This window comes from Tunturiibacter psychrotolerans, from assembly GCF_051013365.1.
Classification (GTDB): domain Bacteria; phylum Acidobacteriota; class Terriglobia; order Terriglobales; family Acidobacteriaceae; genus Edaphobacter; species Edaphobacter psychrotolerans_A.
The window spans coordinates 57,672-173,014 of the sequence record NZ_CP132941.1 but is presented as its reverse complement, the minus strand read 5'-3'; the positions used below and the strand labels follow the sequence as shown (position 1 = coordinate 173,014).

The 115,343-nt window shown below is 55.8% G+C and carries 85 protein-coding genes and 3 pseudogenes (2 of these 88 cut by a window edge); 40 read left to right on the top strand and 48 right to left on the bottom strand.

Annotated elements, in window-relative coordinates:
• Together RBB76_RS00695 and RBB76_RS00690 are read left to right on the top strand one after the other, a co-directional pair.
• Positions 1-287, top strand: the 3' portion of a protein-coding gene (locus RBB76_RS00695; RefSeq protein WP_429633471.1) for a dihydrofolate reductase family protein. It extends 244 nt beyond the left edge of the window; only the last 287 of its 531 coding nucleotides appear in the window; its start codon lies beyond the left edge, outside the window; its stop codon occupies positions 285-287.
• 434 nt (positions 288-721) lie between these two features.
• Positions 722-1,489: a phenylalanine 4-monooxygenase gene (locus RBB76_RS00690; protein ID WP_429633473.1), complete on the top strand. Its 768-nt coding sequence runs from the start codon at positions 722-724 to the stop codon at positions 1,487-1,489.
• 118 nt (positions 1,490-1,607) lie between these two features.
• On the opposite strand, the gene RBB76_RS00685 is transcribed toward RBB76_RS00690, so the two are convergent.
• Entirely contained in the window at positions 1,608-2,123 is a 516-nt protein-coding gene (locus RBB76_RS00685; RefSeq protein ID WP_429633475.1) for a hypothetical protein, read from the bottom strand.
• Positions 2,124-2,516: 393 nt separating this feature from the next.
• Here RBB76_RS00685 and RBB76_RS00680 point away from each other — a divergent pair, with 393 nt between their 5' ends.
• Positions 2,517-3,350 carry a PEP-CTERM sorting domain-containing protein gene (locus RBB76_RS00680; RefSeq protein WP_429633477.1) on the top strand — a complete coding sequence of 278 codons (834 nt, stop codon included), beginning with the start codon at positions 2,517-2,519 and terminating at the stop codon, positions 3,348-3,350.
• A gap of 8 nt (positions 3,351-3,358) precedes the next feature.
• Here the strand turns inward: RBB76_RS00680 and cobA are convergent, their stop codons facing one another.
• From cobA to RBB76_RS00645, 7 genes are all read right to left on the bottom strand, one after another.
• Positions 3,359-4,105, bottom strand: a complete 747-nt coding sequence (gene cobA / locus RBB76_RS00675) for a uroporphyrinogen-III C-methyltransferase (protein WP_429633479.1) — start codon at positions 4,103-4,105, stop codon at positions 3,359-3,361.
• Entirely contained in the window at positions 4,102-4,743 is a 642-nt protein-coding gene (locus RBB76_RS00670) for a precorrin-2 dehydrogenase/sirohydrochlorin ferrochelatase family protein (protein WP_429633481.1), read from the bottom strand. The genes cobA and RBB76_RS00670 overlap by 4 nt, the downstream gene beginning before the upstream one ends.
• 9 nt (positions 4,744-4,752) lie before the next feature.
• Positions 4,753-6,477 carry a nitrite/sulfite reductase gene (locus tag RBB76_RS00665; protein ID WP_429633483.1) on the bottom strand — a complete coding sequence of 575 codons (1,725 nt, stop codon included), beginning with the start codon at positions 6,475-6,477 and terminating at the stop codon, positions 4,753-4,755.
• Positions 6,478-6,774: 297 nt separating this feature from the next.
• A complete protein-coding gene (phoU, locus tag RBB76_RS00660; RefSeq protein WP_183981191.1) occupies positions 6,775-7,449 on the bottom strand; it encodes a phosphate signaling complex protein PhoU in 675 nt (224 codons plus the stop codon).
• A 114-nt stretch (positions 7,450-7,563) separates the two neighbouring features.
• The gene (locus tag RBB76_RS00655) at positions 7,564-11,724 is read right to left on the bottom strand and encodes a sodium:solute symporter family transporter (RefSeq protein ID WP_429633485.1); all 4,161 of its coding nucleotides are present in this window, start codon (positions 11,722-11,724) and stop codon (positions 7,564-7,566) included.
• 71 nt (positions 11,725-11,795) lie between these two features.
• Positions 11,796-13,139 (bottom strand): Hsp70 family protein, encoded by a 1,344-nt coding sequence (locus RBB76_RS00650; RefSeq protein ID WP_429633487.1) that lies wholly within the window; start codon positions 13,137-13,139, stop codon positions 11,796-11,798.
• A gap of 56 nt (positions 13,140-13,195) precedes the next feature.
• The gene (locus RBB76_RS00645) at positions 13,196-15,364 is read right to left on the bottom strand and encodes a beta-N-acetylhexosaminidase (RefSeq protein WP_429633489.1); all 2,169 of its coding nucleotides are present in this window, start codon (positions 15,362-15,364) and stop codon (positions 13,196-13,198) included.
• Between the two features lie 278 nt (positions 15,365-15,642).
• On the opposite strand from RBB76_RS00645, the gene RBB76_RS00640 reads away from it, so the two are divergent.
• On the top strand, positions 15,643-17,457 hold the full coding sequence (locus RBB76_RS00640) for a hypothetical protein (RefSeq protein ID WP_429633490.1): 1,815 nt from the start codon (positions 15,643-15,645) through the stop codon (positions 17,455-17,457).
• A 145-nt stretch (positions 17,458-17,602) separates the two neighbouring features.
• Here the strand turns inward: RBB76_RS00640 and RBB76_RS00635 are convergent, their stop codons facing one another.
• Positions 17,603-19,777, bottom strand: coding sequence for a prolyl oligopeptidase family serine peptidase (locus RBB76_RS00635; RefSeq protein WP_429633492.1), 2,175 nt, complete (start codon positions 19,775-19,777; stop codon positions 17,603-17,605).
• 243 nt (positions 19,778-20,020) lie between these two features.
• On the opposite strand from RBB76_RS00635, the gene uxaC reads away from it, so the two are divergent.
• The 4 genes from uxaC (at position 20,021) to RBB76_RS00615 (ending at position 24,401) form a co-directional block, all read left to right on the top strand.
• The gene (gene uxaC, locus RBB76_RS00630) at positions 20,021-21,424 is read left to right on the top strand and encodes a glucuronate isomerase (protein WP_429633494.1); all 1,404 of its coding nucleotides are present in this window, start codon (positions 20,021-20,023) and stop codon (positions 21,422-21,424) included.
• Positions 21,425-21,761: 337 nt separating this feature from the next.
• On the top strand, positions 21,762-23,036 hold the full coding sequence (locus RBB76_RS00625; protein ID WP_429633496.1) for a lactate racemase domain-containing protein: 1,275 nt from the start codon (positions 21,762-21,764) through the stop codon (positions 23,034-23,036).
• Positions 23,037-23,084: 48 nt separating this feature from the next.
• Positions 23,085-23,585, top strand: coding sequence for a gluconokinase (locus RBB76_RS00620; RefSeq protein ID WP_429633498.1), 501 nt, complete (start codon positions 23,085-23,087; stop codon positions 23,583-23,585).
• Positions 23,586-23,624: 39 nt separating this feature from the next.
• Positions 23,625-24,401 carry an SDR family NAD(P)-dependent oxidoreductase gene (locus RBB76_RS00615; protein WP_429633500.1) on the top strand — a complete coding sequence of 259 codons (777 nt, stop codon included), beginning with the start codon at positions 23,625-23,627 and terminating at the stop codon, positions 24,399-24,401.
• A gap of 563 nt (positions 24,402-24,964) precedes the next feature.
• Here RBB76_RS00615 and RBB76_RS00610 read toward each other — a convergent pair.
• From RBB76_RS00610 to larE, 6 genes are all read right to left on the bottom strand, one after another.
• Entirely contained in the window at positions 24,965-25,216 is a 252-nt protein-coding gene (locus RBB76_RS00610; RefSeq protein ID WP_429633502.1) for a hypothetical protein, read from the bottom strand.
• 58 nt (positions 25,217-25,274) lie between these two features.
• Complete coding sequence (larB, locus tag RBB76_RS00605; protein WP_429633503.1) at positions 25,275-26,036, bottom strand: nickel pincer cofactor biosynthesis protein LarB; 762 nt, start codon at positions 26,034-26,036, stop codon at positions 25,275-25,277.
• A gap of 11 nt (positions 26,037-26,047) precedes the next feature.
• Positions 26,048-26,239: a hypothetical protein gene (locus RBB76_RS00600; protein WP_429633505.1), complete on the bottom strand. Its 192-nt coding sequence runs from the start codon at positions 26,237-26,239 to the stop codon at positions 26,048-26,050.
• 90 nt (positions 26,240-26,329) lie between these two features.
• The gene (locus RBB76_RS00595) at positions 26,330-27,346 is read right to left on the bottom strand and encodes an aldo/keto reductase (protein ID WP_429633507.1); all 1,017 of its coding nucleotides are present in this window, start codon (positions 27,344-27,346) and stop codon (positions 26,330-26,332) included.
• Between the two features lie 58 nt (positions 27,347-27,404).
• Positions 27,405-28,727 (bottom strand): nickel pincer cofactor biosynthesis protein LarC, encoded by a 1,323-nt coding sequence (gene larC / locus RBB76_RS00590; protein ID WP_429633509.1) that lies wholly within the window; start codon positions 28,725-28,727, stop codon positions 27,405-27,407.
• 32 nt (positions 28,728-28,759) lie between these two features.
• Entirely contained in the window at positions 28,760-29,593 is an 834-nt protein-coding gene (gene larE / locus RBB76_RS00585; protein ID WP_429633511.1) for an ATP-dependent sacrificial sulfur transferase LarE, read from the bottom strand.
• Positions 29,594-29,770: 177 nt separating this feature from the next.
• On the opposite strand from larE, the gene glgX reads away from it, so the two are divergent.
• Positions 29,771-31,987 carry a glycogen debranching protein GlgX gene (glgX, locus tag RBB76_RS00580; RefSeq protein WP_429633513.1) on the top strand — a complete coding sequence of 739 codons (2,217 nt, stop codon included), beginning with the start codon at positions 29,771-29,773 and terminating at the stop codon, positions 31,985-31,987.
• Here the strand turns inward: glgX and RBB76_RS00575 are convergent.
• The 4 genes from RBB76_RS00575 to RBB76_RS00560 form a co-directional block, all read right to left on the bottom strand.
• Positions 31,908-35,696 carry an alpha-amylase family glycosyl hydrolase gene (locus tag RBB76_RS00575; RefSeq protein ID WP_429633515.1) on the bottom strand — a complete coding sequence of 1,263 codons (3,789 nt, stop codon included), beginning with the start codon at positions 35,694-35,696 and terminating at the stop codon, positions 31,908-31,910. The two genes, glgX and RBB76_RS00575, sit on opposite strands and share 80 nt — an antisense overlap.
• Before the next feature lie 285 nt (positions 35,697-35,981).
• Entirely contained in the window at positions 35,982-36,863 is an 882-nt protein-coding gene (locus tag RBB76_RS00570; RefSeq protein ID WP_429633517.1) for a DNA-binding domain-containing protein, read from the bottom strand.
• A complete protein-coding gene (gene bufB / locus RBB76_RS00565; RefSeq protein ID WP_353067386.1) occupies positions 36,860-37,747 on the bottom strand; it encodes an MNIO family bufferin maturase in 888 nt (295 codons plus the stop codon). Before bufB ends, RBB76_RS00570 begins: the two co-directional genes overlap by 4 nt.
• Positions 37,748-37,825: 78 nt before the next feature.
• Positions 37,826-38,110 (bottom strand): hypothetical protein, encoded by a 285-nt coding sequence (locus tag RBB76_RS00560; RefSeq protein ID WP_353067388.1) that lies wholly within the window; start codon positions 38,108-38,110, stop codon positions 37,826-37,828.
• Positions 38,111-38,495: 385 nt separating this feature from the next.
• Between RBB76_RS00560 and RBB76_RS00555 the strand changes: the two genes are divergently transcribed.
• From RBB76_RS00555 to RBB76_RS00540, 4 genes are all read left to right on the top strand, one after another.
• Entirely contained in the window at positions 38,496-38,999 is a 504-nt protein-coding gene (locus RBB76_RS00555) for a peroxiredoxin family protein (RefSeq protein WP_429633519.1), read from the top strand.
• Positions 39,000-39,157: 158 nt separating this feature from the next.
• Entirely contained in the window at positions 39,158-39,631 is a 474-nt protein-coding gene (locus RBB76_RS00550; protein ID WP_429633521.1) for a DoxX family protein, read from the top strand.
• Positions 39,628-40,248 (top strand): sigma-70 family RNA polymerase sigma factor, encoded by a 621-nt coding sequence (locus tag RBB76_RS00545; RefSeq protein ID WP_429633523.1) that lies wholly within the window; start codon positions 39,628-39,630, stop codon positions 40,246-40,248. Before RBB76_RS00550 ends, RBB76_RS00545 begins: the two co-directional genes overlap by 4 nt.
• Positions 40,239-40,514 (top strand): anti-sigma factor family protein, encoded by a 276-nt coding sequence (locus RBB76_RS00540; protein ID WP_429633525.1) that lies wholly within the window; start codon positions 40,239-40,241, stop codon positions 40,512-40,514. The genes RBB76_RS00545 and RBB76_RS00540 overlap by 10 nt, the downstream gene beginning before the upstream one ends.
• Here RBB76_RS00540 and RBB76_RS00535 read toward each other — a convergent pair.
• Both RBB76_RS00535 and RBB76_RS00530 read right to left on the bottom strand, forming a co-directional pair.
• On the bottom strand, positions 40,511-40,966 hold the full coding sequence (locus RBB76_RS00535; protein WP_429633527.1) for a hypothetical protein: 456 nt from the start codon (positions 40,964-40,966) through the stop codon (positions 40,511-40,513). The two genes, RBB76_RS00540 and RBB76_RS00535, sit on opposite strands and share 4 nt — an antisense overlap.
• Before the next feature lie 51 nt (positions 40,967-41,017).
• On the bottom strand, positions 41,018-41,779 hold the full coding sequence (locus RBB76_RS00530) for a 4'-phosphopantetheinyl transferase family protein (RefSeq protein ID WP_429633529.1): 762 nt from the start codon (positions 41,777-41,779) through the stop codon (positions 41,018-41,020).
• Positions 41,780-42,104: 325 nt separating this feature from the next.
• Between RBB76_RS00530 and RBB76_RS00525 the strand changes: the two genes are divergently transcribed.
• Genes RBB76_RS00525 through RBB76_RS00515 form a run of 3 tightly spaced genes read left to right on the top strand, consistent with a single transcriptional unit; the run spans position 42,105 to position 54,804 of the window.
• Positions 42,105-44,108, top strand: coding sequence for an amino acid adenylation domain-containing protein (locus RBB76_RS00525; RefSeq protein WP_429633531.1), 2,004 nt, complete (start codon positions 42,105-42,107; stop codon positions 44,106-44,108).
• Complete coding sequence (locus RBB76_RS00520) at positions 44,105-52,192, top strand: amino acid adenylation domain-containing protein (RefSeq protein ID WP_429633532.1); 8,088 nt, start codon at positions 44,105-44,107, stop codon at positions 52,190-52,192. The genes RBB76_RS00525 and RBB76_RS00520 overlap by 4 nt, the downstream gene beginning before the upstream one ends.
• The gene (locus RBB76_RS00515; RefSeq protein ID WP_429633534.1) at positions 52,189-54,804 is read left to right on the top strand and encodes a condensation domain-containing protein; all 2,616 of its coding nucleotides are present in this window, start codon (positions 52,189-52,191) and stop codon (positions 54,802-54,804) included. The genes RBB76_RS00520 and RBB76_RS00515 overlap by 4 nt, the downstream gene beginning before the upstream one ends.
• Before the next feature lie 15 nt (positions 54,805-54,819).
• On the opposite strand, the gene RBB76_RS00510 is transcribed toward RBB76_RS00515, so the two are convergent.
• The 4 genes from RBB76_RS00510 to RBB76_RS00495 form a co-directional block, all read right to left on the bottom strand.
• The gene (locus RBB76_RS00510) at positions 54,820-56,250 is read right to left on the bottom strand and encodes an alpha/beta hydrolase family protein (protein WP_429633536.1); all 1,431 of its coding nucleotides are present in this window, start codon (positions 56,248-56,250) and stop codon (positions 54,820-54,822) included.
• Positions 56,251-56,338: 88 nt separating this feature from the next.
• Positions 56,339-57,256 carry a hypothetical protein gene (locus RBB76_RS00505; protein WP_429633538.1) on the bottom strand — a complete coding sequence of 306 codons (918 nt, stop codon included), beginning with the start codon at positions 57,254-57,256 and terminating at the stop codon, positions 56,339-56,341.
• A gap of 797 nt (positions 57,257-58,053) precedes the next feature.
• Positions 58,054-59,004 carry an aldo/keto reductase gene (locus RBB76_RS00500; RefSeq protein WP_429633540.1) on the bottom strand — a complete coding sequence of 317 codons (951 nt, stop codon included), beginning with the start codon at positions 59,002-59,004 and terminating at the stop codon, positions 58,054-58,056.
• Positions 59,005-59,007: 3 nt separating this feature from the next.
• Positions 59,008-60,111 (bottom strand): aldo/keto reductase, encoded by a 1,104-nt coding sequence (locus RBB76_RS00495; protein ID WP_429633542.1) that lies wholly within the window; start codon positions 60,109-60,111, stop codon positions 59,008-59,010.
• A 282-nt stretch (positions 60,112-60,393) separates the two neighbouring features.
• Here RBB76_RS00495 and pulA point away from each other — a divergent pair, with 282 nt between their 5' ends.
• Positions 60,394-63,846 carry a pullulanase-type alpha-1,6-glucosidase gene (gene pulA / locus RBB76_RS00490; RefSeq protein ID WP_429633544.1) on the top strand — a complete coding sequence of 1,151 codons (3,453 nt, stop codon included), beginning with the start codon at positions 60,394-60,396 and terminating at the stop codon, positions 63,844-63,846.
• Between the two features lie 32 nt (positions 63,847-63,878).
• Here the strand turns inward: pulA and RBB76_RS00485 are convergent, their stop codons facing one another.
• Positions 63,879-64,628 carry a ThuA domain-containing protein gene (locus RBB76_RS00485; RefSeq protein WP_429633546.1) on the bottom strand — a complete coding sequence of 250 codons (750 nt, stop codon included), beginning with the start codon at positions 64,626-64,628 and terminating at the stop codon, positions 63,879-63,881.
• Between the two features lie 8 nt (positions 64,629-64,636).
• Positions 64,637-65,422 (bottom strand): ThuA domain-containing protein, encoded by a 786-nt coding sequence (locus RBB76_RS00480; protein WP_429633547.1) that lies wholly within the window; start codon positions 65,420-65,422, stop codon positions 64,637-64,639.
• A gap of 166 nt (positions 65,423-65,588) precedes the next feature.
• Here RBB76_RS00480 and RBB76_RS00475 point away from each other — a divergent pair, with 166 nt between their 5' ends.
• Positions 65,589-66,587: a beta-propeller fold lactonase family protein gene (locus RBB76_RS00475; RefSeq protein ID WP_429633549.1), complete on the top strand. Its 999-nt coding sequence runs from the start codon at positions 65,589-65,591 to the stop codon at positions 66,585-66,587.
• Between the two features lie 7 nt (positions 66,588-66,594).
• Here RBB76_RS00475 and RBB76_RS00470 read toward each other — a convergent pair whose 3' ends face one another.
• The gene (locus RBB76_RS00470) at positions 66,595-66,999 is read right to left on the bottom strand and encodes a secondary thiamine-phosphate synthase enzyme YjbQ (protein WP_429633599.1); all 405 of its coding nucleotides are present in this window, start codon (positions 66,997-66,999) and stop codon (positions 66,595-66,597) included.
• 139 nt (positions 67,000-67,138) lie between these two features.
• Positions 67,139-68,491, bottom strand: coding sequence for a glycoside hydrolase family 6 protein (locus RBB76_RS00465; protein ID WP_429633551.1), 1,353 nt, complete (start codon positions 68,489-68,491; stop codon positions 67,139-67,141).
• Positions 68,492-68,853: 362 nt separating this feature from the next.
• Here RBB76_RS00465 and RBB76_RS00460 point away from each other — a divergent pair, with 362 nt between their 5' ends.
• From RBB76_RS00460 to RBB76_RS00450, 3 genes are all read left to right on the top strand, one after another.
• The gene (locus RBB76_RS00460) at positions 68,854-70,707 is read left to right on the top strand and encodes a gamma-glutamyltransferase family protein (RefSeq protein WP_429633553.1); all 1,854 of its coding nucleotides are present in this window, start codon (positions 68,854-68,856) and stop codon (positions 70,705-70,707) included.
• Between the two features lie 562 nt (positions 70,708-71,269).
• Positions 71,270-74,479: a carboxypeptidase regulatory-like domain-containing protein gene (locus RBB76_RS00455; RefSeq protein WP_429633555.1), complete on the top strand. Its 3,210-nt coding sequence runs from the start codon at positions 71,270-71,272 to the stop codon at positions 74,477-74,479.
• 342 nt (positions 74,480-74,821) lie between these two features.
• Entirely contained in the window at positions 74,822-75,646 is an 825-nt protein-coding gene (locus tag RBB76_RS00450; protein WP_429633556.1) for an acyltransferase family protein, read from the top strand.
• 136 nt (positions 75,647-75,782) lie between these two features.
• On the opposite strand, the gene RBB76_RS00445 is transcribed toward RBB76_RS00450, so the two are convergent.
• From RBB76_RS00445 to RBB76_RS00430, 4 genes are all read right to left on the bottom strand, one after another.
• Entirely contained in the window at positions 75,783-77,885 is a 2,103-nt protein-coding gene (locus RBB76_RS00445) for a beta-glucosidase (protein ID WP_429633558.1), read from the bottom strand.
• Positions 77,886-78,046: 161 nt separating this feature from the next.
• Positions 78,047-79,183, bottom strand: a complete 1,137-nt coding sequence (locus RBB76_RS00440; protein ID WP_429633560.1) for an MFS transporter — start codon at positions 79,181-79,183, stop codon at positions 78,047-78,049.
• A gap of 1 nt (position 79,184) precedes the next feature.
• Positions 79,185-79,949: a DeoR/GlpR family DNA-binding transcription regulator gene (locus tag RBB76_RS00435; RefSeq protein ID WP_433963496.1), complete on the bottom strand. Its 765-nt coding sequence runs from the start codon at positions 79,947-79,949 to the stop codon at positions 79,185-79,187.
• 847 nt (positions 79,950-80,796) lie between these two features.
• On the bottom strand, positions 80,797-81,291 hold the full coding sequence (locus RBB76_RS00430) for a MarR family winged helix-turn-helix transcriptional regulator (protein WP_429633564.1): 495 nt from the start codon (positions 81,289-81,291) through the stop codon (positions 80,797-80,799).
• Between RBB76_RS00430 and RBB76_RS00425 the strand changes: the two genes are divergently transcribed.
• From RBB76_RS00425 to RBB76_RS00410, 4 genes are all read left to right on the top strand, one after another.
• A complete protein-coding gene (locus RBB76_RS00425) occupies positions 81,229-82,080 on the top strand; it encodes a hypothetical protein (RefSeq protein WP_429633603.1) in 852 nt (283 codons plus the stop codon). The two genes, RBB76_RS00430 and RBB76_RS00425, sit on opposite strands and share 63 nt — an antisense overlap.
• A 796-nt stretch (positions 82,081-82,876) precedes the next feature.
• Positions 82,877-83,077 (top strand): hypothetical protein, encoded by a 201-nt coding sequence (locus RBB76_RS00420; RefSeq protein WP_429633565.1) that lies wholly within the window; start codon positions 82,877-82,879, stop codon positions 83,075-83,077.
• A 5-nt stretch (positions 83,078-83,082) separates the two neighbouring features.
• A complete protein-coding gene (locus RBB76_RS00415; protein ID WP_429633567.1) occupies positions 83,083-84,057 on the top strand; it encodes a class 1 isoprenoid biosynthesis enzyme in 975 nt (324 codons plus the stop codon).
• Complete coding sequence (locus RBB76_RS00410; protein WP_429633569.1) at positions 84,041-86,338, top strand: protein kinase domain-containing protein; 2,298 nt, start codon at positions 84,041-84,043, stop codon at positions 86,336-86,338. Before RBB76_RS00415 ends, RBB76_RS00410 begins: the two co-directional genes overlap by 17 nt.
• Positions 86,339-87,105: 767 nt before the next feature.
• Here RBB76_RS00410 and RBB76_RS00405 read toward each other — a convergent pair.
• Complete coding sequence (locus RBB76_RS00405; protein ID WP_429633571.1) at positions 87,106-87,273, bottom strand: hypothetical protein; 168 nt, start codon at positions 87,271-87,273, stop codon at positions 87,106-87,108.
• 722 nt (positions 87,274-87,995) lie between these two features.
• On the opposite strand from RBB76_RS00405, the gene RBB76_RS00400 reads away from it, so the two are divergent.
• The 7 genes from RBB76_RS00400 to RBB76_RS00370 all read left to right on the top strand — a co-directional run bounded on the left by RBB76_RS00400 (position 87,996) and on the right by RBB76_RS00370 (position 95,611).
• On the top strand, positions 87,996-89,123 hold the full coding sequence (locus RBB76_RS00400; protein ID WP_433963495.1) for a Gfo/Idh/MocA family protein: 1,128 nt from the start codon (positions 87,996-87,998) through the stop codon (positions 89,121-89,123).
• A gap of 27 nt (positions 89,124-89,150) precedes the next feature.
• Positions 89,151-90,245 (top strand): alkene reductase, encoded by a 1,095-nt coding sequence (locus tag RBB76_RS00395; protein WP_429633575.1) that lies wholly within the window; start codon positions 89,151-89,153, stop codon positions 90,243-90,245.
• 174 nt (positions 90,246-90,419) lie between these two features.
• Positions 90,420-90,710: a hypothetical protein gene (locus RBB76_RS00390; RefSeq protein ID WP_429633577.1), complete on the top strand. Its 291-nt coding sequence runs from the start codon at positions 90,420-90,422 to the stop codon at positions 90,708-90,710.
• The gene (locus RBB76_RS00385; RefSeq protein ID WP_429633579.1) at positions 90,711-91,301 is read left to right on the top strand and encodes a transposase; all 591 of its coding nucleotides are present in this window, start codon (positions 90,711-90,713) and stop codon (positions 91,299-91,301) included.
• Between the two features lie 84 nt (positions 91,302-91,385).
• Positions 91,386-92,036 (top strand): hypothetical protein, encoded by a 651-nt coding sequence (locus tag RBB76_RS00380; protein ID WP_429633581.1) that lies wholly within the window; start codon positions 91,386-91,388, stop codon positions 92,034-92,036.
• A 72-nt stretch (positions 92,037-92,108) separates the two neighbouring features.
• Entirely contained in the window at positions 92,109-92,642 is a 534-nt protein-coding gene (locus tag RBB76_RS00375) for a PEP-CTERM sorting domain-containing protein (RefSeq protein ID WP_429633583.1), read from the top strand.
• Positions 92,643-93,406: 764 nt separating this feature from the next.
• Positions 93,407-95,611 carry a kelch repeat-containing protein gene (locus RBB76_RS00370; protein ID WP_429633585.1) on the top strand — a complete coding sequence of 735 codons (2,205 nt, stop codon included), beginning with the start codon at positions 93,407-93,409 and terminating at the stop codon, positions 95,609-95,611.
• Between the two features lie 496 nt (positions 95,612-96,107).
• On the opposite strand, the pseudogene RBB76_RS00365 reads toward RBB76_RS00370, so the two are convergent.
• Positions 96,108-96,350: pseudogene (locus RBB76_RS00365) on the bottom strand (TrbG/VirB9 family P-type conjugative transfer protein); the annotation flags it as partial.
• Between RBB76_RS00365 and RBB76_RS00360 the strand changes: the two are divergent.
• Entirely contained in the window at positions 96,239-96,544 is a 306-nt protein-coding gene (locus RBB76_RS00360) for a helix-turn-helix domain-containing protein (protein ID WP_433963583.1), read from the top strand. The pseudogene RBB76_RS00365 and the gene RBB76_RS00360 overlap by 112 nt on opposite strands.
• Positions 96,545-96,774: 230 nt before the next feature.
• A complete protein-coding gene (locus RBB76_RS00355; RefSeq protein WP_429633587.1) occupies positions 96,775-97,812 on the top strand; it encodes a tyrosine-type recombinase/integrase in 1,038 nt (345 codons plus the stop codon).
• Positions 97,813-98,314: 502 nt separating this feature from the next.
• Here RBB76_RS00355 and RBB76_RS00350 read toward each other — a convergent pair.
• The 4 genes from RBB76_RS00350 to RBB76_RS00335 all read right to left on the bottom strand — a co-directional run bounded on the left by RBB76_RS00350 (position 98,315) and on the right by RBB76_RS00335 (position 100,392).
• Positions 98,315-98,518: a hypothetical protein gene (locus RBB76_RS00350; protein WP_429633588.1), complete on the bottom strand. Its 204-nt coding sequence runs from the start codon at positions 98,516-98,518 to the stop codon at positions 98,315-98,317.
• On the bottom strand, positions 98,502-98,987 hold the full coding sequence (locus RBB76_RS00345; RefSeq protein WP_429633589.1) for an MEDS domain-containing protein: 486 nt from the start codon (positions 98,985-98,987) through the stop codon (positions 98,502-98,504). The genes RBB76_RS00350 and RBB76_RS00345 overlap by 17 nt, the downstream gene beginning before the upstream one ends.
• A gap of 176 nt (positions 98,988-99,163) precedes the next feature.
• Positions 99,164-99,964 (bottom strand): SDR family oxidoreductase, encoded by an 801-nt coding sequence (locus RBB76_RS00340; protein ID WP_429633591.1) that lies wholly within the window; start codon positions 99,962-99,964, stop codon positions 99,164-99,166.
• Positions 99,965-99,987: 23 nt separating this feature from the next.
• Positions 99,988-100,392, bottom strand: coding sequence for a GlcG/HbpS family heme-binding protein (locus RBB76_RS00335; RefSeq protein ID WP_429633593.1), 405 nt, complete (start codon positions 100,390-100,392; stop codon positions 99,988-99,990).
• 528 nt (positions 100,393-100,920) lie between these two features.
• Between RBB76_RS00335 and RBB76_RS00330 the strand changes: the two genes are divergently transcribed.
• Positions 100,921-102,048, top strand: a complete 1,128-nt coding sequence (locus tag RBB76_RS00330) for an IS110 family transposase (RefSeq protein WP_433963493.1) — start codon at positions 100,921-100,923, stop codon at positions 102,046-102,048.
• Between the two features lie 403 nt (positions 102,049-102,451).
• On the opposite strand, the gene RBB76_RS00325 is transcribed toward RBB76_RS00330, so the two are convergent.
• Entirely contained in the window at positions 102,452-103,186 is a 735-nt protein-coding gene (locus RBB76_RS00325) for an AraC family transcriptional regulator (RefSeq protein ID WP_429634813.1), read from the bottom strand.
• Between the two features lie 298 nt (positions 103,187-103,484).
• Between RBB76_RS00325 and RBB76_RS00320 the strand changes: the two genes are divergently transcribed.
• The 3 genes and pseudogenes from RBB76_RS00320 to RBB76_RS00310 all read left to right on the top strand — a co-directional run bounded on the left by RBB76_RS00320 (position 103,485) and on the right by RBB76_RS00310 (position 105,412).
• Positions 103,485-104,219 carry an SDR family NAD(P)-dependent oxidoreductase gene (locus RBB76_RS00320; RefSeq protein ID WP_429634811.1) on the top strand — a complete coding sequence of 245 codons (735 nt, stop codon included), beginning with the start codon at positions 103,485-103,487 and terminating at the stop codon, positions 104,217-104,219.
• A 135-nt stretch (positions 104,220-104,354) separates the two neighbouring features.
• A pseudogene (locus RBB76_RS00315) lies at positions 104,355-105,087 on the top strand (SDR family NAD(P)-dependent oxidoreductase).
• Entirely contained in the window at positions 105,044-105,412 is a 369-nt protein-coding gene (locus RBB76_RS00310; protein WP_429634810.1) for an NAD(P)-binding domain-containing protein, read from the top strand. The pseudogene RBB76_RS00315 and the gene RBB76_RS00310 overlap by 44 nt, the downstream one beginning before the upstream one ends.
• A 565-nt stretch (positions 105,413-105,977) precedes the next feature.
• Here RBB76_RS00310 and RBB76_RS00305 read toward each other — a convergent pair.
• The 6 genes and pseudogenes from RBB76_RS00305 to RBB76_RS00280 form a co-directional block, all read right to left on the bottom strand.
• Positions 105,978-106,673: pseudogene (locus tag RBB76_RS00305) on the bottom strand (IS6 family transposase).
• 245 nt (positions 106,674-106,918) lie between these two features.
• Positions 106,919-107,224, bottom strand: coding sequence for a putative quinol monooxygenase (locus RBB76_RS00300; RefSeq protein ID WP_429634809.1), 306 nt, complete (start codon positions 107,222-107,224; stop codon positions 106,919-106,921).
• A gap of 146 nt (positions 107,225-107,370) precedes the next feature.
• Entirely contained in the window at positions 107,371-108,471 is a 1,101-nt protein-coding gene (locus RBB76_RS00295; RefSeq protein WP_429634808.1) for a lactonase family protein, read from the bottom strand.
• A gap of 630 nt (positions 108,472-109,101) precedes the next feature.
• A complete protein-coding gene (locus RBB76_RS00290) occupies positions 109,102-109,539 on the bottom strand; it encodes a hypothetical protein (protein WP_429634807.1) in 438 nt (145 codons plus the stop codon).
• 332 nt (positions 109,540-109,871) lie between these two features.
• A complete protein-coding gene (locus tag RBB76_RS00285; RefSeq protein ID WP_429634806.1) occupies positions 109,872-110,165 on the bottom strand; it encodes a hypothetical protein in 294 nt (97 codons plus the stop codon).
• A 352-nt stretch (positions 110,166-110,517) separates the two neighbouring features.
• Positions 110,518-110,889 carry a hypothetical protein gene (locus tag RBB76_RS00280; protein ID WP_429634805.1) on the bottom strand — a complete coding sequence of 124 codons (372 nt, stop codon included), beginning with the start codon at positions 110,887-110,889 and terminating at the stop codon, positions 110,518-110,520.
• Positions 110,890-111,510: 621 nt separating this feature from the next.
• Between RBB76_RS00280 and RBB76_RS00275 the strand changes: the two genes are divergently transcribed.
• Both RBB76_RS00275 and RBB76_RS00270 read left to right on the top strand, forming a co-directional pair.
• Positions 111,511-112,323, top strand: coding sequence for a sensor histidine kinase (locus RBB76_RS00275; protein WP_429634804.1), 813 nt, complete (start codon positions 111,511-111,513; stop codon positions 112,321-112,323).
• A complete protein-coding gene (locus tag RBB76_RS00270) occupies positions 112,304-113,089 on the top strand; it encodes a LytR/AlgR family response regulator transcription factor (protein ID WP_429634803.1) in 786 nt (261 codons plus the stop codon). The genes RBB76_RS00275 and RBB76_RS00270 overlap by 20 nt, the downstream gene beginning before the upstream one ends.
• A gap of 85 nt (positions 113,090-113,174) precedes the next feature.
• On the opposite strand, the gene RBB76_RS00265 is transcribed toward RBB76_RS00270, so the two are convergent.
• Together RBB76_RS00265 and RBB76_RS00260 are read right to left on the bottom strand one after the other, a co-directional pair.
• On the bottom strand, positions 113,175-114,683 hold the full coding sequence (locus RBB76_RS00265) for a serine hydrolase domain-containing protein (protein ID WP_429634802.1): 1,509 nt from the start codon (positions 114,681-114,683) through the stop codon (positions 113,175-113,177).
• 323 nt (positions 114,684-115,006) lie between these two features.
• Positions 115,007-115,343, bottom strand: the 3' portion of a protein-coding gene (locus RBB76_RS00260; RefSeq protein WP_429634801.1) for an ester cyclase. The gene runs 197 nt beyond the window's last position; only the last 337 of its 534 coding nucleotides appear in the window; the start codon falls outside the window, past its right edge; its stop codon occupies positions 115,007-115,009.

The following is a 115,343-nucleotide window of genomic DNA, read 5'->3' as shown; positions in this document are numbered from 1 at the left end:
GCTCGTTGAAGTCGGTCGGACCCAACGCCACCCTTGTCGAGGGCGACATCGAGGCGGTGATACGTGGGCTGAAGGAACAGCAAGTTGGGGAGATTGACGTTGCCGGACCAGACCTGGCAGGAAGCCTGACCAACCTTGGCCTTATCGATGAGTATCGACTCTACCTCCACCCGGTCGTACTCGGTCGCGGCAAGCCATTCTTCACCGGCCCCCGGCCGCCCCTCCGCCTTGTCGCCAGCGACCGAATTACCGAGGACGTGATCAGATTGACGTACGTTCCCGCGTAAATCGCGCGACTCGCCGACGTCTGCTCCGCAGCCCCAACAGCAGACGTCCCCCCAAGGTAATTCGGTCTGTCAAGCCCCAAAACCGCCTAACTCTATACCAAACAAGCACATACACGTGGCGCATTAGTTTCCCTCCTCCAGCTATACTCAAGAGAGAAAGAAAAACCCGGCCTCAGGTCGGGCTTTTTCATGAAAGTACGAAACAGAGATTTCGCTAACCCATTGAAAATAAGTATTTTAGTCGCAAGTCATTTGGAATGAATATTTTGCAGGGATATATACGTTGTAAACTGCTGAAAATAAGTAATTTGCGCGCGAAATACCCCACCCCCCCCGGGGGGGGGTACCCCCGGTATCCAAACTGACACAATCATCGTCGTAAAGATGTATCCTTCTGCTGGCACAAGGACAACAAGGAGCCGAGTACACAACCCATGGCAATCGCAACTTCACCGCTGAATCTGGCACAGGGCAAATTGAACGTAGCTGCGCCGTATCTGATCGAGCAAACCTGGGCGGACTATACCCCGGAACAGCACGCCATCTGGAGCGAACTCGTAACCCGCCGCATGCCCCAGCTTCGTGAGCACGCCTGCCGGGAGTATCTCGACGGCTTCCAGCAGATCGGCCTCCGCGAAGACCAGCTCCCCAACCTCTCCGAGGTCAGCGCCCTCCTCCAACCGCGCACCGGCTGGCGGTCCACCCCCGTCAGCGGCTTCCTCCCCGCCGCCGCCTTCTTCGAGATGCTCGCCGCACGCATGTTCCCCACCACCACCTGGCTCCGCTCACGCGACTCCATGGAGTACACCCCGGAACCTGACATCTTCCACGACGTCTTCGGCCACGTCCCCATGCACGCCCACCCCGTCTTCGCGGACTTCCTCGAAAGCTACGGAAAGATCTGCGCTCGTCTCACCGATCCAGTGGCGCTCGAGCGCATGGGCCGCCTCTTCTGGTTCACCGTCGAGTTCGGCCTCATCCGCCAGAACGGCGAGATCAAGGTCTACGGCAGCGGTCTCATCTCCTCCCATGGCGAATGCACCCGGGTCCTGGCAGGCGGCTGCGAAGTGAAAGACTTCAACCTCGACGCTGTCCTGAACCAGGAGTTCCAGACCAGCGAGATGCAACCCGTGCTCTACGCCGTCGAGTCCTTCGACCAGATCTACGAAGCCACCAAGCAGGCTGAAGGCCAGCTAGCCTAGAAAGGCTCGAGCTCTGACTCCCTGGCACACCGTACTAAAGAAAAATAGGTGCTGGTTAAAGAAAAATAGCTGCTGGCACAAAGCCAGCAGCTATTTTCATAGGTCAACCGACCAACAGTTACCGGTGTCCGCCACCACCGTGGCCGCCGCCGCCACCGTGGAATCCACCACCACCACCACCGCCATGGAATCCGCCACCGCCGCCGCCGTGGTATCCGCCGCCGACAGACGCTCCGCGGTATCCGCCGCCATAGCCACCGTGATACCCACCGGCATAGCCGCCACGGTATCCATAGCCACCCCGATACCCATAGCCTACGCCGCCACGGTAGCCATACCCGCCACGGTATCCATAGCCCCAGCCGCCGCGGTAACCGTAGTAGCCGCCACGGTACCAGGGGCCGGCACCAATAAAGAGACCGCCGCTAAACCACGATGGGCCGTAATAACCGTAAGGTGCACACGCATACGGGTAGTAGCCGTAGTAACCGTAAGAGCAGACGGGAGCAGCATAGCCGTAGCCACCGTAGACGGGGCCACCAATGCCGACGCCCACCGACACCTGGGCATGAGAATAAGCTGCCGCCGGAACGATCAGGATGGCGAGTAAAGCGAGATAGCGTAAGAAGCGCATTTTCAAATCTCCTGAGCAAAGCCCAGTACGCCGTCAGGCGTCAGTGGCTTTACAGGATCCGTTCCTTTGGAGGGGCCCGGACTCCTGATTATAAGAACGCAGAATAGAAGAAAATGTTGTGTTGAGTCCCAATTTGGTGCCCGGCGTGCAAAGAATTGCGGTGCAGATCATCGAGATTACGACTGAGATTCCCACATTGGTAAACAGAACAAGAGAAAAAGGGAAAACAATTCGCCAATGCAGGGTAATATATTCCCAATCGGGCAAAAGATTTCCTCGAATACTGCAATGTTTGGCAGGTTCAGTTGCAATCTGGTTTGGTCCACGGATTGCGATCAACGTTTATGTTCGTCCCAGTCATTATTAGAAGGACGAAGTCTCCTAAGGTGAACTATGCGTCGCTTTGTGTATCTTCTGCTGTTGGTGATCTTTGTAGGCGCATCGGCATCGTGCATTAGCGCGTCGACCGATTGCGAGCGATGGTTTGTTGCGTATCGCCGTGAGTTGGCGCACTCCCGCCAGGTCCAGCGGATCGCCGCCGCGAAGCGCCGCGCAAAGCTCTATGTTCAGCACAAGATCGCCCCGCCGAAACCGAAGCTGGTGCCCGCTGTCGCAAGGGGCCCGCGCATGACCCGCCCGCAAACGCTCCACCACATCAACTTGGCCTGTGGCGTCCTGCCCGATGGTGGCGGCGATGAGCCTCTCGTGGCAGAAGAGACCCCCGGTCCCTTTCACTCCGCGCTCCCTCTTGAGGATGGTCTGGATCTCCAGCCGGTCGATCTCGGCGAAATGGTCGCCTCAAACGACGTACCACCCCCTCCTTCCTATGCGGGCGTCTCACCAGAGACTCCAGGCGGCCCATCTGTCTACAACCCAGGCTTCGGTGGCGGCGGCGGTGCGGCCCCTGGTGGCCCAGGAAAAGGAGTGACCGCACCTCCCGGCACCCCCGGTTCTCCCAGTGGGCCAGGCTCTCCTAGCGGTCCGGGATCTCCCTCAGGCCCCGGCTCTCCTGGCGGTCCGGGATCTCCCTCAGGCCCCGGCTCTCCTGGCGGTCCGGGATCTCCCAGCGGACCAGGCTCTCCCAGCGGACCTGGTTCTCCCTCTGGACCCGGCTCTCCTGGTGGACCTCCACCACCATCGGTTGTTCCTGAACCTTCCAGCTATGTTCTGGTGCTGACTGGACTGGTGGGCGCAGCAGGCGCGATTCGACGCAGATTCAAAGTTTAGCCGGACTTCTAGCTACCTGAACCTTGGTCCGGCACTTGAATGGCATATCCGATCAGCAGGATCACGGGAGCAGGACCCACAGCTGCATCGTCGAGTTCGGATAGAGTCGAGATATAGACGTGCTCATCGGCCGCGGTCGCCTTGCTGATTGCGACACAGGGCGTCTCGCCCGAGATTCCGGAAGAAATAAGGTCCTGCGCGAGCCCACGAAATTTACGGCCTGGCATGTAGATCACCAGCGTGGCCTCCTCAGGGAGGGCTCCCGTCCACTTCGGCTTCAGATCCATCTTATCCGCCGCATGATGCGCTGTTGCCAGAATCAGCTTCGAAGCGGCGCTGCGATCTGTTAACGGAGTTCGCAGTCTCGCCGCCGCAGCAAACGCTGTCGTGATCCCTGGGACAATCTCGAACGGGATCTGCGCCTCCCGCAAGGCCCCAATCTCTTCGCCGGCCCGCCCAAAGATCAGCGGATCGCCGGACTTCAGCCGAAGCACGGACCTACCTGCCCGTGCAGCGTCCAGCATAAGAACGTGGATCTCGGCCTGCGTAATACGCGGCTGCCCACAACGCTTGCCGACCGGAATTATCTCTGCACCGACGTGGGCGAGCGAGAGAATTTCAGCGGAGACCAGATCATCCGGCAGGATCAAATCCGCGGTCTCAAGCAACCGCAGTACTCGGAGCGTAAGCAGGTTAGGATCGCCGGGACCTGCACCTGCTAAGTAGACAGTTCCAGGCTGGGCAGCAGCGTTCACGATTTCTTCTCAGGGAGTGGATTCTTCAAAGCATGTTCGCGGGCAAGCAGGCGTGAAGGACAGGATTCGTAGCCACACACTTCCCGTTGTGCCAGTTGATGAAGCAGCCACTTCCGCTCCTCATTGAGTGGTTCGATTTGCGTTACCTCACGCCGCAGGTTTCCCAGGTCCGTCAGCCAATCGCCAACGTCGAGCGGCAGTTGCGCATTGATCTCTTTGCGCAGCCTCTGGGCCAGCGCGGGACTTGCTCCCGCAGTCGAAATGGCGATTTGCAGATCTCCGCGCCGCACTACAGAAGGGAAGTAAAAATCGCAGAATGGGGGGTCGTCTACCGCATTGCAGAGGATGTTTTTCTCGGTCGCCTCTTTGAAAACGGCTCGGTTAACCACAGGACTATCGGTGGCTGCAACCACCAGGAACTGCGCCGTCAAGTCGCCCGCGGCATACTCTCTCTTTAGCCACTCGATCTCGCCTGCAGCTGCCATGTCAGCAACGCGAGGACGCGCTTCCGGAGCAATGACCGTCACCTTAGCGTGAGCTGCCAACAGCGAGTCGATCTTCGCTTCGGCCAAATTCCCGGCTCCAACAACAACACATGGCCGTGCTGCAATCTTAAGAAAAATAGGAAAAAGATCCATGAAGCTAGGTTACTCTCCCGGCGCGTGACGACCAGCGCCAACCGGCGGAGCATCGCGGTCGACTGGTTCAACAACTGTACCTGCAAGATGTGTGCGCAGACTATCGTCATCCATGCGGGCGAAGTAGGCACGCAGGTCTTCTTCGGGTTGACGCGCAGCGAGATAGCCGCGCAACAGCCGTTCAATCGCATCCGGAACATCATCGGCTGCGGCTCGATAGCCCAACGGACGGGCGGTTCGTGCAAACCTACCCACCGCGCCCCCGACGCAAAAATAGAAGGCGTCTACGGTTTTCCCGTCTTTTTTTAACTTCTTGCCCTCTAGTCCGATGTCGGCGATCCAATGCTGTCCGCAGCTATTGGTGCAACCCGTCACGTGTAATTTGATCTGCTGATCGAAGGCCGGAAGCCGCTCTTCCATTTCACTGACCAGCCACTTCGAGAAGCTCTTCGTCTCTGCAATCGCCAGCTTGCAAAACTCCGTGCCGGTGCAGGCGATCGCCCCGCGCCAGAAAGATGAAACATCTACCTGAAGCCCCATTCCATTGAGTGCAACAACCAGATCCGCGGTCTTCGCGTGCGGAACATTCGCGATGAGAATATTCTGCATAATCGTCGTTCGCAGCTCCCCGTTGCCATATTTTTCAGCAAGTTCGGCCAATCGGTGAAGTTGTTCGCCCGAGATACGTCCACGAAGAACGCTGGCGCCCACCGAAGACAATCCAATCTGCTTCTGCGGCGCGACGCCAATGTGATCCCGATAGATATCGTCGGGGACCACATCTTCGCTGACAGGACTTGGATCCAATCTGTAACCCAGCTTGGCTTCTATTGCTTCGAGAAAGGACTCCGCAGTCCAGCCATGCCGCATAAAGAGATACTTGATGCGAGCCCTGGTGCGATTTTCACGAAGCTCCTGCTGCTCGCGAAAGACCTCGGCGGCAGCATGCACAGCCGCATATGCCTGATCCTGCCTGATGAATGCGGGGATTCGCACCGCAAGGTGAGGCTCTGTCGAAAGACCTCCGCCCACACGCAGCGTATAGCCGATCTCTTCCTGGCCATCCACGACCCGCTTGATTGCGGTCAGTGCAAGATCGTTAATCTCTGGATAGGTGCACCACAAAGGACAACCGGTGACAGAGATCTTGAACTTTCTCGGCAGGTTGTAAAAATCAGGATTCGCCGTCAGCTTGTGTGCGATCTCTACTGCCAGCGGAGATGCGTCGATGAGCTCATGTCCATCAATTCCTGCCAGCGGGCAGCCCGTGACGTTGCGAACAACATCCCCGCATGCGCCCTTGGGGCTCAGTCCCACGGCGGTCAATGCATCGACCACCTTGGGCAACGCATCGATCGTCAGCCAATGCAGCTGTATATTTTGCCGTGTCGTGATGTCAGCAAGATTTCGAGCATACTGCTTTGTAAGATCGGCTATGACGCGAAGTTGAGGGCTGTTGAGGATGCCGTTTGGCAGGCCAATACGCATCATGAAGTATTCGGTGGCCTTCCCCTCGCCGCCGACACCTCCGGTGGCTCCGACCCCATCTCCTTGGGTATAAATCCCCCACCATTTGAAGTAGAGTCCAGCCCATTCCGGTAGTACGGAATCGCGACCCTCCCGGGCAAACTGCCGGACCTCTTCCCACGCGTCCCACGGATTCTTGGCTAGCTTCAGACGTTCGGACTTCTGCGCTTTGGTCTCTTTGACGGGTGGTACGACGGGGGCTTCCATGATGAGTATCCTTTTGTCTGCGATAGAAACAAGAAAGCCCACTGTCTCAGTGGGCGCTGTTGACTTTGCTAAGAGAATCGAGACTTATTGGGTAAGTCCACGACATGGGCAAAGGCAACGGCGCACGCAGTTGTGACAACACGCGCGACAAGCCAGTGACATTCGTGGAGACGTACTCACCATACGTCTAAGGTTAGTTGTAGCAGAAGCGCACGTCAAGGCCGAGAGGTCCTGCCAGTCTTTCTAAAAAGCGCTTTCCCGGCGCTCCGTTATAGCTCTAACCCACAAGCCCAAAACTCAGTCTGCCTCTGCGAGCGAGAGCTTGTGCCGCACATCCGAGCCGCGAACCCAGAAGATCACGTCCTCGGCAATATTGGTGGCGTGGTCCGCCGCGCGCTCCAGGTTACGCGAGATGATGATCGCATTCAGCGCCTGCCCGCTAACCACCGGGTGTTGCTGCATTACCTCAATCAGCTCGTTCTGAACGTCGCGATTCATGTCGTCGATCTCATCGTCCATCGCGAGTACAGACTCTGCCAGCTTGGCGTCGGCCTCCAGCAACGATTGAATCGCGCGTCGGATCATGACCCCAACCTTCTCGCCCATATCCGGAATATCAATCGGCAGAGAGATCTTCGGCGATTCATGCAGGTATTGAGTTCGCGAAGCGATATTAGTGGCCTGGTCCCCAATCCGTTCCAGATCGCCGTTGATCTTGATCACCGACAGTATGAAGCGGAGATCGATCGCCATCGGCTGTTCTTTGGCGAGCAGGTCGTAGGCCATCTCATCTACATCACGCTCAGCCGTATTAATTGCCGCTTCAATCTCCTTTACGTGGTCGCAAAGACTCATATCCCCAGTCAGATATGCCTCCAACGACAACGAAAGAGCCTGTTGCGAGAGCGCAGCCATGGCCAGAAGCTTGTCTTTGAGAGCTGCAAGTTGCAATTGAAAGTTAATGCGCGGCATCGGGGAATCCTTCTTTACAGTTCGTCCCACTATTGTGACGGAAATAAAGCGAAGAAACCATAAATATCGCATCCTCGAACTGCGGGGATGTACACAGTTTGGGCCACGCCCAGGCTACTTGTAGAGCAAGTAAGCTTCGCGCCGGTGCTCAAATGCGGTCAAGTCCTTCTCCCATCCAGCCGCGATCTTCCGTGGATCGTCCATGTTCTTCAGTGCCTGCATCGTGTCCACGTTGGTGACTAGATATGCGGCTTTGGCCAATTGAAACTCTGAATAAAGGTGGTGAAGCGCGCTCAACAATTCAATCCCCATCTCCGGGGAATTGAATGCATTTCGATCGGTCACGGTGAACGCAACTCCAGGGATAGTCTTCCCATGAGAAGGGTAGTGGTTCGAATCCTCCGCAACTGCAAAACTCGTCGGCGCAAAGCTTACGCCGGGAATTTGGCGCCCCGTCAGGTAAGCAGCTAGCTCCGGCGCATTAATGTAGGGTGCTCCAATACCCTCGTACGGCTTATCCGTTCCGCGACCGACAGAGATGTTAGTCATTTCAGTCAGGCCCACTGCGGGGTAGAGGGTGGCGGCCCCCGGACTCCGGAGATTTGGGCTAGGATTTGTCCACTTCAATCCCGTCTCATCAAAATATTGTCCCCGAGACCAGTTTTGCATCGGCACAACGGTGAGTTGGGCATGGATAGGCACCAGAATATTAGTCGAGGTCGCGCTGGGAATCCGTCGTTCGCTGTTGAAGTAGAGGGCAAGCTCTCCAAGGGTCATTCCATTTCGAACCGGCATCGGCATGTAGTTGTTATAAGACTCCGCTCCCGCATCAGACACGGGCCCCTGCACAGCTATACCACCGTTAGGATTTGGCCGATCGAGCAGGATAATCTCGATATGCGCCTGCGCCGCCGCCTCGAGAAAATATCCAACGAGTGCTTCATACGTATAGAACCGAACTCCGACATCTTGCAGGTCGATCACCACTGCATCGAGATCCTTCAGAGACTCCATGCTCGGATGGCGTTGTTCAGGTTTTGCGCCATACAGACTCAGGATAGGAAGATTCGTTGCCGGGTCCACATCGTTACCGATCTTCACGATATCTTTTGTCCCCAAAAGACCATGCTCCGGAGAGAACAGTGTCTTCAGTTCAACCTCCGGCAAGCTGTGTTGCAATATGTCGATCGTCCGCTTGCCCTCACGATCAAGTCCGGTCTGGTTCGTCAGCAAACCCATCCTCAGATGATTTCCATGACGCTTTGCAGCCTGCGCGAGCACGTCGAAGTGAGTCGCTTCAAGCACATCGATTCCGGTGAGGACGCGACGATCAGAGGCGGGGGCTTCCGTATTGCAGACGCTGTTCGCAGAACATTTTTGATAAAGATGAAGCGCGACGGCTGCAGCCGAAGCAACTTGTCCGCGAAGTACCGAGATAGGAGGCGCTCCACGCGGATGAATCACATTCGACAAAATAACCACGAAGCTGTCGCTCTTGGGATCCATCCACAGGGAAGTCCCAGTAAATCCCGTATGACCGAAGCTCCCAATCGGGAAGACCTCACCACGCGGCCGCGAAAACGCCGAGTTTATATCCCACCCGAATCCCCGTGCTGCCACTCCGGTCGTGGTCTTGCCATCTGAAGTAAAGATCGTCGCCCCTGAAACCGCGCTAGCAGGTTGCTCCGGCTCCGTCATCAACTTCAGCGTCGCCTGCTTTAACGGAAAACTACTTTGCCTTCCCCCCAGTCGATCGAGCAGCGCCTGAGCAAACAACGCAATATCTCCCGCCGTAGAAAACACACCCGCATGTCCGGCAACCCCACCCATTCGTCGCGTAGTCGGGTCGTGCACTGTTCCACGAAGCATTCTGTCGTAGTCGGGATTCGTGAGTGTCGATCCCTCATTGTCATACGCGGTTGGCGCGATGTTTGGAATCCAAACACCAGGAACCCACCCACCTCGACTCTCCGGAGAGCCATCAGACGTGCAAGAAACATTCGTCCCGACCGGCAACGGAGACGGAAGAGACACGGCTGATCCGTGAACATCCTTGACCCCGCAAGCGCTCAGGAACGGCAGATAACGAGTGTGTGTCATTCCCAACGGATTGAATATCTTCTCCTGCGCATACTCGTTCAACGCTTCTCCGCTGATTCTTTCCACCAGCACGCCAAGCGTAATGTAGTTAATATCCGAATATTTGAAATGCGTGCCCGGTTGCGTCTCCAACGCGGCATTCATCGCCCGTCGCACACCCTCCCCTTTATCAGGAGCAGCAAGTCCCCACGCATCCTTCAGGTCAATATCCTCCGGCAAACCCGAGTAGTGCGTCAGCAGCTCTCGAATCGTAACCGCCTGCTTGCCGTTGGCCGCGAACTCCGGCAGATACTTCGCCACCGGATCATCGAACTGAAGCTTATGCGCCTCATAAAGCTGCATCACTGCCGTAGCCGTAACCAGACACTTTGTCAGCGACGCCATATCGAAGACGGTATCTTCCGTCATCGGTTCAACGGTGGGCTCAAGCGCACGATTCCCGTACGCCTTTTCAAACACAGTCTTGCCGTCGTGATTGACAAGCACCACTGCACCCGGAAGCTTCTTAGCGCCTATTGCCTCATTCAACAGCGTAGAAACCGCACTGAAATCGTAGCTCTCATGAGAGTCCGTTTGAGTCTCCGCAGCAATGTCGCGGGATGAGAGAAAAAACGGAGCAGCGAACAACAACAAAATAGCGACCTTCGCAGCAGTCTTTTGCGGAAGCTTATCAGCTCTATTCCCAGGAAACACGAGACTGCCAATTGACCCAACCACAAACGTAACGATCGAGCCGATCAGCACATACCAAGTGAACGCGATATGCGGAATGGTGATCGGTCCAACTTTGATAACGCCAGGAGAGAGCCAAAGAAGAAGGTTCAGCCCAAACCCGCAGATCATTCCAAGAATCGCGCCCGTCTGCGTTGCATAACGGGTAAGCGTCCCCAGCAGAAATACTCCGAGCAAAGCACCATAGGCCACCGAAGCAATCGACAACCCCACCTCTACCACGTGGCCTTTCCCGCCAGCAAACACGCTATACATAGCCACTCCAAACAGCACCAGCGCCCACACTACCGTGCTCGAGCGCGAGATCATCATCCGCTCCCGATCGTCTGCCTCCGGCCTCCAGTGCATATAAAAATCCACCACAGTCGTGGAAGAAAGGGAATTCAACGCCGCACTTAGATTTGACATTGCCGCGGCGAGAATGGCGGCCACCAGCAGCCCGGCAATCCCGATCGGCATCTCGCCCACGATAAACGTTGGGAAGATTCGGTCCGCCGAAGCGAACACCGTCGGATGTAGTCCGTAGAAAACATAAAGCCCCACGCCGATCAGCAGAAAAAGCGTGAACTGCAAAAAGATCACAGCCCCGCTCGAAAGCAACGCCAGCCTCGACTCGCGAAGGTTCCGCGCAGCCAGCATTCGCTGCACCATCAGCTGGTCCGTGCCATGCGAGGCCATCGTCAGGAACGTTCCCCCCAGGACACCCGCCCAAAACGTGTAGCTCTGCGTCAGATTCAGCGCGAAATGGAACAGCCGAAACTTGCCCGCGGCTGCCGCAACTTCGTGAATATGCGACCATCCCCCGGGCACATGTGTCCCTAGAGTAAAAATCGCAACCATCGTACCGCCAATATAAATTGCCATCTGAACGACATCGGTCCAGATCACCGCCGCCATTCCGCCTTCAAACGTATAGAGCAACGTAAGAGCCGAGATGATCCCGATCGACAGCACATCGCGCGTCCCGATCGCGATCCCCACCACGATACTCACCGCGAACACGCGCACCCCTTCAGCCGCCGCCCGGGTCAACAGGAACAATCCTGCCGTCACCTTGTGCAACGTATGTCCGAAGCGCTGATCGATCAACTGATACGCCGTCAGCATTCGGCCTTCAAAATACTTCGGTAGAAATATCAGTGCCACCACCACGCGGCCCAGCATGTATCCGATCACGATCTGCAGGAACCCGAAGTCTCCAGCAAACGCCACACCGGGAATGCTGATGATCGTCAGAGTGCTGGTCTCCGCCGAGACGATAGACAGAGCAATCGCCCACCACGGAATTGTTTGATCCGCGAGAAAGTAGCTTCGGAGCGATCTCGAATTAGAATCTTTACCACCTCGAAAGCGCAGACCAAACAGCGTAATGCCAATGAGGTAGACGACGATCAGAGCGAGATCGAACGGATGAAGGCGCGTTGGAAGTGCGGCAGCATGCATTCGTGCAAGTGTATAGCGACAGCCCCCCTACCGGCAGCAGACGCGAGCTGTCATCCCATTCCGTAACATCCTTAGTATCCCCCTGCGCAAGCTTCCTCAGCTCGCAGAGCAAGCCCCCGCGCAACCGACGTAAATTCATTGCCGGTGCGGACTCGCGACGGGGTAAATCTGGACTCGAAGATGCGTCGAACTGCCGGCACGAAGCTAGTCCCTCCAGTCAAGAACACGCGGTCGACCTCTCGTGTCGAGATGTTGCTGGCGGCGAGCAGCGTGTCCACGCATCTCTCGATCGATTCGAGGTCTTCGACGATCCAGCCCTCAAACTCTGCGCGCTCAACTGTCGCGACGAGGTCCATGCTCCCGTCGCGGAAACGGAACTCGGCGGACTCATGATTTGACAGATCGACCTTCAAACGCTGGACCGCGTGATGAAGCTGGTATCCAAGATCCTCTTCGATCAAGTTGATCAACGCTTCGATCTTCTCCGGCTCTTGGGCCCGTGCTCGAGCGCTCTTCAGTATCTCGGCTACATTCCGTGTCTTCAGAAAAGAAAGATAGTGCCAGCGTTCGAGGTTGGCGTAGATCCAGGCAGGAGCCGCCGGGATAATGCTTGCCGGACGATCTGAAGCATGAGCGTAGGAACGTTCGAAGCTGTCCGAGCCCAGCGCGGGAGAGACCAGCTTGCGGACAATCCTCGCATCGAAGCTATCGCCCGCAAGCCCCAATCCGCTGTTGCCCAGGAGATCCTTTGCCGTCCGTCCACGCGCACGAACTCCAGGGCCAACATGCAGCAGCGAGAAGTCGCTTGTACCCCCGCCAAAGTCCCCAATCAGGATCAGTTCGTCATGATCGAGAGTTGATTCGTACGCATAAGCTGCCGCAATCGGCTCCATCTCGAACTCGACCGACTCGAACCCTGCGTGAAGGAACGCCTGTCGCAACCGCTGCACCGCGAAGTCATCGTCCTCAACGCTGTCGGCTCCGACAAATCGGACTGGACGCCCCACCGTAGCCTGTCGAACAGGATGCCCAAACTGCCGTTCCGCAGACAATCGCAGATCGGTGAGGATTCGCGAGATTAGATCCTCAATGGTGTACCGCCGTCCGAACACCTCTGTGCCAGTCAGTGTTCTGCTGGTCAGGTAAGACTTCAGCGACTGAATCAGCCGGCCCTTGTGTTCGGCATGAAGATAATGCTCAATCGCCTGTGGCCCCGTGAATCCTTTAATCTGAGTGCGGCCGGAATGCTTATGCTGTTCCAGGTAAAGCACGGAACGAAACGACTCCGTTGCCGCTGCCGCAGTAGGGAAGGAAACCAGCTCCACTGTCCCGTCTCCGCGAGCAGATGCGATTGAGCTGTTCGTAGTGCCGAAATCAATTCCAAGTCTGGGGCCGATAGAGTGCGTCGAAAGCATGGTCTTCTAGATTGCCAGATCTCCCGACAAGTGCGCTACTTACTCTTACAAATTACCTACTTCGGCGCGGGAGCCGGAGCCGGCGGCGGGATGCCCAGATCGGCAGCCGGCGGGAGCGTATGAGTATCGGACCACTGACGTTGCGCGCTGCGAAGTCTGTCGCTGCGGGCCTCCCATATTCCCACCGTGTAATCGTAGTGTTCGAGCACCGGACGCAGCCCATACGCACGGTTGGAGCGGTACCACGCCTGCTCGTACAGATCACGCAGCAGGGAATAGGCGTCAATGTAATCCTGAATCCGCCCATTGGCCCCATTGATGTCTGAAAGTTCACGACTTACACTCATGCGCTGTTTCTTGTCCGTCGTGTTCTGCATCGCGTAGGCGCGTTGATAACCCTCCGCAATCTCCTCGGCCAACTGAAACTTCAGCCCGATCAGATCCATCCTCCGCGCTCCCAACTCCAGTGCGTCGATGGCTGCAGTCTCGCGCAGGGTCGTAGGCGCGCTCGGATAAGAGTCCGCCGGATCGTAAGCCTTAGGCTCCGTCGAAACTGGCGCTGGAGCCGGTGCAGCAGCCCTCGCCTGCGCAATCAAAGTCAGCGCTCGCTCCGCATGCAGCCGCAACTCATGCGCATATGGGAGCACCTGCGCCCCAATCCTCAACCCATCCTTCGACATCGGGTCCAGCCAGAAGATGCTGTTCGTTCCATCACCTTCCTTCGCTTGATCCTTCAGCACCGAATGAGCCAGCATCATCTCCTTCTGCGCCTCATTCAGATCGCCCGTCGCGTCGCCATGAAATACCTGCGCATAAGAATCCTGGAAGTCCGGAATCGACGACTCCCCCTTCTGCCAAGCCGCCGCGGCACCAAACAGAATCCCATACCAATCCTGGTTGAAGAGTCCTTCGCCGTCGTCGTTCCAGATCGTGTTCAGCTGTCCCGTCGACCCCAGCCGCTGCCCATCCGCAGTAAAGCGTTGAATATTGGCAAGCGCATAGTTATTGTTCGGATACACCCTGCGGAAGTTATTGACGCTCGGTGCCACCCACGTCTCCATCCCCGCGTTTGTAAACGGTGTCAAGAAGCGGTCATACCCACGAGGCTCCGGGTTATAAACCCACGCAATCGCGATCGTTGAATCCTTAAACGATTGCGGCAGACCCTTCAGCAGATCCGGTGAATCCTGCGCGATATCTCCCCAGAAAAGGAACCGGCGATTGAGCGGCTTCAACTCCGTGACTATCTTTTGCAGAAAATCCAGATAAACCACCCCGAGCCCGCGAGCATCCACATCTGCCTTGGTCTGCCCCAGACCAAGGTCGACCGTCTCATCCGCGCCGATATGCAAAAAGGGTCCCGGGTAGAGTGCTGCAAGTTCAGTAAACATCTGCTTGATCAGCGCAAGCGATCCCGGCTGCCCCGGCGCCAGCACCGCCCCATGCGGAGTCTCCGCCAGCGGCTGGTACTGCTCCCAATTCAAATTATGGTGGAGATGTCCAAACGCCTCCTGCTCCGGCACCACATCAATATGATAGAGCCGAGCATACGCCACCAGCTCTCTGGCCTCATCAGCCGAAACGCTCCCCCCGGGCGGGGCCATCAAAGGGTTCGACGCATACTGCTGGGTATGTTCGAAGTAGGGAGAATAAAGATTGACCTTATAGGCAGCCAGCGTCCGAATCAGATGCTTCTGAAACTCCAGCGTAGTCACCGGTCCCCGCGACAGGTCATCATCGAGCCCGCGGTACTTCATCGCCGGCCAGTCCCTGATATTCGCCCCATGAAGCACCGCGCGTCCACCGTCCCCCTCAATGAGTTGCTTGACGGTCTGCGCTCCATAGAACACCCCGGCAGCCGAATCCCCGATGACCGTCAGTCCGCCCGCGCCCGTGACGATCATGTAGCCTTCCGCCTTCATCTCCTCGGTAAACTTAGCGTCGGGATGAGCCGCAAGCCGCACCAGCTCAATCTGAACCCCGGTTGCCGAGGCAGCTTGAATACCCTGCGTCTGTAGCGTCATCGCCAGATCGTCAGCGGCAAACTTATCTTCCGCAGCGCAAGGCGCAGTACAGACGATGCGAACGCCGTGCGTCAATGCTTGATCGGCCGTCGCACGAATCTCACGCGGCATGGGGATCAACTTAATAGAGGGTTGTGCCGAAGCAAAGGAGCCAAGCACGCCAAAGCCGACCAGCAGGGTACCGAGACGAAAAAAATACATGAGGACAAAGGTAACTTAGTTCTGCGACCTGTGCAGGTACCTATTCAGTTCCCCCCAAAATCTGAAAAAATGTCAGCGATTCGTAAAATTTCCACAGAACAACGTATTTTCTCCGTGAATACCACACAAATTATTCCTCTGTTCATATGACTTTGTGAGCATGGTTCAAAGAGCAAAGGAAGAAAGTTGGAGAGGCTAGAAGGCCTACCCGCTCTCTTGTTGTCCTTGTGCCTTTCATATTTCTGCGAGGTTCCATGACGAAGCAACTACGAGCGACCATGGCAGCGATATTGGTTATCAGTTCAATATCTCTCCAGGCGCAAACGAGCACGGCAACACAGAAGACCGGTACGGCGACCGCTCACAAGAAGGCGCCGAAAGAGAGCCCGGTGGAGCGCCAGATCCGCGAGCTGCGCGAGCAGATGCAGAACCAGCAGGCTCAGATCGACGCTCTCAAACAGCAGAACGCCGACAAGGACGCGAAGCTCGCTGCCGCTCAGGCGGCTGCTCAGAGTGCTGAAGCTGCTGCCGCCAGTGCCACAGCAAAAGCGGATAGCCTCAGTTCGTCCGTCTCGACCAACGCTGATGCCGTCTCCAGCCTGAACAGCACCGTGACCGACCTCAAGACGACCAACGTCGGCCTCGCCCAGACCATCAGCGATACAAAGAAGCAGATTACCGACGAACTCGAATCGCCTCTCGCCATCCACTACAAAGGCGTGACCATTACTCCGGTTGCCTTCTTCGCGGCTGAAGGTGTTTACCGTCAACGTGCGCTCAACGCTGATGTCAACACCCCCTTCAACGCTACCCCTTACCCCGGTGCGGGGCAGGCCCATACCAGCGAGCTGAACTTCTCTGGCCGTCAGAGCAGACTTGGTGCGCTCTTCCAGTCCAACCCTGGACCGTTCCACTTCGCGGGTTACGTCGAAGCTGACTTCCTCGGCGCAGGCGCCAGCAGCAACGAGAACCAGAGCAACAGCTATGTTCTTCGTCAGCGTCAGATCTTCGCGCAGGCCGGAACCAACAGCGGATTCACTGTAACCGGCGGTCAGATGTGGTCACTCGTCACCGAGACCAAGAAGAGCACAGATAACCGCACCGAGAACCTGCCAGCAACCGTTGACGCCCAGTACAACGTCGGTTTCAGCTGGGAGCGTCAGCCCGGCGTAAGGTTCCAGCAGAAGATTGGCGGCTTCACGGGTGCGGTCTCCGTTGAAGAAGCTGAGATCATCTACTCGGCAACCAACGCGAACGCAAACTTCTTCATCGGCAACGCAGGCGCGGGTGGCGGTCTCTATAACCTCACTGCCAACTACTCCAACAACGTAGCCCCCGACCTGATCGTCAAGGGTACCTACGATATGGGAGCTGCCCACTTTGAGGCCGGCGGCCTGGTTCGTTGGTTCCGCGACCGTTACTACCCCAACCAGACTCTCACCGTCCCATCCGCCGTGGGTGGAACCAACAACACCAAGGTCGGTGGCGGCTTCTTCGCCAACGCCCGCACGCCCATTACGCACTATGCGGACTTTGGCCTCCACTTCCTCGGCGGCACCGGCGTAGGCCGCTACGGCACGTCGACCTTGCCTGACGTCACTGCGCATCCCGATGGAACGCTCGAGCCCATCAAGAACTACCAGTTCCTTGGTTCGCTCGAACTTCACCCGCAGAAGAAACTCGATCTCGACGTCTACTACGGTACGGAATACGCGCAGCGTACTACCTACCTGAGCACAGTAGGTGCGGATGCCGGCAAAGTGGTTGGTTATGCGCCCATCACCAGCGCCAACACAGGTTGCGGCATCGAGACCCTTCCCACAACCCCAACCTCCGGTCTTGGCAGCATCGGCGTTGCCGGAAACCCGCCTTACAGCCCGGGTACACCGGCAAACTGCTTGGGTGCAACCCGCGCAATCTCCGAACTCACCGGCGAGTTTGTCTATCGCTTCTACAACAACCCCAAATACGGCCGCCTGCAGTACGCTATGCAGTACAGCTATCTCCAGCGTAATGCCTGGGCCGGTGTCGGTGGCGCCCCGAAGGCCAACAACAACATGGTCTTCACCAGCCTCCGTTACTACCTCCCGTAGTAGCTTTCGCAACACATAAAAAAGGCACCCTTCGGGGTGCCTTTTTTATTCGGCATACTGAGACGCCGAGCCAAATCTAAACATCGACGACAGCACTAGTTCCCTGAATCCGCACGCCTGAGCGTGTTCCAAAAATGATCCACACTCATTTGTGCACTGGTGTTGGCTGAAATCCGGACACACCTGATTGCCAAAATAGAAAAGCCATTTCATCCGCCCGCTCTTCGTCGCGTTGCGTCTTGGTCGAACCCATTCCGTGTCCCGCGTCATAGTCGACGCGCAGTAAAACCGGCTTACCGCTACTGGTGGAAGCCTGCAAACGTGCGGTCATCTTTGCTGCCTGCCACGGCGCAACGCGTGGGTCGTTAGCTCCAGTAGTCAGCAGTATCGCTGGATACGCCGTGTCTGGTTTTACATGTTGATATGCATCCATCGCATACAGCGCCTTAAAGCCATCGGGTTCCTTGACCGTTCCAAACTCCGGAATATTTGCCGGCCCACTGGCCATCAGTTCGGAGCGAAGCGAGTCGGAATCCCCGACTCGAATCAAAGCCGCGCCAAATAAATCTGGACGCTGCGTAATGGCGCCACCAATTGTGATTCCGCCGGCGCTGGTGCCTTCGCCGGCCATGTGCGCCGGAGAGCTATACTTGTGCTCGATCAGGTATTCAGCCGCCGCCACCATGTCATCAATCGTGTGCTGCTTGGTCGACTTCTGCCCCGCCAGATGCCAATCCTCGCCATATTCGCCGCCGCCGCGGACGTGAGCCACCGCGGATATGCCTCCGCGTTCAAAAAATGCCAGCAGTATAGGACTGAACTGCGGATCGAGTGTGATCCCATAGGCCCCATAGCCGTCCAGCCAGGTCGGATGCGATCCATCAAGCACTAGTCCACGCTTGTGAATAATCGACAGCGGCACCATCGTTCCGTCCGCGCTCTTTACCTTCACCTCTTCCGACTCCACCTGCGAGTAGTCCACCGGCGACTGAGCCACGAGCCCCGTGTCTGTCAGCTTCTGTGACCGCGAATCCAGCGCATACCACAGTGGCGACTTCGTCCACGACGTCAGTTCCAGCCAGGCCCCGGCTTCGGTTGGATTCGTGACCAGCGTCTGAATCGCTCCATCAAACGGCAGCTTCACCGGCTCAATAGCCCCGTCGTGATAAGACAACCGCCGCAGTCGTCCGATCCCTCCGTCCAGGTCCTGCACATAAAGCGCATCGCTCGCAGCTGCAATACCGACAACAACCACATCGCTCGGCGCAACAATCACCGTCGCATGATCGAGGTCTGGCTTGTCGAGAGCGGTTCGTAAAACCTTAAAGCGAGACGCCTGATTATGAGACACCAGAAAGAGACTGTCCTCACGCACGTCAAACCCTGTAATCGCATCCGATTGATCAGCAACCTTCTTCCAGATCATCTTTGCATTCGCGTCCGCCTGGAATGGAGCAACATACAAATCCTTCTCGTGCTTCACCCCGTGAAATATCACTCCGACAAGATACTTGGGGGCGCCTGGAGAAAATGCGACGAGAGGGAAGTCGTCCTCAGTCACCTTTACGTCAGCAGACACCTGGTATCCGAAGACGGCATCTTCTTTGTCCGGGTTGGCGCCCAGAACATGATGATAGGTACGTAGTTTCTGGTACTTCGCTGTCGGTGCTGAATCCGCCGTCAATTTCTGGGTTCGAGTATAGAAAAATGAATGATCAGGCAGCCAATTGGGCTGCCCAAATTGAGCGCGGTCGATCGTGTCAGGAAGCACTTTCCCGCTGGCACTTTCGATCACATGCAGTATGCTCTCTTCCGATCCGCCAACCGAGACGCCATAGGCCACATACTTCCCGTCAAGCGACGGCTGAAAGTAGTCAATCGAAAAATGCTTTCCATCTGCCTGGGTCAACTTTTCAGGATCTACGAGCAGACGCTCCGGTGCATTCAATTTGTCCCGCACATAAAGCTTCCGGTTATCAGAGCCGGGCTGGGTCTTGAAGTAAAAATAGCGTCCACCCCACACCTGCAGTGCCGAGACAACATCGCCCGCGTTGTCCAGCGCCTTAATACGATCCAGCAACGGCCCTCGTCCCGGTATGCTTGCCAGAACACTGCGCGTGTAATCGTTCTGGGCTTTCATCCAGGCCACGACCTCGGGAGCAGTCGTATCCTCAAGCCATCGGTAAGGGTCGGCTACCTTGGTGCCGAAGTAGTCATCTGTCACGGCTCGCACCGGCGTGTCAGGCAGTTTGGGTTGGGCAATGGCCAAATTAGTGCTGACCAGGGAGAAAACCAGCAGAACCCTTATGAGATCGCGCATGGCAATTCCTGTCCTTTTTAGGATTTGGGTTGAAATCTAACGCTGGGCCGATGCTGGTAGGAAGTGTACTTCCATTTCGCACAATTAACCCCGTGAAATCGCGCCGTCCTTGACCTTGAACCTTCACCCGCTATCAATGAAATCCGTCAAGTCACCTTTTGTTCGAGGTACGGTCAAATCTTTGATACGCTTCATAGGCGACGTTTTTCCGAACGCCGGCAGCTTCTGAAGAGGTGATGAAGGATGATTCTCGACGAAAACAGGCTATTTCCCGCGGACAGCGAAACGCGGTCGGTTGCCGTAAAACTCTACGAGACGGTCCGGGATCTGCCGATCATATCGCCCCACGGCCACACTGACCCTCGCTGGTTTGCCGAGAACGAAGCCTTTGCCAATCCTGCGGCCCTTCTCATTCAGCCTGATCACTACATCTTTCGCATGCTTTATTCCCAGGGAATCTCGCTGGAGTCGCTCGGCATCCCATCGCTCGACGGCGTCGCTGCGTCGGTCGACCCGAAAGAGGTCTGGCGCATCTTCGCGAAGAACTACTATCTCTTCCGAGGAACCCCCACCCGTCTCTGGCTCGACTACTCCCTAGAAAATCAATTCGGCCTGACCAAACGGCTCAGCTCTGAGAATGCAGACGAATACTACGAAGTCATCGCAAAGAAACTACAGACACCCGAGTTCCGACCCCGTGCGCTCTACGAGCAGTTCAACATCGAGGTCCTCTCCACCACAGACTCTCCCATCGACACTCTCGAGTACCACAAAGCCATCAGGGAATCGGGCTGGCGAGGTCGCGTGCTGCCGACCTTCCGGCCAGACTCTCTCATTGACGCTGATCACACCGGCTTCCTCGACAATATCCAAAAACTAGGCCAGATTACCGGCGAAGACGTCGGCACCTGGCAGGGCTACCTCAACGCTCTGCGCAACCGCCGCGCCTTCTTCAAGTCCATGGGGGCTACCGCCACCGATCAGGGTCACCCAACGGCCATGACCGCAGATCTCGACCCACACGCTGCATCCGCTCTCTACGGGCGAATTCTGTCCGGCCGCTCCGTTCCCGAGGAACAGGAACTCTTCCGTGCTCAAATGCTCACCGAGATGGCCGGTATGAGCGTCGAGGACGGTCTCACCATGCAGCTTCACCCCGGTTCGGTCCGCAACCACAACCGGCAGTTATACGAGAAATTCGGACGCGATAAAGGAGCCGACATACCTTCGCCAACCGAATACGTCCGGGCCCTTCAACCTCTGCTGAATCGCTATGGAAATGATCAGCGCCTGACCTTCATCCTCTTCACCCTCGACGAAACCACCTTCTCCCGGGAACTGGCTCCTCTCGCCGGACATTACCCCGCACTCAAACTTGGACCCCCCTGGTGGTTCCATGACTCCCCAGAGGGCATGATGCGTTTTCGCGAGCAGGCCACCGAGACCGCCGGCTTCTACAACACGGTAGGCTTCAACGACGACACTCGCGCTCTCCTCTCCATTCCCTCCCGCCACGACGTGGCCCGCCGCATCGACTGCGCCTTCCTCGCCCGCCTGGTCGCCGAACATCGGCTCGATGAAGACGAAGCCTTCGAAGTAATCCAGGACCTCACCGTCAACCTGGTCCGAAAGGCCTACAAGCTCTGAAGCGGCCATGGACGGTCTAACAAAGAGGAGGACTACGACCTATCGGTGTACTGAATAAACCGCGGCGACCGTTAAAATAATTGAAAATCGTGGCGTATTTTTCTCGATCCAATTCAACGCGGTTCCTGGTCCACGTTAGCCACGCATTCCACCACGTTCTCACCACCAAAACACCATCACAAACTCACACATTTTCTTCCAACCCCCTTCAAAAACACAGCGAAATGGATGAAAAGCAGCACGACACACCACAAGGATTTTTTTTCTCGCAAAGCACAATTTTTCCAACTCAACTCAACGCACCCCACCACCAGTACCGGGAGTAAGATCAAAACCCATGAGCCTCTTTTTTGCCGCTGGAAGCGCAACAACAGAGATGTCGCCTGCAGAAGTGCGATCAAACCTGTTCCAGGCTCTGGACAAATTAGGCCAGCGCAATAAAGTCCTTGCCGTTCCTCCTGATTTCACGCGAATGCACTCTCAAAGCGGCGTCCTTACCGAACTAGCGTGGCAGTACTACGGAGACAAACTCGTCGACATTCTCCCCGCACTAGGGACTCACAAGCCCATGACCGACCAGGAAATCTCGACGATGTACGGCGCAACTCCGCGAACTCTCTTCCGCAACCATGACTGGCGCAATGACGTCGTCACGCTAGGAGAAGTTCCAGGCGAATTCATGTACGAAGTGAGCGAAGGAAAGCTCGATTACACCTGGCCAGCCCAAGTGAACAAATTGCTACGAGACGGGGGCCACGATCTCATCCTCTCTATAGGCCAGGTAGTTCCCCATGAAGTCGTCGGCATGGCGAACTACAACAAAAACATCTTCATAGGCACGGGCGGCGCCATCGGAATTCATCGCAGCCACTTCCTCGGCGCGGTATACGGCATGGAGCGCATGATGGGGCGCGCTGATACGCCCGTTCGCCGCGTCCTTAACTATGCGAGTGAGCACTTCGCTGGCGGGATGCCTATCGTCTATGTGCAGACGGTGGTAGCCAAAAACATCGACGGGAAGCTGGTCATTCGCGGCCTCTATGTTGGTGACGATTCGGAGTGCTTTGAACTCGCCGCAGATCTCAGTCTCCAAGTCAACTTCAAGATGATGGATCACGAGATCAAGAAGGCGGTTGTTTTCCTCGATCCCCACGAGTTCAAAAGTACGTGGCTGGGAAACAAGAGCATCTATCGGACTCGCATGGCGCTTGCGGATGAGGCTGAATTGATCGTGCTGGCCCCCGGGGTCCACGAGTTCGGGGAGGATGCTGCCATTGATGTGCTGATCAGGAAGTATGGGTACTGCGGAACGCCTCGCACCTTCGAAGCGGCCAGGGAAGATCCTCAGTTGGCGGGCAACCTCAGTGCGGCCGCTCACCTCATCCATGGTTCCAGCGAAGGGCGGTTCACGATCCGATATTGCCCAGGCCATCTGACCCGCGAGGAGATCGAGGGCGTTCACTTAGAGTATGGCGACTTGGCGGAGATGACATCGAAGTACAACCCGGCCACGCTTGCAGACGGTTGGAACACAGTCGATGGGGAAGAGATCTTCTATATCTCCAATCCAGGTCTTGGGCTCTGGGCTTATCAGGGTCGCTTCCAGAGCTAGATTCTGCATGGTTGCCGTTGTTGATGATGATCGAGAGGATGCTGTTGGATGATCGTTGTGTTGATGGGTGTAAGCGGATCTGGCAAGACTACGATTGGGACGCTGCTGGCTAAGCGTGCGGGCGCTGTGTTTGCCGATGGAGATGATTATCATCCGTTGGCGAACAAGGAGAAGATGGCAGCAGGTCATCCGCTCAACGATGAGGATCGTCAGCCGTGGCTTGAGGCGCTGAATCGGCTCTTGCGAGAATGGTTTGCAGAAGAGAAGAGCGGTGTTCTGGCATGCTCTGCGTTGAAGGCGAGTTATCGGGTTACGCTGCAAGCGGGAATGCCGAATGGTGCGGTAAGCTTTATCGTGCTCGAGGCGTCGAAGGAGCTGCTTGCGGCTCGGTTGGCTGAGCGGAAGCATGAGTTCATGAGTGCGAAGCTCTTGGAGAGTCAGCTTGCGACGCTCGAGATGCCCAGTGATGCGGTGCGGGTTATAAATGATCGGTCGCCAGATGAGGTTGTCAGTCAGATTCTTGCGCAGGTCTTGCCGGGAAAGAACTGAGTTTTTCGAGAATATTTGAGGTAAGAAGAGGCATTGTCTATGGGGCATCCGTTGTTTGATTTGAGTGGCAAGTCGGCGGTGGTGGTGGGGGGGACGTCAGGTATCGGCTTGGCGATGGCGGTAGGGCTCGCGGAGGCTGGTGCGGATGTAGTGGCGAGCTCGCGGCGGATGGAGCAGGTGGATGAGGCAGCGAAGGCGATTGAGGCGACGGGGCGGCGGTCATTGCGGTTGACCTCGGACGTTGCGGATCGGGGGAGTCTGCAGGTACTGCTGGATGGGACGGTGAAGGCGTTCGGCAAGGTGGATATCCTGGTGAACTGCGCGGGCAGGATCAAGCGGGAGCCGACGCTGACGGTCTCGGAGGAGACCTGGGACGGCATCATGGATACGAATGTGACCGGCACGCTTCGGGCTTGCCAGGTCTTCGGCAGGCATATGCTGGAGCGGGGCTATGGGCGCATCATCAACATCGCTTCGCTGAATACGTTCGTTAGCCTGAAAGAGGTGACGGCGTACGCGGCGAGCAAGGCTGCGGTTGGGGCGTTGACCAAGTCTCTGGCGGTGGAGTGGAGTGCGCAGGGCGTGACTGTGAACGCGATTGCTCCAGGCGTCTTTCGGACTGCGTTGAATCAAAAGCTGCTGGACGAGAGCGAACGGGGTAAAGAGTTGTTAATGCGTACCCCCATGGGACGCTTCGGGAAGACTGCTGAACTGGTGGGTTCGGCGATCTTTCTTGCTAGTGATGCCTCGTCGTTTGTCACGGGCGAAATTCTCGTGGTCGATGGCGGTTTTCTTGCAAGCGGAGTGAATCAGTAGAAGTTGCCTACCGCAGACGATGGTATGAATCTGTACGTCTTCCTGCCCGGTGGTACCCCCCTCCCCCCTTTGGGGCATTTTGGACGTAAAATACTTACTTTCAATTGGTTACAGGGTGGTCCTGTCTGTAAAATATTGATTCTAAATATGTTACGCCTAAAATACTTTAAATGTGCTACTTGCGGGAAATATCTTCGTGTTAAACGTTAGAGAGCCGTGGGGATCTCCGCGGCTCTTTGAGGTGGTATTTGTTAGCTTCATTCAGTATAGCTATTTGGCTATAACTCATGCGCAACGGTTATCTTGTTGTTTCAAATGGAGTTGGTGGAGATGAGGGCTTGACAGCTTCTAGTCAGATGCGGCGGATGACATTGAAGGCAAGTGTAGAGGCAAGGACAACCGCAGATCCCCTTCGGGGATGACAACAAGAAAAGCAGAGGACAACAACGAGAAGCAGAGGACAACAACGAGAGAAGATGAGGCTGTGAACTGCGCAGGATCAGTCTTCCGCAGCGCTGTTCACGATGGGTGCGGAAGGACACGGAAAAAGCGACAGCGGAGGCTTATCGAACGGTGGATTTCGTGACCTGGTTGCTGCCGTTTTTGTGTTGGGTGGGCAGGATCCAGGGATAGAGCACGGCCAGGTTTGGGGGAACAATGGTGAGGAAGAGCAGGAAGACGCCGACCATCTCTGGGATGTGAAACATGTTTCGACTCTCAAGAAAGAGGGACAGGCCGATCAGCGCAACGATCGTCACGCAGATCACGATGCGTGCAAGGGTCTTTGCCCAGGGTTTGTCGTCATGGGGAAGCATTTTGAAACCGCCTTTCGTCATGCTTTGATAGCGGATTCTGCTAACAATGCCCGTCCTTTCAGCTACGACGAGCAGACGCACGAGCGATTAATACGGCAGTGTAGGCCGCTCCGAAGCCGTTGTCTATATTTACTACGGTAACGTTGGGTGAACAGGAGTTAAGCATTCCCAAAAGAGCGGCGGCGCCGTCGAAGCTGGCTCCGTAGCCGACTGAGGTGGGGACGGCGATGACGGGGACGCCGACTAGTCCGCCTACGACCGAGGGGAGGGCGCCTTCCATTCCGGCACAGACGATGACGACATCGGCGCTGGTGAGTTGGTCACGGACGGAGAGAAGCCGGTGGAGTCCGGCTACGCCTACGTCGTAGAGCCGGGTGACTTTGGAGTTGAAGAGTTCGGCGGTGACGGCAGCCTCTTCGGCGATGGGTTGGTCGCTGGTTCCGGCGCTGAGGATGGCGATGTGGCCCTTTGGGTCCTCGGGGGGAGATTGTTTTAGGGTGATGGCACGGGCTGAAGCATGGTGGACGGCGGCGGGGAAGGACGCGAGGACCAGGGCGGCGGTGGCGGTGTCGGCGCGGGTAGCGAGGACGTCAGTGCCTGCGGCGGCCATGCGGGTGAAGATCTCTGTCGTTTGCTGGGGGGATTTTCCCTGAGCGTAGATGACTTCGGGGAGGCCGAGGCGGAGGGTGCGGTGGTGGTCGATGCGGGCGTGGCCGATGTCCTCGTAGGGCATGTCGGCGAGGCGCTGGGTAGCGTCGGTGGGGGTGATGGTTCCGGACTGGACGGCGGCGAGGAGTTCGAGGAGGGTGGTTTTGTTCATCTGTCTTTTACTTAGTCTAGTGGTTCTAAGACGCAGCTGATTAGTTGCTCTCCCGGCGAATAGTAGCCACCCGCTGCGTCTAGGTTGGGACGAGCAACAGTTGATTGCTCCACCTTTTCATAAATTAGGTGCTGGCTTTCGTCCAAGTCTGTGGTGATGCTGAAAAGCGTCGCAACGATTTCTTCGCCATCAGCAAAGGTCATGCGAACCCGTTGATCTTCGAATCTCTTCAAACCTCTAAATTCGTCTAGTGTCATCTTTGATGATTGCGTGCGCACCGTTTTGTTGAGCTTCTAACCTAGCCACTTTGGGTTGGCGGCGGTGCCGTCGAAGTGGTTGGTGGTTTTGAAGAGTTCGAATTTGCCTTCGCTGGCGGCGGTGGCGGTGCGGGCCAGCAGGGAACTGATCTGGGCCTGGTCGAGGGGTTTGAAGGTTCGTGCGGCTTCGAACGCCTGGTCGAGTGTCTGGGTGTTGTCGATGCCGGTAATGACGACTGAGACAGGTTGCATGAGGCCGTAGTGAAGTGCTTCGATGGGTTGGACGGTGTTGCTGTTGAGGATGAAGTGGTCGCCGAAGGTCTTCATGGCGAGTACGCCGATGCCCTGTTTGAGTGCGACGGGCATGACCTCTTTGGTGAAGGAGCGGAAGTGCGCGTCCATGACGTTGATCGGCATCTGCACGGTGTCGAAGTGGAAGCTGTGTTTTTGCGCGGTCTCGAGCATGCGCAGGTGGACGGCGGGATCTTTGTGGCCGGTGAAGCCGATGTAGCGGATCTTTCCCGCGCTGCGGGCGGCGACGGCGGCTTCGATGGCTCCGCCGGGGGCGAAGATGCGGTCGGGGTCTTCCATGCGAATGACCTCGTGGAACTGGACGAGGTCGATCATGTCGGTTTGGAGACGGCCGAGGGATTGTTCGAGTTGCTTGTTGTATTCGTCGGCGGTGCGGCCGTCTATTTTGGTCATGAGGAAGACCTTTTGGCGGTAGCCGTTGCGGAGGGCCTGGCCCATGCGGACTTCGGAGATGCCGTCGTTGTAGTCCCAGCAGTTGTCGAGGAAGGTGATGCCGCGGTCGACGCCGGCGTGGATGAGCTGGATACTTTCGGCGGAGTCCTTCTGTTTCCCGAGATGATAGCCGCCCATACCGATGGCGGAGACGCGCTCGCCGGTGGTGCCGAGTTCGCGGTAGATCATGTTGGGTGATTCTGCGCGCTTTGTGGGTTGGCTGGTGGCCTGAGAGGTCTGCGCGTTGAGGGGGATCGCTGCGCTTACGCTGGCGGCGGTTGCGGTCTTGAGAAAGTCTCTGCGCTCCATGCTTGGTGCTCCTGTCAGTTGCTCTCTTGTTTGATGCAGGTTGCGTGGGCAAGGCGGATTACTTGAGGTAGGCGGCGATGGCTGCTTGTTGAACGAGCTTCAAAGGAACGTTGTGTTTTGTGGCGGCGGTGCGGCAGTCTTCAAACTCGGGGGCGATGTTGCACTCTTGTCCGTTGAGCGTGCCGATCTTTACGCGGATGTCGCCGTAGGGTGTGGTGACGTGGGCGTGGTGTCGATCGACGCAGACGCGGCTGTCCTGACGGATGCGAAGGCCGAGGGTGCTGGTTTCGTGAAGGATTAATTGCTGTAGGGCGGGGCTGTCGGATGGATTGCAGAGGACGGTGAGGAGGGTTCCGGGGCGGCCCTTTTTCATGATGACCGGGGTGAGCATCACGTCGAGTGCGCCCTGGGCGAGAGCGGTCTCGGAGACGTAGGCGAGGATCTGGGGGGAGAGATCGTCGAGTGCGGTTTCGAGGACGGTGACGGTTTGGGCGTCGTGGGCGTGGTGTTTGGAGGGCTCGTGTTTCGGGTGTGCGGAGTCGTCGGCTTCGCCGATGCTGAGGCGCAGGACGTTGGGGAAATCCTTCGGGTTGCGGGTGCCGGCGCCGTAGCCGATGTGTTCGACGCGCATGGCAGGTTGCTGGCCGAAGGTGGGAGCGAGGGCGCGGATGAGTGCCGCGCCGGTGGGGGTGACGAGCTCTTTTTCGATGTGCGCGGAGTAGGTGGGGAGGCCGCGGAGGAGATCGGCGGTGGCGGGTGCGGGGACGGGGAAGCGGCCGTGGGCGCAGTCGACCATGCCGCCGCCGACGTTGAGGGAGGAGGAGAACCACTTGTCGATGGCGAGGGCGTGGATGCCGGCGGAGGCGGCGACGATGTCGACGATGGCGTCGACTGCGCCTACTTCGTGGAAGTGAATTTTCTCGATCGGGACGTTGTGGATCTTGGCTTCGGAGACGCCGAGAAGTTCGAAGGTCTGGATGGCTGTTTGTTTGACGGTGGGGGGTAGCGAGGCTGCGTTGATGAGGTCGCGGATGACTGTGAGGGAGCGGCCGTGGGTGTGGTCATGTTCGTGGGTGTGGCCGGCCTTGTGTTGGTGCTGGGTTTTGGGATGGTGTTGGTGTGTGTGGGTGTGCTGATGGTTGTGGTCTGCTGCTGGTGTTTTTTGGGTGGGGGCTTCGGCTAGTTTTGAGCCTTCGTAGACGTGGACCTTGGTGGAGGAGATTCCGCTGCGGTCGACTTTTTCGATTTTGAGGGTCGCGTTGAGATTGAGGGCGGCTACGGCTTCGTGGAGAATGTTTGGGTCGACTGAGGCGTCGAGGAGGGCTCCGAGGAACATGTCGCCACTGATGCCGGCGAAGCAGTCGAGATAGGCGATGCGCATGGAGATTATTGTTTCATGTTCGGAGTGTGGCGTTATCGAGCGGGCTGGATGGAGGAGGCGGCGAGGAGGGTGTCGTTCATGGAGCCGGAGCGGTAGCCTTCGGTGTCGAGTGTGACGTAGAGGAAGCCGAGGGGCTTGATGGCGGCGGTGATGGCCTGGAGTGTGGGGAGGGAGAGGGCGCGAGGGAGGTCGTCGCGGGCGATTTCGATGCGGGCGAGGTCGCCGTGGTGGCGGACGCGGACCTGGGGGAAGCCAAGGGCGTGGAGTGCGGCTTCGGCCTGCTCGACCTGGGAGAGATTCTCGCGGGTGACGGGGCGGCCGTATTCGATGCGTGAGGCGAGGCAGGCGCTGGCGGGCTTGTCCCAGAGTTTGAGACCGGCCTGGTGGGAGAGGGTGCGGATCTCTTGTTTGGTGAGGCCGGCGGTGACCAGTGGGGCGACGGCGTGGTGTTGCGCGGCGGCTTGCTGGCCGGGGCGGAACTCGGCGCGGTCGTCGAGGTTCATGCCGTAGGCGATGTGGGCGAAGTTGCGGGAGGCGCGGGCTTGCTCCATTTGCTGAAAGAGCTCGTCTTTGCAGTGGAAGCAGCGTTGGGAGTCGTTGCGCTGGTAGTCGGGGTTTTCGAGCTCGTCGGTGCGGAGGATCTGGATGGGGATGTTGTGGTCGGCAGCGAAGGCGAGGGCGGCGGCGAGTTCGGCGCGGGGGAGGGAGGGGGAGTCGGCGATGACAGCCTGCATGTTTTCGCCGAGAGCCTGGTGGGCGGCGTAGGCGAGGTAGGCGGAGTCTGTGCCGCCGGAGTAGGCGACGAGGACGCTGCCGAGTTGCTGCAGGGTCTCGTGGAGCTTTGCGGATTTGGCGGCGAGATCCATCTGGTTTGATTGTAGGCCAGAGCGGGCGGGGTGGGGAGACGGTGGGTTGGAATGACGGGGGAGCTGTCGGGTAGATTTTGAATGGTGACGAATTTTTGGATGGACATGTGTGAGGATGGTTTTTGATACTTCGCGGTAACTGAAGACGGCTCACTGCATCGGAGGTAGTAAGACAATATGAATCGCACACTTTTACCAGGCCGACCGTACCCTCTGGGCGCGACCGTGACGAGTATAGGCACGAACTTCGCCATTTTTTCAGAGGGCGCGACGAGGGTTGAGCTTTGTTTCTTCGACGCGGAAGGCAAACAGGTTGATTCCTTGTATTTGCGTGAGCGGACGGCCTATGTCTGGCATGGCCTTGTTCGCAATATCAAAGCGGGGCAGCTTTACGGCTATCGGATGGATGGACCCTGGGAGCCGGAGCGTGGGCGTCGCTTCAATGCACATAAGCTGCTGGTCGATCCATACGCCAAAGCGCTGTCGGGGCAGGTTGATTGGCAGAAGCCAATCTTCGGGCACGATGCTGCGTCCGGAGACGATCTGAAGATGTGTCCGCACGACAGTGCGGATGGCGTGCCGAAGAGTGTGGTGATCGACAGCAAGTTTGATTGGGGCGATGATTGCCCACCCGAGACTCCGCTGGCTGACTCTGTGATCTACGAGATGCATGTGAAGGGTTTCAGTATTCGGAATCCGGCGGTTCCGGAGGAACTTCGTGGCACCTATGCTGGCCTCGCGTGTCCAACCAGCATTGATTATCTGAAGAAGCTTGGAGTGACTGCGGTTGAACTGATGCCTATTCATCACTTTATCGATGAACGACATCTTGTTGGCGAGGGGTTGGTGAACTACTGGGGCTACAACACGCTGGGGTATTTTGCCCCGATGGCCCGTTACAGCTCCTGCGGAGATACCGGCGGGCAGGTGAATGAGTTCAAGCGAATGGTGAAGGCGCTGCACGCGGCTGGGATTGAGGTCATCCTCGACGTGGTCTACAACCACACGTGCGAAGGCAATGAGCTTGGCCCGACGCTGTGCTGGAGAGGAGTTTGTAACACTACTTATTACAGAGTCAAAGAGGACAATCCTCGCTATTACGTCGACTACACAGGCACAGGCAATACGTTGAACGTGCGGCTTCCACAGGTATTGAAGATGCTGATGGACTCGCTGCGCTACTGGGTTACCGAGATGCATGTGGATGGTTTTCGCTTTGATCTTGCGGCGACGCTTGCGCGGGAGCTTCATGATGTCAGCCGATTGTCGTCGTTTTTCGACACGATTCACCAGGACCCCACGCTTGCAGACGTGAAGCTGATCGCCGAGCCGTGGGATGTTGGCGAAGGAGGCTATCAGGTGGGGCAGTTTCCTGTTCTATGGGCGGAGTGGAATGGACAGTATCGCGACACTGTCCGGCGCTTTTGGAAGGGGGACGGGGGACAGTTGTCCGCTCTTGCAAATCGTCTGACGGGATCGAGCGATCTCTACCAGGACGACGGGCGCAAGCCTTATGCGAGCATCAACTTTGTAACGGCGCATGACGGCTTTACGCTGTGTGACCTGGTTAGCTACAACCAGAAGCATAACGAGGCCAATGGCGAAGACAACAGGGATGGTTCGGACAGCAACGATTCGTGGAACATGGGAGCGGAGGGTCTGACCGACGATGCAACGATCAACCTGTTGCGAGAGAGACAGACGCGAAACTTTCTGACTACGCTAATGCTGTCCCAGGGAGTGCCGATGTTGAATGGCGGGGACGAGATAGCGCGGTCTCAGCGGGGCAACAATAACTGCTACTGCCAGGATAACGAGCTTACGTGGCACGACTGGGATCTCGACGAACCTCGCAAGCGAGTGCTGGATTTTACGAGTCAGCTAATTCACTTCCGCCTCGCTCATCCGAATCTGCATCGGCGAAAGTTTTTTCAGGACCGCGAGATTCGCCGGAAAGGCGAGGATATCGTGATCAAGGATGTTGCCTGGTTCAGTACCGATGGCAAGCAGGTTTCGGACGAAGCCTGGACTACGGAGTGGAACCGTTCAGTGGCTGTTCTGCTGAACGGCCGGACACTGCAGGTGACCGACGAGGACGGCAGGCGTGTCGTCGACGACAGCTTTTTTCTGGTTGTGAATGCGGCCGAGGGCGGAGTTGAGTATGTGCTGCCCGCGTCACCTTCGGGAAAACCGTGGTGTCAGGTGATTGATACGGAGAACATCGAGAGTCCCTTTACTTGCGCGGAGGTCGACGGAAAGATCATTGTTGGCGGCCGGGCATTGAAGCTGTTCAGCGATGAGGCAGTTTCATCGATCAGCGGGTCGTCGGAGTCGGCTTCTTCGGTTTCTTCGGCGCCGGCTTTGCCTCCGAAGCAGGGGGCGTCGTTGGTTTAGGATCGCTGGCGACTTGCGTCACGGCCACTTTGAGTTGTTCGGGATGGAGATAGAGCTCCAGGTTGTACCCGGATGTCTGCGCTGATTTGCAGGATTCCAAGACGGCTGTTCCGAGCGCCTTGATTGAGTCGAGGTTGATCGGAGATTGCTGCGCGAGTTTGATGAGAGCAGGAAGCTGCAGCCAGCCGAGGAGCTCTTCGAACCCCTCTTTGTTGAAGTAAGTGGCGCCGGAAGACTCGTTGACTCCTGTGAGCCAGCGAACGTCTGGGTCGGACCAAAACTGTTCGGTTCTGGTGACTGCTGGAGGTGTGTCGCTGTGTGATAGCAGGATTCGCACGCGAGCAGCGGCACGCCATGTGTTTTCTCCCTCCATTCCGATGGCGGTGAATGTCTCTGAGAGTGCTGAGCGCAACTGGAGCTTGTCGAAGAGAGCTGCCTGGTCGTTCTGACGCGGGAGACTGCGGAGAGTGATCCAGGCCAGAACAGGCGCCCAGATTTGCTCTGTCGGAAAGGCAGTTTTGGCGGTGGGGAGGAAGCGGGTTGCGGCTGGCGGCAAGGCGATGGAAAGACCTTGAGTCATCGAGATGAGATGAAGAGCCGCCTTCGTCATGGACTCGCACAGGTCTTTGTAGGTTGGAGTTGGAATTGACTCGGTGGGTACGTTCGATTGCGTCGTGTCTTCTTCTGCAGGTAGATCCTGGAGCACCTTTTCGAAGAAGCGTTGACTGCATTTCACGAATGGCTGGAGTCGGGGGTTGAGACGGAGTTGTTCAGGTGGAGCGAGGGGGGCGTCTGCGGGCGCTTGAACGCTGGCGATTGGCTGTGGCGCCTTTGTTGCAGTGGCTTCAGGCTTGTCGTTGCTGTTCGCCGCGGCGAGTTTCGTTGTGGTGGACGCGGCTCCTTTGTTTGCAATCTCCGAGGCTACGCTAGTGAATGCGCGAATGTGATTCTCGCTGAGAGCCTGGCGGAAGGCTTCATGCAGGGGGCGCAGGCGAAGTTTGGATAACGCCTCTTCGACGCTGTAGACTCCGGCGCCGTTGAGTGCGTCGAAGAGCTGATCCCAGGGTTGGTCGGCGGTGGCTCGAAGTTCTCGCCAGTTGAGCAGGACCGCATATTGATAGCCGCGCAGATCGATGGTTAAGCCGGTGTGGTGGAGATCGGTGCTGCGGCAGAGATATTCGAGGCCGTGTGCGGTGTCGCGGTAGGCGAAGAAGGTGAAGTAGTTGTAGGGGAGATCGAGTCCTTCGGCTAGGCTTCGCTGACGGAGGTGGCCGGTGGCTTTGTCGACGGAGGCTGCGGAGAAGTGAATGGTGCCGCGGGTGCTGCCGTAGCTGTTGTTGTAGAGGATAATGGCGCGCTGGCCGTGGAAGCGATTCGAATAGGCGAAGACGTTTTCGTCGACATTGCCGAACTCGGTCCAGAAGTCATAGAGGACGAAGTTGGTGCTTTCGGCGAAGAGATGTCGGTTCTTGAGGAGAGGTGCGATCTCGTGCTGGTGGCGGGCTACGAGACTCTCGTTGGGCCACTCTTCCATCTTCGCTTGCTTGAACTCCATGCCGTAGCGCTCGGTGTAGCCTTCGATCTGGCCGTGGCCGAACATGGGCAGGCCGGGGAGCGTGGCGAGCAGAGTGCAGACGCCGAAGTATTTGTCGCCGCTGCCGAACTGGTCGATGGCGGTACGCTCGTCGGGGTTGCTCATGAAGCTGACGTAGCGTTTGAGGATGTCGGGGTCGAACTCGATGGTCTTTTTGAGGTAGGAGCGGTACTTGGCGTTCTCTTCGTCGCGCAGCATGTTCATGAAGGCGCTGTTGTAGACGCGATGCATGCCGAGGGTGCGGACGAAGTAGCCTTCGAGGAGCCAGAAGGCTTCGGCGAGGAGGAGGGTGCCGGGGACTTCGGCGGCGACGCGGTCGACGACTTCTCGCCAGAACTCGTGGGGCATGAGTGCGTCGAACTCATCCTGGGGCATTGCGTTTTCGGCGCGTGAGGGGATGGAGCCGCCTGTGCCGGGAAGAGGGAACCAGAGTCGCTGGACGTGGCGTTTGGCTAGGACCATGGCGGCGTCGAAGCGGATGATGGGGAAGAGGCGGGCGACGTGGAGGATGACCTGAATGACATGCTCGCGGACGGCTGCTTTGGAGTAGTCGAGCTGGGCGGTGTCGTTCCAGGCGAAGGTGGTGCCGTCGTTGCCGTGGTACATGTAGCGGGTGGCTCCGTCACGGTGGTGGCGAAGGCGGAAGACGACGGCGGCGTCGGATTGGTCGTAGTAATGGTCTTCAATTTTTATTTCGACGCGGCTGTCGTTGGAGAGGTCGGGGCCTTCGAAGCGGTAGACGGGGAAGGGGCTCTCCCATCGGTAGAGAAACCAGTCGGGGTTTTCGATGACCCAGTTGGAGTCGATGCCCATGTGGTTGGGGACCATGTCGCTGGCTAGGCGGATGCCTGCGCGGGCGGCGCGGTCGCGGAGGTTTTCGTAGGCGTAGTTGCCGCCGAGGTCTTCGGCGATCTGGTACTCCTTGAGCGAGTAGGCGGAGGCTACGGCATCGTGGTGGCCGCGGAGGCGCTTGATGGTTCGTGAGGCGACGCTTCGCTCCCATAGGCCGATGAGCCAGAGGCCGGTGATGCCACGGTCGGCGAGGAGGTGCAGCTCTTCGTCGGGGATCTGGTCGAGACGGTGGATGTGGCGGAGATGTTTTTTGGACAGCTGCTCGAGCCAGACGTAGGTGCTCTTGGCCATGAGGACGACGGTGGGCATCCAGGCCTGGTCGGCGCTGAAGGCTTCGTATTCGTTGAGGGGTGCCTGGTAGTCGTGGCCGTAGCGGCGTTGGCGGGTGCCGTCGGGGCCGGTGATGTACTCGTCTTCGAAGCCGATGTACTCGTCGCCGACGAAGCCTTCGCCTCCGCGGCCGGGTGCGCCGTGGCGGTACTGGTCTGGTCCGGGTGGATGGAAGCGCATCCAGATTGCGAGATCTTCTTCGCGGAGGACGTCGATGGCGAGGAGGACGCGGCGAAGGTCTTCGCCGAGATATTTGGGCCAGTGCTCGCGGATGTAGTCGAGCTGGCCGGTGAGGGAGTCGGGCGAGGCGAGCAGGGGAGCGCGGAGCGCGTCGAGGAGGGTTCCGGATTCGGAGAGCGGCGGGCGGGTGACGAAGTAGTCGGGGAAGGCGGCGGTGACGGTTTGATAGATCGTTTGCTGCTTGAGGGGGGTGTCTTCGAAGAGCTCGCGGAAGGGGGAGAAGGCGGGGTTGATGTTGGCGAGCCAGAGCAGAAGGAGTTCTTCGAGGGCGGCTTCGCGGTTTGGCTGGCCGTCGGTTGTGCCGTTGAGCCACTCGGCCGCGGTGAGCTCGCCGCGATGGACGGCTACGTTAGGAAACTGCTCGGTGAATTTGAGGAGGAGGCGCTGGATCTCTTCGGGTTTCGCGTGGCCGGTGAACCAGCGTACGGCGTCGGCGAAGACTGCTGGATCGATCTCCTTGCGATACCGGGCGATCATGGCATGATTCAGTTCGTCGATCAGGCCCATGGCGAAGAGTGCGCCGGCGTTGACGACTCCAGGTTGGCCAGTCTGCTGGGTGCGCAGATCTTCGAGCTGTTTGGCCAGATTTCGGCTTGCAGCGACGTTGCCGAAGACGATGTTGCCGGTGTAGCTGAAGAGCAGATCGTCGAGGTCTAGTTTTTTTCGCAGATCGCCGGAGATATGGAATTCCATGCAGGGTTCCTCGTGCAGATGGTGCCTGGTAGCGCTCCAATCCTAATGGATTGGTTTTGTGGTGTTTCGAGAAGACGGTGGCCACAGAGATCGGCCTGCATTGTCGGAGGCCGATTGCGACGAAATGGATGCTTCGTCAACAGCTTGGAATAAGGATGACAGTCTTCGGCGCGAGTCGCAACCGGCGCACCTTATCGGCGCGGAGGTGCCAGATCGGTATGATACGCGCTCGACGTGTCAGCTTGAAGAACGCTTGTCAGAGTTGGAGGGTTTTTACGGTTGGAGTCAGCTTTCCTGCTGCTTGCAGAACCAGCCCAGCTCTGCGGCGTGTGCGAAGTACTCCTGAATCTTCGCGGCCTGATCTTCGGGGGAGAGGGAGCTTCCGGTGAAGGCGACTTCGAGCGCTTCGCCGAGGAGAGTACCGCTCTGAAGGGCGGAGAGAAGGCGGAAGGCCTCCTGGTCGATTCGGCGGTAGTAGACGGAGTTGTCGTAGCGGTGGACTGCGAGGTGGATTTGAGATCGACGCATTGCGGGAAGGCTGGTTCGCTTTTGTTGCTTGCGCTCGGTGACGGCGTTGCTCATGATGTCGCTGGGCGCGGTCTGGCGATGTACGGCGAGCACGAGTTCGTCGACGGGGTAGCGGAGGTCGAGTAGTTGCAAGTGAGGTTGGAGATGGAGTTTCGACGCGCCACCGAGGTCGCCGAAGTCGGCGGCGGTGAGGGGCGGGAGGTCGGCTCCGTCGAAGGCTTCGACGTAAGCCCATTCGAGGCGGGCGACGTCGAGGAGGAGTTTGTGACGACGTGGCGAGAACTCTGGGTGTGCTTCGAGCCACGTTGGCAGCTTGGAGCCGAGATTGCGAAGGGTGAATGAGGTGGAGGGGTTCTCGCGAAGGTAGGCGAGAATCATGGCGTCAAACTTCTTCGCTCCGAGGACGGCGCCGACCGCGGGGAAATCTTCTGAGACCGCTCCGATGACGCGGAACCAGTATTGGCGGTTGTAGATTTCGAGGCGGTCGAAGGAGGAGAGGCGATCGTTGGGCTTGATGTAGCTGTTGGCAAGTTCATCGGTCGAGCGCCCATCGGAGGTTTGCGGCTGCATTTGGAAGTCCGATGTGAGGGGACGCATCACGTCTTCGGCCATACGACGTTGCAGTTCGAGGAGGTTCATTGGTGGACGACCTCTCGAAGATCTTCTGCTGTCTGGTTCAGGGGAAGAGGTTCGGTTGGCGTGAGATATTGGGTCGCCTTGAGGGCTTCGGAGTGAACTTCGTCGAAGGAGGGGATGTTGTCGTCCCATTCGAGGAGGGTTGCGGTGGGACCTATGCGTTCAATGGCTCGAGCGTAGAGGTGCCAGACGGGATCGAGGACGGGATGATCGTGGGTGTCGAGGATGTATTTTTCGAACTTGGAGTGGCCGGCGATGTGAATCTGCGCGACGCGCTCTGCGGGAACGCTGTTGACATAGTCGAAGGGATTGAATCCGTGATTCTGGGAGGAGACGTAGATATTGTTGACGTCGAGCAGAATGCCGCAGTCGGCGGCTTCGACGACTTCGTTGAGAAACTCCCACTCGGTCATCTGAGACTCGTGGAATTCAGCGTAGCTGCTGACGTTCTCGACGGCAATGGGGATCTCGAGGTAGTCCTGTACTTCGCGAATACGGGCCGCTGTAGCCTTCACGGCTTCGAAAGTGTAGGGCATGGGGAGAAGGTCGTGGGTGTAACGGCCGTCGACACTGCCCCAGCAGAGATGGTCGGAGAGCCAGGGGGTCTTGGTGCGGCGTGTGAGGGTCTTGAGGCGCTTGAGGTGTTCGCGGTCTGCGGGTTGGACGGAGCCAAAGTACATGGAGACGCCGTGCTGGACGACGCGATAACGTTCGAGGATCTGGTCGAGGACTTTGAGCGCTCGTCCGCCGTCGACCATGTAGTTTTCGGAGATGATTTCGAACCAGTCGACGACGGGTTTTTCGGCGAAGATGTGGTCGTAGTGCGGGACGCGAAGGCCGATCCCTACGCCGTAGTCGCTGAATCCGTTGAAGCGATTGGCTGGCATGACTCCCCTTTTGTTAAAAGATGAAGACAACCTGGAGGCTTGAACGATGAAGACCAAGCCTCCAGACAGGGGAGGTGTTTAGGCGAGCGAGGGCTTGGAGCCGTCGGTGGCGCATCCGCCCTTGCCTTTGCAGTCGTTCTTGCCGGGGTGCTTGCCGCCGCCCTGGCCTTTACAGTCGTTCTTGCCCTTGCAGGAGTGCTTCGGAAGATCCGGCTTGTCCTGGGCGATGAGAACGCCAGCATGCGCGGTGGTGGTGGGGGTGTTGTTGGCCGGCGCGGTCTGGGCGTTCATGCGGACAGCGGTACCGCCCAACAGACCTGCAAATGCAGCGGCCAGAGCGAGAGATTGTGCTGAATTCTTCATAGAGATAAGCCTTTCCTGGTTGAGCCGCACGCAGAAGAACGTGCCGGACGTTGATGGTGGCTACGCAGATCGTAGCAATTGTTTAACGGCGAGAGCCCTTGGTTCGGATTCAGTTCGCGGCGAAGATGATTCGCCGGACTTTTCCTTGCCGCTCATTCGACTACACCAAGACACAAAGGTTACAGGTGGTGGAACATCGGAAGCCTAACACTGTCTGTAACCTTTTGGCAGCGAGCTACTCAAACCGGGACACGTTGTTCAAATCTGAACACCACGCGCCGGATGATGGCGTGTTGACTGGGGTTGAAGAGTGATTGCCAGGAAATTCTTGGTGTTGGCTTTAGGGATTTTGATGTTTGGTTTTTCTCCGTCAGTGAAGGCGGAAGTGCCCGAAATTGGACAGAAGGCTCCGGAGTTTAGACTGTCCACGCCGGATGGTCACCCGCTGAGGCTGTCGGAATTTACTGCGAAGGGAACAGTGGTGTTGGTGGTGCTTCGTGGGTTTCCTGGCTACCAGTGCCCGTACTGCCAGAAGCAGGTCCATGACTTTTTAGGGAATGGCGATAAGTTTGCGGCGGCTGGTGCGGAGGTGCTTCTGGTCTATCCTGGTCCGCCTGCCGATCTCGATCAGCGTGCGAAGGAGTTTCTGGTGAAGGAGAATCCGCTGCCGGCCAATGTTCATCTTGTCATCGATCCTGACTATGCATTTACGAATCAGTATGGGCTGCGCTGGGACGCGCCGCATGAGACTGCCTATCCTTCAACCTTCCTGATCGACGGTCGGGGCACGGTTTTCTTTAGGAAGGTCAGCCACGAGCACGGCGATCGAACGACGGCGGCAGATGTTCTTGGTGAGCTTGAGCGCGACAAGGCGGCTCACTCGCATTAGTTGAATGTGGCGAGTGGTGTAACCAATTCGGTCGCTGCGATTCTAAGTATGTGCAGGTCCCACAGGCTCCTGGCCGAGTCTGCGTCAGTCCGGGGCCTGCGTAAGGACTGTATCGATTGATTGCGCCACTCACAGGATTGGGGTGAAAAGGATTTGTGATGAAAAAACTGCTTGAGGTATATGAAAGATTTGCGGTGCTGGTCTCTTATCTTCAGTCTCCGTTTCTTCTGGTGGTGCGTCTTTACTGGGGATGGCAGCTTATGCAGAGCGGTTGGGGGAAGCTGCATCATCTGGACAAGGTGACCGATTTCTTTACGAGCCTGAATCTTCCGGCTCCCGGTGTGACGGCTCACTTGGTCTCGGGGTTGGAGCTTGTTGGCGGGCTGTTGCTGATTCTTGGGCTTGGCTCACGGCTGATCGGGCTGGTTCTTTCGGTGAATATGCTGGTGGCATACTGGACTGCGGATCGAGACGCGCTCTTTGCCGTGTTCTCTGATCCAGGCAAGTTTTATAACGCAGATCCGTACACGTTCCTGTTTGCGTCGGCGATGGTTCTGGTGTTCGGTGCGGGGCTGTTCTCCGTAGATGCATTGTTGAAGAAGCGTTATCGAGGACGAATCGAGAAGCAATGACCGCAAGCATCGAGAACAGGAATGAAGCTCAGATGATCGCCTCCATACTTGCGGGCAATACGCATGAGTTTCATACCCTGATCCAGCCATACGAGCGGAGTGTTTATAGCATGGCGCTGTCGATGCTCCAAAACGAGGCGGATGCAGAGGATGCGGCGCAGGAGGCGTTTCTCAAGGCGTTCCGCAATCTCGATAAGTTCCGCGGCGAGGCGAAGTTTAGCACGTGGCTGATCAGCATTACGTTGAACGAGGCACGGAGCCGGCTGCGGCATAAGAAGACGGCGAAGACAGATTCGCTGGATGAGCTGACCGAAGATGGGCATGTGTCGCCGGCACTGCTGCGGGATTGGCGGGAGATTCCATCCGAGGCGCTGGAGCGACAGGAGGTGCGACTGTTATTGCAAGACGCAATTACCGATCTGCCGCTGATCTATCGCGAGGTTTTTGTGCTGCGCGATATGGAGTATCTGAGCGTCAACCAATCGGCAGAGGCGCTGGGCATTAGTGTTGCGGCGGCAAAGGTGCGGCTGCATCGTGCGCGGCTGATGTTGCAGAAGCGGCTGGCACCGCAGTTGAAGCAGGTGATGCCAAAGCGGAGGTGGTTGCCATGGTTTTAGAGTGCAAGCATGTGTGGGAGCACATCTCCGGCTATCTTGATGGGAATCTGGATGCGGCGGTATTGGAAGAAGTGCAGAAACATCTTGAACACTGCGAGATTTGCTCTGCGATTCTGGATTCGACGCGCAATATTTTGATTCTGACGGCTGATGCGCGTGTCTTCGAACTTCCGTTAGGTTTTAGTGAACGGCTACACGCGAGGCTGGAGGCGGAGATGCAGGATTTTACCCACCGGCCCTCAGGATCGGGTGGGGACGATAGCTAGGGCATGCGGTGAATCATGGAGTGAGTGATCCACTCGGCGGCCACAAGGATGAGGGTGAGGGTGGCGAGCGCGATCTGGAGGAACTCTGAGCGTCGTTGGGTGGGGGTGGCGGGCTGGCTGCGCCATTGCGAAGATGGCCGAGCGCGCAGTGAGCGAATCCGCCAGATGACGTAGAGATTGATGAGGGAGCCGAGGGTCGCGGCGATCATCATGGGGATTCTGATTGCGTCTTGATGAAACCCGACGGCGGGAGAGTGGACGCCGAAGGTCGCTACGGCCAGAGCGCTGAGGCCAATGGCCACGCGGACTCCGCTGAGGGCGATGACAGCCGTGCAGGCGCTCTGCAGAACGATGAAGACGAAGCTGGTGGCGGAGAGGAGCCAGGTTCGCCGGTTGTCTGTAACTGTGGTCGCGGGGCGCGTCGAAATCGGGGAGCTTGTTTGAAGGGGCATCTGTTCCTCAACTTATAGACGTAGCAGGATGAGTGTTGAAGGCAAGATGAGTCACCAGAAAAAATTTAAGGGGAAGATCAGCTGCTTGATGGGATAGTCGGGGGAGTCGAGTGCGATGGCTGCGGCTGCCTCGATGCCCAGGGTCAAGTCGCTGACGAAGAAGAGCTTTCCTTGACCGTCTTTCGATTCGCGCATGCGGATGGGTTGTTGGTGGAGCGACTCGAACGATACGTCGAAGGACGCGAGCGAAGCGATGAGGCCACGGCCGTCTGCTTTGAGAACCGCTTCCTTGCGAGTCCAGTAGCGGTAAAAAGTCCTGTGGCGGGTTTCTGGGTCGGCGATCGCTTTCAGAGAGCTGGTTTCGGTTTCTGTGAAGTTGTGTTTGGCGACGTCCATGATGTCAGTCGGCCGGTCGTAGTACTCGACGTCGACGCCGACGGGGCCGTTACGGGTCAGCGCGATGAGGATTGTGCTCTTCGAATGAGCTACGTTGAATGCGACGCGGTGTCCGTTGAGGTTTGGGGATTCAGGTTTTCCGTGAACGCCGGTTGTGATCGTGATGGAAAGGGGATCGAGCGCCGACACGTTTCCGAGAAGGGTTCTCAGGCAGGCCCGTCCGACGGAGAAATGAAGCTGCGCCTGCTCTAGTCTGTAACGGCTTGCGTGGAGTTGTTCGGAGGGGGAGAGGCGCGTGTTGACACGATTGTGTAGACCCGTGGCAGCGGGGAGATCGATCCGCCAGAGTTGAACCTCGCCGGCCTCGAGTGGCGGAAGGGTGTCGGTTTGTTTCCAATCACTCAAGATAAGAGACACGGTGGCTTCGTGAGCTGTATTGCAATCATAATCAGTTGCTCAGGTACTTTAGTTCTGCAGGAGGCTTAGAGCACGATGAAATACTGGGAAATCTACAACTTTCAGGTATCTACATGAACAATAGGCCTCATCGATCTTTCGAATTATGCGTACAATTAGGCAACAAAGGCGGGTTGACTTCGAGCGCATCCGACAGTACCTTTCGCTGCAGTTGCATCCTTTAATGTGTTGAGCTGCTTAAGCGAAATCTGCGATCTTGTGGCCAACACAGAGAGCACTCTGAGTCAATTTGTTCTGCGGCGTTTTTTGATCTGCGTGGGGCACGATGGAGAACGATGATTATGTTAAGAATTCGGCCATTGAGGGCGGGCGACTGACCGGTCGTTCCCAGTCCCCGGAGACTCCCCGGAAGAACGGCTTCAACGGGAGCACTCTGGACACGATCGTGAGTGTCTTTGAGCGAGTGGCTGCGGCAAAATCGGATCGGGTCGCGATCGTCTGTGGAGAGGTTCGCTGGACTTACGGGGAGTTGAACGCAAAGTCGAACCAACTTGCGGAACGGTTACGGGGGCTTGGCGTCCGAACGGACTCTTTTGTCGCAATTTATCTGGACCGCTCGCCCGAGATGCTGTTGGCGATACTTGGGATCCTGAAGGCCGGGGGCGCGTATCTTCCTATCGACTTTGGGTATCCGGCGACCAGAGTGTTGGAGATGCTGGAGGATGCGAAGCCGGTGGCTATATTGACCGGCGCAACTCTGGCACCTGAGTTATCAGAGAAGTTTTCCGCGTTGTCTGTCTCGGTCCTGGAGATGGACAGCCTCGACGTGCTCGCGGCCACTCCGAGACTGAAGGATCCACCGCGTGCATGCGCCAGTGAGGATTTGGCGTACCTGATGTACACCTCAGGTTCGACTGGGAAGCCGAAGGGTGTGATGGTTACGCACAGGAACGTGCTTCGTCTTTTGGAGCAGACGGAGGCGTGGTTTCACTTTGGGGTGGACGACGTCTGGACGATGTTTCACTCCATCGCATTTGATTTTTCGGTGTGGGAGATTTGGGGACCGCTGCTGACCGGGGGAAGGCTCGTGATCGTGCCTTTCGCGGTGAGTCGTTCGCCGCGAGAGTTTTATGAGCTTCTCTCGAGGGAGCGGGTGACGGTGCTCAATCAGACTCCGTCCGCGTTCTTCATGTTGATCCAGGTGGAGCAGGAGAGTACACCGCTACCGCTATCACTGCGTCTGGTGATCTTTGGGGGAGAGGCTTTGCAGTATCGCAAGCTCGCTCCATGGTTCGAGCGTCACGGGGACACGGCTCCGCAGTTGGTGAACATGTATGGGATCACTGAGACGACTGTGCATGTGACGTACCGCCCTATTGTTGCGGCGGAGGCGGAGTCGGTGCAGGAGAGCCTGATCGGAGTGCCTATTCCCGATATGCAGCTTTACCTGCTGGATGACGCGAAGAAACCGGTGCAAGATGGTGAGGTGGGTGAGCTTTACGTGGGCGGCGGCGGAGTGACGCGCGGTTATCTGAATCGGCCGCAGTTGAACGCAGAGCGTTTTATTGCCGATCACTTTGCGGGGACGGCGGGCGCCAGGCTCTATCGCACCGGTGATCTTGCGCGGGTTCGGCCCGATGGTGAGATTGTGTATCTGGGCCGCAACGATAGCCAGGTGAAGATAAATGGTTTTCGCATCGAACTAGGCGAGGTTGAGGCGGCATTGGCCGAGGTTCCGGGAGTGCAGCAGTCTTGCGTGGTGGCCCATACGGATAAAGCTGGAACGCAGCGGCTGGCCGCTTATTTTGTTGCGAGTCCGGGTGTTGCATTGTCTGCGCGGACTCTTGGGGAGTTTTTTATTACAAGGATGCCAGCGCACATGAGGCCTTCGTCCTACACGCCTCTGGAGAGACTTCCGCTCACGGTAAACGGCAAACTGGACGCTGCGGCTCTGCCTGCTCCTTCGATTGGTTCCGGCAACGTTGCCCCGACGGGTTCTGCACCACAATCGTTGTCTGAAACAGAGGAGCAAGTGTCGCGAGTATTTGTGGATGTTCTCGATCTGCGGGCGATTGGCCTGGATGACAACTTCTTCGATTGCGGTGGAACGTCTCTGTTGCTGATTAGCGCTCATCTGCGATTGCAGGCGCACTTCGAGAGGCTGTTTCCCGTGACGTTGATGTTTGAGTGTCCAACGGTCCGGTCGCTGGCGAGACGCCTTTCGGACAATGGATCTTCTGCATCAGAGAAAAGTGTAGTCCAGCAGCAGGCACAGAGGGCGAGAGGTGCGTTCGCGCGAGCTCGGGCAACGAAGGGTGTGGCGTCATGAATGAGCTGAACGATCAAACTCGGGCAACGGGCCAAAACGAAGGCGGAGAGCAGCTGTTGGATAGCGTTGCCATTATTGGCATGTCGGGTAGGTTTCCCGGAGCTGCGGATGTGGAGGCGTTCTGGCAGAACGTTGCCGCGGGAAAGGTCACGATCTCTCACTTCTCTGCGTCTGAACTGGAAGCAAGAAACAGTGCGGGTCTTGAGAGCGGCCCTGACTATGTCCCCGCGCGGGGAGTGCTTGAGAATCCGGGCATGTTCGATGCGGAGTTTTTTGGGATCTCGCCGCGTGATGCGGAGAACATGGATCCGCAGCATCGGATCTTTCTTGAGACGTGTTGGAATGCGCTGGAAGACGCGGGGTACGATCAGTCGACCTATGCGGGGCAGATCGGTCTCTTTGGTGGATGCAGTCTCAATACGTATCTGCTTGCGAATTTGTGCCACGATCGAGCGTTTATCGATGAAGTAACCGGAAACTATCAGGTTGGCGAGTTCCGGTCATTTATGGGCAATGACAAGGACTTCCTGACGACGCGCGTTGCCTACAAATTGAACCTGCGCGGGCCATGTATCAGTGTGGCTTCGGCGTGTGCGACGTCGCTGGTGGCGATCGCTCAGGCGAGTCAGAGCTTGTTGAACTACCAGTGCGACATGGCGTTGGCTGGCGGCGTTTCGGTGACGTTTCCGCAGAAGCGCGGACATATGTACTCGGAAGGAAGTATTGGATCGAAGGATGGTTTTTGTCGGCCCTTCGACGCAGCCGCGACTGGAACGGTATTCAGCCACGGCGCGGGAGTGGTATTGCTGAAGCGGTTGGAGGATGCCATCGCGGATCGTGACCATATTACGGCCGTGATTCGTGGGTTTGGAGTGAATAACGACGGGTCGATGAAGGCCGGGTACATGGCTCCAGGGGTGGATGGCCAGTCGGGCGTAATCGCTGCTGCACAGGCGATGGCCGGAGTCGATGCGGGTTCGATCACTTACATCGAAGCTCACGGGACCGCGACGCCGTTGGGCGATCCGATTGAAGTTGCCGCACTGACGAAGGCGTTTCGGCTGAGCACAGATGCATCGGGATTCTGCGCGATTGGGACGGCGAAGGCGAATGTTGGGCATCTGGATGCCGCTGCGGGTGTGGCGGGGGTGATCAAGACGGCACTCTCGCTGAGTAAAGCGACGTTGCCTCCTCTGGCGAAGTTTGAGAGTCCGAATCCAAATATCGATTTCGAAAACTCACCTTTCTATGTCAATCGTGAGTTGAGCCCTTGGCGGTCTGATGGGCCACGGCGCGCCGGCGTGAGCGCGTTCGGTGTTGGTGGTGTGAATGCTCATGTTGTGTTGGAGGAGGCGCCCGCCGCATCATCCTCGGCACCCTCCTTGCGTTCGGCACAGCTGCTTTGCGTTTCGGCAAGATCGCAGTCTGCACTGCAGGTTGCTGGTGAAAATCTTGCTCGGTCTATCAAGGAGCATCCAGAAGTTCCGCTCGAAGATGTGGCTTATACGCTCGCAGTCGGAAGAAAGGCGTTTGATCACCGGGCTGCATTTGTCTGCGTAGGTGGTGAAGATGCCGTTGCGAAACTTTCGTCGGCAAATCTGCAATCGAATCGAGTTGTGCCTGCAAAGCGGTTGGAGGTCGCGTTTCTTTTTCCGGGGCAGGGTTCGCAGTTTGCGGGCATGGGCAGTGCGTTGTACGAGAGCGAACCGTTGTACCGCCGCGAGGTAGACGAGTGCTCTGAGATTCTACGGCCTCTGCTTGGCCTTGACCAGCGGGAGATTCTTTTTCCGACGGATGTTTCTTCGCAGGAGGCTGCAGAACGGATTCAGCAGACCCAGTTTGCGCAGACAGGAATCTTCGTGACAGAGTTCGCGATGGCGAAACTCTGGCAGTCGTGGGGGATTGAACCGCGAACATCCGCGGGCCACAGTATTGGCGAATATGTGGCGGCTGTACTTGCGGGCGTCATGAGTCGCGAGGATGCTCTGAAACTGGTGAGTATTCGCGGACGGATGATGCAGGAGATACCGCGCGGAGGCATGGTAGGAGTGCGACTGAGCGAGCCGGAGCTTCAACCGTATCTCTCTGCAGACATTTCGATTGCTGCTCTGAACGCTCCGAAGTTGAGTGTTCTTGCTGGTCCGCTCGAGGCTGTCGAAGGGGTTGAGAAGAGGCTTACGTCGGATGGAGCGCTCTTTCGCAGGTTGCGTACCTCGCATGCATTTCATTCATCCATGATGGATCCGATGCTGGCGGGGTTTGAGGCGGAAGTTGCCAAGATCACGCTGCATCGGCCTGCCCGTCCATATGTTTCGAGCTTTACCGGTACGTGGATTGAGCCGAAGCAGGCGACGAGTCCTCGGTTTTGGGCGGATCAGGTTCGTCATCCGGTTCGATTTGCCGATGCATTGAAGACCCTGATGTCGACTCCGCAGATATTGCTGGAGGTTGGGCCAGGGAACACGCTTGGTACACTCGCGCGACAACAGCCCAATAGCAATGCGGCCGTTATCGTCTCTTCTTTATCGCAGAGGGACGAAAAATCGCCTGTTGAGACAGGCTCGATCCAGGAGGCGCTTGGGCAACTCTGGGTCGCGGGAGCGACGCCAGATTGGACGAAAGTCTACGGGCAGGAGCAGCGAAGACGAGTCTCTCTACCGACCTATCCGTTTGAGCGTAAGTTGTACTGGGTTGATCCGCCAGCTTATACGGCAAGCTCACGGATGAACGAACGGCCAGAACTTGTTGAAGCAGAGAAGCTTGACGCACAACGCGCAGGTGAAGGTGTCCCCGACGCGAGGGAACCGTTGAAAGAGGAACCGATGCAAGAACGGAAGCTGCGACTGCAGCCTATTGTTTCAGAGGTATTTACTCAACTGAGCGGGATTGAGGTCACGCCCGATCAGGTCGATCATCAGTTTCTGGAGCTTGGGCTCGATTCGCTATTTCTCACGCAGGCTACCCAGGGGATTCAAAAGAAGTTTGGCGTGAAGCTGACCTTCCGCCAGATTATGGAGCAGTACTCAACGATTGCAAGTCTTGCCGGCTATCTTGACAGCGTGCTTCCACCCGATGCGTTTCCGGCTGCGGCGCAGGTGCAAGCTGCTCCGGCGCCGGCATCTTCGGTGGGCGTTTCCGTTCCGACTGCGAACTTCGCGAACTCCAGCTCGTCGATGCCGGCCGGGTCTGCAGCTGAGCGGCTCTTCAGTGAGCAGATGGCAATGATGTCGAAGGTCTTCGAACAGCAGATGGCGGCGTTGCGTGCTGCGACTGGATTGCCAGTGACGTCTGCGACTCCGACGCCCTCTGCGACACCGGCGACGGCGCCAGTGTCCTCTGCCGCGCCGACGTCAGTTGCGCCGTCATCGACAGGCGAAGCCGCGGAGGTCAAGCATGTCTCTTACAGACCATTGCAGCCGCGGGTTCAACAGGATCTGGATAGCGATCAACAAGAATATCTCGACGCACTCCTAGCGAAGTACCAGAAGAAGACGCCGGGTTCCAAGCGTTTGACGGACAAGGCGCGGGTTCATCTTGCGGATCCACGCGCGGTTGCTGGATTCCGTCCGCAGTGGAAGGAGATGGTCTACCCGCTTGTTACCGAGCGTGCTAAAGGATCGCGAATCTGGGACGTCGATGGCAACGAATATATCGACATCGTGAATGGATACGGTGCGATCATGTTCGGCCACTCTCCACAGTTTGTGTTGGACGCCGTGCATAAGCAGATTGAAGAGGGCGTTGCCATTGGGCCTCAGTCACCGTTGGCGGGCGAGGTTGCGGCGCAGATCTGTGAGCTCACGGGAAACGATCGTGTGACTTTTTGCAACACGGGATCCGAGGCTGTGATGGCTGCGATTCGCGTGGCTCGCACGGTTACGGGACGTGATCGTATCATTTACTTTGCCGGTGATTATCACGGAACCTTTGATGAGGTTCTCGTTCGCAACACACCACGTGGAACAGTGCCGCTGGCGCCGGGAATTCCGCTGGCAAACACAGGAAACGTGGTCGTGCTTGAGTACGGCGCAGACGCGTCTCTGGATTACATCCGCAAAAATGCTTCTGAGATCGCTGCGGTTTTGATTGAACCAGTGCAGACCCGCAACCCCGGCTTGCAGCCCATTGCGTTCGTCAAAACTGTGAGGGAGATTACTGAGCAGGCCGAGATTGCTCTCATCATTGACGAAGTTGTCACTGGCTTCCGACTGGCTCCTGGTGGCGTACAGGAGGTGTTTGGGGTTCGCGCTGACCTTGCTACGTATGGCAAGGTGATTGGCGGGGGCTATCCGATAGGCGTGCTCTCGGGCAAGGCGCAGTACATGGATGCGCTTGATGGCGGAGCCTGGCAGTATGGTGATGCGTCGATTCCAGAGGTTGGCGTAACCTTCTTTGCCGGGACCTTCGTAAGGCATCCGCAGGCGCTCGCGGCGGCTCGTGCAGTGCTCAATCATTTGAAGGCTGCTGGGCCGCAGCTTCAGCTTGATCTAAATCGAAAGACCGCCGAGTTAGCGACGAGGCTCGATAATTTCTTCGTTGAACGGGGTGTACCGAGCCGCATTCATCACTTCGCCTCGTGGTTTTATTTCACCTTCCATGGCGATGCCCGGTTGGGCAGTCTGCTGTACTACGCGATGCGTGAAAAGGGAGTTCATATTCAGGAGGGGTATCCCTGCTTCCTCACGACAGCGCACTCGGATGAAGATCTGGAGAGGGTCGAAGCCGTGTTTCGCGAGACGGTAGAGGAGATGCAGCGGAGCAATGCGCTGCCTAGTCATGGGGAGCAACATGTTCCAACAGCGAAGGCGCATGTGGTTGCTATGCACCCCGCTGCTCTGAAAGAGACTCCGGCGCAGGTTCCAATTACTGAGGCCCAGCGAGAGATTTATTTCGCAGCAGCGCTCGGCGATGAGATGAACTGCGCTTTCAACGAATCGGTGACACTTCGTTTGCGCGGCGACGTTGATGAAAAGCAGCTGCAGCGTGCGGTCGAATCGGGGTTTGCGCGGCACGATGCATTGCGGAGCAGAATCAGCGAGGACGGTGAGTCAATCCTGATTGCGCCGGCTTTTGCGGGCGATGTCAAACACGTCGATCTCCTTGCGTCATTCGCAACGGTTGAATCTCGGGAGCAGGCGTTGCAGGAGGCGATCGACCAGGAAGGGAAGACGTCGTTTTCACTTACAGAAGGACCGCTTGCGCGTGCCACGATCTTCAGGATCGCTGCGGATGAGGTGGTGTTGCTGTTTACCGGTCATCATATTGTTCTCGATGGATGGTCGGTAAACCAACTCTTCGAAGAGATCAGCAAGTTCTACAACGCCAAGAAAAGTGTGCCTGAATTGCTTCCTCTTCTTCCGTTCAGCAGCTATGCCATTGAGGAGCAGAGCCGTCACAAGGCGGGAGAGTTCGCGGATAACGAAGCGTACTGGGTCAATAAGTTTTCCGGCCTCGCGCCGGTGCTTGATCTGCCGACAGATAGACCTCGTCCGATGAATAAGACCTATGATGGGGCGACTCTGAAAGGAAGTCTCGGGACTGCACTCTATACGGATCTGAAGGGCGCAAGCGCGCGGCTGGGCTGTACGCTCTACGTCACGTTGCTCTCAGGTTTTCAGCTTCTGCTGCATCGATTAACTCGTCAGCAGGAGGTTGTGGTTGGGATTTCGACTGCGGGGCAGGCTCTGTTTCAGAACGCGAGTCTTGTTGGGCACTGCGTTCACTTTTTGCCGATGCTCAGCCAGTTGACCGAGGAAGAGACGGTCAAGGGTCATCTCGCTGCGACTCGCAATGTGCTCTTCGACGCGTTCGATCATCAGGAATTTACTTATGGCAGCCTTCTTCAGAAACTTTCGATTCCGAGAGATGCAGGACGGCTTCCGCTGATCGAGGTTCAATTCAATCTTGAGAAGATTGGGTCTCGCATTGGCTTTGACGGTCTGGTGGCGGAGATCAAGGCGAATCCGAAGCAGTTTGTAAACACGGATATGTTTCTGAACGTGATCGAGACAGAAGACGATCTCAAGTTCGATTGCGACTACAACACCGACCTTTTTGACGAAGAGACTGTTCGTCGCTGGATGCATCAATATGCCAATCTTCTGAGCAGCGTCGTACGAGATGCAACGGTACGGGTGGACGAGCTGGAGCTGTTGGATAAGGAACACCGGCTGGAGATAGTAGAGGACTGGAACCGGACTGAGGTGAAGTTCGATCGCGAGTTTACTCCGATCCACCGGCAGGCGGAGATGCGAGCCAGGGAGCAAGCTGATGAAGTTGTTGTCGAATGCGGCTCGAAGAGATGGACGGGGAGGGAACTGAATCAGTATGCGAATCGTGTTGCTCACAGATTGCAACGGGAGGGTCTGAAGGCAGGAGATCTGGTGGGGCTCTGCGTTGATCGATCGGTGGAGATGCTGGGGGCGTTGCTTGGGGTGCTGAAGGCCGGAGGCGCTTATGTGCCACTGGATCCGAGACATCCGAAAGAGCGGTTGGAGATGGTGCTGGACGATGCTGGCGCAGCGCTACTCGTCGTGGGTAGTTCGTTCGCATCGGCGCAGCCCGCATTTCGAACGACTGCAAAGATCGTTGCGTTAGACGCAAAAATAGCGGAGGAGAGCGACTCGTCGCCGCAGGTAGCGACTGCCGCGGATTCGCTGGCGTATGTGATTTACACCTCAGGTACGACTGGAAGGCCGAAGGGCGTAGCCATTGAGCACAGCGCATTGATGAACCTGTTGCGCTCGATGGAGCGTGAGCCTGGGTTGAGCCGAACCGACGTTTTGGTGGCGGTGACGACTCTTGCCTTCGACATTGCGGGATTGGAGCTGCTGCTGCCGTTGCTGACGGGGGCGCGGCTGGTGATTGCGAACGAAGAGCAGGTTGCGGATGGCTACCTCTTATTGCAACTGCTGCAGAGTAGTAAAGCGACCGTGTTGCAGGCTACTCCCGGCACATGGAGAATGCTGATCGATGCAGGCTGGAGCCGCGAGTTGCCGTTGAAGGTGTTGTGCGGCGGTGAAGCGCTGCCGCGAGATTTGGCGGATCAGCTGGTCGAGCGAAGCGATCAGGTGTGGAACGTCTATGGGCCGACTGAAACGACGATCTGGTCATCTGCCACGCGCGTTACAGCAGGTACGGGTCCGTTGCTGATTGGGCCGCCAATTGCGAATACGCAGTTTTATGTGCTTGATCATCGTCTGCAGCCTGTGCCTGTTGGAGTCGTGGGGGAGCTTTACATCGGAGGTGCGGGGCTGGCGCGTGGATATTGGAAGCGTCCTGACCTAACGGCCGAACGTTTCCTGCCTAACCCATTTGCGCAGGGTCGTGTGTATAAGACGGGGGATCTTGGCCGCTGGCATGTTGATGCCGAAGGACAAGGAAGGGTTGAGTTGCTTGGCCGCACAGACTTCCAAGTGAAGATCCGCGGCTATCGAATTGAGTTGGGGGAGATTGAGGCGGCTCTGAACAGGCACCCTGCGGTCCGCGAGGCTGTGGTCGTTGCTCACACGAGCAAGAGCGCGGGGACGTCAATTACTCGGCTGGTGGCATATGTCGATGCGGGCAATTCCGCAGAGCACGCCTCCGCTCTTACAGCAGATCTGCTCACGATGCTGGCTGGCTCGCTGCCGGAGTACATGATTCCTGCTACGATTCTGCCGCTGCCCCAACTTCCACGGTCTCCGAATGGAAAGATAGACCGCAAAAGCCTGCCCGATGCAGAGAGCTTTCTCAAGGCTGGCCTTCATTTCGCACAGCGGCCGTTTGCTGCTCCCACAACGCCGGAGCAGAAAAAGCTTGCTGAGATTTGGGCCGATGTGTTGATGCTGGACCGCGTTAGCATCACAGATAGTATCTTTGAGCTAGGTGCGGACTCTTTGCTGATCTTCCGAATTGCCGCACGCTCTCAGAAGGAAGGTTTGAACGTAACGGCAGCGCAGATATTCAAGCATCGGACGATTTTGGCGTTGTCCGATGGATTGGGACAACAACCAGTGACAAATTCCAGCACGATTAAGGTAGCGCCGCGTATTGCTGTCGCTCCACGAAAGAGCTATCGCGGTGAAGGCGGGACGCGCGGATGAAGCAACAATCTCAATCTGCGACGGGGGTCACTACGAACACTCCAGAGGAGATGCCCGTCGTAAGCTCGATGGTGCCGCCGGCGGACGAAGTGTACGTGATGCCCGCGACGCAGGGACAGATTCGCTTCTGGTCATTGGACCAGATGCATCCTGGGAACCCCGCGCTCAATATGCCGCTGATGTGGCAGTGCCGGGGCGAATTGAATGTAGATTTGCTGGCGATGGCCTTCACTCTGGCGGTGCGCCGGCATGAGATGCTGCGAACGACCTTCGCGATGGTGGACGGAAAACTTTCGCAGATCATCGGGGGGCCTTACAGCGTTGCGTTGCCTGTCAAAGACCTGCAGCATATACCTGATGCGGCTAACTCACCAGAGGCGGGGAAACTAATTCGCGAACATGCGGCGTATCGCATGGATCTGCATAGTGGACCGCTTCTCGTACTTAAGCTGCTGAAGTTCGCTCCACAGCACCATCTGTTGTTGGTCACGATGCACCACATCATCTGTGATGGCATCTCTCTTGGCATACTTCTGCGCGATATTGCAGTCTTCTATGAAGCTTTGACGGAAGAGAAGGAAGCTGTACTGCCGGAGTTGCCCATCCAGTTTGCTGACTTTGCCGTGTGGCAGGAGGAGTGGCGTAAGAGCGAGGCAGCAGAAACATCGCTCAACTTCTGGCGCAAGACTCTCGGGACAAACTTTGGGCGCATCGAGCTCCCGCATGATGCAACGCCTGAGGGAGCGCGAGAGTCTTTGACGGACTCCGAGTCAGGAGACATTGAGACGTCTCTTATCTCCCCTGAGCTCACCGCACGAGCTCATGAGTTTTGCAAAGACCAGAATGTGACGCTGAATATTCTGTTGTTCAGCATATTCTGCGCTCTTCTTCACCGGGTAACTGGCCAGCGAGACATTGTCGTTGGATCTCCGTGTGCGAACAGGAACGAGGACACGGAAGAGCTGATCGGTCTCTTCATGAATATCCAAGTGCTTCGTGTCGGGATCGAGCCTCAGGAGACCCTTCGATCTCTGCTGACGAAAGTGCAGGACTGGACGCTTGGCGCCTACGAAAATCAGGAGCTTCCATTCGAAGAGCTGATTTACGATTCGCATTTTTCTTACAACAATACTTCGTTCGAAATTCCGATCTTCTTTCTCTACCAGAAGTCTTTCATGGTGATTCAGCGCGTTGCCGGGCTTGAGATTACGCCTTTGCGATCGATGAGCCCGGGAGCTGTCTTCGAGTGGATGTTTGCCATCGTCGACCGGCCGGAGGAAGGGCCGCGGCTACAACTTGAATACAACCCGAACTACTTTCGTCCGACGACGATTCAACGTTATCTGACGAGTTTCATTGCGTTGCTGGAGTCCGCCGTGCGGGACTCGTCAATACAGCTCGAGAAGATGGCTCCGGCAGACGATTTTCTTCCCGCAAACCTTCCTGATATTGGGAGCCGAATTGTAACTCGCAGAAACGCGCAGCCATTCCAAGAAAAGCAATTCGATGGTGGCGCGGAAATCATGGAGAAGCTTGAAGACCAGGTTGCGACCATCAGCGACCCGATCGAGGTTCAGCTGCTCGAGCTTTGGCGCTCAATGCTGGGAGTCGAAGACATCTCTGCGGATACGAACGTATTTTCGCTTGGAGTGAGTTCGCTCTCCATCCTGCGGCTTGTTACCAGGATGAACAGCCTGTATTCCATGGGCTTTGGCCTTGCCAGCCTTATCTCTGCTCCTACGATCAAGATGGTCGCGGAGTTGGTTCGCAAACGCTATGCGCCGAACACGGTAACTTCGCTCGTACCGATCCAACCCGTCGGCACGAAACGCCCTCTTTACATTGTTCATGGTGCGGGAGGAAATGTAGTTAATTTCTACGGTCTCACGACGAAAATTGGCGCGGATCAACCAGTCTATGGAGTGCAGGCACAGGCGCTTGAGGTAGACCAGCCAGCGCTGCTGCGCATGGAGGATATGGCCGCACACTACCTGGCGGAGATCCGACGAGTTCAGCCAAAGGGGCCTTATCACTTGCTCGGCTATTCCTTTGGTGGAGTTGTGGTCCTTGAGATGGCCCACCAATTACTCGCCGCGGGCGAAACGGTTGGCCTGTTGGGCATGTTGGACACGAGAGCCAGGGACTACATTGAAAGCACGGCTCCCCAGGTATCCTCTGTCGATGGGCGTACTCAGGCTGGCGGTCTAGCCGGATTTTTTCGCAGCTTCGCTGGTCATGGGAGCGCGAAAGGATGGTGGAAGTTTTTTCTCAATGATCTGCAAGAACGCAGAGTGCGCTACACAATTACCATTGCTGCCCGAATGTTCTCTACGTTGCCAGCCTTCCTGAAGAATACGCACGAGATCAACTCTGTTGCTGCGCGAAACTATAAGGTAAAACCGCTTTCTGGCAAGCTGACTCTTTTCCGAGCCGCGAATCAGGCGGATAACAGCATCCCTTCCGATAATGGCTGGTCGCCGATCTTCAACGAGGGAGTCGAAGTTCACGAAATCCCCGGGGATCACTGGCAGGTTTTGTCGGGGCCGGGGATTGATGTGCTCGCGAAGTCGATCCACGGATGCCTCAGTCGATTTGATGAATCGACTGCTTAGCGCTTTTTATCGGCTCTATTGAAGCAGATGCTGGTTTGATTCAGGGTTCCAGTGTTCTATCTGGACCTCTTGAAATGGACTCGGTGTTCCTGACCGCAGCAGGGAAGGGTTTGCGCCTCGAATTGTCTGATCGAAGAATGCCAGGACGTATGCGCGAACGATCGTTTGTATCCGCGTCGGGGAGATGTGGTCAGGGTGTATCCAGCTGTGCCAGGGGCTGACCAGGGGATGATCTGTGAAGTCCATGTGGGAGGTTCTGCTGATGGACACCTTGTACCCACCAAATTGCCGGAGACTCGCATCGACCTCGTTGCGATCGGTTGTATCCAGTTCGGCCTCGGCTCCCACAGGGTTTGAATCCTGCTGCTCAGTGCTAGTTGTTATTCCATAGACAAACATCGCGGGCTGGCTTGCTGCTCGCTGCCGGATATCTCCGAATGTCCAGCCATCCATATTGAGCGCGGATCGAATTCGAGGGTCTACGGAGCACAACTGCACGGCGGCTGCACCACCGAAGGAATGGCCGAGAGCGCCGGCTCGTTGGGTATTGAGTCGACCATACCATGGACTCTTTTGATCGAGATCGTCGCTTTGCAGTGTGTTCAGCACAAAGATTTCGTCTGCTACCCATTTGCCAAGCTCTTTATTCCAAGTTGCTGTGATCTCGCTTGCCGAATGCAGGTCCGGGTCGATTACGTCGCCGCCGTTGATATCGTCGATGACGCGATCTCCGGGCAGCACGACACGACTTGCGTTGTAGGTGTGGTCAATCGAAGCGACGACGTAACCGTGGCTCGCGAGATCCTCGGTAAGAAACGTATCCTGGGTCCGCCTCCCTCCCCATGCGTGGTTGAAGAGGAGGACCGGAAATGGACCGCCTTGAGTCGCCACGGGAGCGTCCTCTCGGGAGTTTGTCCAGAGGACGCTGCGATAGGACGTAGCTGGAATTGTCTCTGACAATCTCTCGTAGGCGGCGAGATGGTTGTTCGAGGGATCGGCCGGATACCATATCTGAACTATGAGTTCTCTGGGTGTTCCGGGCTTCTCTGCTTTGTCTTCGATGCGACTGGAGTCCTTTAGATAAATGATGCGTGTTCCGACCGGATAGGTTCCCGTTGGTTTTGGGAGGGAGAACATGGGCACGATCAGGAGCATTCCAAACGTAGCGATTGAAAACACAGCCGCGGCGACGGCGACAGGTTTTTTCATCGCGGCATAGCGCGAAGTGCGACGGGACGCAGGTATCAGTTGCCAGGCAACCAGCAGGATGAGTCCAGCGAGGGCAGGGAACATCTGCCAGTGGGTTCCTTCATGAATTACGTGCCATAGGGCGACCAGAACTGCGAGAGCTGTAAGGGGTCTCGACCAACTGGGGAGCGATTTTGTTATCTGTGCCATTGCGGCTGCAAGCAGGATCGCAATCAAAATAACTTCGAATAATCTCATAGCATTTCGAGGCCGCTCATCTGGCGACACGATGGAGCGGCTCGGATGACCTCTGAATGAACGTGAGTGCCGACGGTCGCACAGTCTCCTAAGAAGGTTTCTTCAAGGAAGCAAGCTTATGCAAAGCAGCCTTTGCAGCAACTACGGCAACCATGGAGTGAGATTTGAGGTAGTCGATCGACGGAGACTGGCCGGGCGGACGTGGAGTCAGACCAAGTCTACGAAGTGCGTGGTTGGCGCGATAGGTATTCGCCCGAAGAGTGTCTCGGAACTGAACGTTGACGTTGAGCGAAACAGAGACGTTGTCGTCGTTCTCGACCCAGTGGGGACAATTTACTGGAATATGGACGCCGTTTCCGGGGCGCAACTTATAGGACGTAGCGCGGGCTTGAAATTGGGGCTTGTAGACAGGCGCATTGTTATCCACTGTCCAAAAACGTTCAATCTCATCTTCAGGAAGAACCTCGCGATCGGCGCGATCAAAGATGTGAATTGTCTTTGTTCCTTTGATCTGGAGCAGGAAGCTGCATTCCCGATCGATGTGATAGGTTGCTACGCGTTTCGGAGAGGTGACGAAGATGAGAGCATCTTCGCGCAGAATTCTAGACTGTAGATCACGGTCAATCTTCGATTTGATCTTTTCCCATCCACTGCCGAGCAATATCTTGTATTTAGGATCCTTCTGGACGTCCTTGAACAGGAGCCAAGCCCCACAGGTTTCGATACGTTCCATGGTTTCGAGGACCGAAAACTGCTTTGCAGGCATCTGATCCCAGCGCTGGTCGACCCGGATGTCCTTGCCGGCGTCGTAGTAGATGCCGCCTGGTCTGTTCTTTTTTGTTCGATCCGCCAACTCCATGAGTTCGGGGATCTGCAGGAGTGGATGTTCCACCAGGCTATGCGTGATCTCGAAGTGCTCGCGATCAAAGCCTCGGCTCATCCGATCACTATCGGTTGTAATCCAGCACTCTTCGAGAAGGTCGTTCGAGATGGTTTGAGTGGACATAACTAGCACATGCTCCCTAGCCAGAATTTCGCAGAGTCTATTTCTCCGGACTTGCGCACACAAATAAAAATGCAAGTAGGGCTTAGTAGCTTACGAAGGTACTTTGCGAGAGTTCAACCTTTCGATCGAGTCCGTTGAGAGCCCCGGTACAGGGTATAGCTTTTTCCCTAGAGAATCACTCAAAATCTTCAATTCTTGATCAGGTTTTGCTGCTGCGACAAGGGATGACGGGTAATACAGCCGATGAAGGACGATGAGCAATCAGTTCCGTATGAGCCGTCCGCATGCCGAGTGATGATCGATCCGGAGTGAAACGCTTTTGAGTTTGCAGTCACTATAAGAAGAGGGTCGATTTGTCTCTCTGACAGACGTGCGGTATGCAAAATTGAAAAGGTAGGGGTTGGAATAATGCGAATTGAACAAAATCAGCTATTGTCCCTTTGGACCCTTGAGATTCCTCCCGGATGCGACGAAGGCATGGTGCATGTGCGCACATTCCTGGAGGCAGCCGGCGAGTGTGTCAATAATCTTGGTCTCGGGCGGACTAGCGGAAATCTTGCTTCTCTTCTGATCGCTCACCGGACGATGGTGGCTCACAGTGACAGGTGTAGACAATGCACTGAAGCCCAGCTCTGAAAGGCTGCGCTCGCTGTCTATCGACGATATGTTTCAATGATTTAGATGAGTGCAACGGGCAATCCCCGGGCACTTCAGAGGCAGCGATGCGGATGCAGACTTCATCGGCTCCCGTCCCCGGGTATTGCATGTCCCAGGTGTGAAGTAGTTCACTGGCCGGCTCAAAGCGGGAGTTGTTCCGGCGGCGGATAGCCGTGCTGCTCTCGGCCAACTCTGCCGTCGTATTTTTTTGTTGTTTTGTACAGCTCGAGATGGCCATCCCCCGAAGAAGGTCTGCATCTCGCACGAAGCTCATGCATCTCTTGAGACGTCAGCGGTTTGAAGCCGCGCGCAATCTTCACGTTCTGACGGAGCACATCCAGCGAGTCAATACCGCAAATCGTGGTCGCGACCGGCAGGCTCATTGCGTAACGCAGCGCCTCTTCCGCCCTCACGACGCCATATACGATCGGCTGGCCGTCGCCCCCGAGACTCTTCATGCCAAGCGCTGCAATCCCTCGCCGCTGAAGTTCAGGAAGCACCTGCTGCTCGAAGCTACGGTAGTTCGCGTCAAAACAGTTGAGCGGCATTTGCACGGTATCGAATGGGTAATCGTGTGCCAGCATTTTGAGATGTATCGCCGGACTCTTATGTCCGGTGAAGCCAACAAAGCGAACCTTGCCCTGCTGTTTCGCTTCGTCCAGCGCCTCGACTACGCCACCCTTTGCGAAGTGCAAGTCAGGGTCGTTCTCGTAGACGACCTCGTGGATCTGCCATAAGTCCAGATGGTCGGTTCCCAACCGCTTCAGGGACTCCTCCAACTGTTGCATGGCGACCTTCTTATCTCGGCCGTGGGTGCAAACCTTGCTCATCAGGAAAGCTTTGTCGCGCCTTCCCTGTAAGCCAAGTCCCATCCATTCTTCGCTGCGGTGATCGTTGTACTCCCATGCGTTGTCGAGAAAATTGACTCCCGCGTCGATCGCCTCCTGAACCAAGCGGACGGCCAACTCGCGCGATTGCACAGCCCCGAGATGATATCCGCCGAGACCGATGATTGAGACTTGTTCGCCAGTTTTTCCGAGCGGCCTGCGGGGAATCGGTTGTGAGCTGCTGTTTGTCATCTGCCCTGTCATCGTTCATCTCCTCGAAGTCTCCGGAGTTGTCTCCGGCACTAACCAGGGGCCGTCGGCATTGGCGAGCATCTCCGTGACCTCTCTTTGCGTGTGGTCGAAGGGGAATCCATGAGGCATGCGGGTCATTGGGTTGTCATACCGTAGCGATACTTTGTATGGCTCGAAGCGGCCATCGGCGGCCGTCGGCGCGCAGCGAGCGCGCAACTCCGCCATCTCGCTCTCAGTCATCGGCTGAAAGCTGCGCACGACGCCGAGGTTCTGATGGAGCACGTCGAGCGAGTCCATGCCGCAAATTGTGGTGGCGACGGGCAGGCTCATCGCGTAGCGCAACATCTCCTCAGCCTTGACGACGCCCGCTTTGATCCCCCAGGCGGTGCCGCCCATGCTCTTCATGCCCAGCGCGGCCATACCTCGCCGATTCACCTCGGGCAAGACCTGCTTCTCGAAGCTATGGTAGTTGGCGTCGAAGGGATTGAGCGGCATCTGCACTGAGTCAAATGGATAACCGAGTTCGAGCATCTTGAGATGAAATGCGGGATCCTTGTGACCGGTGAAGCCGACGAATCTGACTTTTCCATCTTTTTTTGCCTGGTCGAATGCTTCCAGGACGCCGCCTTTTGCGTAGGCCAACTCGGGGTCGTTGTCGTAGACGATGCCGTGGATCTGCCACAGGTCGAGGTGATCGGTTTGATAGCGACGCAGCGAATCTTCGAGCATCTGCATAGCTAATTTCGCGCTTCGTCCGTGGGTGCAGACTTTTGTCATCAGGAAGACTTTTTCGCGGCGGCCGTCTCTGAGTGCTCTGCCCAGGATGGTCTCAGTCTTGCCGTTGTAGTATTCCCAGGCGTTGTCGAAGAAAGTAACGCCTGCGTCGATCGCCTCGTGGATGAGTTGCACTGCCTCGTCCAGGGTTGGCAAATCGCCGAGATGATGACCACCCACCCCGATAGCGGAGATGTGCGCGTCCGTGCTTCCAAATTTCCGATAAATCATGTCTGGCGCCTTTCCTGCTGGCGCTGCTGTTCGTTCCGCCATACCCGAAACGCCGGATATCGCAGCCACAGCACCAGCACCGACTTTGAGAAAGTCCCTTCGACTTGTGTTCATCTCTGCGCCTCTCATTGCGCTTATCGACTGGAAAACGCGGCCAGGCGACAGGGTCTTCTTTAGTAGAGTAATCCTTCAGCTGATAAAGAAAACGGGATCGAGATCGCAGCTGCAAGGCTGCACAATTTCCTTTGGCCTCAGGCAAATGATGCCGCAATTCACTTGACACGGCAAGCTCCATTGAACTACTGTCGCGGCGCTGCCATTGGACGCTTCAGGCAACCGCCGAACGACCGGGCCCTTAACTCAAAACGGAACAGCCAGTTTCTTCGGGGAGCCCCCATGAACATTCTCATTGGAATACACCGTCTTCTTGGCGTGGCCAAGTTCTACATCCTTCTGCTTCTTCTGTGCGTTTTGGCGGCGCCAGCGCTTGCGGCCGATCCGCCCATCCCTTCGGGGAAGATACGCATTCACTACCACCGACCGGATGGCAACTACAGCGGGTGGACGGTCTATGCCTTTGATAACACTACGGAAGACACTGGCAACTATGGTGGTGGACCAGTTGTGGTTACTAGCACGGACAGCTTTGGCGCGTACTTCGATGTTGGAGTGACAGCCGGTGCGCAAGAGGTTGGGATCATTATTCACAACCCGACGGCATCGGGTGGAGATCAGAAAGACACTCCAAATAACCTGTTTGTCGACCCGGCTACAGAGGGTTTCGAGTACTGGGGTTATAGCGGCATCGGCAAACTGTACAAGAGCCAGCCAAGTCTGACCAATCCTACCGCGCTGTTGCCCGGATATGCTCGCATCCACTACTTCCGGCCCGATGGGCAGTATGCAAATTGGACCGCCTATGCCTTCAACGACACGGCGGAATATACCGGCGACTACAACAGCGGACTGACTGGAGTAACCAGCCTTGACTCCTATGGTGCGTACTTCGACATCAGCCTGATTCCGAATCCGAAGGATCTCGGATTCATCGTCCACAACATCTCCACGGGGGTGAAGGATCCCGGGCCTGACATGCATCTGGATGTCGCCACCAATACCCAGGCGTGGGTAATTTCAGGCAACGCGACCGTCTTCCCCACGACGCCGACTCCGACCCAGATACTGAATAGTTTGCTGAACGTGGAGCAGGCCTACTGGCTTGATCGCCAGCGAGTGGCCATCCAGCCGCAGTTTGCTCAAAGCGGAGATACCTTTGCGATAAGCTCCAGCCTTACCGGCGGGTTATCTGTAACTCCCACGGGCGTCACTGGAGGCAACAGTATTCCACTGACGATTGGCGGAACTCTGACTGCAGATGAGTTGCTCCGCTACCCGCAGTTGAGTGGCTACACCATCCTCCAGCTACCGGAGAATACGCAGGTCTCGGCCATACAGACAGCTCTGGAGGGACAGCTCGCTTTTTCAGCAGTAGGTTCGAACGGAATGCTGCAGTATGCCACTGGGATTCAGTTCGCGGGCGTTCTAGATGATCTGTACTACTACCCTGGCAAGCTAGGCGTCGTCTTTCATCATTGGGACGACAAAGACTGGAACGACTGGCCTGATGACCAGGACTGCGCCGTGAAGCTGAAGGTGTGGGCGCCCACCGCGCAGAGTGTCTCGTTGCAGATCTTCGACCACGAATCCGATACGGCTCCTTCGTCCGTCGTCCCGATGCATAACCACAATGGTGTATGGGTAGCTCGCGGGGATTCCAGTTGGAAAGATAAGTACTATCTCTACAGCGTGAATGTCTGGGTGTCAGCCGACGGCGCGGTGGACACGAATGTAACGAGCGATCCTTATTCCATCGACATCGCATTGAATGGAACCAAGAGCAGAATTACCGATCTTGCCTCCAGCGAGACGAAGCCCGCAGGCTGGGATGAGGAGACTTCGCCTGCGCTGAGTAGCTTCAGCGACATGAGCGTGTATGAGCTGCACATTCGCGACTTCAGCGTGAATGATCTCACTGTTCCACCGGCTCATCGCGGCTTCTATGAGGCTTTCGAAGACCAGGACTCTGACGGCATGAAGCATCTTCGCTCTTTAGCTGCTAGTGGGCTCAAGGCAGTTCATATCCTGCCTTCCTTCCACTTCGCGAGTGTGAATGAAGACAAATCCACATGGATCATTCCCTCTGGTCTTGCGGCGTATCCGCCGGACGGGGAGCAGCAGCAGGCGGCCGTCACCGCCAGTCAGAGTAATCCTGCGTATAACTGGGGTTACGATCCGGTGCACTACATGACGCCGGAGGGCAGCTACGCGATAAATCCCGATGACCGGGTGCGTGAATATCGAGGAATGGTACATGGGCTTCACAAGGCAGGACTGCGTGTGGTCCAAGATGTGGTATTCAATCACACGAACGCCAGCGGTGAAGGTCCAAACTCCAATCTTGACGAGGTAGTGCCGAATTACTATCACCGCCTTGATGCGAATGGAAACCTTGAAACAGGTTCGTGCTGTCCGGACACGGCGAGCGAACACCGCATGATGGAAAAGCTAATCATCGACACTCTCGTGCTCAACGCGAGGGACTATAAGATCGATGGCTTTCGTTTCGACATCTTGAGCTTCATGTTTACCTACAACGTTAAAAACATTCAGAAAGCTCTGTATTCGCTTACTCCCGAAAAGGACGGTGTGGATGGATCCAAGATCTATTTGTATGGAGAAGGTTTCAACTTTGGAGACACTGCGAACAATCAAATAGGGCCAAACGCCTCGCAGATTAACCTCTACGGTTTTGGCGTTGGCACCTTCAACGACCGCATCCGCGATGGCATCCACGGTGGTAGTCCGTTCACCGATGAGCGGGTACAGGGATTTGCGACAGGACTCTTCACCGATCCAAGCGATTACACCAACGCGAACCCTCCATCGAACGGTCAACAAAACCAATTGCTCCAATATTCCGATTGGATCGACGTTGGACTAACGGGAAACCTGCGCGACTACAGCTTTATCGATAGTGCAGGAGCGACAGTAACCGGAGCGCATGTGAACTACAACGGACAACCCACGGGATACACCAAGAGCCCGTTTGAGGCGGTGAACTATGCCTCTGTCCACGATAATCAGGATCTCTTCGATCAGGTGCAGCTAAAGTCGAGCTTCAAAGACAGCATCGCGACTCGCGCCCGGAGGCAAGTGCTGGGCATGAGCCTGATCTCTCTGGGGGAGGGGGTTCCATTCTTCCAAGCGGGTGACGATCTGCTGCGCTCGAAGGACATGGACCAGAACAGCTATAACTCCGGAGACTGGTTCAATAAGATCGACTGGAGTGGCAAGACAGCAAACTGGGGCATCGGCTTGCCCATTGCGAGCCAGAACCAGCCCCAGTGGCCGATCATGACGCCGCTGCTCAGTGATTCTGCTTACACGCCGCTTCCAGCAAATATTGCATATACTGAGGCGGCCTTTGGTGAACTGTTGAATATCCGCTACAGCTCAGAGTTGTTCCGGATGGCAACGTTTGAGGAAGTGCAGCGGAATCTTACCTTTCTGAACACGGGGCCAAACCAAACGCCGGGACTGATTGTAATGAAGCTGGATGCGAATGGCGGCAACTACGGAATCTACAAACACATCGTGGTAGTCTTCAACGCAACCAATGAGTCGGCAACTTTCACCAATAGTCGGCTCGAAGGATTGCCTCTGCATCTGCACCCGGTGCAGCGAAAATCAAGCGATCCAGTCACGAGGCAATCCACCTTCAACTCGAAAGAAGGCACTGCTACAGTCCCCGGTCTCACAACAGCGGTGTTTGTGGCTGAAACCGATTAGGAACCGACTTGCTGAAAGTGGCGCATCTTTCGTTAGTAACCGCGAGAATGCCCGGACGGCGGGGCCAACCATGGGATTGCCTCTTCGAGTAGGCGATTCTGAATATTGCTGGCGAAGATCTTATCGCCGTGCCCCATATTTAGGTACAACATGCGGTATCGCGTGTTCGTCCAGACAACTGGTAGATCTCCCCCTACGATCGTGTCTTTCAATCCTATTGGGTAGTTGGAAGGGGAGAGAGTCAGGAGTACCTTAACGTCCTGGTTCAGGCGTGGAGACGGCTTCCAGATGTACCACTCGTTAGATGGCGAGAGGAACGATTTTGGAAGGTTCTTCGTGAGAGGATGAGTCGGATCGTCGACTATGACTTCTGCCGGCAGCGGCGGCCAATTGTTGCCGTAGAAAACTCCACCGCCAAGAAAGCGAACAAACCAGGGCCAATGCGTGTCACTGTCGTTATACGCAGCAATATGAAAACCCAGCCAGCCTCCACCGTGCTCCATATATTGCTCGAAGGCGGCACGCTGTTGGGGCGTGTGTGGCTGATCATCAAGCCAGATCACCAGTTGATAGTGCGCCAGAGTTGCAGCGTTAAGATCGTCCCAGCGGGTTGTGGGGGTGAAGTCGAAGTGGCGGCGTCTTGCCACACTGCTATAGAAGGCAATCGCCTGATGAGCGAAGTCGACATGATCATGTTCGACTGCTTCTGAATAAAACGCCAGCACATGAAAGGTCGGCTGCTGGGCGTGCGCCGTGGTCGCGAAAAGTAGAACAAGCGCCAAAAGAGATCTCATCGGCCGGCTGCCCAAAGGATGGAGTTGTGAAACAAGGTCGTGAAGTTGGAGTTCTCAAATAATTCAGCGTGGTGCCCCATGAAAATATAGATGTTGCGCGCTTTCACGTGCTCATTCGTCCATACGACAGGATGGTCTCCCATTTTGATCGTCGTCCCCGGCGTGTAGGTGTTCTCATCGACGCTCGCCAGAACGTGCACGTTTGTGCGCGGTGATTGACTCCACGTATACCACTCCTCATTTTCGATCTTGAACGAGCGTGGGAGACCTTTCATCGTTGGATGAGTGCGATCTTCAACCAGTACAGTCCCGGTGACAAAGGTTGGAATGTACTGTGTGAACCTTATATCGCCCATAAAACGCGAGAACCACGGCCACATGGGGAAGCCATCAAACTCGCCTAGGAGCGTAGCGTGATGGAAGCCTATCCAGCCGATCGTTCCATGCTCGATTGCCTTCTCGAACGCGCTGGTCGCGGTGGGTGTCCAATTATAGGGCGGATAGTTGAGCTGGATAAAAAGCCTGTACTTCGCAAGAAAAGAATCGTTGATGAGCTTGGTGTCTTCAATGTAATCCACAGTGAAGTTGTAAGTCTGTGCCTCGTTCTGCAACCATACCGTCGCGGCGTCGACGAAGGGTTCGTGAATGCCGCCCGCTTCAGCGATAGCAATAACTTTGAATGTAGGGGGAACAGTTTGTGCCGCCGCGTTGCGCGAAAAGAGCAGGGCTGTAGCTGCTATGAGAAGAATCCGAAGAGATGCACAATAGGGTTCACGAGTCACGAAGCGTTATCCTTACCATCGACGAAATACAGAAACTTCTGTGCTGGATATTACTCTAGGTAAAGTTTTGTCCTATATATACAAATCTCACAAAAACCGAGATCAGAGGTGAGCGATGAAGATGGCACCGTGCAGATGCTTCGGGCTCGCAGCAATGCTTGTGTTCATGAGTTGGTCGCTTCGGGCGCAGTTCGGTAGTTTATCTTCGGGCTTGATCAATCCTTCAGGGATTCGCTACAGCCATAAGAATGGCAAGCTGTATGTCGTCGATCCCGAGCATGAGGGGATCGCGATCGTAGCTACGAACGGCACTGTAAAGTCGCTCCGCACTGGGTTGGGGCCAGTATCAATCGCAGTGGATGAGCAAACCGGCCGGGTGTATGTAGCGAACTCGGGGGACAGATCGATCGCAGTGATAGATGGATCAACGGATTCGGTAATTGCTATGGGTAGCACGGCTGCAAAGCCCTATGCCATTGCCGTTGATGAAGTGAACGACAAGGTTTACGTCTCCAATACATTCAGCGACCAACTGACCATGATGGACGGGAAGACAAACGCCATAAGGAATGTAGAGGCTGGATCGGCAGATGCGATTTTCGTGGACGCGCGGCGCAGCAAAGTGTATTTGCTCGGGTACGAGAGCGATTCGGTGAGAGTGTTGGATGAGCAGACAGGCAGCCTCTCAAAGCTTCCCACCGGGGCGATGCATGTGTGGGCGATCGTCCAACTGGGATCAGTACTTTATGTCACGCACGTTCAGGACGCATCCATGGAAGCGATCAATGTGGAGACACACGTGACGCAAACGATCGCAACTGGAGCGATGCCGTGTGCGCTTGCAGTTGACGCCGATCACAATGAGCTCTATGTCGCGAATTATGCCGGATCCTCCATATCCATCGTCGATGCTCGTGCCGGTACGACGGTCGCAACGGTGATCGTGGGCGGCCATCCGCAGGCCATCGCAGTGGATACAGAGCGACGCCTGCTCTATGTTGCTGACGCCCAGGACAACTCCGTGAGCATTATCGATATACGACGCCGTCGTATCTTGAGGAAATTAGGAATCAATGGCCGGCCGTACGCTCTTTCAGTCGATAGCCGGACGCATCGGGTCTTCGCGGCAATATCGGGATCGACTCCGTACAAAGAATTGGAATAGGGAGGCTCTATTCCCCGATCAGGTGAAGCACAATCTCTCGTCGATGAGGACGTACTCGGTGCTCAAAAAGATAAATGCCTTGCCAAGTTCCCAATGCAGGCCTTCCATCTACAACCGGTATCGATAGCTGTACCTGAGTCAGTGACGTCTTCAGATGTGCTGGCATATCGTCGGCCCCTTCGGAGTCGTGATCATAGGGCCCATCCTCAGGCGCGAGACGATCGAAATACGCTTCGATGTCGCTGCGCACTGTCGGATCCGCATTCTCCTGGATCAAAAGTGAGGCTGATGTGTGTCGGCAAAATATAGTTAGAAGACCAGTGTGCATTTTCTGCTGGCCGACCCATTCGTTGATAGTCGACGTGACCTCATAGAGTCTTCGGCCACGTGTCGAGATTTCGAGGTTATGCACTGACTGCTTCAATTGTTTCTGCCTCTATGTTCTCCATTTATGTCATCACATCGTAGCGACGAAGCCAAGGGTGCTCGCGCAGAAACACCAAGGCCGCTACTCGATTACGTAGCGGCCTTGCGCTGAACGGACTAAGAGGCTAGTGGAGTGGAGGATTCGCGCGTTGGGCAAGGTCTAACGCCTGCTGCGGGAACCATGCACCTGCTGCGGGATCGTAGAGTCCCCATAGAGGATCGAAGATAGCCTGCTGAGCGGCGGTGGTCGGCCATCCAGCGGGCTCGTAGACACTGTAGTCCCAGGCGCGAACGCCCCCTGCTGAATCGCAGGTCCCATCTGACTGGCCGGGAGTCTTGACCCATAGGTAAGCATCAAGCAGTGCGACGCCGGTGCTCACCGTGGGGGGAACTCCGAGGCCGCGTGCTGGTGGGTTACACCAGCCTCCGTTGTTGAGGGTCGTGATGACGGAAGCGGATTGGTTATAGGGTGGGGTGGCGTAGCTGGCTGCGTTGAAGGGGCCCTGTCCGTTGCGACTGGTGTCGATGACGAAGTGGGTGCTCGGGACTGCGGTGCCCATGTTCTGCTGAAACCATTCGTCGGTGTAGATCCAGGTGGTGATGTCATCTGGGTTCACGGTACCGAGTGGAGAGTAGTACTGGCTGGCGCAGTAGGAGTAGTTGCCGAGGCGCCAGCCACCGTCGGCAGCGTTCATGCCGAACGCCATGCAGGCGGAGACCCAGGTGTCGAACTTCGACTCGTAGGTAGAAAGGTTGTAGTTCGAGACGTTGGAGAAGAAACCCTGGGCCTGTTGAACGCCAGCGGTGATCAAGCGCTGAGTAATGACAGGAACGGCCTGCCAATGGCTGTTGCCGGCGTCGATGTAGACGATGGTTTTTGGTTGTTGTTCGAGCCGAGTGATAGCGTAGTTGATCTGAGCGTAGCGGTTACCGACGGCCTCAGGAATATTGACCTGGGTTGGATCGTATCCGCAGTCGCTGGGAAGGTCGGCGATGGCGTCAGGCTCGAGCAGGATGACGACCTTCTGATTGCCGATTGCGCCGGCAATGGCGTCGATCCAGGCGTCGTAGTCGGCAGTGTTTTCTGCGCCGCCGGCGGAGTAGCTGCCGCAGTCACGACCGGGAATGTTGTAAAGAACGAAGATTGGAATGGCGCGCTGAAAGGTGGCCTCGCGTAGCGTAGTCGTGACGGTTGAGGCAGTTTGTGCAGGGGTATTGCCGGTGAGCCAGACAGCCTGCGGGGTGGCTTCCATCGCTGCGATCAAGAGAGCGTTCTTGAGTTGAAACTTCTCCAGTAGACCGACCGCCTGTTGGATGGAGCCGCTGGCGGGTTGCGGGACGAAGAAGCGCGTATTGGTGGGAAGGGTTTTGTCCTCTGGGATTTGGGCGGTTGCCTTGGTTGCTAGGGAGGTAGTTGCTAGTAGAGCGGCTGCTGCGAACACCCTAATGACGATGCTATGGATGAAGCGATGATGCATGGGGAGCCTCCTGAGTCATCTTCACGAACGCATGTGCAAGCCGACACCGACCGTCGATCATGCATAATCCAATGCGCCGTTCGGTGTACCAACTTAGTTAGCCGAACAGTCATTGTCAATTAGCGAATATTGAAATGGTGAACGACCAGCCGGGTATCTACCATGACCGGCAAGTAGTTGCGCAGGTTTTCCTGAACTTGCGAGACTACTACGAACGCATTGCTCGCGGGAGACAGTCCGCCTGGGTAGAGAAGCAAGGCAAGAGCGTCTTGATATATTGGATATCTCAAAGCGAAACGCTAAACGGATGGCTTTGATCGCACCTCCTTTTTGTCTGCGAACATTTCGACCAGGAGAACACATTGCGCCGTCGCTCATTCATCGCCGCACTCCCCCTTGCCGTTACGGGTTCCATTGCATCGGCTCACCGGTCCATCGCCATCGCCCAGAGCGACGAACGGAAGACGGGCCCATCGAACACATCCCTGCCGAAGTTTCAGGCCGCAGGCGACGAGCGCTTCGTGCGGCCAGACGTTCACGCAGGCGATCGCGTTTCAGGTGCCAGCTTTGCTAGCCGTTCTGCGGCCATGGGATGCTCTGGAGCCGCCGGCACGGCCCATCCCATCGCAACATTGACTGCAATCGAAATCCTGAAGCGGGGCGGCTCCGCAATCGACGCCGCTATCGCAGCCAACGCGTGCCTCGGCTTCCTCGAGCCTACGAGCTCCGGCATCGGCGGCGACTGTTACGCGATGATCTGGGATCCAAAGCTCGCTAAGGTCGTCAGCTTAGCCGGCTCCGGTCGTTCTCCGAAATCTCTCACACTCGAGACCGCTCGCTCCCGCGCCAAAGACGGAGTTCTTCCACCCCTTGGGGCAGTTAGCGTCTCCACACCTGGAGCACTCGACGCCTGGTGGACTCTTCATCGGCGCTACGGAAAACTCAAATGGGCTGAGCTCTTTGAGCCCGCAATTCACCTCGCCGAATCCGGCGTTCCTGTCCCACAGATCATCGGCTTCTACATCAAGCGAAACCTTACTGCCTTCACGCGCCCTGGCTCAGGAGTCGAAGAGACCGCGAACGCGATGCACACCTGGGCCCCCAACGGCAAAGCTCCGAATGAGGGCGATGTCTTCCGCAACCCCGATCTGGCCCGCACGTACAAAATGATCGCCCAGGGAGGTCGCGACGCCTACTATGACGGCCCCATCGCGAAGACCATCGACGCCTACTTCAAGCGCATCGGCGGCTGGCTCTCCGCCGAAGATCTTCGCGACCAGCACGCCGAATGGGGCGACCCACTCGTGACCAAATATCGAGGCGTCGACGTCTACGGCATGGCCGCCAACACGCAAGGTCTCGCCACCCTCCAACTTCTCAACATTGCCGAAAACTTCGACCTCCGCAACATGGGCTTCCAGTCTCCGCAGTCCATTCACGTTCAGATCGAAGCCAAGCGTCTCGCCTACGAAGACCGAGCCCGATACTACGCTGATCCCCACTTCGCCAAGATCCCCTACGAGTTCCTCAACTCAAAGTCCTACGCGGCCGAGCGCGCAAAACTCATCAAACTCGACAGTATCCTCACTCCGGTACATCCTGGCCAGGCTCCAAGCCACGGCGACACCACCTACTTCACCGTCTCAGACAAAGACGGCATCATGATCTCCATGATTCAGTCCAACTTCCGCGGTATGGGCTCCGGCCTCGTCGCCGATGGCCTGGGCTTCATGTTCCAGGATCGCGGCGAGCTGTTTTCCCTGCAGGACGGTCACCCGAATATCTACGCCCCCGGCAAACGTCCCTTCCAAACCATCATCCCCGGCTTCGCCACCAAAGACGGCAAACCGTGGATGTCCTTCGGTGTCATGGGCGGAGACATGCAGCCGCAGGGTCAGGGTCAGATCATCATCAATCGAGTCGACTACGGCTTGGATATTCAGGCCGCCGGAGACAGCCCCCGCTGGCACCACGAAGGCAGCTCGCAATCCATGGGCGAAGACCCCAAAGGCCTCGGCCCAACAGGGATTCTGCGACTTGAAGCCGGAGTTCCGGCAGCCACCCGTGAGGCCCTCATCGCTCTGGGTTGGCCGATGGGACCCTCCGACGGCGGATATGGACGCTATGAATGCATCGAGCATCGCATGGACGGCACCGACCGCGTCTACTCGGCAGCCTCAGAGATGCGCGCCGACGGCTGCGCCCTCGCCTACTAACATTGCGTGAGTTTCATCCTTGCCTAACGGCACGCGCAAATCACCTTCGATGATCGTTACTGTTTTGGGGAATCGTCGTCTAACTGGAGTGATGTCTTCGGCAGCTTCCCTAGTGCCCTTGCATTTTGTCTATGGGCGATCTTCTTGGCACGCTCCGCTACGGCTTCTTCTTTGCTTGCCGCTAGCGTTGAGTCGATGCTCGTCTCCTGAATGGCGAAATGAGCTCGAAAAAACTGACAGAACTGATTGATTCCACTGGCTGCATTTGGGCAAATTAATTTGTCGCAGATTGGTGAAAAATAAATCCGCCAGTAATGACTCGGTATATTGACACCGCTGGAAATAGGTGAAACTTTAGATATCACCACGAAAAAGTTTTTTTGTTGTGGAACTCGTCACAGTCGGACTCAGACAGTAAATCGAGGACGACAAGACCGGTCCACCGGCGTTACTTGGGCCCACCGGATGTGCTTGCCACACGTACGTTCGGAGTCCTTTTTCGGCCGCAGTTCTTCCATAGAGAAGTCGTAGTTCGTGCAACTTCATTTGCAGGAGGCCTGAAGTGAAGATTTCATGTAAGTTCTCAAACGGTTTGTTAGGTTTTGCTATGTTGTTGCAGATGACCGTTGGCGTGTGCCTTGCACAGTCGACGGCGAATCTGTCGGGCACCGTGATAGACCCAAGCGGTGCGGTGGTTCCCGGCGCGCACGTTAGAGTGCATTCGCTTGCCACGGGCCTTGATCGCGAGGTCGTTACCGACGGGGCGGGAGTCTATGGCGTTCCGTCGTTGCAACCCGGCGAGTACGATCTGCAGATTTCGGGTGCGGGCTTTAGCTTGTATACCGTAAAAAACCTGGTGCTGGAAGTGAACCAGACGGTTGCTGTGAATGCGCAGCTTGCTCTGATATCCGCTGGCGAAACGGTGCAGGTGGACAGCGGCGCACCACAGATCGAGACGCAGACCATGACGGTCGGGCAGGTCATCGACAGGGCGACCGTGCAGCAGATTCCATTGAACGGGCGGCACTTTCTGGATCTGACGGTGCTGACCCCCGGTGGCGTGGTTGCTCCAACGGCCGGAAATCTGACGTCGGCCAGCCGCGGCCTGGGTGCCAACTCGTTTGACTCTGCAGGTAATCGCGAAGACTCGGTAAACTTCCAGATCAACGGCGTGAACCTGAACGACATAAGCCAGAACCAGATCACCTTCCAACCCTCGATCAGCACCACCTCCGAGTTCAAGATCAACAACGCTACCTTCAGCGCAGAGTATGGCCGCAGCTCGGGCTCGATTGTGAACGTCGCCACGCGTTCCGGGACCAACCAGTTTCATGGCGAGGCGTTTGATTACTTCCGCAACGAGGCACTCGACGCGCGCAACTACTTCAACCGCAACTTCAACCCTGCCACTGGAGTGCCCATTCCCGGCCTGCCAGGCGAGAAGGCGCCGCTCAAGCGAAACAACTTCGGCGGATCAGTGGGCGGTCCCATCTGGAGAGAGCACACTTTCTTCTTCGGCAGCTATGAAGGCTTGCGGCAGCGTCAGGGCATTCTCCAGAACAGCACGGTGCTTACCCCGGTTCAGCAGGCGCAGATCGCTGCGAATGCGGCACAGTTTCCCGCTGCTGCAAAGCTGGCGGCACTGATTCCACTACCGAACAGCGGAAGTAACTATGTCGCGTTCACGCCTGGCCCGGTCAATATTGATCAGTTCACCGTCGACATCATGCACCAGTTCAACAGCTCGGACTCTGCACATGGTTTTTATGCTTTCCAGAAGGACGTTCGTACGGAGCCTGCGTTGCAGGGCGATACGATTCCCGGTTGGGGCGATCACCGCAGCGCGCATCGGCAGATACTCACCTTCAACGAAACTCATATCTTCAATCCGAACTTCGTGAATGAAGTACGTCTCGGCTTCAACCGCATCTCCATCGCCTTCAATCCGGCCAATCTTACCGACCCGAATAGCGTGGGTCTCGGCGATGGCCTTCAGGGCAATGTTGGCCTACCGCAGATCACTCTGTCTGATATTGGCCTCGTTTTTGGTGGACCTGCGGGGTTTCCTCAGGGCCGCAACGACACGCTTGGCATTGTTTCGGATACGGCGACATTGCTGCGCGGCAGGCACAGCATTAAATTCGGCGGGGAGTACCGCCGCTATCTGAGCGCCAGCTTTGCCGCAAACATCGGCACGCTTACCTATGTGAGCACACCCAACAACTTCGAGATGGACAACGCCACGGTCTTCAGCATTCAGCCGAATACTGTCACCAGCCGTGTCTACGACACCGCAGTCGGAGGGTTTGTGCAGGACAACTTCAAGCTCACACCGAAGGTGACCCTGGAGTATGGTCTTCGCTTCGAGTGGAATGGTACGCCTGTGGAAGGCGCGAATCGATTTGTGCTCTTCAATCCGAATGGAAATGGCGGCCCGACACTGACGCAGGTGGGCACGAACGGAATTCCAGCTAACGGCGCGTACTCGCAGAACTACAACATAGAGCCCCGGCTGGGATTTGCGGTCGATCTCTTCGGTACCGGCAAGACCGTGGTGCGTGGTGGCTATGCGTATCTCGTGGATCAACCGGTTTCGAACGTGGTGGGCGGACTGTACACCAATCCTCCCTTCAGTACCGCGGTCTCTTACAATGGAGCTCCTATTCCGGTATCCACTCTGTATGCATCGGCGAAAGCGTCGGCCATCGGAATCAGCTCCGTCAACCCCAACCTCAGGAACGCGTACATCGAAGGCTTCAATCTAAACGTGCAGCAGGCGCTTTCCGGCAGCATGGTTGCTTCGATTGGGTACTACGGATCGGTCGGACGCCATCTGCGCATTACAACCAACGAGAACCAGGCAACCGGGCCAGCTGGATCCCCACACTTGTATCAGAAGCTTTCACCCAATAGCCCCATCGATGCCAATACCTCCATCGCTTCCAACATTCCGGAGGTGAACAGCATCGGCATCTCGAATTACAACGGGATGTGGGCCACGCTCAGCAAAAACATGAAGCATGGACTCCAATTCAATGTGAATTACGAGTGGACGAAGTCGATGGATCTCAACTCACTCGGATCGCAAGGAGGTCTTACTGCTGCAGGCGGCGCCCCGCAGGATAGCAACAATCCCGCTGGCAACTACGGGTTGTCGGATTTCGACACGCGCAATCACTTCGCCGGAACCGCGATCTACAATCTGCCTTTCAAGCGCAACCGATTGGTCTCGGGCTACCAGCTTTCGACGATCGTCCAGTACCAGACCGGGAACCCCGTCAACATACTCGCGAGCAGCTCAAACTATAACGGCCTTACCGGTGCCATCCGCCCCAATAAGGTTGGCCCAATCACCACGCATAAATCGCAGACTGCGATTGCCAATGTAACCTTCATTCCACACTCGAATGTTTGCGCCATCGGACCGACTCTGGCAGTTCCAAGCGGATGCAGCCTGCAGATTCAGGGAACGCAGGCGACTCCGACTGCAGCCATCGTCTATACCGGCATCGGCAATATTCAGCGGAACGCAGTGACTGGACCTGGATTTGCGGACTTCGATCTCTCCGGAGAGAAGGACACGAATCTGTTTGAAGGGCTTAACTTCAAACTTCGTGTCGATGCCTTTGACATTCTCAATCATCCCAACTTCGGGCAGCCGTCTGGCAATACACAGTCGTCGACCTTCGGCCAAATCTCCGCAACCCGCTTCGCCACCAGCGATGGCGGCTCTTCTCGCCAGCTTCAAATTAGCGGTAAGTTTGTCTTCTAAATCTGCTACTGAGACGCGCTTCGCTGAGTTGCTTTCAGCGGGGCGCGCCGCTTTGTTTAACGTGCCTCGATGCGTTCGACAGAATCCCCTTCGAAAATCTTACCTAGGTGGCGCTGTCGGATGTAGCTTCCAAATCATCTCTTCATCTTCGTTTATTCGTAGGCTGCGCGAATCAGCGTGTCTCTTCGTTTGGGAAGGCCGTGAATGGCGATTAGACGTGATGTCGTGAGTCCGTATGATTTTGTGGCGTCGACGATGATGGCTTGCAGAGGAGCCTACAATGTACCTGCGCTAGAGCTTCATAAGTCAAGTGGAAGGCCGAAAGATAAGGAGAACTCCTGAATGAACGATGTATCAACTCTGGGTCAGAGGGGCAGCGCAGTGCAAGCTGACCGGACGAGCACCGGGAAAGAACACTTTGAAGTGCTGGATGGATTGAGAGGGAGTGCGGCCATCCTGATTGTTATCTTTCATGTCTTCAATTACTCATTCGGGTGGGACACTCCTCTGAGCCTGATGCACCACGCCTACCTGGCAGTCGATTTCTTCTTCGGGCTCTCCGGTTTTGTCGTCGCCTATGCCTACGATGACCGATGGAATCGAATGTCTAACTTCCAATTCTTTCGGATCCGGCTCATTCGGCTTCATCCGCTGGTGCTGGTGGGTGCGACCTTTGGCTTTCTCGGCTATCTTCTCGATCCCTTTGGCAAGGGCATAAACCAGACCTCAACGCCGATGCTACTGCTGGCCTATGTGACTTCACTTCTCCTGTTGCCTTCTCCGCCAGTAGGGGGCCGACAGAACGAAAGCCAGGCACTCAATGGGCCAGCGTGGTCCCTCATGCAGGAGTATCTCGGAAATATCGCTTACGCTCTGATTCTTCGCCGCCTGCGTGCGCTCACGCTTGGAATTATCTTCGGAGTCTCCGGGCTGCTGCTCATATGGGTCGGGAATGTGAAAGGTTCACTGGATGGGGGCTGGGGATACCCGGATATCTGGATGGCACCCCTGCGGTTGACCGTCTCTTTTGTGATGGGGCTCTGGCTGTATCGTATTCAGGGTCGCATTCGCCGTCCCAAGATTGGACTCCTGATTCTTTCGATTCTTCTTGTGGCTTCTGCCATTCGTGATCGCTTTGGCATGGCTAATTCTCAAATATTTCGATGAGCCTGTTCGTGCGTGGCTGTCCCGCCGCTACGGCATAAAGCGGGCAGCAGCATAGCGCCCGACATCATCGCAGCAGGGAAGCCGACCTATTTCCAAAACGAAGGGTCGAAAATCATGATGCTGAAGAGGTCTTCTGCTATCGCTCCTTCAAGCGTATGTCCCGCGATGAGGAACCCACGTAGGCGACTGCGTCCGCAATATACCGCCAAGCGGCGGCGGACGTGTCCCAAACGCTTTGGGCCTTGGGCGAAACCGCGATCTCGACCTGTTGGCTTTCTCCAGCTTTCAAATGAATCTTGCTCCAGCCGCCCAACCGCAGAGGTGGCTCCCCGGCGTAATCAATTCCGAGGTAGACCTGCGGAACTTCTGCACCTTCAACAGTGCCGTCATTCTTGACCGTGAATGACACGTGGAGAGTGTGATCCGGGTCGCGCTTTAGGGAGAGATCCGAGTAGGTAAAGTGGGTATACGACAGCCCGTAGCCGAACTCAAAAAGCGGTGCAAGTTTCTTCGCGTCGTACCAGCGATAGCCTATATTGAGTTTTTCAGAATAGACAGGATCTTTAGAAATCGCGCCGGTAGCACCCCAGGTGGGAGTATCCTCGTCCCGCGCAGGAAACGTAAACGGCAGCTTGCCGGAAGGATCCACCTTGCCAAACAAGACATTGGCGATCGCTCTGCCTCCCGCTTCGCCTGGATACCAGGTTTCGATGATCGCCGCCACCTTATCTTTCCACGGCATCAGAATCGGATTACCACTCTCGATCACAACGATCGTTTGAGGGTTGGCGTTTGCAACAGCATCTACCAGTTCATTCTGGTTCGAAGGGTTCTGCAAACTGAGAGTCCTCAAATCTCCGAAATCTTCCCCAGCGGGCTGCGCGACTACGACAATTGCGATGTCCGACCGACGTGCCAGCGCGACTGCGTCGGCGATTTCGCCCGGACTATATGCGCGGAAAGGAGCTCGCTCGTCTAGGACCCCAGAAAACTCTACTTCGCTGGCTGGCGATAGTTCGTGAAGGGCTTTTGTCAGGGGAACAGGAACCTTCAGCCACGGATTGCGCCACCATCCGCAACCATTATGGTCGACAAATTCCAGACCTTCACACCCAATGAACGAGCCTGTCACTGGATGCATCGTATCTGCAGAACCGCCTCCAGACATCACAGCTACATCCGCATGGGAGCCGATGACCGCAATATGCTTCAGCTTTGAGGCTGATAGCGGAAGCTGCCGACGATCGTTCTTGAGCAATACGATGGATTGTTCCTCTACGGATTGGGCAAAGGTCCGCGCCGCATCGAAGTCAATCTTCTCGCCACCGTGGGGAGGATTATCCATAACGCCGGAAGCAATCATTGAATAGAGTTTGCGGCGCACCATATCGTCGATCCGCTCTTGGGTGATGTCACGGTTGGTTAACGCGAATAGGACTGGGACACGCCCAAAGTAAGAAGGGCCCGCATCGCTTCCTTCTTCTTCATCAAGGCCGGCGTTGATCGCCTTTCTCGTCGTGTGAGTCGCTCCCCAGTCCGACTGTACCTGGCCCGGAAAGTGCCATTGCGTTTTCAGAATGTCAGTAAGAAGCACTGAATTCTCGCAGGCGTAGTCACCATTCAGCCGGTTATAGCTGCACATAACGCTTGCCGGATGTCCCTGTTCAATGGCGATTTCAAAAGGTAATAAATAAAGCTCTCGCAGGGTGCGGTCATCGATGCGGCTGTCTCCACCCATGCGGTTCGTCTCCTGTTCATTTCCCGCAAAGTGTTTGATCGACGCCATCACCTTCTGGCTCTGAGTCCCTTTCGTGCGCTCGGCCAACAGTTCCCCCGCGAGGAGTGGATCTTCGCCTAAATACTCGAATGCTCTGCCTCCACGGGGTTCTCTTGTGAGATTTGCACCTCCGCCAAGACCCATAGCGAATCCTTGTGCACGCAACTGGATCGCTATTTCACTCCCGTAGTCATGAGACAACTGCCTGTCCCAACTGGCAGCAAGAGCAATCGTCGCAGGGAAAGTAGAGCTCGGCTGGGTTGTGCTCCCTGAACCTGTGCTCGAATCAGACATATTGATGTCGGGAATATGGAGCCTCGTTACACCGTCGATATATCCGCCTCCGCCACCTGGTGAGGCATTCGAGGGATACTTGGAGAGAATCAACTGAAGCTTCTCGTCGAGAGTCAGCTTCTTCACTAGTTCATTTGCGCGCCGCCAGACAGCGTCATTTGTGGTCACGCCCTCTTGGGCCTCCGCCGTTATCGGGCGGGAAACGGCCAAAAACATAGTAAGAAGCACTACGATCCATAAGCGATGAGGCTGCATAACATTCCGTCGCATTCTCAATGAACTTTTCCTCAAATCCAAAGTTGTCTCCATTCTGACGCGCGAAGTTGCCATTATGATCTGTTCATACTCTTGTTCAGGGCTGGGACGAGGCACATAAGAAGTGCGAGAGCGACAAACGCTCCTCGCAATCCAACGGAATGAGCGATAAAGCCCACCAACGCCGGCCCTGCTAGCAGACCTGCATATCCCGCACATGTAGCGGCAGCAAGAGCAAGCGGAGCAGGCATCTCCCGCTGGTTTCCCGCTCGCCGAAACAAAATTGGCACGATGTTTGCTGCTCCAAGGCCGATAAGAACAAACCCGGCCAAAGCGAGGGCAGTGTATTGCGAAGCAAGCAAGACCGCAAAGCCAGAAACCGCTGTCAGGCCACTTACCAGAAATACCTTGCGATCGCCTAGCTGCGTGATCGCGCGATCCCCAGTGAGACGTCCTATTGTCATGGCTATCGAAAATAGCATGTAGCCGACTCCGCCTCTGGCAGCCGCAACCATCTTCGTGGTTACCAGCAGTAGAGCACTCCAATCAAGCAGCGCTCCCTCGACCAGAAATGAGACAAACGCAAGTAGGGCAATCACCAGAACAACACCGCGGGGCATGACAAACAAGGGGCCTGGAGTTTCGTTGCCCGTTCGCAGCAGATGCGGAGCCGCCGCACTGACAGCGGATGCGACTGCGATGGAACCGATGACGCAGCTGTGGAACGGGGAGATATGGCTGGACAGCATGAGCGTCATAAATCCCGACCCGGCGAATCCTCCGATACTGAACAGAGCATGGAATCCCGACATGAGCGGGCGCGATAAAGCCCGTTCCACCTCCACTGCATGGAGATTCATGGCAACATCCAGGGAACCGAGCGACGCGCCGAACAGCATAAGTGCTGCCCCGAGAGACACTGGACGATCCGTAAGCATTAGAAGCGGCAGAAAAAGCGATACCCCATAACCACCAGCAAGGATGATTGGCTTGCTGCCAAATTTCGTCGCGAGGATTCCAGTAATTGGCATTGCGGCAACCGAGCCGGCACCAAGGCATAGAAGCAGAAATCCCAGGGCGCCATCTCCAATCCCGAGCCGGGTCTTGGCGAAAGGAACAAGAGGAGCCCAACAGGCCACCGCGAAACCAGCCGCGGCAAAACAGAGCCGCGTGGCTAGACGTGATTTTGAGTGATCGGTGACGGATGACATCTCATACTCCCGTCGCGACAGATTGAGGCGACTCGTCCGCAATCAGAACGCTGGTCCCGGCCTTTTCAAGTGTCTCTAAAAGATGGGAGGGGGTATCGTGTGGAACAACCAACTCATGGACGAACGCCAGCGGGCCGATGACGTGCGGTGCTCGGGTCTCAAGTTTGTCGAGCGTCACGAGCGCGGTCACTCTCTGGCTGCGAGAGAGCAGGACGCGTTTGAAGAGCGTATCCGCAGGGTTGAATCCTCCAAGGCCTAATTGCGAAGAAACTGCGCAGGCGCCAAGAAAGCAGTGATCGATATTCATTGTCTGCACGGCGAGGACAGCCTTGGCATCCACGCACGCGGCTAATTCAGTATCTACTTCGCCGCCGACCATAAGGAGTCTGAGCCCCTTCCGATTAAGGACAGCATTCGCTATCGGAACTGAGTTAGTCGCAACGGTCAGGGACTTGTTCTCAGGCAATTCTGCTACCAGTGCCAGATTCGTGCTACCCCCATCCAAAAAGATCAACCCTCGAGGTTGAATCAGGCGCGCACCGGTCCGCGCGAGCAGAGTCTTTTCACTTGATTGAACCAGAACGCGTTCTGTCAGCGATCCAGAGGCAGACGACACGGGAAGGGCGCCACCATACACCCGCTTGCAGCGACCTTCTGCGGCGAGTGCTCGCAGATCACGCCGTATCGCATCTTCAGAGATCCGAAACTCTTCCGCCAAATCGGAAGCGATAACCGGGAGTCCTGAATCGAGTCTTTCCGCGATCACCTTTCGTCTGGATGTGGGCAGCGGTGAATCATGCATAAACAAGAAATACCATGAATCAACATGCATTCTCAAGAGGTGCCAATCTGACGACGAATCTGAGAGCGGCTGGTGCGAACATGAAGACAGCCGGGGAACACCTCCGTCACGCGAACTCGCGAATCGTCCTGGGTTTCAGACGGAAATCACTCGATGATTTTGGCTATACTCGGTCGGTTACTTGAGTGCATAATCGCCGAGTCACTCATTGAGTGCATTGGCCTGAATGCGCTAACTGAGATCTTCGCTGGCGCTGGTGGACCCAGCAACGGTCCTGGTCAGCCCAATGAATGAAGTGGCCGGGTCGTGTGCGACCCGACCATATCTTACTCTAGAACAGATCGCCGGCCCTAGTCGTGGCGCTCTCAAAACTGTTTGTGCGCGACGCAATTGATCACGGTACCCGGGTCTGTAGTGCGATAGGAAGTTCGTTCCCGTCATCACTAATCACGAAGAAGCCGTCGACGGTTGTGCCTCCGCCCGTAACGGTATATAAGTACCGGTGCAATCAGTGTTAACCTTGTAACTTCCAGTTAGCACTCCATAGGAAACGCTGCCGTTGAGGCTGGACCATCCACTAATCAAGATTCTGCCTTTTCAATGATTACTTCCGCATTGCCATCCATCGGAGACGGCTAGTTGCCAATGCTGTCATTTGCTTGAACTCCATGCTCAAACGGATCCGGAAAACGCGGGAAGGAGAATCGACCCTCGACTAATCTCGTGCTGGCAGCGGGAAATTGATGAACTCAAAGATTGTCGCATTCCGTCCGGACCGCACACAAAATGACGGAGACGGTCCGACAATAGACTAATCATCCCTCTGACTTTTTGATCTCCCAAGTCGCTGATATCCAGGGTGAACACCCCGTGCGAGCCCCTGCTGATCGGCGATTCGGTGCAGCCATCCGGTTAGTTGGTCGCGCTCGTCCGTACTGAGCGCGGCGAGTAGAGCATCCTGGTGCTCGCGTGCGACCCTTCCGATCCTCTCAAGTATTTCGCCTCCATTTTTGGTCAGATGTAGCGAGTAGAGCCGCCTGTCGTTCGGGTTCTGTTTGCGCTCCACGAGCTTGCGATTCTCCAGGTTGTCCAGAATTGCGACCAGTCGGCTGGGATGAATTTGCAATCTTGTAGAAAGATCCTGCTGACTGATGCCTGCAGCAACACGCAATAACCGAAGGATTCCCGCATCCGGCGGAGTCAGCTCCAGTGCCGAAAGCCGTTCTCCAAAAAGCGAAGCGGCATGAGCGCCGATTTGAGCGAGCAGGAATGCAGGTTGTCCCTTTTCAGTGTTCTTGTCATTCATATCGATAAAACATTATTGCAAAACCAATTCGTTAATTATATAAATTATTTCGTTATGAAATCGACACGCTCATTTCGTGGTCCCTCTTTGATTCTGCTCGCGATTGTCCACATCGCTGTCTTCGTGTCCAATCTCGTAGTGGTAGCAGCGCTCCGTCACGGCGCCCCATACGTTAACCCCTTTGCCACGGGCGAAGCTCTGAGTGCATTCTTTCTCCAGAATCCAGCTGCTGTTCGCATCGGAAACCTGCTTTTGTTCGGCTCCGCCATTCCCTTCGGAATCTTTGCAGTGACGTTGGTCAGTCGACTGCGCTTTCTTGGCGTACGTGCCGCCGGCACTAATATCGCTCTTTTCGGAGGAATAACAGCAGCAAATGCGTTAATACTCTCTGGAATTTCCGGATGGATCCTGTCGCTGACAGAAGTTGCCGTTCAAGCGCCACTGGCGAAAGCCATCTTCTTTTTTAGTTTTCTATCTGGCGGAGTTGCCTATGCGGTCGGCTTCGGCTTATTGGCCGCAGGTGTGTCGGTCACCAGCTACTTCACGCGCATTCTCCCGCGCTGGGTGGTTGTGTTGGGCATCGTCGTGGCACTCGCGGGTGAGCTTTCGTCGCTCAGCCTGGTTACTTACCCAGCTAATTACTTGATCCCAATCTCCCGCTACGTAGGTTTCATTTGGATGCTATCCGTCGCCATCTCTCTGACGAGAAACAAGCAGAAAGTGCAAATCACAAAAGATGAAAACACTCGACCGTCTCATTCTTCGGCGCAACTAGCCGGCACAACGTAAATCGCCAAAGACGGTTCGGCTTTGGAAAGAGGGTGCTTGATAGAAAGTGCCAGAGGACAAGTGTCTCTGCGAACCCCGACGACTCTACAACGCATATCGCGTGCGAGATTGCTGCTAAGACTGGCTCCTTCAACCACGGCAAACGCCGCAGCTCCAACACGAGGGCATGATGCTGAATCGACTCCGAAACTTCCTCCCGGGTCTCCTTCTCCTGGGGAGTCCTTACGGACGAGCTGCACGTGTGGATTTTGCGATTCATCTGCAAGGCAGCGGGCAATGCGGTGCCTACACAGAGCTGCAGCCGTTTCTGACAAGCCTCCAATCGGCGGCGAACTCACGCGTGCATTTCGAAGTGGCCGAACGAAATTCGATCTTGGGATCGGTCGCAGTACGAGCAAAACAACTCGATGATTGGCTTGATGCCGCAGAGCACAGGTCACAGTTGATGAGTCGAATACGAAGGTGAACTCCGCGAGCGTGCATGCACACGGCCGTTCAATCCAGAAAACAGCGCGGCGATTGAGGAAGTCTTTATCCAGCTCTAGGGTTGGGCGGCGGGGTCGCTATAACCGTAATCGAGGCCACAGGGTCACATAAGGGTACTTAATAATTGCGGGAGCGCACCGGTTGTCAGATCCCGATTTGGACGAGGTCACGAAGTTCTCGGAGCACGCAGTCGATGCGGCTCAAATCAACACGTTCACCCCTCTATCGAGGCTTGACGCATAGGCTTTAGTCGTGGTCGAATCGAGCTCCAGAATCCCGACATTCAAATTCGGAAAGAGCGGAGGCTCTCATGAATCCGATCCAACAACTACAGTTTAGATTTATTACGGAGCCTGATTTCAGGAAACAGGTGCTCGACGACCCTGCGACGGCTTTAAGAGCTGTTGGCATTGAGCCTACCGAGGACATCTTGCGCATACTTCAGCATCTGAAAAAGGATCTTACTAAACTGGCCGAGCAGCTGGGCGTAGGGACCATCGATTGCATTTAGGGCCGATGTTCAGCCAGGAGGAAAGCGACGGCGACTCGGCAGCCGCGATCGCCGCCAAGATGAGCGTTTCTCGACTTGTTCGGTATAGCATCGACCGGCTTCGCGTGGAGTTAAGCACTATGGAAACTGCTAGCGCGGTTTTCTGGGCGCGGGCGGAACAGCTTGGCCAAGGATATCCAGAACACCTTTTTCTCAATCCGATTTCCACGCCTGTTTTTATGTTCCCCTTGTGGGTCGAACAATCATTATCGGCGACGCAGGATGTGGATTTTCAATATGAACTCGCGTATGCATCGATCGCCCTATACTTTTACGTTCGTATTTTGGACGATGCCATGGACGGGCATTTTGAATCCGGTTCGCTGCTGCCGCTCTTGACGTCGTTATTCGCTCATTGCACCCATGCGTTGCAGAATCTATTTCCTCATGGCGATCAATTTTGGGCTTACTTTCATAAATTGATCGATCTTGCGACCGAAGGAATGGTAGTCGATTTCACGGCGACGGATCTCGGATCAGAGGATTTTTGTCGGCTGGCCGCGCAGACATTTTATTGTGCGCTGATCCCCGTGGCCGCAGTCCTTTGCAGATATAAAAGGTGCGACCAATTTGAGCGCTGGTCAGAACTGTGGCATGCGTTCAGTGCATGGAACCAGATGCAGGACGACATCCGTGATTGGTACATGGACCAAAAAAATGGTTTGTGCACGTATCTTCTATCGCAAGCGCAACGTCTAAAGCGCAAAGACGAATCCGTGGAGCAATGGATGATTCGAGATGGCTACCGATGGAGTATGGGCGTCTTGAATCAGTTTGCGAAACGAGTGCGAGAGATTGCGGCTGAACTCAATATTCCGGAAATGGAAAAAGAGTTAAAGGCGAGAACTGACCAGGGGAGCCGGCAGCTTGAGCACTTGTGTGACACGCTCAGCCGGATCGATCGCGGCATGGGACGGGTTTTGAATGGCCATGTTGGATAAAGTCGGGCATTACGAGATCCTGGAGCTCCTCGGCCGCGGCGGCATGGGCGCGGTATATCGAGCCCGGGACCTGATACTTGGCCGGCAAGTCGCACTTAAATTTCTTTCATCCGACTTCCAAAAAGATAACGAAGCTGTCGATCGTTTTATACAAGAGGCTAAGTCAGTCGCGCAGCTGGATCACCCCAACATATGCACCGTATATGAGATCGGGACAGAAGCGAGCGGCATACCTTTTATTGCCATGGCTTGTTACGAGGGCGAAACTCTTCGTTCGAGGATGAACAGAGGCCTCCTGCCGGCCGGCCAAGCCGTCGAGATCACGGTTCAGATGCTTCGCGGGCTCAGCAAAGCGCATGAGCGTGGAATAGTTCACCGCGACATAAAACCCAGCAACGTCATGATTACGCCCGATGGTTTGGCGAAAGTTCTCGATTTCGGCGTTGCGCAGCTCATGGGCCGAGAAAATCGTGGCCCTGCGCAGGTTGCCGGAACAGTTCCATATATGTCGCCGGAACAGGCTTCCGGCAGAATCGATGAGCGCTCTGATCTATGGTCGGTTGGGGTGGTTCTATATGAGATGTTGACTGGGCAGTTGCCGTTCGAGGGGGCTACTTCCACTGAAATAATCGATAAGATCTTCCACCAGCATCCGCGCAATGTGTGCGAACTTCGGCCCGAAACCCCATTCAACATAGCGCGCGCAATAGTTCGCGCATTGTCGAAGGAAACCCGGCTGCGTTATCAGACTGCGCATGCAATGATTGACGGCTTGCGTGCATCATTTTCGGCGGAAACGGAAACGATGTCCCCAAAGAGAGGTTCCGAGTCCGGTCATGTAGGAAAGCGAACACCATCTGTTGCGGTTCTTCCTTTTACAAGCACGGGCGGCGGCAACGAGACCACCTGTTTCTGCGACGGACTTACCGAAGAAACCATACTTGCTCTCTCTCGGCTAAAGGGATTGCGCGTTGTTTCACGGACGTCGGCCTTCGAGTTCAAAGGAAAAGCACAAGATATCCGTCTCATTGCCGACCGTTTGGGTGTCGATAGCATTTTGGAAGGAAGCGTCCGGGTTCAGCAGAATAAAATCCGCGTTACGTTACTGCTCACCAACGCGCTTGACGGCTATAGCTCGTGGTCGAAACGTTTCGATCGCGAGCTTTCGGATTTCTTTCTAATTCAGGAAGAAATCGCGACGTCGGTCGCTGAGTCATTGTGCACAACCTTGACACAGGAAAACTTCTCACGGCTGCGCACTCGGTCCGACGGCAATATAGAATCTTGGAAATTATGTCTAAAGGCACGCTCTTACTGGCACCAGAAGAAGCCCGAATCGTTCGAAAAAGCGAGCGCACTCTACGAAGAGGCAATCAAGCTGGATCCCGATTGCAGCACTGCATTCACCGGCCTCGCTGACTGCTATCGCGCTCTCGCTTTCTTCGGCGTTGTCGATCCGCGCCAGGTTTGGCCTGTAGCGCTAAGATTCGCGGAGAGAGCCATCGAACTAGATTCTTCTCAGCCGCGGGCGCACATTGTCAAAGCTCGTTACATCCAGCACATGAACCGCGATAGAGCTTCTGCCGAGATTGAATTTAAGCATGCTATCAACTTGAATCCCGGCGATTCGGAAGTTCATCTCGCTTGGGCGATCTTCCTAGTACAAGGTAGCGAGTTTGGTCGCGCTCTTGAGGAGCTGCGGCTGGCGCAGGATCTCGATCCTTTGAATCAGGAGATCGCAGTGGCCGTCGCTTCGGTTCATTGTTATAGAGGTGAGTTTGAGCAAGCGCTTACGGAGTGCCTTCAGACCCGAGAGTTGAATCCGAACTACGCCGAGATGTTCGGGTGCATGGCGTGGATCGCCGAGGAGCAGGGTCGTTTGGAAGAAGCCGAGTCGTGGCTTGGCCGGCTAGTAACGGAAACGAGTCGTGCGCCGGTCTTACTCGCCATGCTGGCCCGCCACCATGCGTTATACGGCGACGCTGGGAAGGCGCGGGAGATACTTTCTTCACTTGAAGAGCTATCCGCCACCCGGTATGTGTCTCCCATTGCCTTTGTCTTTGTTTTTGCCGCCCTGGGCGAGCATGAGAGAGCGCTGGATTACCTGGAGCGCGCCTACGAAGTTCACGATACCTGGCTCTGGTATGTCAATGTGTACCCGGCTTTCCTGCCTCTTCGAGGATATGAGAGGTTTAAAAAAATCATCCAGCGGTTAGGGATGGCGGCTGAACCGAGAATGGCGCACAGCAACGCAACTGACGCTTTGCAACGCACCATATAGAGGAAACCTGCTCTGCTCGTCATTACTCTCCAAAATAGACAGAGATGTTCAGTTCGTTCAGACACGATCAAATCCAATGTGACGGCGGCCCCTCTTTTGCGAAGGGCCGGCAACGGGCCAATACTACGACAATGTCAGAACTCACTAGTAAACTTTTCGAACGGATGGCTCTTGTCTACGATGATCCCGGTCGCACGTCGGAACTCAGGTTTCGCGAAGATCCTGTCGGATTCTTGCAGGGCCACAAAGCGGAAATTGCACCGGAAAAAGAGAGGTCGACGTTGTGTTTCAAATTAGAGCTACTTATTCCGGATGGTCAGGGAGGAGAGTCCTCCCTGTAATGAGCTCTTCTACGGTCGTAGCATTTTGCGTTTCTTAGGACGTGCCCGGTTCGTTTCTATCTCCGACAACCCGAATCGGCCTGCCGTCAGACGCACGCCTGGTTTCGATGGAGACATCCGTCTTGAGACATACGGAAAGGACGGTCTCATCCGTAAACACGATATGAATCTCAGGGCCGTCTTTACCGTCTTTGTCTGTCTGGCATCAACGAATCACTTTGCCGGCAACTTCTCTGCATTCGATCATGGCTTCTCTGGAGTTTCGAGAGTGATAGCGCGAACGTAGCCCTGCGATGGCAACCCAAATCTGAGAACCGACGACTACGCGATGGCCATTCGAACAGCCGGAGAATATCACGCTCATCGTGTCTAGACTCATAGTGGTCAAGGGCAAACCATAAAGAGGTGTCCAAAGCCTCACCCAAGTCAGTCTTCGGAAGAGCCGTTCGCGCGCTGCGTGAGGTTGCGGTGCAGACCCGCTCGCTCTGCCAACTCTTCTTGGGAGTATCCCCGTTCCTTCACAATGTTTTCGAGGGCCACATTGCGCTCGCCCCGCTCCACGCCGCCGACATAGGTGGCTGGGGCGCTTTCCATTCGGACGAAAGAGTTGTTTGACTCCCTGCCTTAGCTGGCGGAGCGACCGAGAGGGGAGTCTGGTCGTTTCAAGTCTCTGGAAGAATGACGGGCACGGATCGGAGCAGACGGCGCGTATACCGATGATAACGTCCGTACTCACGGCTTCTGGCACACAGACTTCGGTGAACACACCGGGAGTGTAGATCTCATCAAGAACTTCGGTCTCCCAAAGACGAAGCTGGTTTCCGGTTATACGTGGATTCAGGGCGGCATCACTAGCTACACAGGCTTTGCCAATGTGCGAAACCGATTCACTAGCAGTGCCTCGCTTGAAGCTGTAGGTTGACGCATAACCTGGGATTATTGACCCATAAAGTGGGATTCTGTGACCTACAAAGTGAGATGAACCTACTTGAACTGTGCGGGCTCGAAGTTTCCTAGAACCCCGTTTCGCGGGAACTTGGTCAGGCGGGTACCTGCAAGCACTGACCGGGGTTCTACCTCTGAACCGGTGTTCCACGTCTCGAGTTCAACCACCAGTACGGCGGAAGACTGAATGCCATTCCTCCCAACAGCCACACACGTATGTTCTCCCAAAAAACAGTTCCCGCAAAGTCAGTTTAGGCAAGTTCGGTAATCCTGCATCCGAGAGGCATAGTGAACCATCTAGTTCATATAAGTTTTATTTGACTGCGAACTCGACCGATGAAGCGAAAGGCTCAGATTCGAACTCTGGAGTGATGAAAACAATGAAAAATACGGGTTCCGGGCAGAAAGTACGGGTTGGCATCGTGGGAGTTGGAAACTGGGCGAAATATGGTCACATTCCAGCTCTCCGCCTTCTTCCGGGATATGAGATCACAGCAGTTTCCAGCAGGCGCATCGAAACGGCTCAAGAAATTGCGAAAAGTTTCGGAATCTCCGCGGCCTTCTCGGACTATCACGACCTGGTTACCGATCCGGAAGTCGACATGGTGATCGTGCTTCCACCCGCTCCTCAGCACGCCGCGGTGGTCAAGGCAGCGATCGCAGCTGGCAAGGATGTGTATTCAGAATGGCCTCTCACCACAAGCACCGCTGATTCAGAGGAACTGCTGCACATTGCTCAGGCTGCAGGCGTCCGCCATGTGGTTGGTCTGCAGCGTCGAGTTGGCCCCAGTGCTCAATATCTGCGCGATCTGGTGGCATCAAAGTACGTCGGTGAGATGCGGTCGGTTCGGATACATGTCAGTATGCCCTATTTTCATCAGGAGCGTCCGCCAGCTCTCGCCTGGACTCTCGGAGCGAAGAATTTCTCGCATGTGCTCGCGATCTACGTAGGTCACTTCCTCGACATGCTCTTTCATGCCGTAGGACAGCCAAAGACTCTCAGCTCGATCATTGCTACTCAGTTTCCGACCCTTACGTTATCCGCAACAGGCGAGTCGTTTCCGAACGATACTCCCGACGGAATTGTCGGCATCGGCACTTTGGAGAATGGAGCTCTACTCTCGTTTCAAGTAGAGGGAGGCAAGCTCCACAATTCAGGATTGCAGATCGATATCACGGGCACCACCGGGGATTTGAAGATCTCCAACCCTTCATCCTTCGGCCATGCCAAGGAGAACCTCATCGAAGGCGGGCAGAGTGCGAAGACACCTTTCTCGGAATTGCCGATCCCGTCGGCCTACAGCCATATTCCCCCATCGTCACTCGATGTCAGTGTCGAAGATCTTGCGCACCTTTATGCCGCACATCTGGAAGACCGCAAGAACGGAACGCACATAGCGCCCAACTTCCGTGATGGCGTTCGCATGCACAAGTTGATTGACCTGATGTTCGCTAGTTCCAGCACGGGAGCTTTGCAGACGGTGGATTCGGACAAGTAACTCTACACCGCTCGTAAGAAGGAAACCATGAAGCTATTTACTCCGTTCCAACTCGGCCAGAACCTCTTGAAGCACCGGATTGTGCATGCTCCAACCACACGCTTGAGAGCGGAGCCTGATGGTTCTCCAAGCGACATGGTGATTGAGTACTATCGGCAGCGTGCGTCCGATGGCGGTCTTATCATCACAGAATCGGTCCATCCATCCCCCGATAGCTTTGGCTATTACGGCGCCCCCGCAATTTATACAGATCGCCATATCAAGCGCTGGCGTGAAGTTGTCGACGCTGTACATGCAAAGGGTGGCAAACTCATCATGCAGATTGCACACGATGGCAGGCAATCCCACGTCGACCTTTCGGGAGGAAAGGCACCAATTGCTCCGTCGGAAATTCCATTCGAAGGGCTTGCACTGACGCGGAACGGCTGGGTGCCGGTTTCGCCTCACAGAGCACTCACTGTCGACGAACTGCCTAGGCTAGTTGAGATATTTCGACAGGGTGCTATCCGGGCTCTAGCCGCTGGTTTCGACGGGATCGAAGCCCACAATGCAAACGGATATCTACTGGACACATTTCTACAAGATGGAACCAATCAACGAAACGACATCTACGGCGGAACGATTGAAAATAGAGCACGGTTTCCCCTGCAAGTGATCGAAGCGATCGCGTCCGTCTGGGGCGCGGGGCGAGTTGGTGTTCGGGTCTCACCAAGTGGTCAATGGGGATCGATCTCAGACAGCAATCCCAAAGCAACCTTCAGCCATTTTGCAGAACGTTTGAACCAACTTCCTCTGGCATATCTACACATCATTGAGCCGCGGGTCAAAGGCGTAGAGACCATCGAAGAAGGTCAGGCTCCCATTGCAACCGCTTTTCTTCGCAAGGTCTACCGGGGTGCCATTATTGCTGCAGGCGGCTTCGATCGTTCAGGTGCGGAGGCGATTCTCGAGGCGAACAACGCTGATCTCGTTGCATTCGGCCGCTTCTTCACCTCGAACCCGGATCTCCCGTTCCGTCTCCAGAACAATTTTCCACTTAATGACTATGTGCGCGAAGCATTCTGGGGAGGAAATGAACAAAACTACACTGACTTCCCATCATTCGAACAACAGCCACACTAGAGTCACCTCGTGCCGTTGCAATCAAATCAAGTGATCGAGAGTTATCGTGTAGCCGGTATTCTGCCAGCGAAATAATCTGAACGGGCCCATCTTCGATGCACTAACAAGAAGTTCATGTAGGAGTAACGACAAATGGGATGAGCAGGTCTTTTGAAGCGGAGAGAGACTATTCCCATGAAGAAGCCAGGGCAGCACCTCATCGCTGAAGTTCCACGCGGGCAAGCCAAGGTTGAGATGACGATCGGCATCGACCTTGGCGATGTCTGGAGCCATTACTGCACCCTCAACCAGGACGGAGAAGTAGTTGATCGGGGGCGCTTCCGGACGACCCCGAAGGCTATCGAGAAGTGGTTCACCGATGTGCCTCCAGCGCGGGTTGCGATGGAGGCTGGAACGCACTCGATCTGGATCAGTGAACAGCTGCAAGAACTAGGCCACGGAGTCATCGTGGCGAACGTCCGCTAGTTGCGGGCTATCTCGCACAGTGATCGGAAGAGCGACCAGGTCGATGCTGAGAAGCTGGCGCGATATGCCCGACTTGATCCGAACATACTCCGGCCAATCGCCCACCGCACCATCGCGCAGCAGGAGGCCCTCACCCTGATCCGTGCGCGAGCTCTGCTGGTGCGACTGCGCACGGCTGCGGTGAACGCCGTTCGTGGTCTGACCAAGTCCTGCGGCTACCGTATGCCCACCTCCGCTACAACGTGCTTCGCTCAGCGCAGCCTGGCCGTTATGCCGCCTGGACTGGCACAAGCGCTCGGTCCGGTGCTCCAGCAGATCGCGGAAATAACAGTCAAGATCAAGCAGTATGACCGGCAGATCCAGCAACTCGGCCAGACCGAGTATCCGGAGACGCAGGCGCTGCTGCAGGTACACGGCGTCGGCCACCTCACTGCCTTGACCTTCGTGCTGACGCTCGGCAGCAAGACACGGTTCGGACCAAGTCGTGATGTCGGTTGCTATCTTGGCTTGCGGCCTCGTCGAAGCCAGTCCGGAGATCATGATTCTCAGCTTGGCATCACCCATGCTAGCAACGCAAACCTCAGAAGTTGATGTTTGCACCCTTGTTTTCACTTTGTACTAGGCGTATGTTTGGACGCACCGAGATCACATTTAAGCCATACCGGAGAGTTCCAAATGCGCTTACTTCTTTCGATTCTCACCCTCGCTTCCTGCCTAGCAACTTCCTCAATAGCCCGAGCAGATACCATCACTTGGATCGTATCAATAGTCGCTTCAGGTTCTCTGGGAACGCAACCGTTCACTGACAAGCGTATTACGTTGATCGATAAGGCAACGACAGAAAGTTACTACGAGTTCACTGATTTTCTGGGATCGGGATTTACGTTTTGCTGCGCTGATTCATCTACCGTGACCATCCAAGGAATTGGCACTTTCGGAAGCGCTGCGACTACGGTTACCACAGAGTTCAGCGTCAGTGGAGTGGCAATAGACGACTCTGAAAATAGGCTTTCGATTGACTCCGGCTTGGATGCTCCTAAGACCGCTGAGTCTCTTGGCCCCATTTTCGGAAATGGAGGGATTATTGACGCATGTGATCCTGATTTTGGATTTCCTCCATGCCCCGGCTATATTGAGACGACCGGAGGTGATCTGACTATAGATTCCTTCAATTCCGATTCGGCTGTCGGTCAAGAAATAGTCAGCGCACCTGTTCCTGAGTCTGGAACGTTGGCCCTACTAGTGATTGGACTTTTATCTATGTGGGCAGCAAGTACAAAGAGCTATCGCTGTTCGATGCCATCGCACGAACCTACACACCTTTGATGTTAACCCAAGGCGGTGAAGTCTGTGATCCTATAGACTACGCGCGCCTCCAAATGCGACTAGGAGAACTCCATGCTCTTGAAGTCTTTGCTCTTATCTTCCGCCTTAATCATCCTGCCGCTTCCAGCTATTGGGGATACGGTATACACCTACACTGGGAATAACTTCACCTTATTAGATGGACCAAGCTACTCTACTTCAGACAAAATCTCTGGGTCAGTAGACCTCGCAACGCCACTGCAGACTAACTTATACGTCGATCCAGTCACCCCCGTCTCCTTCAGCTTTAGCGATGGTTCTCATTTGTTTTCCGACGTAAACTCAACTGCCTTCCTGGGATTCTCGACCGATGCTTCGGGCAAGATCATAGGATGGGATCTCGCCATCTATGATTCGTCACTCGTTATCTTTACGGAGAACGTGGGACAGTACGTCTTCGATAGCGCCTATAACTTAGCGACGGGTTCAGATGCGTTCAATTTCAACGAGCCTGGTTTGTGGACCGCCTCCAACACCTCACCCGTACCAGAACCCTCTGACTTTGCGCTACTCGCGACGGGAGCTCTCGGGGCGGCTGGCGTACTACGGCGAAGACTGACTGCGTAGTTCGGTGCAGGTTTTCACAGTAATAATTTTGCGCTCTACCCCTGAGCCTCAGCCCATCCGCGTATCCGAATTCCCATCTAACGCTGCCTTCCCACTGAGACCGGCTTCGCTGTAAGCTTCTTTGTTATTTTGAGTGTGGATTTCATCTGGGACCGGCTCGACGCGCTTCTGTTGATCGGTCCCCTCGAACGGAGGCAGCTGTGTAGGCGACATTCCTCGAAAGTCGGCTTTTCGGAAAGAGCGAACCGGTCGGTTCACCAGAGATCGAGTAGCAATATGGCGAAGCACTCGAATAGCCAAGCCGTAAACCTATGACGCTTCTCTAGCGATGCGGCGAGAAGAATAGCCGCGATCATTCCGAAAACCCAACCATGAGGTAAGAAACTCATACCCACCATCCTCGCCGATGTGCCATTCGCTTGGAAGACGCAATCAGACTGACTTCCCCGAAAGTCAGGTTTGCGGCAAGTTCAAGGTCGAAGTTTCTCATAACCCCGTTTTTCGTGCACTATAAATGACAAGCCGTCAGCGTTACGATTGTTTTCGGTTTGCCGACTACACGTCCAGAATGCCGTCATGGAATGTGTTGGCAAGTTTCGCCGGGCAGTCGAGCGCAACAGTCTCGCTAGGGAACAAGTTGTTTAGCAATCACTCGTCGACGACTTCAGGTGCGCCTGACGAACAGGAGTTGGCCAGCTTCGGCTCCTGTGGTTAAGGTGACGATACAATCGGGGAAATCACGACTCAGAGGATTGCAAGTTCGAATGAGAAAAGGCCTTTTGCTCTTGGGTTCCATCATCTGGTTTTTGCTTATGTTCCCCGGGCTTGCCGTATTTGCCTACGCGCAAACTACTGCCTTGAACGAATGGACTTGGGTAGGTGGGAGCCACTCAATTCCACAGTTGGGCAACTACGGAACCCTCGGTGTCGCAGCCGCGGGGAACCTGCCCGGTAGTAGAGAGTCCTCGTCCACATGGGTCGATACGAATGGAAATCTCTGGTTGTTCGGTGGATTGGGCTACTACTCCATTGCGGGGCCTCAGTTTCTGAACGATCTTTGGGAGTACACACCTTCGACGGGTTTTTGGACCTGGCAGGGTGGGCCACTATTTGGTAATCAAAGTGGGGCTTATGGAACGCAGGGAGTACCCTCGGCGAGCAGCATCCCGGGCGGCAGATCAGGTGCAGCGCATTGGACAGATGCTAATGGCAACTTCTGGCTCTTCGGCGGTTTGGGTTACGATGCAGCGGGAAACGCTGGCTATCTCAATGACCTCTGGGAGTACAACGTCACGGCGTCGCGATGGACTTGGCAGGGTGGCTCAAGCCTATTGACTCAATTCGGCAACTCCTACCTCGACTACGGTTCAACCGGAAGTTATGGAACGCAGAACGTCTCTGCAAGCACCAATCTGCCTCCGGGACGATCGGATGCCATGTACGCCGTGGACGTGGCGGGCAATCTATGGCTGTTTGGCGGAACTGGATACGCGGCAAGCTCTTCCCTGGGAAGCTTTGACGATCTATGGATCTATAACACCTCCTCGAAAATATGGACCTGGGTCTCTGGTTCTCAAGCGCTCGGCCAACCAGCTTCGTATGGTACGCAAGGCGTTCCATATGACCCCTCCGTTCACTTTCCGGGCTCCCGCTGGGGCGGTGCTCTTTGGGCAGACAATAACGGATTTCTCTGGCTGTTCGGTGGAATCATCGGCGATCTGTGGAAGATCGACACCGCGTCCAGGCAAGTTACCTGGGTGGGCGGCAGCCCCGCGGGTAACGCCCCTGGCTCGTATGGGACCATCTCGGTACCGGCAGCGACCAATATGCCCGGGGCGCGAGAGAGTTTTGCCCATTGGGCGGATAGCAAAGGCAACTTCTGGGTGTTTGGCGGGACCGGTTATGATTCGTCGGACAACTTTGGATTTCTGAACGACTTGTGGATGTTCAATCCCCAGTCCGGAGTGTGGACTTGGGAGAATGGTTCAAACTCAGCAGACTTATCTGGAATGTTGGCAAACTATGGAACAAGAGGCACTCCGGCAATCACGAGCGAACCAGGCGGTCTATGGCTTTCCATGAATTGGGTCGACCCCCAGGGCAACTTCTGGTTGTACAGCGGAGGGGCGACGACGAATGGCACAAACGGAGTCATTATCGACGATCTGTGGATCTACCAGCCGCTGGCTCTGACTCTGCAATTGCAAACAATCACCTTCAGTACTCTCAGTGATGTCCTCAATACGACGACGTCCGTCCCGCTCTCGGCCAGCGCCAGCTCGGGATTACCGCTAAGCTTCGTGTCTAATACGCCGTCCGTTTGTAGTCTGAGCGGCAGCACCGCGGAGATAGCAACATCGGGAACCTGCTCGATCACCGCCATCCAAGCGGGAAACTCGACTTACGCAGCCGCAACTCCGGTGACGGAGACATTTCAGGTAGTCACGGACTTCACGGTGAGCGTCTCTGGCGCGAACTCAATGATCGTAAATCAGGGTGGCCCCGCGACCTTTAACTTCGCCGTCGCACCTGAGGCGGTGACAAATTTCCAAAACACCGTAACGCTCTCGTACTCGTCCAGCCCCGCTCTGCCGAGCGGGTATCGGATGACAATGACACCGACGAGTATCGCATCTGGCTCTCCACCAACAAATGTCAGGCTCGTGCTTTCGACTCCAGCAATAGCGGTGCAAGAACAAGCACCCTACCATCCAACTTTCGGGACAACGGCTCCTCTTGCAATTTGTCTTCTGTTGCCAATCATGGGATACCTGCGCCAGAGGGCGAAGCAGTTCAGTGTTTTGACCGTGCTGATTTTTCTACTTAGCGGTGCAGCGCTGCTTAGCTTGGATGGCTGCGGCGGATCGTCGTCGGCATCTTCGGGGTCACCCACTTCCTATGAAATCTTAGTAACGGCAACCTCGGGTTCGCTGTCTCATTCATCTTCAGTGAGTTTGACGGTAAAATAACCGGTTCACTCATGTGGCAGAGTAACGGCGTCTGGCACATCGCTCGATCGTTCCGAGTGCGCTGGTGGTGTCAGATTCAAAGTTCCGGGCGGATGACCGGCAAATCGGAAGTGATCCCGTAGTTCCCGCAAAGTCGGGTTATCGGCAATGTGACTATTCAGTCGGCTGAGGCTGGATCAAGTGGAGAGGGTGTCTGTCGCTCAGGTTGATCAGTGGCGGCCGACGATGACCAGCTCACAAAAAGACTAGCCATAGCCCCGCTTGTTTCCGCAGTTCCCATCTGTGGCTTCCCGCTGCCTGCCTGGGGGCGGGGTCTCCCGCCAGAGAAAACGTGGTTCTATAGTTCGCAGTCAGGGACACACTTTCGTTTGATCCGCAAAGGCGGCGGTCAGATATCTCGATCGAGTGAATCTGAGCAGTTCCCTCCTCTAAGTACGCGAGAACCGCATCGCGGCCATACACCGACGGCCCGTCCGGAGGACGTAACTCGATATCCTTTTCGCTCGGCGGCCTCGATGGCCTTCGCGGTTGCCGCCTCCTGCTTGACTTTGTCCAGTTCGGCAGCGGGAACGAAGACGGGCAGTTCCACGAGCTTGTCCCTCGCCGCTTTGTCCCCAGGGACAATGAATACTTTGGAATCGAAGTGGGGATCTCCCTCGCTCGAAATCTCCCGCAACTGAAGCGTGTATTCATTCCCGTGGTCCGAGACGATGTGGACGTCCGTCGAGCTATTCGCGACGCTTCTTTACTCCTGAAGAGGCCGCAAACTACCTCGGTGGTATCAACAGTCGCACTTTGACCCGTTGGGCGAGGGAGAACTACATCCCTGCGATACCGATTGGGGAAGGGAAGAGGCGGTTGTGGCGGTTCTTGGAATCAGACCTTGAAGAGTGGATGATCAACCGCCGGCAGGGCGGTCACAATGCCGGTTGAGTTTCTGAGGATCGGGGTTAAACTTGTCCCAGCCACCGGTGCTCCAATCAGGAGAACAACATGATTGGAACTCGATTTCAGCAGGGTTGTTTAATGCTCGTAAAGAACAAAACCACGGACAATACTTGGTTCCTTAGATTTTATGAGGACAAGGGTGGGAAGCGTGTCTATCGAAAGCAACGAATCGGCACCATCAGGGAGTTCCACACCGAAGCGATGCTGAGAAGGCCGTGCACTTTTTACGCGCCAAAATTAACAGCGAGGTGCGTTCTCCGGAAACGGTCAACGCCCTCATAGCCCACTACTCAAAACACGAACTCACTGAAGACAGAAAGTCGTTTGCCACAGTGGATGCTCACGGTTCTTATATAAGGCTGCACATCCTTCCAAAGTGGGGACCGCTCAAACTGACTGAGGTGAAGACCGTCGCGGTCGAGTTGTGGCTTGATTCAATGTCATTCGCTCCAGGTACCAAGACGAAAATTCGCAACATCATGTCTGCGATCTTTAGTCATGGAATCAGGCACGAGTGGATCACCTTCAATCCAATCTCAAAAGTCAGATGTTCGGCCAAACGATTGAGGGAACCAGATGTGCTCACGCCGGATGAATTCCAAGCTCTTCTCAAGGAACTCGGATTGCGTGAGCGTGTGATGGTGATGCTTGCCGGTTCAACTGGGCTTCGGCGTTCTGAAATGTTCGCGCTCAGATGGAGCGATGTCGATTTCCGGAATATGGAGGTTGCCGTCAACCGTTCATGTGTGCGTAATAGGTTCGGCAAGGTGAAGACAGATGCGAGTGAGAGGCCTGTCCCTCTTCACTTTTCTGTTTACTCTTTGCTGATGGAGTGGAGAAAGGAGTCGCTTTACCGAAAGGATCAGGACTTTCTCTTTCCCTCTGTACGCTTGAATGGAACCAAGCCAGTAACCCCTGACATGGTGCTAAAGAAGATCATCCGGCCCGCGCTCCTGAAAGCTGAGGTGTCTGGAAAAGTGATCGGTTGGCATACATTTAGACACAGTCTCGCAACCAACCTCCGCAGTATGGGAGCTGATGTAAAAGTTAGCTCAGGAGCTTTTGAGGCACGCAAATTCACGCATCACTATGGACCTTTACACACGCGCTGTATCCGCCGACAGCGAAGCGCGAGTGGGAGGCATGTGGAAATGTTGTTGGGGAAAACTGGGGACTGGGGCAGGCAATCATCCCTTCTCACCCCTCGTCCGATTCCTAGTCTTGCCACTGAGCCACAAACCATTGATTCTTAGTGGTTTATGGCGGGGACGACGGGGCTCGAACCCGCGACCTCTGCCGTGACAGTTATGCTAAGTGATTGTAACTAAATGATTTCATGGGCGTTGATGGCTAACTACAGCACCCTTAAGCATTCAAAAACACTGGGGGAAACGCGAATTTCGATTTTCAGCACCCTCGCCAGCACCCTCGACTATCTGAGTCGAAAATACCTCGACCTCTGCCGCGCTTCGGCAGCGGTCTGGATCGAGGCAGAGGTCCAGTTCAAATCAAATCCTCTTCCGATCTTAAGGGTGCGGAAGGGTGCTCCAGCACCCTCGCAACACTCTAAGTTCCGCTGAATTTGATGCCTACGACGCTTATCCTTGCCTATCGGTCCTATCCGAAACCCAAAGCCAGATAGATCGCTGGCAAATTGTCTCAGCGTTGCCGAGACAATTTGCGGGCGTCTTAGACCAGACGCATCTCACGCGCAGATTCAAACAATCGAATCCGCATATCGTGATGCTGCACGGTTCAGGAGAGCGCGGGATAGCTCGTGTAGCCGGCAGCGTCTCCTCCGTAGAAAGTCGTTGGGTCTGGTTCATTCAGAGCGGCGCCGAGTTGCAGCCGCCTTGGCAGATCCGGGTTGGCTAGAAACGCACGGCCGTATGCGACTGCGTCCGCATGCCCACTCCGTATCGCTTCCTCGCCCTTGGGCCCGTCATATCCACCATTCACAACGTAGAGACCCTTCCAAAGCGTTCTCAGGTACCCGCGACTCGAACTCAATCACATCATCCAGATGCGATCCGCTTTCAACCACCCAATCCATACGACAGCAAATGCGACTTAGAGGGAAGCTGCCGGTGCCATTGCCGCTGGCCAATTGCTCGAACGCCGAAATCATGCGATCTGCATCGAAACGGCCTTCCGGAAGGTAGACTTCGGCATCCGTCCGAATCTCCAGCTGTCCGCTTTGCTCCGCAACCGCTGTATCAATACCCGCAGCCGTCAGGCGTTGCAGGTGGTCCTGACGCTGATCCCGATTAACAATGTGAATTGCCTTATGGCCACACTGGAATCCGTCCTTTATGAATGGGAGCAAGACCCGATACTCTTCGTCAGGGCTGTTGAAGAAAGCGCAGATATGACGCGTTTGATCGATCTGGGAACCAGCAAAAGGAATGGGCCTCGCGATTTTCTTCATATCATCTCCCTTGACAGCAAGGCGGCAATGCCTCGAACTGCGAGAAGTATTCGAGGCTGCTCTGATTGATCAATGTGCCCAATGGTAGGCCCAACTTGGCCGCATTAACCAGATTGAGGTGCGGGGCCCTTCGATAATGAAAGCTCGATCGTTATCGTTCACCGATAATTGCCTGGCTAGATAGTGCGTTCGTAGAGTTGCTGCTGGTAACTCTTGACCCATTCTTCTGACGAAGGAGGAAAAATGTTGAGAAACTTTCCCTCGCGAGAAGGGATTACTTCAATCATCTTTGCGATCATGTCCTTTGGATCGAGTCTGCCCTCTGGTTTACCGAGCAGCCCGTCGACCACTTTCTTGAAGGCATCGCGCTTGATAAAGTTCACGTCATCGCTGAGCCAGCGTAGCCCGGCTTCAACCACAGTCTCGTTGAAACCTGTAAGGTAGGGTCCGGGATTGATTGTTTGGACCTGAATCCCGAAGGGTTTCAACTCCTCGTACATCGCTTCAGCGATCGATTGCACGGCATGCTTGCTCGCGGCATATGCGGGAATCGGCGGCACCGTGAGAAGTCCAACAACTGAGGACGTGAATACTATCTTTCCCCTAATGCCCGTTGCCACCCAGTTCCTCACTACGCGCTGGGTAAAATCCAAAGCCGAGAAGACATTCGTTTCGAAATTCTCCCTCACCAGATCAACGGGAATCTCGGACATGGGTCCTCCCTCGCCGATGCCTGCGTTGTTTACCAAAATGTCGAACTTCAATTTGAGTGCATGTGCCACATCGTACTTGTCGCGCAGGTCCAACTTCTCGACGCTCAGGGTTTTGAGGCCGAGCGAGCTGGCTTTTTCCCGCATAGCTGTCACTTGTGGCCAGGTCTGAACAGCTGCTATTACGTTGTGTCCTTTTTGCGCCAATCCCAGAGCGGTTCCTTCACCAAATCCTGAGCCTGCCCCCGTGATCAATATCTCCGACATTTGAGTGATCTCCTTTCTTCTGGTTAGGCATTCAATGCCGATTCACCGCTTTGAGCGACCGCATAATCTTGAGCCACCTTTCCCCCGGAGACGCCGATGCTCCCGATAACTTGACTATCAACTGACCTAAGGGGAATTCCACCCGCAAACGTTATGAGGTTTTCATTGGAGAGCTCAATTCCGTGCGCATCTGCCCCTGCTTTGCTGAAGTTATCCATGATCTGTGTTTCCATTTCGAACAAGGCCGATGTCTTCGCTTTCTTAATAGAAACATCGATCACTCCAAGCCATGCTCCATCCATACGATGAAAGGCTTTCAGGTGGCCTCCCGAATCAAGGATTGCAATGCAAACTGAAATTCCAAGTTCTCGTGCTTTCAGGATGGAAGCCTTCATGACTCGATCCGCTTGCTCGGTTGTAATTTGCATTGCTCCTTGCTCCTTTGAGTCAACTCGATGACTCGGCGATTCATAGTATCAAGGGACCTTCTAATGTCCGTGAAACAGAATGCGGCGGTGGTCCTACGGCACTTCACGGATATCTGACTGAGATTAGCCGAAAAGGCGAATATTTAGCACAACTCTGTGCCGACACCTCTCCGTCCTTAAACCTCAGTTTCTGTAGGATCCCTCTAGGTTATCGCACCTAGGAAGTGACTCAAGAGTAAAGACTTGAGACGGACACGGCACGTCTTCTTCGAAAAGCATCGATACCGGAAGCCTTTTTGGCGATCGAATGCCTTCTCACAATCTCACTTGTTTTCAAATCGCAAATGTGCTCACCGAGATGGAACGCAAGCGCTGAGCCGAATAGTCGCTTTCCGGACAGGTGCCCTCGGCTCAACTATTGCTAACAGTCAGTATGGAGTGACCGGCGCCGATGCGCCGACCGTGGGTTAGGCTGTGAGCGTCCTTACGGACGCACAGTTCAGAGCCACAAGCGGAAGGGAGCCGGTCATGAAGGAGAAGGTACGATTTCTAGGTTTGGATGTCCATGCTGAGACGATCGCCGTGGCGGGCGCGGAACCGGAAGGTGAAGTGCGGAGCCTGGGAACCATTCCGAACCGCGCTGAGTCTATCCGTAAGTTGATCAAGAAGCTTGATCCAGCAGCCAAGCTGAGAGCATGTTACGAAGCCGGACCGACGGGCTACGTCGTGTACTGGCAACTGGCGGAGCTGGGCGTCGAGTGCGAAGTTGTGGCACCCACGCTGGTGCCGGTCAAGGCTGGCGACCGAGTCAAGACGGATCGGCGGGATGCAGAGAAGCTGGCGCGCTGCTATCGATCCGGGGATCTTACGGCGGTATGGGTTCCCGATGAGGGTTCCGAGGCCTTGCGCGATCTGGTGCGTGCCCGCGAAGCAGCCAAGCAGGATCAGACGCGGGCGCGTCATCGCTTGAGCAAGTTCCTTCTGCGCTCCGGTCAGCGTCCACCATCCGGGGTGAGACCCTGGACACGCCCCTATCTCATCTGGGTCGCGCAGGTACGCTTCCCACAGATCGCCCAGGAGGCTACACGGCAGGATTATCTGCACGAGGTCGAACACATGCGCGAACGGGTGGCGCGTCTGGAGCAAGCCATCACAGAAGCGGTCAAGCTGGCTTCCCCCGCGTTACAACAAGTCATCAACGATCTGCAGGCACTGCGCGGCATCGCAGATATTTCGGCGGTGACCATCGCGGCCGAGCTGGGCCAGCTATCTCGCTTCGAAAGCGCCCGGCAACTGATGGGTTATTGCGGTGCTGTGCCCAGCGAGGACTCCAGTGGCAAGCGGATCAGGCGGGGAGGCATCACGAAAACCGGCAACGCGCACTTGCGGCGAATCGTTGTCGAGGCGGCCTGGAGCTATCGTCGTCCACCAGGAGTCTGGTATGGATTACGCAGAAGACAGGAGAGCATTTCGGAAGAGGTCAAAGAGATTGCGTGGAAAGCGCAACACCGCCTGCACAAGCGCTATATGAAACTGGGTGCAGCCGGCAAGGACCAGAGAAAGATCGTTACAGCAGTCGCTCGTGAGCTGCTGGGCTTCATCTGGGCCATCGGCACTAGGGCAGAAACGCTCGCCAATCAGCAAGCCGCAGCCTAGAAAGAACAAAGCAAAAGCAACAACTTCCCCAATAAGGAAAAAGCAAGAAACTCACGGATGAAATACGCCACCAATCTCGAGCACAGAGCCAGCAGCAGCCGGAGCAAGCACGAAGGAGAATCCTCGCTTGGCCTATGCGACAGGCTCGACCGGACTCGCGATAACAGTCAGAGGCAGCTCCCGACGGATCATGATTATGCGGTCCCGACCCGCGAATATCAGACTGATCAATCGTCGCTCAAATCTGCCCAGGCTGCTGCTCGCTCTGTCTTCGGGAAACAACAAAAGCAACGACAAAAACAACCCCACTGTTGCGCAGAGTTGACAGGGTCACTCCATATCAGGCCAATGCACTCATCGAGCCTGTATCGGTCAGCTGTTAGATTACTTCCGAGAAACGCGTTTACCGGGACTGATCGTGGTCTGCGATTCCTGCTTTACCGTGGCCTTCAAAACCGCGTTTTATGTATTCACCGGTATTGGCCCCGACAACTCGCTTGAACGCTTTACTGAACGCAGCGTCGGACTCGTAACCGACCAACCGCGCTACATCTATGAGCTTTTTGTCGCGCTGTTCGAGTAACTGCATCGCCTTCTGCATCCGCCATCCAGTCACATACTCCAGCGGCGTCTGTCCGAGCAGCTCTTTGAAACGGGCTGCGAATCCGGAACGAGACATGCCCGCCGCCTCGGCCAAGGATTCGACCGTCCAAGGTGTATCTACTCTGTCGTGAATGGCACTCAGGGCAGTGCCAATTTGAGGATCGAAAACGGCACGAAGCCATCCTTTGTTGTGTTCCGGTTCCGACGCGATATGCGCCCGGAGTATCTGGATAAACAGAACCTCAGCCAACCGAGTCGCGACGACTCCAGATCCCGGCGCCTGTTCTGCCATTTCTGACGCCAGCGCCTGCACTGTGGTGTGAAGAGCAAGTGTGCGTGCCTGATCGGCCTTCATCAGAATGAAGCTCGGCAACAACTGGGTGATCGGCTTCAAACTGGCGTGATCGAAACTCAAGGACCCACAGACGATTGTTGTCGGTGCGCCACCGCCTCCACAAAGAGCGACATTGCCGTTGGCCCTGGCCCCAATCTCGCGGAAACTCCATCTAGGACGTGTTCGCGGGCTGTCGCACAGAACAATCGAAGGTCCCCTTAGCTACCAGAAAGCAATCACCACCTGTGAGCGGAATCGGCTCCGGAATTCTTTCCACACTTAGCCAGCAGTTGCCGCGCGAAAGCATGGCGAAGTGCGCCAAGTCTGCGGGTGGCAGCCTTTTGCCGACAGGCGGGACTGTTCGGAAGATGTCGCTTATCGGGTCCACGCTGGGCCACTCCTCTTGGACGAATAGACAAAATGTTTGGAGTTCGCGTCCACTAACAAAGAACTCTACTCCTCAGTAGGGGATGCTGGACATCCACCAAAGGGAGCAATCATGGGAAAGCTTGAAGGAAAAGTTGCAGTCATCACGGGTGGAACGAGCGGTATGGCGCTGGCAAGCGCCAAGCTCTTTGTGGAAGAGGGTGCTTACGTATTCATCACGGGACGGAAGCAGGAACAGATCGACGAGGCAATCAAGGTCATCGGCCGGAATGTAACTGGCGTTCAGGGTGATGCGGCCAATCTCGAAGACCTCGACCGGTTGTTCGATGTCGTGAAGCGGGAAAAGGGCAAGATCGATGTCCTGTTCGCGAGTGCCGGTATAGGCGAGCCCGTCCCGCTGGGGGAGATTACCGAGCAGCACTTCGATAAGACCTTCGATCTCAACGTGCGCGGCACACTCTTCACGGTGCAGAAAGCGTTGCCACTGTTCAACGATGGTGGATCAATTTTCATGACCGGGTCCAACGCTGCGGCGAAAGGTTTCCCTGGTTTCGGCGTGTATGCGGCGAGCAAGTTGGCGCTGCGCTCCTTCGCCCGTACTTGGCTCAATGAGCTGAAGGACAGAAAGATCCGCGTGAACCTGCTGGTTCCCGGTGCTATTGCCACACCGATGCAGGAAGCAGTTCTCACCAAGGAAGCGAAGCAGTATTTCGAATCCCTCATCCCGCGGGGAACGATGGGGCAATCTGAGGAAGTCGCGACGGTCGCGCTGTTTCTTGCTTCAGACGATTCAAGCTTCGTGAATGGGGTGGAGTTGTTCGTCGACGGCGGCATGACGGCGATCTGAAATCTCAATCGTTACTTCGAGGCGAGTCACTCATCGCCGCGCCACGCGCAAACAATCGAAGCCCCCCGGGCCAACAAAAGGCAATCAAAGGGATCTTCGGTACTGAATGTTCCAGATCTACCAAAGGGAGTCATCATGGGGAAGCTTGAAGGTAAGGTTGCAGTCATCACGGGTGGATCGAGCGGCTTGGCGCTTGAGAGCGCCAAGCGGTTCGTGGAAGAAGGCGCCTACGTTTTCATCGTGGGCCGAAGGCAGGAGCAGCTCGACGAGGCCGTCAAGCTGATCGGGCCGCAACGTGACGGGCGTGTGCGGCGACGTGTCCAATCTCGACGACCTCGACCGCCTGTTCGACACAGTCAAGCGGGAAAAGGGCAAGATCGACATCCTGTTCGCGAGCGCCGGCAAGGGCGAGGCCGCCAAGCTGGGCGAGATCACGGAGGAGCACTTCGATGCGGGCTTCGGCCTGATTGTGCGCGGCACCTTGTTTACGGTTCAGAAGGCGTTGCCGCTGATCAACGATGGCGGATCGATCATCATGACCGGCTCCGTTGCTTCCGTGAAAGGGTTTCCTGGTTTCGGCGTGTATGCGGCGAGCAAGGCGGCCTTGCGCTCCTTCGCACGTACCTGGCTCAACGAACTGAAGAGCAGGAATATTCGCGTGAACGTGCTGAGCCCCGGGCAGGTCGACACGCCGGATTCCCAGCGCCTCGACCAGGAGACGAGGCAGATGTTTGAGTCCCTGATCCCGCGCGGCAAGATGGGTCATCCTGAGGAAATTGCGGCGGTCGCGCTCTTTCTTGCTTCAGACGAATCGAGCTACGTGAATGGCGTGGAGTTGGCTGTCGACGGCGGCTTTTCCGCAATCTAAAAGCCGGGAAATCAAGAGCAACATTGACATGTATTGGGGATACACCATGAGCTATGCCATCGTAGGATTCGGCAAGATAGGGCAGGCCCTCGCCCACGCTTTCGCCCGTAAGAACATCGAAGTCACCGTCGCGAGTCGCCGACAGCCCGAAGAGTTAGCTCCGCTGGCTCGGGCGATTGGACCCACTGTGCGCACGCAGTTAGGCTGCAAGTTCCGCCGTAACGAATTCAACGATTTGCGTCGAAACGTGGTCGGATTTTTGCAATTCATCTTCGCGTTCAAACGCAAGGTTCGTCGCCTTGTGCTCACTTTAATTGCATGTTGACAACAATCGGTCTTGAAATCTCTGCATCTACCTAAAGAGCATGGAGTTGCTCGCCAGTGATTTGTTCCAAAATGTCGTCAATTGACATAGCGAAGGAATCAAATCACAGATACCGGATAGGGAGCACGCTAGCGTAAAGCCCTTGTTCAAGCGGCGGACATCTTAGTAAACTGACATTTCAGGCACTTCATAACTTCAGAATCCCAGTGCAGCGTTATACGGCACGGCCTCCAAGTGCAAAGTTATGCTGCCATCCAGTACAACGGAATGCTGCCATCTTCGGCTATCACCAAAGGATGTGCAAAATCTCATCCCCGCCGGAGGCCTGCGGTTGGATTAGGACGATGTCCGGGTCGAGCTCAGGGGAGTAAGGTGCGGTTTGCCACCCGGGAGTTAAGTCTTCATTAAACATCAAGGCATTCTCGATCAAAACAAAGACTCACACCGGGATCACCTGTGCATGTGCTCATTTCAAAAAAGCGAACACGTCAGCTCCAAATGGCATTGTCAACTTAAGACGTCGAGGGACGTTCTGAGCTGGGCACGCTGCGGGTCTTGAGCTCGCTCAGGCCGTGGTCACTTCCCGCCAGACCGCGAATGACCGCGATCGCAGGAGCCGGTGATGGCTAGACCTCAATAAGTGTCGGTCTACACGGAACGGATTTCAGACGGCATCAGGGAGGGAGAAAACGTTGTGCGTGCCTGGCAGATTTGAATCGGCGCATTTGCCGTTCCCGTTGGCGCGTCGGCTGATGCGAGGCTTCGACGCGATTGTTCGCGTACCGCTCCGCCCTGTGAATCACGTTGCTGAAGATGCTTCGCATGGCAGCGGAGTAGCTTCTCAATTTGTCGGTAGTGATCTGCAGTGGTTCGGAACCCTGGCCACGCAAGAGTTTTCGAAAGAATCGCTCTGCGGCGCGCTGATCACGTTGCGGCTGGACCAGAATGTCGATCACGTCGCCGTCCTGATCCACGGCGCGCCACAAATACCGCTGTTGGCCGTTGATTCGAATGAAGACTTCATCCAAATGCCAGTGGTCGCCCAGCCGTCCCTCTCGTCGCTTCAATCGCCGAGCATAGTCGAGACCGAACTTCTCACACCACTGACGGATCGTTTCATAGGATACCATGATGCCGCGCTCAGCGAGAAGCTCTTCGACATCCCGGAAACTCAGGCAGAAGCGATGATAAGCCCATACCGCATAGCTGATGATCTGGGAAGGAACCGATAGCCGGAGTAACGAGTGCGATCACTCTTCATGGCAACAGTGTTTCAGGTTTCGTGCGCAGGTTGACAATGCCGGCGTCCGGCAACTCAAAGTCAGGCATCGACCGACCGGGCTGAAGTGCAGCAACTGCTAATCCCGCAACCTTGAGCTTCGGTCACGGCTTCGATCGCAGGCATGACGTGGGGTGGAGTCTTCTCGCGCACCATTCGAGAAGTAGCATTTAACTCGCTTTGCAGATCCATTCGTGCGACTCTCCTCAGTGATTTGAAGCTCTCGACTAGTCGTTAGGTGTCTTGGACGCAAGAATCGAAGCCATCTCGATTTGAGGAGCCGTTGCGAAGAGCTCTTCAGCCCTGGCAAAGAGTGCTTTGGCCACAGCACCACTGGCGTGCGCAGTTCTTCCCTCTTCGTCGACAAAGGTATCGAAGATGCCGAAGGATGCGGGACCGATCTTGATCGCGTACCAGGACCTCGTTCCTGTCTCTTCTGCAACCAGGGGTTGAGCTGACTTCAAAAACTCTTCCACTTCGTCTTCTTTACCGGGCCGGGCATTCAACAACGCCAATATCGCAAACCGATCCATGTATCACTCCAAGTAATGTCGTATTCGTGCTGCGTGGTATGACACGGACAGCTTCTTCGGGTTACATGAATATTCCGTTACACGGCAAGAAATACAAGTCAATAAATTGCGGGCTACAGATAGGCCCGTAGCCCGCTGGTAACTGCTTAGAGGGCGGCGATACCGTTGAAGCCGACGCTATTGGGCAAATTGCCCGCCTGACCGAGGTTGGTGAGAGATCCATCTTCGTTAATCGCAAAAGTGGAGATTTTCCCAGATTGCGAGTTGATGGTGTAGAGGTACTTGCCGTTGGCGGAGACCGCGATGTCCACGTTGTGGCTGCCGGACGGGATGCTGCCTACGACTGTGCTGCCGATAGGAGTTAGCTTTCCATCTTTGCCAATGTTGAAGCCTGAGATGTCGTTGCTCCCGGAATTGGAGACATAGACCTTGGATCCATCAGGCGTGATCGCATTCCAGCAGTTGCCAGAGGCGAAGGTGGGGAGGCTTTGGGTGACAGCGGTCAGGGTGCCGTTCGCATTGACCTTGTAGGAGGAGATCCCGGATGCGTTGTTGCCGTCTGCGGGTCCGGTCTCGGAGACGATAGCGAAGTTATTCGGAGCGTAGTTGACGGTGAAGGTACCGGGAGCTGGGTTTGCGTTCACGATGATTGGCGAGAGCCTGCCGTCGGCCTCGACGTGGAAGGCATCGAGATTGTTGGTGACGCGCTCTGTAACGAGAAGGAACTGTCCATCGGGGCTAAAGGACAGCGATGCTCCGCCGCTGGTGGTGCCGGTGAGAAATTGCGTTGAGTTCTGGATCTCCGTGAGCTGTCCGCCGAAGTCAAGGTGAAATCCTACTACGCTGCCTGGTCCGCCGCTATTGAGGACATAGATCAGACCACCGCTCTCCGCGACCGCGGAAGGCTGTACTCCTTCAGAGGCTGTCTTATTGAGGAAGGTAAGGTTAGCTTTGTGAACGCTGAAGACAGAGACCGTACCGCTTCCCGCGTTGACCGCGAAGAGTAAGGAGTGATCCTGGCTAAGGGTGAGAGAACCTTGTGATTCGAGTGGGTCGGTAGTGCCGCCACTGCCGCGGCCGTTGGTGTCGTAGTAGACAGGTTCTGAGAGCGTGCCATCGGCAGCACGCTCATACGCAATGACCTGATTCTTCTTGGCATCGTTCGTCATGATGAAGACCGCGCCAGTGTTGTTGCCCTGCGCAGCGCAAAGAACTGGAGACGCAGCTCCAATTCCAACCATGATCATTAATAGGCTTCTAGTTACTCTGCTCATCACTTACCCCTTGTGCCGACCGAATTGCGCGCAGTCGATGAACTCTACCGAATGCTTCAAGTGAAAAATTTCGTTTAGTTCATTTGTGCGCGCAGTTGTTGGAGAGGTAATGTCTGAAAAGGTTACAACATTCCGAATGTCATGTGACCCTTGCTCTATTTAGGAAAGCGATGCATCCATCGCACCATTCATTCTTTGATGTTTCGCGAGTTGGAGATCACGTCATCACAACGTGAAGTAATCTCTTGCGAGACTATACTTTCTACGCAATCCGTCACAGCACTCGGATGGCCGCCCGACCTCTTTGCTTCACCCATACTCCAAAGGCTCTGCAAAGATATTTCGCCAGCAAAGTCCGTTGAGTGCAAGGTCCCCCGATTTTAGAACGATGATCCCGTCGGGAAATCCTTCCTTCATCACATATTGCACATCAGGTTTATCGCTGACAGGATGCCAATGACTTGCGGTCATCGAGATCACTGGGCTAGTTCTAGTGCCAGGCGCTTGCGCGCGGAGGCAGTTGGGTTGTGAGAGGCAAAATGTCAAACCAAGTAGTAAAGCCAGTTGGAACTTGTGCATTGTTTTCCCTCTGTTTTGCTGTGTTCATTCGCCGCTCAAACCTCGCAGCTTCAATTCCATCCCCCATCCGAAATGCTGCGTGTTGCCGGGCAGATTATCGTCCAGCGCAATTGCGATTTCATTCTTACCCCTCTTCAGCGGTAAGCGGAAAGTCCCGTTCTCTAAGGAGATCCGTTCGCCGGCAGCCTTCGCCGCCGGAAGTCCCTCGATGTTTCTGCCCGCGAACACAAGTGTGCCGTTCACGTAGACCCAGATTTCGCGTACCCAGCCGATCTGGGCCGCTTTCGACTGTGCCTTGTCGGAGACGAGCGTGGTCTTTGCCCACGCCAGAGAGATTACTGCTCCTTCCTTTGCAGACCCGACCTCTCGCGAGAAGTTGACTAGGCCTTTCGTCTCAGCCGTTATGGTTCTCCATGCTTTACCGTCAGTGGGCATTGACGCGTAAGGCGGCTGAACTCCCATGGGAGTATCCAGCTGTGAGTCGTGAATTGAGGGGAGTACGGACGCCGTTGAGATCTGCCAATGTCGTAGAAATCTGTCTCTCCGTTCGGGTGCAGTTTGCGCCACGTCCAAGGATGGCTTCGCGGGCGTGATCAAGAGATTTTTATATTTTGCCGGGCCCCCGAAGGTGAGTGCGCCAGACAGCGCCCCGCCCTCATGTGATCCACGCTCAGTGTTGGCTGGCTGGAACGGTTCACGTAGACCCGCATTCTTCTCCTAATGACCACGATTCGGAAGTGGTTCCAACTTAGGGTGTGGATGGGCGCCGAACTTTGATATTCCGGGAATAAGTCTCACTCGAACGCGCCATGCTCAAGGGGCATGTACTGTAAGCAATCCGAAGAAGTGTCGTAATTCTTTTGAGGGCGGAAGTAGAGAGCTTCGCCATTTTCTCGATTTTGTGCACGGAGCCTCATTCCGAGTATCCCGTGATCCGGCATGTACATATCGAATTCGATGGTGCCGTCAGCAAAGATCAAATCTTTCACGTCGACTGACCCCTTACTGATCTCAAGCACCCCATCGGGGACGTGATCGTCAGCCGTTAACGTGGTATTGTCGTTGGAAATCCAACGATCGGTTTTCATGGGAACCCGGATCGTTGTCTCAGCAAAGCAACTGCGTAAAGTAAAGAGCGCAAGCACGAGCAGGAATTGGCGCGAAGAAATGAACCGAAGGACGGTGAGGTAAGGGAAGACTTGAGGTCGTAGCAGTTGAGTACTCCGTTCGTACGGTTCAATCAGGTAAGCTCTGGCTCAAAGACATGCGACACATGCTTTACGACATGTGTGGATTTGAGGAGAAAGTGATTGCCGCGATCCTCCAGCCATCGCTTCCTCTGACGAGAATCCACGTCTCACTTCCGCGATTTTCTTCCTTTCCGTTTATCAGGAAGACGAAGTCAAAGTACACCGACGCAATCGTCCCGTCGCTGTTCTGTTAAAGATGCGTATGCGTTGGATTGAAGCTGGCCTTCGAGGTGGAAACCAGCTTCACGAAATCTGTGTAGCTTCCTACGTGGATCTTCACCGCTTCCGGCGATTTCGCTTTCGCACGAGCATACGCGTCATCGGAGAGGACGTTCAGCCATAGACTGTCCTGAGGGAGGAAGAGATGCGCGAGTCGGTCTCCGTCATGAGTAAGAACGGCCTCATGATAGGAGTCGATCACATGCTGAACATCGACCGTATCCGAAGTGGTGTTGGCCGTGACAGTCTTGTTGCCCTCCGGAGAGTTTGGGCTTTGAGCGAAGCTCGCCGTGCCAATCAGAATCGTTAGTGTAAAGAGGTGGTTACTGATGAAACGCTTCATGTGAGATCTCCTTGAAGACAAAAGCCGCAAGGTCACAGTTGGATGTGAGTGCAGGACTGTCTAACTAACCTGAATCTACGCACATTCACAGCGCAGCTGGACGATATGTTCTGAAGTGGTCATGGCTGTTGCAGACCGGTCTGTAGATCGAACGAAACAGACGTTTAGCAAAGCTCCGCACCCTCAATCGCCCGTCCACCGCCAGCAGCGGGCACGCAGCAGAACCTGATCTGTCAGAATGGCTACACGAGCCAAAGGTTTTGTAGAGCTCGCGCTTCACACTATTCGGGTCGATCGGAAGTCGAGCATCGCGATATTCAGACGAGGGTATGACTAGAAGCAATGATGAGAAGGACTCTCAGGTGGTCGATCATTTCAATCGTCTTTTGGACGGCAATTGCCGTGATCTTTGCTTTGCCTCAGCTAGGGCAGAACCTTGACATGGACCAGGTATTTATGTCGGCGGTGGCACAATGGTGGGCCTGGGGAATCCTGGTCCCCGGCATCCTGGCCGTGGATCGTGCTCTCCCATTTGCTGTACAACGAATCCTGCCCCGACTCATCACGCTTTTTGCTCTGGGCCCCTTCGTGTCCATCTTGTATGGCTATCTTCACGCGATTTTGAAGGCGGCGCTAGGAGCAGCTACATGGTCCCGGCTGTCTGGAACGATCATCCTCACAGAAGTTCTTCGAGAGATCTTCTGGAGCATGCTCGTGTACTGCCTCATCGTCGGCGTGAGGGAAGCCTATCTCTACCATCAGCGCTATGTCTCCGCTGAACTGCAGATGGAACGACTGCAAAGGAATTTCTCAGAAGCTCGCCTCAACGCGTTGCGTATGCAACTCGATCCACACTTCCTCTTCAATGCACTCAACACCGTATCCTCACAGGTTGAACGTGAACCGAAACTCGCGAGAAGAATGATCGAACACCTGGGCGATTTGCTACGCCTTTCCCTGAACTCACGAGGAGTTCATGAGATACTGCTTGCCGAAGAATTAGCTTTCCTTGACCACTATCTGGCCACACAGAAGATTCGCTTTGGCGATTCCTTGAAGATCGAGATAAGAATAGCTCCAGACCTGAAAGATGCTCTGGTTCCCAGTCTGTTCATCCAGCCGCTGGTAGAAAACGCAATCCGTCATGGCATTTCGAAGAGAGCTCGCGGAGGGTCAATTATTCTGAGCGCACAGCGTTCTCAGGAGAGACTCCTCATTCAAGTACTAGACGACGGCGTAGGCTTACCGCCCGGCTGGTCGTTCGAAGCTCATAAGGGAGTGGGCCTCTCGGTGACACGAGAGCGATTCGCGGGACTGTACCCAGACAATACAAGCCAGTTCAATGTCCGCAGGAGAACCGAGGGAGGAACCGAAGTGTCCATCTCGTTCCCGCTCCATAGACGAAGGGAGACAGATGACCGCCTTACACCCTGACGGTATCCGGGTACTTATCGTCGATGACGAGGCACCGGCGCGCCAGCGAATATCCGACTTGCTCAATCAAGACAAGGAAGTACGTTCCCTGCAGGAAGCAGGCGATGGCGAGACAGCCGTGCGCTTGATCCTGAGCGACAAGCCCAACTTGGTGCTCCTGGATGTGCAGATGCCGGAGCTAAACGGCCTGGAGGTGATTGAAGCCGTTGGGCCGGAAAATATGCCCCTCACCGTCTTCGTCACGGCCTACGACCAACACGCCATCCGAGCCTTCGAAGCAAATGCGTTGGACTACCTCCTCAAGCCTTTCAGCGATGAGCGGTTCGAGACGATGCTGGCGCGCGTGAAGAGGCGCAGGGATGATCTCCATCTTCAGGAGTTCGGACAAAACGTAGCGCGGGTCATTGCGGCCCAAGCGGCGGACACCCGCTATCTTGACCGGCTGGCCGTTAAGACAGGTGGAATCACAAGATTCGTGCGTGTGAAAGACATCGAATGGATCGAAGGGACGGGCGTCTATGTCACCCTCCACTCCTCCGGGAAAGCATTTCTTTACCGAACTTCCTTAACCGATCTCGCGCAGAGTCTCGACCCCAGCCGCTTTCTTCGCATCCATCGCTCCGCCATCGTAAATATCGAAAGCATTGTGCAGCTTGAACCCCTTTCGCATGGAGAGTTCGAGGTTCTCCTAAAGGACGGCTCCCATCCCCGCGCCAGCAGAACCTATCGCACCGCCATGGAGAAGCGACTTGGGCAAAAGCTATAAACCAGACTTTGCCGATTCTGCCTTCACGAAGCCGGTTCACCAAGATTGCCCTTCATCGCCGCTACAAGTCGCATCTGCGCGGAGTTCACTCCGATGGCCGTTGCAAAGTGATCACATACGGCAGCATGACGTTCTTCACATCGGGATTACCCGCTGTCGCGAGAATCCTGCCAACGAGCTTTCCTTCATGCGAAATAAGCTTGATCTTCAGAGTCTTCGCTCCCGTCCGCAGAGCGTCCGCGGAGTCGATACCACCTGTTGACACTCCTGTGAAGGCCACTCCTTCTGACTGCATCCCGGTAATTCTTTCGGCAGGTTTGTCGCCGAGTGCCAGCGTGGCCGAGTCGCTCGATTCTATATTCAGACGGACCGGCATCTTCGCGTCATCATTTACAAGTGTTCCCATCCAACGACCACTGAAGCTGGGTGTGACTACGAATGCGGCGCTCGAAGGTCCAGCTGTCTCTTCGGGCTGGCGCCATTCAGGGCTGTAGCTGGCGAGTACTTGATTGCACACCTCGGAGCACAGTTCTCTCCCGTCGGATCGGTTGGTCAAGACCATGCACGCTAGGTTTTCCGACGGGAGCATATATAGGCTGGTCGCGACACCCGGTTGCCCGCCGTTTTTGAACAGCACGGAAGCGCCGGATTCTAGGTGCCCGGTAAACCAGCCGAAGGTCGTCGCGACACCCGAAGGGCCAACAAAAACCGGCTTGTGGAGTTCGTCGATCCATCGGTCGTCCAGAATCGGGGCCCGTCTCGGCAAATGGTTTTTCATGTTGAACATCGCAAAGTGCGCGAGGTCATGTGCGCTGGCGTAAAGCTCTCCAGACGCCGGAGTGGATGTTGTGTAGTAGGGAATTGGATTGTCCGACGGATCGTATCGCGCGGCACCCGCCGAAAGCCGTGCAACACTGCTATCGAAGAAGCTGTCGCGCAGGCCAAGTGGTTTGAGAACCCTCTGTGTCATGAGAGTTCCAAAGTCCATTCCCGTCAGGTTTGACGCGATGACCGCCAACGCAGCAAAACCTATGTTGCTGTATTCATAACAGGACCCGGGCGAATACGCGAGTCTGCCATAATTCCGGATGAGCTCGCCTGGGCCTAAGGCCAGCTTGGCTTCGTCCCGATCGTATCCCTCGAACATCGTAGGCAGCCCGCTGACATGCGCGCCCAGGAGCCGGACTGTTGCCGCATCCGCATTTTCATTCGCACCTTGGATCCCACTCTTCATTAGATATTTGTTTGCGGCGTCGTCCAATAACAGTTTGCCCTCAGCAGCCATGGTCATGAGCGTAGTGGCAGTGAACGGCTTGGTGATGGACGCCAAGGTGAACGGCGTACGGGCCGTTGCTTTCAGACCAGCCTCACGGTTGGCCCATCCAAAACCCTCTTCCCATACGATGCTTCCGCCATGCGCCACGGCAACAGCTACTCCCGTGGCCTTTCCGTGCGCGATCGCTTGAAAGATCAGGCTCCGCACAGACTCAAAGTTGGGTCGCTCATGAGCCGAGACGGAAGTATTTGGGTCGTTGCTGCCACCCTCGAATGCAGGTAGGAAACTTCCGGCCGATACGGATAGCAGTGTTCGCAAGACTTCACGGCGGGTAGCAAGAGGTATCAACGTGTACTCTCTCAATCCTCGGAAGAAGATATCGGGATGAATCTTTAGCGTTCAACTCGTTATACGCGTGAACAACTTGCTTTGTTCGCATCTCCTTTGAACCGGCTCGACCACACGCTGCAATGTCCGATTGTCCGGCCCTTCTTTGATGAGATTTCGGGACACTCGCCGACCTCCCGATGCTTGATTAGTGCGGGCCGTTACGACTGCAAGGCCATCGCAACGGCCGTTCGGAGCAGCCCTCTTACCGACAGAGCGGGGCCTGAGACTTCTGTAGCGGTGACCGTCAGCTTCTAGGAGGGCAAGGTTACGCCTTTGATGAGCGCCGGCGGCTCGACAAACGTGGGCATCTTCAAGCTTTCGTCGTGGAGGTAAATGGCAAGATCAAGCGAACCGTCAGCGACGTCCCATCGTGTGACCAGCCCATTTTCGATCCGTAGAATGAAATTCTCTACCGACGTTCCGGTCTTTCCAGTCGGAGCGAGGCCGTTGAAGGGACGATCGTGCTTCCAGTGGAGGTTGATCGTGACGAGGCCGCGATCCCCCGCGACAAAATGGTCGACGAGATCGGTCCGCGGGCGGAAAGCATCAGTGAACGACTGGTTCCATCGCTTAAGCGCGGCTAGGCTG

Coding starts and splice junctions, on each gene's coding strand:
- RBB76_RS00690 (WP_429633473.1), top strand. CDS start 722: ATGGCAATCGCAACTTCACCGCTGAATCTGGCACAGGGCAAATTGAAC.
- RBB76_RS00685 (WP_429633475.1), bottom strand. CDS start 2,123: ATGCGCTTCTTACGCTATCTCGCTTTACTCGCCATCCTGATCGTTCCG.
- RBB76_RS00680 (WP_429633477.1), top strand. CDS start 2,517: ATGCGTCGCTTTGTGTATCTTCTGCTGTTGGTGATCTTTGTAGGCGCA.
- RBB76_RS00670 (WP_429633481.1), bottom strand. CDS start 4,743: ATGGATCTTTTTCCTATTTTTCTTAAGATTGCAGCACGGCCATGTGTT.
- RBB76_RS00665 (WP_429633483.1), bottom strand. CDS start 6,477: ATGGAAGCCCCCGTCGTACCACCCGTCAAAGAGACCAAAGCGCAGAAG.
- phoU (WP_183981191.1), bottom strand. CDS start 7,449: ATGCCGCGCATTAACTTTCAATTGCAACTTGCAGCTCTCAAAGACAAG.
- RBB76_RS00655 (WP_429633485.1), bottom strand. CDS start 11,724: ATGCATGCTGCCGCACTTCCAACGCGCCTTCATCCGTTCGATCTCGCT.
- RBB76_RS00650 (WP_429633487.1), bottom strand. CDS start 13,139: ATGCTTTCGACGCACTCTATCGGCCCCAGACTTGGAATTGATTTCGGC.
- RBB76_RS00645 (WP_429633489.1), bottom strand. CDS start 15,364: ATGTATTTTTTTCGTCTCGGTACCCTGCTGGTCGGCTTTGGCGTGCTT.
- RBB76_RS00640 (WP_429633490.1), top strand. CDS start 15,643: ATGGCAGCGATATTGGTTATCAGTTCAATATCTCTCCAGGCGCAAACG.
- RBB76_RS00635 (WP_429633492.1), bottom strand. CDS start 19,777: ATGCGCGATCTCATAAGGGTTCTGCTGGTTTTCTCCCTGGTCAGCACT.
- uxaC (WP_429633494.1), top strand. CDS start 20,021: ATGATTCTCGACGAAAACAGGCTATTTCCCGCGGACAGCGAAACGCGG.
- RBB76_RS00625 (WP_429633496.1), top strand. CDS start 21,762: ATGAGCCTCTTTTTTGCCGCTGGAAGCGCAACAACAGAGATGTCGCCT.
- RBB76_RS00620 (WP_429633498.1), top strand. CDS start 23,085: ATGATCGTTGTGTTGATGGGTGTAAGCGGATCTGGCAAGACTACGATT.
- RBB76_RS00615 (WP_429633500.1), top strand. CDS start 23,625: ATGGGGCATCCGTTGTTTGATTTGAGTGGCAAGTCGGCGGTGGTGGTG.
- RBB76_RS00610 (WP_429633502.1), bottom strand. CDS start 25,216: ATGCTTCCCCATGACGACAAACCCTGGGCAAAGACCCTTGCACGCATC.
- larB (WP_429633503.1), bottom strand. CDS start 26,036: ATGAACAAAACCACCCTCCTCGAACTCCTCGCCGCCGTCCAGTCCGGA.
- RBB76_RS00600 (WP_429633505.1), bottom strand. CDS start 26,239: ATGACCTTTGCTGATGGCGAAGAAATCGTTGCGACGCTTTTCAGCATC.
- RBB76_RS00595 (WP_429633507.1), bottom strand. CDS start 27,346: ATGGAGCGCAGAGACTTTCTCAAGACCGCAACCGCCGCCAGCGTAAGC.
- larC (WP_429633509.1), bottom strand. CDS start 28,727: ATGCGCATCGCCTATCTCGACTGCTTCGCCGGCATCAGTGGCGACATG.
- larE (WP_429633511.1), bottom strand. CDS start 29,593: ATGGATCTCGCCGCCAAATCCGCAAAGCTCCACGAGACCCTGCAGCAA.
- glgX (WP_429633513.1), top strand. CDS start 29,771: ATGAATCGCACACTTTTACCAGGCCGACCGTACCCTCTGGGCGCGACC.
- RBB76_RS00575 (WP_429633515.1), bottom strand. CDS start 35,696: ATGGAATTCCATATCTCCGGCGATCTGCGAAAAAAACTAGACCTCGAC.
- RBB76_RS00570 (WP_429633517.1), bottom strand. CDS start 36,863: ATGAACCTCCTCGAACTGCAACGTCGTATGGCCGAAGACGTGATGCGT.
- bufB (WP_353067386.1), bottom strand. CDS start 37,747: ATGCCAGCCAATCGCTTCAACGGATTCAGCGACTACGGCGTAGGGATC.
- RBB76_RS00560 (WP_353067388.1), bottom strand. CDS start 38,110: ATGAAGAATTCAGCACAATCTCTCGCTCTGGCCGCTGCATTTGCAGGT.
- RBB76_RS00550 (WP_429633521.1), top strand. CDS start 39,158: ATGAAAAAACTGCTTGAGGTATATGAAAGATTTGCGGTGCTGGTCTCT.
- RBB76_RS00545 (WP_429633523.1), top strand. CDS start 39,628: ATGACCGCAAGCATCGAGAACAGGAATGAAGCTCAGATGATCGCCTCC.
- RBB76_RS00540 (WP_429633525.1), top strand. CDS start 40,239: ATGGTTTTAGAGTGCAAGCATGTGTGGGAGCACATCTCCGGCTATCTT.
- RBB76_RS00535 (WP_429633527.1), bottom strand. CDS start 40,966: ATGCCCCTTCAAACAAGCTCCCCGATTTCGACGCGCCCCGCGACCACA.
- RBB76_RS00525 (WP_429633531.1), top strand. CDS start 42,105: ATGGAGAACGATGATTATGTTAAGAATTCGGCCATTGAGGGCGGGCGA.
- RBB76_RS00520 (WP_429633532.1), top strand. CDS start 44,105: ATGAATGAGCTGAACGATCAAACTCGGGCAACGGGCCAAAACGAAGGC.
- RBB76_RS00515 (WP_429633534.1), top strand. CDS start 52,189: ATGAAGCAACAATCTCAATCTGCGACGGGGGTCACTACGAACACTCCA.
- RBB76_RS00510 (WP_429633536.1), bottom strand. CDS start 56,250: ATGAGATTATTCGAAGTTATTTTGATTGCGATCCTGCTTGCAGCCGCA.
- RBB76_RS00505 (WP_429633538.1), bottom strand. CDS start 57,256: ATGTCCACTCAAACCATCTCGAACGACCTTCTCGAAGAGTGCTGGATT.
- RBB76_RS00500 (WP_429633540.1), bottom strand. CDS start 59,004: ATGACAGGGCAGATGACAAACAGCAGCTCACAACCGATTCCCCGCAGG.
- RBB76_RS00495 (WP_429633542.1), bottom strand. CDS start 60,111: ATGAACACAAGTCGAAGGGACTTTCTCAAAGTCGGTGCTGGTGCTGTG.
- pulA (WP_429633544.1), top strand. CDS start 60,394: ATGAACATTCTCATTGGAATACACCGTCTTCTTGGCGTGGCCAAGTTC.
- RBB76_RS00475 (WP_429633549.1), top strand. CDS start 65,589: ATGAGTTGGTCGCTTCGGGCGCAGTTCGGTAGTTTATCTTCGGGCTTG.
- RBB76_RS00465 (WP_429633551.1), bottom strand. CDS start 68,491: ATGCATCATCGCTTCATCCATAGCATCGTCATTAGGGTGTTCGCAGCA.
- RBB76_RS00450 (WP_429633556.1), top strand. CDS start 74,822: ATGAACGATGTATCAACTCTGGGTCAGAGGGGCAGCGCAGTGCAAGCT.
- RBB76_RS00440 (WP_429633560.1), bottom strand. CDS start 79,183: ATGTCATCCGTCACCGATCACTCAAAATCACGTCTAGCCACGCGGCTC.
- RBB76_RS00425 (WP_429633603.1), top strand. CDS start 81,229: ATGAGCGCCGATTTGAGCGAGCAGGAATGCAGGTTGTCCCTTTTCAGT.
- RBB76_RS00430 (WP_429633564.1), bottom strand. CDS start 81,291: ATGAATGACAAGAACACTGAAAAGGGACAACCTGCATTCCTGCTCGCT.
- RBB76_RS00420 (WP_429633565.1), top strand. CDS start 82,877: ATGAATCCGATCCAACAACTACAGTTTAGATTTATTACGGAGCCTGAT.
- RBB76_RS00415 (WP_429633567.1), top strand. CDS start 83,083: ATGTTCAGCCAGGAGGAAAGCGACGGCGACTCGGCAGCCGCGATCGCC.
- RBB76_RS00410 (WP_429633569.1), top strand. CDS start 84,041: ATGGCCATGTTGGATAAAGTCGGGCATTACGAGATCCTGGAGCTCCTC.
- RBB76_RS00405 (WP_429633571.1), bottom strand. CDS start 87,273: ATGGAAAGCGCCCCAGCCACCTATGTCGGCGGCGTGGAGCGGGGCGAG.
- RBB76_RS00400 (WP_433963495.1), top strand. CDS start 87,996: ATGAAAACAATGAAAAATACGGGTTCCGGGCAGAAAGTACGGGTTGGC.
- RBB76_RS00395 (WP_429633575.1), top strand. CDS start 89,151: ATGAAGCTATTTACTCCGTTCCAACTCGGCCAGAACCTCTTGAAGCAC.
- RBB76_RS00390 (WP_429633577.1), top strand. CDS start 90,420: ATGAAGAAGCCAGGGCAGCACCTCATCGCTGAAGTTCCACGCGGGCAA.
- RBB76_RS00380 (WP_429633581.1), top strand. CDS start 91,386: ATGCGCTTACTTCTTTCGATTCTCACCCTCGCTTCCTGCCTAGCAACT.
- RBB76_RS00375 (WP_429633583.1), top strand. CDS start 92,109: ATGCTCTTGAAGTCTTTGCTCTTATCTTCCGCCTTAATCATCCTGCCG.
- RBB76_RS00370 (WP_429633585.1), top strand. CDS start 93,407: ATGAGAAAAGGCCTTTTGCTCTTGGGTTCCATCATCTGGTTTTTGCTT.
- RBB76_RS00345 (WP_429633589.1), bottom strand. CDS start 98,987: ATGAAGAAAATCGCGAGGCCCATTCCTTTTGCTGGTTCCCAGATCGAT.
- RBB76_RS00340 (WP_429633591.1), bottom strand. CDS start 99,964: ATGTCGGAGATATTGATCACGGGGGCAGGCTCAGGATTTGGTGAAGGA.
- RBB76_RS00335 (WP_429633593.1), bottom strand. CDS start 100,392: ATGCAAATTACAACCGAGCAAGCGGATCGAGTCATGAAGGCTTCCATC.
- RBB76_RS00330 (WP_433963493.1), top strand. CDS start 100,921: ATGAAGGAGAAGGTACGATTTCTAGGTTTGGATGTCCATGCTGAGACG.
- RBB76_RS00320 (WP_429634811.1), top strand. CDS start 103,485: ATGGGAAAGCTTGAAGGAAAAGTTGCAGTCATCACGGGTGGAACGAGC.
- RBB76_RS00310 (WP_429634810.1), top strand. CDS start 105,044: ATGGCGTGGAGTTGGCTGTCGACGGCGGCTTTTCCGCAATCTAAAAGC.
- RBB76_RS00300 (WP_429634809.1), bottom strand. CDS start 107,224: ATGGATCGGTTTGCGATATTGGCGTTGTTGAATGCCCGGCCCGGTAAA.
- RBB76_RS00295 (WP_429634808.1), bottom strand. CDS start 108,471: ATGATCATGGTTGGAATTGGAGCTGCGTCTCCAGTTCTTTGCGCTGCG.
- RBB76_RS00290 (WP_429634807.1), bottom strand. CDS start 109,539: ATGGGAGTTCAGCCGCCTTACGCGTCAATGCCCACTGACGGTAAAGCA.
- RBB76_RS00285 (WP_429634806.1), bottom strand. CDS start 110,165: ATGAAAACCGATCGTTGGATTTCCAACGACAATACCACGTTAACGGCT.
- RBB76_RS00280 (WP_429634805.1), bottom strand. CDS start 110,889: ATGAAGCGTTTCATCAGTAACCACCTCTTTACACTAACGATTCTGATT.
- RBB76_RS00270 (WP_429634803.1), top strand. CDS start 112,304: ATGACCGCCTTACACCCTGACGGTATCCGGGTACTTATCGTCGATGAC.